The sequence below is a fragment of the Flavobacterium denitrificans DSM 15936 genome (assembly GCF_000425445.1).
Taxonomy (GTDB): Bacteria; Bacteroidota; Bacteroidia; order Flavobacteriales; family Flavobacteriaceae; genus Flavobacterium; species Flavobacterium denitrificans.
In genome coordinates, this window is the sequence record NZ_KE384378.1 from 416,862 (window position 1) to 532,204 (window position 115,343).

A 115,343-nucleotide genomic window follows, 5' to 3' on the forward strand; every position below is an offset into this window, starting at 1 on the left:
CTCATTACTGTTCCCAAAGAAAATCACTTTGTCGTAAATCCCTAATTCCATACACAAAACTTCCGCTTTTTCCTTTTCAGGACCATCACCTACCATCATCAATTTAGCAGGCATTTCCTTCTGGATATTATAGAAAATCTTAATGATATCCGGAATACGTTTAACCTTTCTAAAGTTACTAATGTGCGTTATAATACGTTCATTTTCCTTTGCCATAACATAACGATGACAAGGCGCGTCAGGATCTTTTACCACTTTATCCAATTCGATAAAATTCGGGATCACCTTAATCTTATTCTTTATTTTAAATAACTTCAAAGTGTCATCTTTCAAACTCTGCGACACCGAAGTCACATAATCAGATTTATTAATACTAAAAGTCACCGCAGGCTTATAAAAAGGATGATTTCCAACCAAAGTAATATCTGTCCCGTGAAGCGTCGTAATCATCGGGAGATTAATTCCTTCATTTTTCAGCATTTGCTTCGCCATATAACCCGCATAAGCGTGCGGAATAGCATAATGAACGTGCAAAACTTCAATTTTGTACAATTTCACCATATCAACCAATTTACTCGACAAGGCCAATTCGTAAGGCTGATAATGAAAAAGTGGATATTCCGGAACATTAACTTCGTGGTAATGCACATTCGGATTTAAAAGTGCCAATCTAACTGGTTGACTATAAGTTATAAAATGTATTTCGTGTCCTCGTCTGGCTAATTCAAGACCTAACTCAGTGGCTACTACCCCACTACCGCCAAACGTCGGATAACAAACTATTGCTATTTTCATGTATTTAATTTAATACTACGAAAATACTCAAAAATAGCGTTTAATTAACCGTTTCGATTGTTAGATTTTTGTGAATCTTAGATTCAGCAGAGTATTAGAGTATTAGACTGTTAGAATTCAGCTTGAAAAGTTGCTTTCCTTTTTTATCAATAGCAGAAAATCTGTTTTCAAAAGAAAGTCCCGTCCCGCTGTCCGCTATATCTTTTATGGTGAACCCCACCATAAAAGGATGCCGCTACCATCGGGGCTAGATTAGAAGTTTTTGTTTTTATAAGAAATCATTTCAAAATATTTATTCAAAAAACAAACTACCATTCCAAGGATATTCTATCCCTCTATAAACTGTCATCTTCAAAGTAAACAACAAAACACACACAATTAACAAAATGGCCATTATTATAGGAAAAGTAACTTTCTTCTTAATATTTAAGAAAAAAATATACCCAAATATAATCTGCAAAATGATTAATAATATTAAATAGAACAGATCACCCATCCCTTGTCCAAAAACTATTTTTCCACTAAAAATCAATACTAACATTATTGAAGTCCAGATGAAATAGAAAACACTGAAGAAATTTAAAACGACCTTCATATATCAAACTTCTAATTATTTAAAATTACACAATATTGTCATTCTGAGAAACTTCAACATAACATAAAACTTTAAACACAAACCTAAAAAAATTAGATAAAAAAAAGGCACAAAACTAAGTTTAATGCCTTTCAAATATATTAAAAATTCTTCCTAGAAAAATCTGCTATGCCAGCTATCGGCAGCAGGAACTTCCCAAGATTCATTAAATTCCTCAATATTGTTTACAAGATTATTAAAAACAATTGTGTTCTCAGAAACCGATTTATCTTTAACCATCTTTTTAAAATCAATTAACGGTTTGTGTGCAATATGTTCTCCAAGCTTAAAAGTAACGTTCATCTTGTCTAGCAAATCAACATTGTATTTTTTCTCCAAGCTCTGAATAAATTCAACAGAACTATCAATTGAACATCCTGTCGCCGCCTGCACTTCCTGATTTACCGCTAATATGATAAAGCGGTTATACTTCAGCAAAAATGATGCTTCAAGGCTTGTTCCGTGTGCAGCCCATTGCTCCACAAAAGCTTTTAAATCAGTTTCAATTTCAGAAAACTCTTCCTCAGAAAATTTTCTGTTCGATTGGTAAATCCAAACTCTTGATTCACCTGGCAAATTTTCAAAAGGTATATACATTTTATTTAGCTTAATTTATTATAAGTTTATAATTTCAATTGATCAAATAATTATAGAAATCATCAAAATCAAAACATCAATTATAACTTTTCTAATTTTCTAAGAATTTTATAGGCTCTAAATTCTTTTGTTTTAGTATCGAACAACTCAATTTCTGTATAGCCTACATTAAGTTTATCCTTTTTCTTAACCTCATTATTAGTTAACAAAGACGCTGTATCGAAATAATCTAGCAAAAGAAAAGTATAATTTCTACCTTTTTGATCTTTTATTTGTAAAGTTACAAATTGTTCAATTTTAATATCAATAACTTCTCCAGAAACATAAATATCTTCTTCTTCAGCATCAGCATCACCCTTGTCTTGTTTTCCTAACTCCAAAATAACGTTAGGGCAAAATTCAAGCATTTTTATTCCTACCTCTTTCCCTAAATTAGTCATTCCATCCTTATCGTTAAACTCTACTTTATTCTTAAACTCTGATACATGATCGCTATAACTCTTAACCATACATATTCCTAATGTAGATGTTAAGTCATCTCCTGCAAGGTCACCCGATTTGCTTTTTTTTTCTTCTATACATTCACATGTTTCTCTTGCTACTTTCTTTAGCACATCATCTTGTGCATAAACAACAGCATTTAAAAGAAGAACAGTGAATAAAAATATTTTTTTCATATTACAAATCTTGAGCATTAGCAATTAATTCAGCTATGTCTAATACTTTAACCTGAGCTTCCTTTTCTTTGTTTTTAATACCATCCGTTAACATTGTATTACAGAACGGGCAACCCGCTGCAATAATATCCGGCTGTGTTTCTAAAGCATCTTCAGTACGCAAAACATTCACTTCTTTATTTCCCGGTTCAGCATCTTTAAACATTTGCGCGCCACCAGCTCCACAACATAATCCGTTTGCTTTAGAACGCTTCATTTCGACTAATTCAACATCTAATTTCTGAATTAAATCTCTAGGCGCTTCATATACTTTATTAGCTCTTCCTAAATAACAAGGATCATGGAAAGTAATTTTTTTACCCTTAAACTGACCTCCTTCAACAGTCAATCTTCCATCATCTATCAATGATTTTAAAAATTCTGTATGATGAATCACTTCATAGTTTCCACCTAATTCAGGATACTCATTTTTTAAAGTATTGAAACAATGCGGACAAGCCGTAACAATCTTTTTTGCTTCATATGCATTTAAAACCTCAATATTCATCATGGCTTGCATTTGAAACAAAAATTCATTTCCGGCCCGTTTTGCAGGATCTCCAGTACAACTCTCTTCAGTACCTAAAACTGCAAATGAAACATTGGTACGATTTAAAATACGCACAAATGCTTTGGTAATTTTTTTTGCTCTATCATCAAAACTTCCCGCACAACCTACCCAAAATAAAACTTCTGGCTGTGTTCCTTGGGCTAGCATTTCAGCCATTGTTGGCACTACTAAACTTTCTGACATCTTCTTATTTTGTTAAATCGGTTAATCGTTTATTTGGTTAATCGCTCCCTATGATAACCTTACTAAAAACCTTACTATTTTTATTATAATCAATTAAACGGTTAAACGATTAACCGTTTAAACAACATCTTAATTCTCGTTTTTCCAATTTAAACGATCCTGCTGGCTGTATTGCCATGGCGCTCCGTTGTTTTCTATATTAGTCATCATTGCATTAAGTGACATTGGAGCAGCACTTTGTTCCATAACCAAATAACGACGCATATCCATAATAATAGAAAGCGGACTAATATTTACTGGACATTCTTCAACGCAGGCATTGCATGAAGTACAAGCCCACAATTCTTCTGGCGTGATATAATCGTTTAACAGTGATTTGTTGTCTGGAACAAAAACACCTTTATTAGCATCAATATTTTTTCCAACTTCTGTCAAACGATCTCTTGTATCCATCATAATTTTACGAGGAGACAATTTTTTTCCTGTTTGATTTGCTGGACAAGATGAAGTACATCTTCCACATTCTGTACAGGTATAAGCATTCAAAAGCTGTACCCAGTTCAAATCCTGGACATCGCTTGCGCCAAATTTTGCTGGAGCAGCATTTTCGTCAACGGGAGCAGCTGCAAACGGATCAGCATTTGGATCCATCATCAACTTCACTTCTTTTGTAACCGATTCTAGATTATCAAACTGACCTTCTGGCTTCAAGTTTGCAAAATAAGTATTTGGAAAAGCCAAAAGAATATGCAAATGTTTTGAAAAGTATAAATAGTTCATAAAAACCAAAATACCAGCTATATGCAACCACCAAAACACTTCGAATAAAAGCCCTACCAATTCATTTGATGTCCCATTAAAAATTGGAGCTATAAATTGACTAATAGGATAACTTCCAGCTTTATGAAAATGAGAATACCCTCCTGGGACATTCTGCAAATGCAAATCAGAAGCATTCATCAACAAGAACAAAATCATCAAAATTGTCTCGAAATACAAAATATAATTTGCATCGCTTTTTGGAAATCCAGTCAAATCAGAATGTATAAAACGTTTTAATCTGATAAAATTTCTTCTTAGCCAAAAAACAGTAACTGAAAAAATTACAAGTATCGCCAAGATTTCAAATGAAGCAATCAATACATCATAAACTACTCCTAGATAAGGAGCAAAAACTCTATGTGTTCCGAAAAGCCCATCAATAATAATTTCAAGCAATTCGATATTAATAATTATGAAACCAACATATACAAAAATATGAAGTATTCCAGCAACAGGGCGTCTCACCATTTTTGACTGCCCTAGAGCAATCAATGCCATGTTTTTCCAACGAGCTTTAGGATTGTCTTTTCGATCTACATCAACTCCCAAATTAATGTTGCGGATGATTTTTTTTACGCTCGCTGTAAAAAAACCAAAACCAACTATAAGAAGTATGGCAAATAAAATATTATCTAAATAACTCATTTATAATTATTTTTTATCAGTTGAGTTTGTTTCTTCTGTAGGTGCTACGTAAGGCTTGTTTTTCTTTCCAAAAAGAGAAACATTTACATAACGAGTAGGATAAAGACGAAGGTCTTGAAGAAGTAATTCTAATTCTTTTGAAGTTTTAGCTAAATTATTATATAAAGCTTCATCATTCAATATTTTGCCTGCAGTTCCTTTTCCAGAATTTAAGTTTGTCATTAAAACATCAACTTTAGCTAAAGTTTGGTTTAAATTACGTACTGTTTTTCCTAAATCGGCTTTATTCAAGGAATCAGAAATTTTGCTAAAGTTGCCAGACATTTTATTCAAGTTAGTCACTACGCCATTGATCTGACCTTTATTAGTATCCAAAATTGAATTCAAACTTCCAGAAGCTTTGTGAAATTGTTCCATTGTCTGACTTAATTCAGCAATTGTTTTCTTCAAATTTTCTTGTGTGTTTTTATCTAAAGTATTGTTTAATCCTGTAACCAGATTATCAATATTCACAAGCATTTTTTCTAATTTAGCCTGAATTGGCTCAAGCTTTCCTCCTAAAGATTCTGTTAAACCAAGTTCAACAGCACCATTCAATGTCTGACCATCAACTGCTGGATCTTTATCAGCAAGATTTGGTACAATCTTAATTTGTTTTCCACCAATCAAACTTGGAGAATACAAAGCTGCTGTACTTGTTTTAGAAATTGGAAAATCCGTTTTAAGCTGAAGTTCAACTAATAATTTTCCTGTTGTTTCATTGATTGTAATTTTATTTACTTTACCAATTGCAAGTCCGTTTATAGTAACTGGCGCTGACGGTGCTAAATCCTCAACATTATCATACTCAACAAATAATGTTTTGTAATCTGTAAAAAGGTCTCTGCCTTTTAAAAAACTGTAGCCCCAAATAAATAATAAAATTGACGCGATGACTAAAATAGCCGTTTTAATTTCTCTTGTTAGTTTCAAAATTCTAAGTGTTTGTACAAAATTAATATAAATATTCGAACTTGTGACTATTATTTAGTAGCGTCTTGAATACTGATTTTTTCTCCATCTTTTGTAGCTGTCAAAAATGCAGCGCCATATCCTTTACTCTTAGCTTCTTGCAAATATTTCTTAGCCGCTTCATAATCTGAAGTTTCTTGATAGAAATATTTATATATATTATTTTCGTAAAGCATAGTCACATTTTTCAAACCTTTAAAGTTTTTAGGCTCTAAAGCAGTCTTTTTGATACTTGCTATAAGCTGCACTTTGTAGAAAGTTCCCTTTACTGCATTTTTTGCTGCCGTTGTAGGTTCAGCTGGTTTAGTTTTTTTAGGAGTCGAAGTATCTTTTGCAGGTCTCACCTCTGTCATTTCAGGTATTCCAGAACCAAAATATTCGCTTTTATAGCTTAAAATCGCATCTGCTATCGCTTTTGCAATATCATTTTGTCCTTCTTCAGAATTCAGAATATTTCCTTCTGTAGGATTTGACACAAAACCTGTTTCAACCAAAACTCTTGGCATATAAGCTTTATGAAGTACCATAAAAGGTGCTTGTTTCACACCACCTTGTCTCAATTTCTTTCCAAGTCTATCAAAATTGTCCTCGATTTTTGTAGCCAATGATATACTGTTATCCAAATATTCTTCTTGCATCAATGTCATTCCAATCATTGATTCTGGGGAATTTGGATCATAACCTTCATATTTACGTTTATAATCTTTTTCTAATGTAATTACCGAGTTCTCTTTTTTCGCAGCTTCAAGATTTGATGCAACTTTACTCAAACCCATTACATAGGTCTCTGTACCATCTGCAGCCGTATTTTTGTTCGCATTACAGTGAATTGAAACAAAAATATTAGAATTAGCTCTATTGGCAATATTGGCTCTTTCGACCAAATCAATGAAAACATCTGTTTTACGAGTATAAATGACATCAACATTTGGAGCCGCTTCTAATATTTTTCCAACTTTAAGCACAATCGCCAAAGCAATATTTTTTTCAATTCGGCCGCTGTAAACAGCTCCAAAGTCATGATCGCCATGTCCGGCGTCAAGAGTTACTTTAAAAACATTTGCCTGACTGTAAGCACAAAACGAAATTATAGTTAGAAAAAAACTAAATAATAGCCTAGTTTTGTTAAATATATTCATAAATCTAAAAGTTAATTTTAATAAAATGCAACTGCTATAATTTTCACAATTGATTATTTTTGCCAAAAAATTATATGTAAGTTTGACATGTCAAAAAACAAGCCATACTTTTACAAAAATAGCATTTAAACCTTTGCACACAAACTTATTTAATATCGTTTTAATATCATTTTTCCTAACTTTAGGATGTGGTAATGTATATTCGCAAGATATAAAATCCAAAAAAAAACCGTTACCAACTGTAAAACAAACAGATAAAGCTCCTACTGCCAAAACTGACACCGCAAAACAAACGGATCAAACTAGTTCTGTTAAAGTTGACACTATAAAAGTAGACAGCATCAAGCCTACAAAAACTTTTCTTGACGGAAAAGTTAGATATAAGGCCAAAGATTATGCTACAATCGATAAAAAGAAAAAACAGCTTACATTATATAATGAAGCCGAACTTTATTATAAGGATGTAGAATTAAAATCTGGAATTATTGTTTTGGATTACGGCAAAGACGAGGTTTATGCGGGAAGAATAAAAGATTCTGCTGGAGTTTTGACACAATATCCAAATTTCAAGCAAGGCTCAAATGAAGTGCAACCAGATTCGATCCGTTTTAACTTTAAAACAAAAAAAGCCTTAATATTCAACTCAAGAACAGAACAAGGCGAATTTAAAATCAAAGCTGCAGTTACAAAAAAAGAAAATGATTCTGTTTACTTTTTAAGAGGCGCGCGTTTCACTACTTCAACAGATGTTGACAATCCTGAATATTATTTCCAAACTAATAAAGTAAAATTTGTTCCCGGAAAAAAAGTAGTTACCGGATTAACAAATATGGTAATTGCGGACGTCCCTACTCCATTGGCTTTGCCATTTGCCTATTTTCCAATGAGTCAAGAAAAAAGCGTTTCAGGTATTATTATACCAAGTTACAACGACTCTAACACTAGAGGTTTTTCTTTGCAGAATATGGGGTATTATTTTGCCTTAAGCGACAATTATGATTTGACTGTTTTAGCAGATTATTACACGAATGGAAGTTACGCATTGCGATTTGAATCTTCGTACGCCGAAAGGTACAAATATCGAGGAAATGTGAATATTCGTTTCGAGAATCTGATCAGCAGCGAGAGAGGTTATCCTGATTACTCAAAGCAAAATATTTACAACATTCAGTGGTCGCATTCAAAAGACACGAAATCAAACCCAAATTCATCGTTTTCAGCATCTGTAAACATGGGTAGTAGTAAGTACTTCAAACAATCGATCAACCAAGCCAACATTGGGTCTAATTTGAATAATACTTTAAGTTCTTCGATTTCATATAACAAAACTTTCAATACTATTCCGCAAGCCAGAATAGCATTAACAGCGACGCACTCGCAAAACACACAAACAGAAGTCATCAATATGACTTTGCCATCTTTGCAGGCAAGTATTGACCGTATTTATCCTTTTGTTGGAAAAGATGGCATAAAAAAAGGTTTTATAAAAAATATCAACCTGCAATACAACTTAAGTGGAAAAAACAGTTTTGTAACTACCGATTCTTTATTTTTTAAACCGCAAATGTTTAAAGATGCGCAAATCGGAATGCAACATACAATTCCGTTGAGTACGAACTTTAAATTATTCAAATATTTTAGTGCCGGAATGGCAACAAATTACCAAGAAACTTGGGTAACTAAAACAATCAGTAGAAGTTACGACGAAGAACAAAGCAAAGTTGTTGATCAAACTGTAAATGGTTTTGACGCATTTAGAACTTATAATTTCAGCTCAAATTTAGGTACAACCATTTATGGTACTTTTAATTTTGGCTCAGATAAAAAAATTCAATCGATTCGTCACGTCATGCGCCCCTCTATTACGTATGCATATACACCAAGTTTTGAAAAATATTATGACACCTATGCCGTAGATGCCTCGGGTCGAATCACCACAGAATACACACGCTTTGAAAACGGTGTTTACGGAGCTCCTGGGAAAGAAAATTCAAACATTGTAGGTTTTGCATTGAGCAACACTTTTGAGGCAAAAGTAAGAGATCGTGACAGCACAAAAACAGAACCAAAAAAAATAATGCTACTAAACAACTTAAACTTCAGCACGAGTTATAATTTCAACGCTGACGGAAAGCAGACTTTAGCATGGCAACCTGTACTTGTATCTGGTGGAACACAATTTTTTGACAACAAAATGAATGTCAACTTTGGCGCCACCTTAGATCCTTATGCCATTGACAACTCGGGAACAAGAATAGACAAATACAACATCGATAACGGCGGAAGTTTATTTAGAATGACAAGCGCCAACGTAACACTAAATTACTCATTCTCCAACAAAGGCGGTGATAAAGAAAAAACCAATTCGCAAAGCCAACGAAACGGAGGTAGAAATGACGATTTATTTGGTACTAATACCGACTTGACAGATAGCAGAAACAGTCAATTTGCAAATGAAAAAGATGATGGCGAAGATGTTATAAGCGAATTTTTCAATTCAAAAATCCCATGGGATATGACCATGGCGTACTCATTGACTTATTCTAACGTAAATAGAGAAAGCAAAATCACAGGGAACTCTATTATGATTTCTGCCAATATGGATATAACACCCAAATGGAAAGGCGGAGTTTCTACAGGATACGATTTTGTACAAAAAGGAGTTACCTTTACTCAATTCCGTTTTGAAAGAGATCTATTAAGCTGGAGAATGGCTTTTAACTGGCAACCTTTAGGAACAAATTCTAACTGGAATTTCTTCATCGGAATTAAATCTGGTATGCTTAGCGATATCAAATGGAACAAACGAAGCGTTTCAAATCGATAAAAATTATTTAAGTCGTAAAGTCGAAAGTCATAAAGTCAAAAGTTTTTCTTTATGAGTATTTAAAAGTTTATGACTAACAGCTTGTCGCAAAAAATCAAACTTATACTTTTAATAAAACATATTGATTATGAAAAAAATCATCTTTACCGAAAAAGCACCGGCTCCAATAGGACCTTACAATCAAGCCGTTTTATCAGGAAACACACTTTATGCTTCCGGACAAATTGCAATCAATCCTGCTTCAGGAGAACTTGTAACTGATAACATAAATGACGAAACAAAACAAGTAATGGAAAATATCGCTGCTATTTTAGAAGCTGCAGGTATGACATTTGAAAACGTTGTAAAAGCATCTATCTTCATCATGGACATGAACAACTTTGGCGCAATTAACACAATTTACGGATCATATTTTAACGAAAAAACCGCTCCAGCACGTGAAACGGTTCAAGTGGCATGTTTGCCAAAAAATGTAAATGTTGAGATTTCTATAATTGCAGTGCAATAGCATTTAATAATAATTGTGCCGTTGCTTCATTTGTTGCCAGCGGCACATTATGCACATCACAAACACGAATCAACATATTAATATCAGCCTCATGGGGATGACTTGATAAAGGGTCTTTGAAAAAGAAAACCATCTTCGTTATTCCTTCTGCAACTCTCCCTGCGATTTGTGCATCACCTCCTAACGGGCCAGAAAGCATTCGTTGCGTCTTAAATCCTGCAGCTTCAGCTTTTCCTCCAGTAGTTCCGGTACCAATTAATCTAATTTTTTCATTGTGAAGGACATCGGCATTTTTAATCAAAAAATCAATTAAATCTGCTTTTTTACCATCATGAGCAATAATTGCAATTTCCATAAATCCAGAACTATTGGTTAGCAACATGATAAGCAATTAAACCATCAATAGGTCTTCTTAAAACGTTTCCTAATTTAAGTTCGTATTTATCGAATGTCTCTTGTAATTCATCTTTCAAATAAAATGCAATAGAACCTACAAAATGCACAGGAACTTCTTTACAGTTGTCAAACTGCTTAATGTAGTTTTTCACAAAAGACTTCATTCCTTTGAAAATGATTTTTCTGCAGAATTCAGTATCTTTATGCTTAATTAAAAACTTTGCATAAGTTGCTAAATAAGCATTTGGATTTGGCTCTTTATACAATTTGTTTTTAATAAAATCTGGATCAACGTCATACTCTTTTTCAAGTTCAACTGCCAATTCTTTAGGCATTTTATTAAAATAGTATTTTCTGATCAATTCTTTCCCAAAAACATTTCCACTGCAGTCATCCATTACAATATATCCTAATGACTGTACTTTTTGATGCAATACTTTTCCATCAAAATAGCTGCAGTTAGAGCCAGTTCCAAGAATCGAAACGATAGCTTCTTCACCTTTTGGAGTTGTTGCATAAACAGCAACATAAGTATCTTCCTGAACATCAACAATAGCATTTGTAAAATAATCCTGAAAGATTAATTTTAAAGCTTTTTTCATTCTGTCAGTACCACAACCTGCTCCATAAAAGAATAAATGTGTAGCTTCTTTTTTGTTTTGCAAAATATCAAAACGGTCATTTAATCTTTCAATGATTTCTGGACCATCAAGAATTTCAGGGTTCAACCCTAAAGTTTGTGTGGTGAACAATACTTTTCCATTATCATCAATCGCAATCCAATCTGCTTTAGTAGATCCACTATCAACTATTAATTTCATTTTATTTTTTTGTTTTTTGAGTTAGTTTTTCTTCATTTAAATAAAAAGTGTATTTTTTACATTAATTAAAGACGTAACAAAATAAGAAAATCCCGTTACTTTGAAATAACGGGATTTTGCAAAAATATATATTATTATTTTAAACCTGCAATATGTACAGATAAATCAATCAATTTGCTTGAGTATCCATACTCATTATCGTACCAAGAAACCAATTTGAAGAAAGTTGAATTCAAACCAATTCCTGCAGTAGCATCAACGATAGATGTTCTTTTGTCAGAAATGAAATCCTGAGAAACAACTGCATCTTCAGTATATCCTAAGATACCTTTTAATTCGTTTTCAGAAGCTTTTTTCAAAACTGCCATAATTTCTTCGTATGAAGTTTCTTTAGCAAGCTTAACAGTTAAATCTACTGTAGAAACGTCAGCAGTAGGAACACGGAAAGCCATACCAGTTAATTTTCCATTTAATGATGGAATAACTTTTCCAACCGCTTTTGCAGCACCTGTTGAAGAAGGAATGATATTAATTGCAGCAGCACGTCCACCTCTCCAGTCTTTTCTAGAAGGTCCGTCAGCAGTCATTTGAGTTGAAGTAGTTGCGTGAACAGTAGTCATTAAACCTTCAACGATTCCAAAATTATCATTGATAACTTTAGCTAATGGAGCTAAACAGTTTGTAGTACAAGAAGCGTTAGAAACAACTAAATCAGAAGCTTTTGCTGTTTCGTGGTTTACTCCCATTACAAACATTGGAGCATCAGCAGATGGAGCAGAAATGATAACTTTTTTAGCTCCTCCTTTTAAGTGTTCGCTTGCTGTTTCGATAGTTGTGAAGATACCAGTACATTCAGCTACTACATCAACATCAACTTCGTTCCATTTTAAGTCAGCTGGATTTCTCTCAGCAGTAATGCGGATGTTTCTTCCGTTTACATATAATTTTCCTTCTTTAACTTCAACAGTTCCGTTAAAACGACCGTGAACTGAATCATATTTTAATAAGTAAGCCAAGTGATCTACATCTAATAAATCATTAATCGCTACAACCTCTACATTATCTCTATTGAAAGACTCTCTAAAAACGATTCTTCCGATACGTCCAAATCCGTTTATTCCTAATTTTACTTTTGACATTTTACTAAATTTTTTGCTTTTGTTTTTATTACACTAATTTAAAAGTCTAATTTCCTCACAATAAACTTTCTTTCCTTTTAAACTTTTATTATTAGGTCGACATAATGTCTGACACTCTTAATAATTCTCTATCAATTTCTGATTTTCCTTTGATTGCCTGCTCAAGTGGTGTTAAAACTACTTTATCTTCCTTAAGACCAACCATATAGTTTGATTTTCCTTCTAATAAAGATTCTACTGCTTTTACTCCCAAACGGCTTGCCAGTACACGGTCAAAACAAGATGGAGAACCACCACGCTGCATGTGTCCTAAAACAGAAACTCTTACGTCGTACTCAGGCAAGTTAGCTTCAACGTAATCTTTCAATTCGAATACATTTTTACCAATTTTATCGCCTTCTGCAATAACAACTATACTAGATGATTTTCCTGATGCTTTACTTTTTTGAAGAGAGTCTAACAATCTATCTAGACCTAAATCTTCTTCAGGAATAAGGATTTCTTCAGCACCTGCTCCAATACCCGCATTAAGAGCAATATGCCCAGCATCTCTACCCATAACCTCTACAAAAAACAGACGATTGTGTGAGCTTGCTGTATCTCTGATCTTATCTATAGAATCTACAACTGTATTTAAAGCTGTATCATAGCCTAAAGTATGGCTTGTTCCATAGATATCATTATCAATTGTACCTGGAATTCCTATTACAGGAAAATCGTACTCTGAGTTAAAAATTAAACCTCCAGTAAAACTTCCGTCTCCACCGATAACCACTAGAGCATCAACTCCAGCTTTCAAAAGGTTTTCGTGAGCTTTTTTTCTACCTTCCGGTGTTCTAAAGTCAACAGAACGAGCCGATTTCAAGATCGTTCCTCCTTTATTTACAATATTGTTTACACTTCGAGGGCCCATTTCTTTAAAATCACCTTCGATCATTCCTTGATACCCTCTATAAATTCCTATGCATTCTATATTATGATAAGCGCATGTACGAACAACTGATCGTATTGCGGCATTCATTCCTGGCGAGTCTCCTCCTGAGGTAAGAACACCAACTTTTTTTATTGTTTTTGGCATTATTTAAGTATTAAGTTGTAAAATTAGCAAACATTCGGCACTTTTCAGGCTATGATTATCATAAAGTAATAAAATATGTTAAATTCAAACGTTTTCGTTAATAAGTTTTTTTAATGGCAAAAAATTCATTTAAAATAATAAAAGCCACTTATTTTAATTAAATCCATAAAATTAACAATACATTAGTGAAGTGTTACAAAATTGTGACAAGACTCCGTTTTTAGAAAAGTGTTTTAACCTCTAAATTTAAGCATAAAAAAAACCATTACGGAAATAATGGTTTTTTTTAACAATATCTTAAAAATCGTCGTTATCAGGAATTAGTCCTTGATTGTTGTTTACAGGTGGCGGTGGTTTCTTTTCTTCTTCCTTTTTCTCCGATTTCTTTTTATTCTTTTCAGCATCCTTTTTAGTTGTAAAATTGATGTAATCCGGATTTAAATACGAATCCTGCACATCATCAGAAGAACCTTTTTTAATGGTGCGCTCCAATTTATGACTCTTAAATAATTTATTTACCAATTCACTGAACGTATCAAAATCAACTTCATATGAGATACCTACACCTTGTGTATAACCAATTCCTTGTCCTATATAATTAATGTCATTTTCTTTATTGAACAATCTAAGATTCATCGAACCGTCTTCATTCACTCGGTACAGAATTTCAATATCTCCAACAATTGCCGATTCATTTACTCCTCCTACTGGCACTCCGACTTTTCCGTTGATTGAAATTTTTTCGTTAATCTGCGACGAAATATTAGCTACAAATTGCCCATCAGCTTCTTGCCCGATTCGTTTATCTGCAGAGATAAAATTCAAATCGATATTTACCTTATCATTATCAGATTTGATTATACCGCCCAATAAACTTGCTGCGGTTTCAGCAAATGTTCCAGACAAATCACTTTGATTAAATCCGTCAGGACTCATGAACGAACCAGTTGAAAGCAAATACAAAGCCTGTGTCTGACGAACATCCTTATCATCCAGTTTATATTGAATTTCCGATTTCAAAACACTGCTCACCGAAGGAAACTGAATATCAAAATTAGGATCTGGACTCGTCAAATCTCCCCTTAACCCAATAACAACTTCAACAGGTACTTTTTTATTAAAAGAAGAATTCTCCAATAGTACAGCAGGATTTGCAGATGTTTTGTAAACTGCTTCTAAATTCAGCTGTGCTTTCATTGGGTTTCCTTCCCAAATAATAGACCCTCCTTTTTTTACAGCGAATTTTTTATCAATCAAACCACCGTATTTAAAATTATAAGTTCCTTCATATGCCTGGAAATCCCCCCACATATTGAATTTACCGAGTGTATTAATTTTGAATAATAGCGCTCCATAACCTTTTCCTTTCATTCCATGACCAGAATTTCGATCCAAAATTACTTCTACCTCTGCATCTGGTGTAATATCAAAATCAAATTCTAACTCTAACCCGTTATAATTTCTGGTTTTTTCTACAATTCCGTTAGCCAAATTGTATTTTTCCTTTGGCGTGACAAAATGTATCCAACTGCTTTCGCCTACGCTTTGGGCGTTGCTTATAGGTATTTTTATTTCGGTTCCCTTTTCAGATTTTGCATCTACCTTAATAAACAATCCATCAGTAGGGCCTTTAATACTCGCTATTCCGTTTATGAATGCTGTTCCAAAATATGCCGCATCTTCACTATCCTTGGTATCGAGAGCCAGCAATCTTTTTGACGTTATTGTCAAATCGAGTTTCCAATCACCAAAATTATGATGCTCAATAGTCCCGTTCAACAATCCTTTTGTTTTGTATTTAGTATCTGTAAGTTGATTATTTCTAAATAAAAATTTCTCGTCTGTCAAATCAATTACAGTTCTATCGCTCAATTCATAATCTGTATTTAGGTATGGAATTGTCATTCCGGCCTTCTCAACATATAATCTTCCATTGATTTCTGGCTTTTTAAGATTCCCGACAACCGCCGCGTTTCCCGAAACTGAACCTCTCACATTCGAAATAACATCACCTCCTATGGTTCCTAATGTTGCTAAATTAAACCCTTCCAATTTTAAATTCAGATCCAAAAATGTTTCTTTATTTTCAATTGCAAAAGTTCCGTTTGCTTTAAACGATTCCGTAAAACCATTTTGAATCGAAGAATTAATTGTGAATTTCCTAAAACTTTCATCTCCAGAAATATCAAAATTCAACGTTCCTAATTCAGTTTCATTCATATTAAGATGGTCAATCTTAATAGATGCAGTTGGCTGATAAACATTTTTATTCTGTTTATAATTTACGCTTCCGTTTAAATTTCCATTAAAAACAAACTTTGAATTATATGGCGTTATTTTATTAATATCGACATCTTCAAAATTGAGGACGAGATCTTTATAATCGCTTCCCTTAATAATCCCATTCAAATCAATTTTCTGATTTTCATGTGACAACACAATATTATCAAAGTTGAAGTTTTTAAAATATTGATCAATAATAATCTGATTGTCTTTTTCTGCATCTTCATTCAAATACCAGATATAGTCTTTGAATTTCATTTCAGATTTTTTAATTCCTACGATATTGTTTTTGTTTTTGTCAATGGTATGAAACAAATCCAGATTAAAATAATCCTGCCCCTTATCGCCTCCTTTAAACTCTGAACGAACAAACAAAGTATCTTTTGAAGTTACATTGATTAAGTTAAAATCACGGATTTTATAATAAGGCGTTTTTATGCTATCCAATTCTATAAAAGCATTGTACAGCGTGTTTTTATTGTCAATATTGATTCGAATATTATCGAAGGTATTTTTATTAGCAGTGATTTTCTGAGATTTGAACCTGAATTTGAATTCTTGCAAATCAGAATCAATTTTTCCACGTACAACTGTCGATGAATCAATATTTACTTCTGGATAAAGCATTTCCACAACCTTGTCATATACATGAAAATTGAAACGCAAGAATTGGCCTTTTCTAACTTTATACGGTTTATAATTAGTATACAAACTTCCTACTGAATTCATAACCAATTTCCCCAATTGATCAAATCGAAATTTTCCAACTATTTTTCCGTTTACAACATCGGTAGAATTTACTGTAATAGTACGAAGCCTGTCGGCATCAAAACTTGAATTAACAGTTACTTCATCAAAAGCATAAGTATTTTTAGGATTTTTATAAACCGCGTCTTTTATAAAAATATTTCCTTGAAGATTTTCAAGTGAATTTCCTGAAACTTGAACTACGGCATCACCATTAAAATGAGAAATCGAATCCGATACAAATCGTAATTTGCGCAAATCGGCATTTTCTACATTAATATGAAAGTCGTATCTGTTCTCGCGTTTGCTCAAATCGACCAAACCGTCAAAAGTCAAACTTAAATTTGGATCATTTATAGAAACTTCTCCTTTATAATACGGCAGTTTAAAATTACCATTTACAGTTATATTATTATAGGTGTATTTATTATAATCTAATCTTGCAATATCACCTTTTATAATTGTATTCAAATATTTCTCTGTAAAACCTACTCCGTCTACATCGACATCTAATGTTGTTTTGCCAATATCTTTCCTGCCTAAAAGCACACCAACATTGAAATCATCCAAGATTATATTTCCTGAATAAGATGCTTTATCAATAAAGTCCATATTATTCAGATGAATATCAGCTTCGCCATTTCCTAAATCCGTCACCATTTTAAACTTAGCTTCCAAATCTGTCGTTGTGACTTTTGCTTTACCTACAATATTGAATTTTCCGATTTTTTGAAGTTCTTTTGGAAGTTTCTTTCCAAGTACATTCGGCAATAAAACAACTAAATTATCATAGCTTGAAATCAATTTGTCGAATTTCCCATCCATTGAAAACTTCTGCGTTTTATCGCCTAAAAGATTTTTGAAATTGATAGTACCAATAATTCCCGAACCGTTAGTATCACTCAATCGCAATCGGCGCAGGTTCAAGTTATTTAACGGACCATTTAATTTAGTACGGATTTTAAAATGCTGATTTTTGCCCAATCCGTCATAGAAATAACGAATATCATTTGAAGCAATCGAAGCTGAATCAATAGCAACATCAAATTTCACTCTATCGGTAAAATGAAGAAAATCTTCTACTTTATAATTCAAAATAGCATAACCATAAATTGACGATCTTTTGGTTTTTATGGCCAAATTTTCAACTTTAATCTGTTTTTTGGTATAGCTAAATTTTCCTGCGAAATTAGAGACATACAGACCACGATGATCCTGGAATGAAAATCTGTGGATGTTTGTGTTTACATCAGGCCCGTATAATTTAAAATCACTTATATAAGCATTCAACTTTGTGAATTCAAGGAATTTTGGCGTGTTTTTGTTTTCATCAATAACAGAAAAAAATCCTTTTGAAATGTAAGCGTTACGAGCAGTAAGCAAAAAGTGCTTTTTTGATTTTGAAGGTTTTCCAGTTTCAAAAAGCTTGACAAACTTATTAATATTGTTTTCGTCTTCGTTTTTGTAGGTTTTCAAATTAAAAATCAATCCCGTCAAACGAAGATCTCCAAAAATCAAATCGCCATCCATCAATCTTTTAAAGCTTAAAATATCAGTTGTAATGATTTCTGAAGCAATCATCACTTTTTTATGATGATCCAGAATTAAAACATCCTTCAGTTTTACACCTCCAAAAATATTGATTGCTACCTTACCTACCGTAATATTCGCATTAAAATCTTCTCGTAAAGAATCTGTAGCGTATCTCGCAATTTTTGTTTGTACGACAGGCAAAGACAGCGTGATAGCAACTACAAGCAAAAGTAAAATCAACCCAATTAGGGTTCTGGACACTATTTTCTTTACTCTTTTGATAGCTGTATTAATTTTAGTTTTCTTTTAATTTATTTTGAACAGACAAAGAACGGCTGTTTTTGATAAAAATTCTTTAATTTTGGCTTCTTCTTATAATCAAAGAAATTCAAAAATTTGATTCGTCAAATATAATTCAAAATTTGTGCCTTTATATGCAAAATTCAGAGGTTTTTATTCTTGCCATTGAAAGTTCTTGCGATGATACTGCAGCGGCAGTTCTACATAACGATAAAGTACTCTCAAATGTTGTTGCCAACCAGTTAATTCACAACCAATATGGCGGTGTAGTCCCAGAACTGGCTTCAAGAGCGCATCAACAAAATATTGTTCCGGTAATTGATGCTGCGCTTCGCAAAGCAAATATACGAAAAGAACAACTAAGCGCCATTGCTTTTACGCAAGGTCCAGGATTAATGGGCTCTTTGCTTGTTGGAGGCTCCTTCAGCAAATCATTGTCATTGGCTCTAAAAATTCCGCTTATTGCTGTAAATCATATGCATGCGCATATTTTAGCACATTTTATTGATGAAGAAGGCTTCGATAAACCTGAATTTCCATTTTTGGCCTTGACCATTAGTGGTGGACATACGCAAATCGTGAAAGTAAACAGCTTTTTTGATATGGAGATTATTGGCGAAACTACTGATGATGCTGTAGGAGAAGCTTTTGACAAAAGCGCCAAAATACTTGGACTACCTTATCCGGGTGGGCCTTTGATCGATAAATATGCTAAAGAAGGAAATCCAAAAGCTTTTCCGTTTACAAAACCAAAAGTTCCGGGATTAGATTTTAGTTTCTCTGGACTAAAAACAGCGATTTTATATTTTATACAGAAGAACAAATTAGAGAATCCAAATTTCATTGAAGAAAACCTTAATGACATTTGCGCTTCGATTCAGCATACGATTATTGAAATTTTGATGGACAAATTGAAATTAGCAGTAAAAGAAACCGGAATTAAACAAATCGCAATTGGCGGAGGAGTTTCTGCAAATTCTGGAATCAGAACAACTTTGAAAGAAAGCGAAAGCAGATATGGTTGGAAAACTTTTATTCCGAAATTTGAATATACTACCGATAATGCCGCAATGATCGGAATTGTAGGCTATCAAAAATATTTGTCAAATCGTTTTGAAGATGCATCTGTAGTTTCTAAAGCGCGAATTCAATTTTAAATCATGCAGTTATTTTATAATCCAGATATAGACGAAACAACCGAATCTTTTTCTTTTGACAAAGAAGAAAGCCGTCATATCATAAAAGTTTTGCGTAAGAAAGACTCCGACATTCTGCACGTTACCAATGGCAACGGATTATTATTTGAAACCGAAATTACGTTGGCTTCAGACAATAAATGTATTGTCGATGTACTTTCGATTCAAAAATCGCCTGAGCCAAAATTCTGCCTGCATTTAGCCGTTGCGCCAACCAAAATGAACGATCGTTTTGAATGGTTTTTAGAAAAAGCTACTGAAATTGGCATTCAAGAAATTACGCCTGTTTTTTGCGATCGTTCTGAAAGAAAAGCAATTAACGCAGACCGTTTTGAAAAAATCATTCTTTCAGCAATGAAACAATCAAACGAAACATTTTTGCCAAAATTAAACCCTGCAATTTCGTTTAAGGAGTTTATCAAACAAAAAAATACAGGCCTGCAATTCATTGCGCATTGCGAAGAAACCGATAAAAAATCGTTGAAAGAAAGCTTGAAACCAAATGAAAATGTAACCTTATTAATTGGTCCAGAAGGTGATTTTTCTGAAAAAGAAATTGCATTGGCAATCGAAAATAATTACAAGCCAGTTACATTAGGAAATACACGTTTGCGTACAGAAACTGCCGCAGTTGTAGCTTGCCATAGTGTTGTGTTTTTTAATGAAAGTTCAAATTAAAAATCTCTGTTTGATTAATTAACGCTACGTTTGTCATCTCGTTGAAGGAGAGGTCACAAACATAGCTCTACAAAGATTGGCGATATAGCTTGAGGAATTTCTAGTGTGATTTCTCCTTCGCCGAAATGACAAAACATATAATTATGAAAAAAATATTCTTGTTGTTTTTATTGATTTCAATCTCTTCTTTTTCACAAGAAATTGCTTTGTTAAAATACAGCGGTGGAGGCGATTGGTATGCCAATCCTACTTCATTGCCAAACTTGATTCGTTTTTGCAATTCAAACATCAATACGCGCATCAAAGCAAAACCTTCAACGGTCGAACCTAGCAATCCCGATCTTCTTTCCTATCCTTTTGTACATATGACGGGACACGGAAATGTGGTTTTCAGCGATTCAGATGTAACTAATTTGAGAAATTATCTTACTTCTGGCGGTTTTCTACATATTGATGACAATTATGGAATGGATCAATATATTCGAAAAGAAATAAAAAAAATTTTTCCCAATAATGATTTAATCGAAATTCCTGCAAATCATCCTATTTTTCAGAAACCTTTTTCTTTCCCTGGCGGATTACCCAAAATTCATGAACACGATGGCACTCGCCCGCAAGCTTTCGGCATTTTTGTTGAAAACAAATTGGTCTTGCTTTATACCTACGAATGTGACTTAGGCGACGGCTGGGAAGATCCTGAAGTTCATAATGATCCAGCCAATGTCCGCGATAAAGCCTTAAAAATGGGTGCCAACATCATCAATTATATTTTTACCAATTAATTCCACCAAAGTGCAGCTTACTCACGAAGAAAATCAATTTGAAAGAAAGACATTTCCAATAACATTAGTCTGTGATCATATTTATTTTCAGCAGAATATTGGTTCGCTTTTCAGAATTAGTGAAGCTTTTGGAGTTGAAAATATAATTTTTGTCGGAAAAGATATTCCGCTGACGCCTCGTAAAATCAACAAAACCTCACGCAGTACACATCTTCATGTGTCGCATAGTATAATTGAAGAAATTTCTGTTGCTAAAAATTATTTGCTGGAAAACAATTTTGAGATTATAGCATTAGAAATTGCCAGTAACAGCAAACCACTTAAAGAAGTCGTTATTCCTGAAAATCAAAAAATTGCACTTATAATTGGAAGTGAAATAAACGGAATTTCAGATGAACTTCTAAAAATTTCGCATCAAATTGTCCACATTAATATGTTTGGAAAAAACAGCAGTATGAATGTTGTACAAGCTGCAAGCATAGCTTTGTACGAATTTACTTCTTAATAAATATTTGGCATTTTTTGTAAGAACCAAGCTGTACGGGATGTTGTAAAATTCTGACAAATAAATTGTTATAAAAATTTGGCTAAAAACTCTTTTTGTTATAAAATTGCGTTATAAATAACCAAATTTATTTTTTTATAACAAAAACCCAAATTATTATGAAAAAAATTTTTATTACTGCAGTTGCAGCTTTAATGCTGTTTTCTTGTCAAAATGACCAAAATGAATCGGCTGGTTCAGAAGCAAAAGTGGCAACGCTTCGTTCATGTGCCTCGCAAGATGTTTTAGAAGCGCAATTAAAAGCTGATCCGATGCAGGCCATCAGAATGAATGAAATTGAAGCCTTTACAAACCAACAATTACTTAAAGGTTTTTCAGGCCGTTTAGTAAATGGTAAAATTGAAATTCCTGTTGTTGTAAACGTTTTATACAAAACAACTGCACAAAACATTTCGAATGCGCAAATTCAATCACAAATTGATGTTTTAAACAAAGATTTCAATGCTCTAAATTCAGATTACAACAGCGTTCCAACGTTATTTGCAGGAGTTAAAGCCAACATCGGAATTACATTTGTATTAGATCAAGTTATTCGTAAATCAACGAACAAAACATCTTGGGGAACAAATGATGCTATGAAAAAAACAGCTCAAGGCGGTATTGCACCAACATCTCCTACTACAAAACTTAACTTATGGTCTTGCGCTATTGGCGGCGGCATTTTAGGTTATGCGCAATTTCCAGGAGGATCATCAGCAACTGACGGAGTTGTTATCGATTCTCGTTACTTCGGATTGTCTGGTGCTGCAAATGCTCCTTTCAATTTAGGAAGAACTGCTACTCACGAAGTAGGACATTGGATGAATTTACGTCACATTTGGGGAGATGCAACTTGCGGAAGCGATTTAGTATCTGATACTCCAACACACAACACTGCAAACTACGGTGTACCAGCATATCCTCATTATAGTACTTGCACTGGAACTCCAGTTGAAATGACCATGAACTACATGGATTATGTTGATGATAATGCAATGTATATGTTCTCTACAGGTCAAAAAAGCAGAATGATGGCGATTTTTGCTGCTGGAGGACCAAGAGCAGCCTTTGCCCAATAAAAATCTAAAAGACAATTTAAGAGCGAGATCTAACCATCTCGCTTTTTTTTGCCCCTAAATTTTAAAAGCTTTTTCCTATATTTATAGTCTAAAACTTAAATATGATAACATCAAAAATCATTTCTAACGGGATTTTAAGAGCTTTGGCAACCATACTTGCAGTTAGTGCTGTATTGTACTTTTTATATGAAATACAAACCGTAATTGTCTATCTCTGTATTTCTTTAATATTATGTTTGATAGCAAATCCTTTAGTACAATTTTTAAGAAGCAAATTAAAGTTTAGCAATTCATTGGCAGCAACCACGACAATAATTATTTTCATCTTGTTAATGGTTGGCTTTATTCTTTTGTTTGTCCCTTTGATTATTTCACAAGCTAATAATTTATCCTTATTAGATACGAATCATTTGCAGACGCAATTTATAGAAACAGAAAAAAGCATCGAAAACTATTTCAACATCGAACATGTTGATTTAAATCAAATGCTAAACGACCCAAAAATAACATCTGTATTAGATTTTAATTATTTTACAAGTTTCATAAATTCCATCATGAGTTTTATGGCTGATATGGGAATGGGATTAGTTTCGGTGTTTTTCATTACTTTTTTCTTTATAAAAGATCAAGAAGCTTTTAAAATTCAAGCCCGAAAAATTCTACCAGATACAAACGAAGACAAAATTATAAATTCAATAACCAAAATAAATCATTTGCTGACACGCTATTTCATTGGCTTGTTGCTACAATTGACAGTTGTTTTTATTTTGTATCTTATCGTTCTGATTATTTTTGGAAACAAAAATGCTTTTGTAATTGCATTTTTATGCGCAATCCTCAATATCATCCCCTACATCGGACCTATTATCGGAACAATTTTAGCAGCGCTATTAACGATGATTAGCTTGATTGGAAAAGATTTTCAATCAGAAATTCTGCCTACAACCATTTATGTCGTAATCGGATTCTTGCTGGTTCAGGCCATTGATAATAACATCAGCCAGCCTATAATTTCGTCAAAAAGCGTAAATTCGCATCCTCTGGAAATATTTCTGATTACTTTGATTAGCGGAATTACATTTGGAATCGTTGGAATGATAATCGCAATTCCCGTTTATACCATGCTGAAAGTCATTTTAAAAGAGTTTTTTCCAGACAACAAAATCGTCTCCGTATTAACCGAAAGAATTTAGCTTTGAACACAATAATTTTGCACCAAAACATTCAAGATTATATATCTCAAAATGTTGGTGCTCCGATTTCAAAACTGGCGCTTCAAAAAAATCCTTTTCCTGAAGCCGACTGGATTTTGATTTTAAACCAAATCGAAGCCAAAACAAAAGCTAAAGAAAAACTGCCGACTTGGTTTAAAACCGAAAACATTATTTATCCGAGCAAAATTTCAGTTGAGCAGACTTCTTCTGAAAAAACAGCGGCTTATAAAGCTTCTTTAATTTCGGGCAAAACCTTAATTGATTTGACTGGCGGTTTTGGCGTTGATGATTATTATTTTTCACAAAAATTTGAATCTGTAACGCATTGTGAAATTAATACCGATTTATCAGCAATTGTAAAACACAATCTAGAACAATTAAACGTAAAAAATTGTTCTTGCTACGCAGATGATTCAGCCAATATTTTAAAAGAATATGACCAAAAATGGGATTGGATTTACATTGATCCTTCCCGAAGAAATGACGCCAAAGGCAAAGTTTTTATGCTGAAAGACTGTTTACCAAATGTTTCAGAATCATTGGATTTTTATTTTGAAAAAACAGATTGTATCTTAATAAAGACGGCTCCTTTATTAGATATTTCAGCAGGTTTATCTGAATTGAAATTTGTCAAAAACATTCACATCATCGCACTTGAAAACGAAGTAAAAGAATTACTTTTTGAAATTCATAAAAATTACAAGGGCGACATTACAATTAAAACTGCCAATATCTTAAAAGAAAAAACAGAGACTTTTGAGTTTGTTCTAGGCAATGAAAGTGAATTTGCATCATACCAATTGCCTCAAAAATTTTTATTTGAACCAAATTCAGCCGTAATGAAATCAGGCGGATTTGATGAAGTCAGCACGTTTTTCAAAATAGACAAACTTCATAAACATTCACATTTATATACTTCTGAAGAATTAATTGATTTTCCGGGCAGAACTTTTAAGATAGAAAAAGTGATTCCGTACAATAAAAATGAGATAAAAACAGAACTTGCAAATCAGCAGGCAAACATTACAACTCGAAATTTTCCTGAAACAGTGGAGAACATTCGAAAAAAATGGAAAATAAAAAATGGAGGTAATTTGTATTGTTTTTTTACAACTGATGTAAAAGATAACAAAATAGTTTTAATTTGCACCAAAATAATCTAAGCAATGAAACAACTAATTACACTAACACTTTTTTTATTAACCTTGACTGCATTTGCACAAAAACCATGCGAATATAGTGTAAATGTCAATGACTCAATTGGCTCGTATAAAATAACAAACGAATACCTTATCAGTGAAAAAAACTTTGGAGGAAACTCAAGTTATGTTTTCTTTTCATTAGCACAAACTGACGGGTTGCCAACACTTAATTTACAGCTTATTCAAAAAAGCAAAGATTTTATTAAGGCAAACTGCTTTGACAAAAACTCTCGTGTATTTTTACAGCTTCAGAATGGAAAAGTGGTGACATTAATGCATATCAATCAGGAAAACTGCGGTACACTTATTCGCGATAGCGGCTTTGATAACCGTGTAAATACAGGAATTTTCATGTTTGTAAAAGACAACTATGAAGAACTGAAAAAATCACCTATCACGATGATGCGAATTAAATACTTAACTGATACAGAAGACTATATCGTAAAAAGTGAAATAACATCAGAAATGAACGGAAAAATCTATAATCCAGATACTTATTTTATTCAAAACATTCGATGCGTTGAATAACTATTCACATTTCCAATTTTGATCAGAAACCTTATCTTTTAAACCTGCTTTTAAATTATAATGCCACCATTCTGAATCGAATGAATTGAAGCCATTTTTGATCATAATTTTTTTCAGAAACTTTCTATTCGTCTTTACTTCTTTTGAAAGTGATTGATAATCATGACTGGCTTCGATTCCAAAAAAATCAAAAGGAGTTCCCATATCGACTTCTTTTCCATTGGCGTCAACTATTGAAATATCAACGGCTCCTCCTCTATTATGGATGGAGCCTTTTTTTGGATCAGCCACATACTTTGGGTTTGAGACTATTGTCCACATTCTTTTTTGAATTGACAAAGGCCTGTAACAATCATAAAGTTTGATTTTAAAACCTTTCTTCTTAAAATCATTATTTGCCGCAATTAACGCTTTTACTGTTTTCAATCTTAAAACGCATTCAGCACAATCATAAACTTTTGCTTTTAGAAAATTATCTTCTGTGGCGTACTTCATATCGTAAATAAAATCTTTGCTGAAATCTTTCAAATTAACAAAAGTAGTATCCGGAATTTCTTGTTTTACAGGACTTTCATAAATTTCATTTTGGGCATTTGAAGAAATATTCCAAAAAAGAAAAACAGAAAAAAACAAGATTTTTACAAGTTGCGACATAGCATATGAGATTAAAAAAATGAAATTAAACAATATTTCAAAACTTTCAAATCGGAATTGGTTTTTCTTTTTTAAATAAAAAATTGATGTTTTTTTATTAAATTAGCTAAACAAGACTTTACAAATCAATTAGTTAATTTAAAAAAGATATACTATGAGCAAAAAACCTGAATACTTTTTTATAGTTGCACTGACTTGTTTTGCAATTGTATCCTGTAAAAAAGAAAACATAAAAAGTGTCCCAACTACCGATTCGACTTCTATAAGAACTGAAGCCTTAAAAACTGATAGTACGGTTTTGAATCCAACAGATTCGCTATATGCTTTAGTAGACAAAAGTGTAATTGGAACTCAATTTTTAACCAAAAGCGCTCTTGCCACAAGACTAAAAACATTACTAGGAACCGATTATGATGAAATGGTAAAAAACTGGAATACAGAGACTCCTTTTGAAAAACAAGAAAATATAGTACATGCTTGGGGATGCAAACAGCATGATTGCAATTCCTATTCTTATGATCTTTTTATAGATGTAAAAAACAATAAGATCAATGTGTACAAATTCGCAAAATCAAAAATGACGATTTTTAAAGAAGATAATTTTGATATCGAAATCAAAGATGCTTTTCTAAAAGATTTAAATACCAAGAAAAGCAATGCGGATATTAAAGAGGAATAATTCAATATTCAGTCGCAGTTTACAGTTTACAGCCATTTTTGCTGCGACTGAAAACTGCGACTGATCACTTTAAATTTCTCCTGTCATCAAAATATTCTCTTGAATACCTTTATCTCTCAACATTCTAAAATGAGAACGAATTGCGTGATAAAATGGATATGACGTATACGGCAAATCATATTCTTCGGCATAACGCATAATAATTGGCGTAATATATGGATAGTAAGTATGTGCAACGCCAGGAAACAAATGATGTGCTACGTGATGCGTAAAACCTCCGTATAAAAAGTTTGCCAATTTGCTGTTTGTACTGAAATCTTTGGTTACGATCATTTGATGCGCTGCCCAAGTTGCAGAAAGATTTCCGTTTTCATCAGTTTGTGGAAAATGTGCATCTTCGTCAACATGCGTAGAAACAAGAGCAACAACCCCTAAAGCACTTCCACATAAATGCATTGCAATCCAAGCCCAAAAAACGATATGCCAAGGCTGATTTAAAAACAACATTGGAATTACAACCATATATCCTATATTTAAAATTTTGGCCGCGAATAATCTATAAATTTCACGCGTTGGGATTTTTTCAACTACTTTTTTCACATAATTATTTTTTGTTCCAAAGAAGTCTTTAAAATCACGAATATAAATCCAGTTCAAACTGTACAATGGATAAATAAACCACATATAAATATGCTGATATTTATGATAGTTAAACAGCGGACTATTGGGAAAAATTCTGATTATATCACTTTGTTTGATATCTACGTCCCAATCTGGAACATTTGGGTAAGCATGATGAAGATTAATGTGACGACGAGTCCAAAGCCAATGATTGCTTCCAAAAAGCTCCAAAACATACATAAAATACTCATTGTATTTTTGTTTTTTGAACAATGCTCCGTGAGCAGCATCATGAAATGCATTTATAAAAAGTACGATCATGGTAAAACCGCACAAGATATAAAATAGGAATAACAATGGAGTACTGTTTCCGAACAGCAAAATACAGGCATAAAATAAAAAAAAGAGAAATACAAGTCCGAGAGACTTGATAATGTTTAGTATATACAATGATGAATTTTGCAAAACAGTTTCGTTCACTTCAGTACGTAACTTTTTAAAAAAATCATCATTGCCCGCTTTAACGTAAACTGGGCGTTTTAATTTTTCCATAGAATTAAATTTTGCTGAAATTGTCATACCAAATTTAATAAAAAAAAGTTAAAAGACATTAAAACAAACCTTTACAATTCAAAAAAAGTAAGAAAAATCAATTCCTTAAAAAAGTATACTAAAAGTCCGATTTGTTCGCAAAAAGCACAACAAAAACACATCATTTTTTTATTTCCTTCATTTAAATTATCAACAAAAATATGCTCTAGCAGAATGTCCTTTATTTTTTTACTTAATTTAAGAGAATGCGTCAAACTTTTAGTTTTTCGTATTTTGGTTAAAAGTTATTTGAAAACCAATTCCATTTTCCTAAAAAAAATCAACATGCAAAAATTAAAATGCACTTTGATAGTTTTGCTTCTTTCTGTATTTGCCCATAGCAAGACTATTATACATGTAAACCAAGTTGGCTTTGATCCGAAAAGTCCAAAACTTGCTGTTATCGAATACTACAACAACCTTTTGAATTCAACTTTTGATGTTGTAGATGCCAAATCTGGAAAGACAGTTTTCACATCAAAAATTGGAAAAGCAGAAAGTGTTGAAGACTGGAGACTTGGCAAATTTTATTACAGAGCCGATTTTTCATCTTTTCAAAAGCCTGGCAATTACAAAATCACTTTCAAAATTGCTGACCAGATTTATACTTCTGTACGTTTTGCAATTGAAGAAAACATATTGGCCAAAAGAACCATTTCTGCAATCGTGCACTATTACAACAAACAAAGAGCCAATACGCCCGAAGAACTCGAAGCTGATAAAAACATGCTTTTGTTTGGAAGCACAAAAAAAGTAGATGTTCACGGCGGATGGTGCGACGCTTCAGGAGATGTAAGCAAGTATTTTTCGCATTTGGCTTACGCCAATTTCGTATCACCACAACAAACCCCATTAGTAACTTGGTCACTTATCAATACATCTGAAAGCATTCCGAAAAAGCTAGAACAATGGAAAGTTAAAGATTCTCTAGATAATGAAGCCATTTGGGGCGCCGATTATATGATGCGATGTCTTTCTGATGAAAATTATTTTTACATGATTGTTTTCAGTTATTTTGATAAAAATCCCTCGGCTCGCAGAATCGTTGGATTAAAAGCAAATAGTGTAACCACAGATGAGTATCAGGCTGCTTTTCGCGAAGGCGCTGGAATGGCGATTGCTTCACTGGCCAGAATTTCGCAATGGAAGAAAAATGGAGATTTTACTTCGGCTCAATATTTAGATGGAGCCAAACGATCCTACAAACACCTTTTAACAAACAACACAAAATATGATGACGACGGAAAAGAAAACATTATAGACAATTATTGTGCATTGATGGCTGCAACCGAATTATGGATTGCGACAAATGAAAATTTCTATCGGGATGAAGCCCGAAAATGGGCGCACAATCTTGAAAACCGAATGACAGATAAAGGCTGGTTCAGAAGCAATGACGGAAATCGTCCATTTTGGCATGCCGCAGATGCTGGTTTGCCTATTGTGGCTTTGACCCGATATCTGAAAAAAGAAAAAGATAAAAAACAAAGATTAGAGGCAACATCGGTGATCAAAAAAGCATTAGACTATAATTTGTCTGTCACAAACAATACCAGCAATCCTTTTGGTTATGCAAGACAAAGTTTTCTATTTAACGGTCAAATAAAAGACGGATTTTTTATTCCGCACGAAAATGAAACTGGCTGGTGGTGGCAAGGTGAAAATGCCCGATTAGCCTCACTTGCAACTGCCGCTATCGAAGGCGCAAAAACTACATCTTTTCAAAAAAACGACAAGACAAAAAAGTCGCTTGATATTTTCGCCTCACAGCAATTATCTTGGATTTTGGGATGCAACCCCTATTCAGTTTGTTTTTTGTATCAATTTGGAGAAACGAATGTTCCGTACATGCATTCTAATTATGGGCATGGATCTGAAAAAGGCGGTATTTCAAATGGAATTACCGGAAAAGAAGGCAACGCCGACGGCTCTGGAATTGATTTCAAAATGGATGTTGATGGAAATGACGAATGGCGATGGACAGAACAATGGATTCCGCATTCAGCATGGTTTTTACAAGCCATCACGGCTATGGTTGAAAATTAAAAACAATAAATCTCAACATTAAAAAATTAATGAAAAATTCAATTCTAATTATCGCTTTATTACTGACAACCATTTTATTTCAGACAAATTGCATCGCTCAAAAAACAAAAAAGACAAAATTCAAGGCGTTAGTTTTATATGAAAATGGCGGGCATCATTTGGAATTTACAAAAGCAGCAAAACCTTGGCTGAACAAACTTGCCATCGACAGCAGTTTTACAATTGATTATATTGAAAACACTAAAACCATAAACGAAACTCTTTTAAGTCAATATCAACTCTTTATTCAGCTTGATTACCCACCTTACACTTGGAGCGAAGAATCAATGAAAGCTTTTCAAAATTACATGACTGATGGAAAAGGTGGCTGGGTTGGCTTGCATCATGCAACTTTACTTGGAGAATTTGACGGCTATCCAATGTGGAAATGGTTTTCTGATTTTATGGGAGGAATAAAATTTGTTAATTATATTCCGAATTTTGCTAATGGAAAAGTAACTATTGAAGACAAATCACATCCCGTAACAAAAGGAATTCCATCTAATTTTTTAGTAAAAAAAGAGGAATGGTATATTTATGACAAAAGTCCAAGGCAGAATGTTCACGTACTCGCTTCAGTTGACGAATCGACTTATGAGCCTGATTCAAAAATAAAAATGGGCGATCATCCTGTCATTTGGACAAATGATCATTTTGCATCCCGAAATATCTACATTTTTATGGGGCATTCTCCAGAATTGTTTGAAAACGAAGCCTATACTACCCTGCTTAAGAATGCTATTTTGTGGGCAGCGAATAAAAACTGAGATATTTTTTTAAACTAAGAAAAATTTATTTAACCCCAAGACCGCCTGCCTTCTAAGCAGGCGTCAAATAAATTAATAAAAACAAAAAAGCCCTTCAAATGAAGGGCTTTTCGTGAACGCAGAAGGATTCCTACAACCACGTTAAAGGCGCACTACTACTAGTAATAATTTTTATTCGTGTCCTTTTCGTGCCTAATAGGCGCGAACCTGGACTATTTTTTATTCAATTTTTTTTAATTCTGCGTTATAACATTGTAGCATGATGTCCACAATCACCTTACAGGTGCACTAATATTAATAATAATAATTATTTTTCATCTTGTCCTTTTCGCGCCAAATGGGTTCGAATCAGGACTATTTTTTCTTCAATTTTTTTTAATTCTAAATCTACATTAAAGTAGGCTTCAATTTCAGGTTCAGCAAGACATGTAATATCATCTTCGGAATTTGAAAAAATATACTGTAGGTTTATTTCTGGAAACTTTTGGACTATAAGTTGTATTAAGTCTGAACTCATGTTGTCCTTCCCCTTTAAATATCTTCCCGTCATTTGTTCACTTATGCCTAATATTTTGGCTATTTCTTTCTGTTTTAGCCCTTTACTTTTAAAGTAATCCGCTAGCTTTTCGTAGTACATATTATTTATAATTGATATAAATTAGACTTGGAGTTTATTTTTTATCGCCATAAATACACTTCAGGTATATTTTTTTACTAAATTTGACTAAATAATTACAAAGATATGCAAACAGTACTAAATAATACCAACTCAAAAGATGTGCAGTTGCACATCGACAAAGCATACAAAATCATTGATGAGTATTTGCCAGAAAATTACGTGGAAGCTATCATAAATATCTTACCAAAGGAATTAAACGTAACCAAACCAATGATATATAATGTAAAAAGAAAAGCTTCTAAAAGACTTGATATTCTTAATGCTATGGTCGAAGTGGCATTGGAGAATAAGAGTGCTTTAGAAAAATTGAAAAATAATCTCAATAAAATCGCTTAAACAAATTCCATGACAACACAGGTACAAACCAACAGAGTTTTCCCCGGTATGATATGCCAGGCTACAGAATTTTTAGTAATGAATGATGAAGTGAAAGTTTTGAATAATGGCAAACTACTTCCTTTTTCAGATGTATCACATGATACTCTTGCTCTTTTAGAAGATGCAATCAATGCAGATCCCGAAGTAAAAAATTTGTTGCTCAAAATTCACCCAGAATCACAATTCAAAAGGATTGAAGAGTTTGTAAAATGCCGTTTTGGTGGATTAGATTTTGAAGGTGACATAGTTGACGGAAATCTTCAAGAAGGTGAATACTGGGAGTGCCCTGAGCGTGGACAATGCGCTAATGAAGGAATACTCTGTAAACTTCCAAAGTATAATAATAAAAGATTAAAAGCTCCAGAAATTCCATTAATAAAACTTCTCTGTACAGATGCTACAAATGAAGCGATAGCGGATAAATTATCCCTCCCAATGGGTTCTTTTCATAAAGCAAAAAAACATTTATATCAAAAGCTGAATGTGCAAACGAAACAAGAGATTGTAATAATTGCCATTTCACTAAACCTTATTCAGTGGTAACACTGATGTACGTTCTTATCATTCTGTGTGTGCACAACACGCTAAAGCCACTCCACGTGGGTGGCTTATTTTAATAAACCATAACAAACCAAGATATGTCAAACGAAAATGTACAATCGAAAATAGATCTGCTCGAAGAGCAAATCGAAAATATTGAAAGATCTGGATTTTTTACCGAAGCGGAAATTGATAGAGCTGTAGTTTCACTGAAATCGGAATTAGTTTTTTTCCAAAATATGCTTTCAAATCACGCAGATTCAAGCCTATGCTATGAAGAACAACAAAAGCCATTATACGGGATGTCTCCAGAGGAATATACAGAAGGAATGAAATATCACAATGAATGCTTTGACCGTGTAAACAAATCTAAACTTCTTGAAATTGACGTGGTAGATGCCGAAATATTAAGCCAAAAAGAAGTTTAACATCATGAGTTACGTAAAAGACACCGATATTTTTGAAAAAACTAACGGAGGGCTCGATATCATATTGGCTTACTATCCAAATGCGCATAAAGTTATTACCAAAACTTCACGACAGTTCAAACTTCGAGAATCAGAGAAAACAGCATCAGCTTCATTAAAACAATTGGAAAATGGTGTTTGGGTTGTGACCGATTTTGGAGGTGATCAAGTTCCTCGAAACGGTATTATGGTTTGCATGATAGAAGAAAATAAAAGTTATGGTGAAGCTTGCGCAATATTAGGAGCGCGATATCATATACAAGGCGCTGACTTGGAAGTTGTAAAACCAATTATAGAAAAACGTTCTTTAAAAACAGATGAAACTCCAAACACTTTCAATTTTGTATACAAAGATTTCACAGATAAAGAATTGGCTATGCTTGGTCCACGAGTTAATGAAAAAATCTGTAAAGAATTTAATTTAAAATCGTGTGCGTCTTATACGCATTGTAAGGAAAACGAAGCTATTGTGATCACTTCTACTGAAGAGTTTCCAATTTTTGTTTTTGATTTTGATTCCTGGCAAAAAATTTACCAACCTAATTCATTTGAAAAAGCACACCGTTTCCGTTACACTGGCGCCAAACCGAAGCGTCATGTTTTTGGGATGAATTTAATTGAAGAAGAATATAAAAAACTGAAAGCACAATACGAAGCAGATTACTATGAAGACGACGGTGATGAAGAATCTTCCAAAAAAGCTAAAGATTATAAAGTGGATGCTGTATTTGTTGTTAGTGGTGGGTCTGATGGTATTAACCTACGGTCATTCGGTAGATTTCCAATTTGGTTCAACTCTGAGAGTGAGCATTTGGATTGGGAAGAGATGAAACAATTAAAAGTATGGGCAAAAGATGTGTACTACGTAGCCGATTTAGACAATACCGGCATCAAGCAAGCCATTGCAATGGGCTTAAAGTTTCTGGACATCAAATTACTTTGGTTGCCAGAAAAATTAAAAGAATGCCGAGATAAACGCGCAAATCCTTGCAAGGATTTTAAGGATTATGTAGATAAATTTTACAAACCTGATGATGCCAACGCTTTTACTAACTCGTTTGATAAATTAGTTTCTAATGCATTGCCTTTTCAATTTTGGACGGAATATTTCCATAACAAAAAAATGAATTACAACCTATCAAATACGCGTCTGTACCACTTTTTAGCGCATATGGGGTTTGGACGTTATGAAGATAAAAATCTAAAGGAAGGTTTTATCTACATCAAAAAAGAAGGTTCGATTGTAAAGGTTTTACATCCCTACGAAATTGAAAATTACATTCATACTTTTTTAGAACAAAGACAGCAATCACCTGATTTAAGAGATTACATATACAAGAGTAACCAATTGGGAGAAAGGTCTTTATCAAAATTACCTAAAGTAACTATTGACTTTACAAATGCAGATCGTGAAACTCAATATTTATTCTTCTCCAAAAAAGTTTGGAAGATTACTGGTAAAGAAATTATCGAATACAGACAAGGTGAAATTGACAAGTTCGTTTGGGAAGATAAAGTGATCGATTTTAATGTAAAAGTTCAAGAACCACAGTTTAAAATAACAACTGATCCTGAAGGTGATTTTGAAATAGAAGTTTTGAAAAAGGATAATATGTATTTCAACTTCTTAATCAATGCTTCTCGTGTACATTGGAAAAGTGAATTAGAAGATTCTTTTGAAGGGAAACCGGAACCAGATGCAGAAAAGTATTTCAAAGAAAACAAGTTCAATATTGCTGGTGAAAGACTTTCAGATGATGAACGCTATGAACAGAAAGTGCATTTGATAAATAAAATTTATTCCATTGGTTATTTGCTTCACACATACAAAGATGATTCAAAGCCCTGGTGTTTGTTCGTCATGGATAATAAAATATCAGAAACAGGGGAAAGCCATGGTGGTTCAGGAAAATCGGTAGCATTTGGAAACTTGAATCACATTTTGAAACGAAGATTTTACATCAAAGGACGTGACCCAAAAGTAACGCAAAATGATTTTATCTATCATGGTGTAACTGAAGATACGGATTACATATTTATTGACGATGCCAATCAGTATTTGGATTTTGGATTTTTCTACTCCGAAATTACAGGTTCCTTAAAAGTAAATCCAAAAAATGGCCAGCCGTATGAGATTCCGTTTTCGAAATCACCAAAGTTTGTAATCACTTCAAACTTTACAATTAAGGATGATGGACCATCGACAGCAAGGCGTTTACTTTTTAGTTCGTTTTCAGATTACTATCATGAAAATAAGGATGGAGAATACAAACAAGCTCGGAATATTTCAGATGATTTTGGAGGTCGAAATTTGTTCCGAGATTTTACTGAAGCGGATTGGAATGATTTCTTGAATTTTTGCGCACAATGCATCCAATTTTATTTGTCGCATCCTGCAAAAATTAATCCGCCAATGGATAACGTGACAAAAAGAAGTTTACGTGCCGAAATGGGCGATGCTTTTGAAGGCTGGGCGGAAGCTTTCTTTGCCGTTCGAGAAACTAATCCAGGAACTTTGGAAGAAGGACCTTTGAAACACTTAGATAATTATTTTTCAAAAGAGCATGCGTTTGATGAATTTTTAAAAGCAACCAAGCTTCATAAATGGACCAGTAATAAATTCAAAAAAGCAATGAAAGCTTATTGTCAATTGAACAAATACATTTTTAACCCGAAAGATTTACATAACTCAGGTGGTCGAATTGTTCAAAAAATTCAAGGAAAAACCGAAGAGGTATTCTTTATAAAAACAATTGAGGTTTCTGAACCAATAGAACATAAGGAAGTTACAGAATATAAAAATGAAGATGAAATTTTTAACACTTAATAATAAAGCCATGACAACAAAAAAAGTATCAGAATTAAAAAAAGGGGATCACTTTAAATGGGATTTAAATCAAAAAAAATACCGACAGGTGTTTGACATTATACCAGTTCCAGAGAGCGAAACACTACCAGAGCATTACAAAGGAGGTTTAATTATCGTTTTGGACAATTGCAAAACGATTACGCTTCAGCCCTCTGCTGAAGTTGTAATTGAAGATTAGGACAAATGTACACTTACGAAGACATTGAAACGATCTTTCGGAACTGTAAAAATATAGACGATATATACCGTGCATTGTTAACCTTTCTATGGGTTAAGGCGGATGGAGATTTAAATTTTAATAAGCAAGTTTTTATTGGACAAAGGTCAAGACAAAGATTACACGAACTTAAAACAGTTTAGTATGATTTTATTAGAAGCCCGCACAGCATTACGCAGAGCCACAAAATACGATTTATTTACAGGTGATCTAGAAAACATGAACGCAGTTCAAAAAGTCAAAGATTGTACACATGTTTTCATTTTAGACCAGTACACAAAAGAATTTATGTGTAGTCGATATTTTTATGAAGAATCTGACTTTGTAGATATTTATCATCAAATGGCGTTTGGTTTAATTGGTATAATAACGCCTTTTCCGAATGTGATTACTAATGAATATATTTTTGACTTAGTGCTGCGCGAAGCTTCTCTTGACGATTTACGATACACTCCACGACATTTGCGATACAATCAGATTTTTTACACTTACGCATCGCAAAAACTAATTGGTCCATTTTATATAGACCGAAGTACAACAACAGAATACCTTGAAAATTTGGTCGAAAAAAAGCAAATTTTCATACCTCACGAGAGGCAACATTTTAAAGACAAATCACTTAAAAAAACAGGTTAAATTTTGAATTATGAAAAATATTTTTAAACCAATGCTTTTTTCAACGCCGATGGTTCAGGCGATTTTAGACGGCACGAAAACTCAGACCAGACGAACAAAAGGTATAGTGATAAATGACGAACCGGACAATTGGATTCAGAATCCAGACTTTTCGGATGATGGAATGTTCATTTTTAGAAATTCAGAGGTTACGCAAGGTTACTATCCAATTCCTCCATATGAAAAAGGAGATATTATTTGGGTTCGTGAAACTTTTTACAAGAATACAGCCGATGCCTTAAAAGGTACATTCTATTATAAAGCAAGTGTAGATAAAGGTTGGAACTTAAAATTCAAACCTTCAATTCATATGCCAAAAGAAGCCTGTAGAATTTTTCTAAAAGTGAAGTCTATTAGGATTGAACGATTAAATGAAATATCAGATAATGACGCAATTGCCGAAGGAATAGAAAAAGAAAAATATTGTTTAGATGAAAATATAATGATTTATCAAAATTACTTGCCGGGTAAAAACTTTTACAGCTTTTCGGCCTACGGATGGAATTATGGTAAAGAAACACATTCAGCACCAGTCGCTTCATTTTGTTCTTTGTGGGAAGATATTAACGGGGATGGCTCTTGGAATAAAAATCCGTGGGTTTGGGTAATTGAGTTTGAACGTATTGATAAACCTGAAGATTTTTTATTATGAGAGATTTAAGTTTAGACAAAATCAGTCAAGCCATAAATAAAGTTTTTACGGAAAGTAAATTACAAGTTCCGTTAACATTTGAAATCAATGTCAGAATTCAAAATAATGACATTTTAAAAGACAGTTTTTCTTTTTTGATATATCAAAGAGAGCGTGACCTATCAGGAAACTTGATTAGTCATATCATTTTCAGCGATGATATTGGAAAATTTCAGCAAGAACTTAAACGATCGATCACTTCTAAAAATTCTTAAATGTCCGGGAACAAAAACAAACTGATAGAATTCAATTATTTCGGTGGGAAATTCACTTGGTTGGAATATTTGTATGCTTATTTTCCTAATAATTTGAACGTATTGATAACCCTGAAGATTTTTAATTATGGCAACAATAGGTAAATATGGCAAAATCATTTTTGATATAAAAGACCTTCAATATATCCAGGATAATTTTCAAAAAATGACAAACGATCAGATAGCATCTGCTTTAGGCCTAAAGAAAACAGTTGTAAGAATGATGGCATATAGTTTAGGGTTGAAACGAATGGAATTAGAATACTGGACGCCTGAACAGGTTGATTTTTTAAAACAAAATTATAAAGCCATAGGAGATGTGGAATTAGCGGAAATATTCGAAAATGAGTGGCCGAAAAACAAAGGATGGACTAAAAAACATATCGAAAAAAAACGCCGATATCTTTTTTTGAAACGAACCTCCGAAGAACTAAAGGAAATTCATAATCGAAATAAAAAATCTGGAAGGTTAGCAGTTGCAAACAGAAAAAGATGGGAAGCAACTGGATCTAATGAAATTGGAACGATCGTAATATGGCAAATGAATAATTTTCCGATTGTACATATTAAAACTGAATCAGGTTATGTTCATTACAATCGTTGGTTGTGGAAAAAAACAAACGGTACTATTCCTGAAGGGTATAATGTAGTAAGGAAAATTGGTTGCCCGGAAATTCCAACTTTAGAATTTCTTGAATTAATCACCAAGGAAGAACATGCTCGAAGAAACAAACGTAATTACATGAATTTACCGTCAGATTTAAAAGAAATTATCACTTTAAGAAACAAACTAACTAAATCAATTAAGAAAAATGAAAACGCCACATGAAAAAAGAATTGAAGAAATTGAATCTAAGTTAAAGGTCTTTACTGGAAAAGCTGTTTTTTATAAGGATCGTATTGTCACAATCAAAAGTTTTAAAACTTTTACCAGGGCCGTGACTATTATAACCGATACAGAACCAATTTCACTAGAACTTCATTTAGTTGAAAAATTTCTTGAAGAATTATCTGGAGAAATTCCGGCAAATTTTTCTCCTATTGACACATCATCATTTATCGATGATGAACCAAAACAAGTAAGACACCAATTTAGAGAACTATCACCAGAACAATTAAAAATTAATGATCAAATGGAAAATCAAAAAAAGAGCGAGCAAAATCCGGAAAAAGAAAATCAACTAACTGTTGGTGATTCTTCGGACGCAAACAGTATTGAGGTTTCTAATTACAAACCAACCAAAGAAAATATAATTGTAAAGGAGACCCTTATGGATATGCTAAAGAAAGTTGCAGCAAATCCAAGCGCAATACCTCAGGCAAAAGCTGTTTGCGATATTGCTAATACAATGGTGAACATTCAAAAGAATGAAATACAATTAATTCAAATGGTAAATAAAAGTAAATCGTCAAGCATTTAATTATGGTTAGACATCATGAAACTCAAAAAATCAAATATTAAGCTAACAGAAGAAACTAAAGTGCAAATTATCGAGCAATGGCGCACTAGTGAATTAAATTCAATTCCGAAAATAGCTAAAGAATTTGGGGTTTCAGAATACAAAGTTCATACAGTTATCAATAACTATTTATCATCAAAAGCAATTAAATAAAAACAATGGAAAAATACACTATTGAACACCAGTACCAACTTTACTTAAAAAGAGTTGGTTTATCAGAAGAAACAATGCATGAAGATCAAAGAATACAATTACGTCAAACCTTTTTCGGTGCATTTGGCCAATTTATACTTTTTCTTGAAACAGACATTGCAAATATGGAAGAAAACAACGCCGTCGAAGTTTTGGAAAGCTTCAAAACAGAAGTAGCAAACTATTATTTATCAATAACTCAAAATTAAGATTATGGAAACATTAACCGCCGACAAAGGCGCTGTATTAAAAGCTTACAACAAAGCAAAATCTGGAAAGAAATTATTACTAGAAAACATTTTTGGAGCAAAAACTTTTCAGCCGAATATCATGGAAAGAATTAAATGCTTTGAAGATGTATGCAAAGAAATGGGTGTCAGTCCTAAAAAATATATCTGTGACAGTGATGATCCTGATGATATCGCCGCTAATGCACTTCGTCAATCGTTATTAATCAGCCGTTGTTTTAATGCTGACACAAAAGAAGAAATTGACTGGAGCAATAGTAATCAGTACAAATATTTTCATGTGTACGTTTATTCTCCCTCTTCCGGGTGGTCGTTGTTCGGTGTCGATTACTGGCATTCGTTTACGTTCTCCGGCTCCCGCCAAGCGTTTTTAAAACGAGAACACGCAGAATATGCCTGGGAAACTTTCAAAGAAATTTATATCAACTTAATTAAATAAAACTAATGGATTCAACAATTAACACTATTGAGAAAGCTTTTATTGCGGACGGAACAGACATTAAATTAATGCCAGATGTTTCACATCTTAAAAGAGAAAAAGACCAACAGGCAATCATAAACAATTATAAAGCAGATGTTGTAATTAGAGCTTTAAATAGTGAAGGTCAGGAAAAAGAATGGGAACCGGATTATTCTGATCCATCACAAATCAAATATGAAAACTGGTACGTTTTTTCTCCCTCTTCCGGGTGGTCGTTGCTCAATGTCGTTATCTGGCATGCGCATACGCGCTCCTGCTCCCGCCGTGCGTTCAGAACGAGAGCGATAGCACGATACTTTGCAGAAACGTTTCCTGAATTGGTAAACGCAATTTTATAAAATAATTAGGTTGTGTACTGAATGCTGTGGTTTTGTGTCGTTCTCCCTCTTCCGGGTGGTCGTTGAACAATGTCGATAACTGGAATACGAATACGAACTCCAGCTCCCACCATGTAAAAATATTAATTCGGTACAGACCTTGCCAACATGGCAAAAAATCTCAAGTTTAACGGGTCATTAGTATTCATTTTTATGTTAAGAAAATGACCCAATAATACAAAGGCTTTGAAAAGATATAACAATTTGTATAGCGAGATCATAAGTATTGATAATCTAAAATTAGCGGATGTGCGCGCTCAGAAAGGAAAATCAAAACAAAAAGGTGTTATTATTCATAATAGAAATAAGGAAAGCAATATTTTGAAATTGCATGAAATATTGAAAAACAAAGAGTATAAAACTTCGGAGTATTCAACTTTCAAGGTTTATGAACCAAAAGAAAGAATCGTTTCGAAATTACAGTTCTTTCCTGATCGTATTGCGCACCATGCTATAATGAATGTTTTGGAGCCAATATTTACAAAACTATTTACTACTGATACCTACAGTTCAATAAAAGGAAAAGGGATACATTCAGCCACCAAAGCTGTTAAAAAAGCTTTGGCCGATGTCCCTGGAACAACGTACTGTTTGAAATTGGATATTACAAAGTTTTATCCGTCAATTGATCACCAAACATTGAAGAATCAGCTTCGCCGAAAATTTAAAGATCCTGACCTTTTGTGGCTGTTGGATGAAATCATTGACAGCGCTGAAGGAATACCTATTGGAAATTATCTAAGTCAGTATTTTGCAAATTTTTATTTGACTGGTTTTGATCACTGGATAAAAGAAACTAAAAGGGTAAAATACTATTTCCGTTACGCTGATGATATCGTTATTCTTTCGAGTAACAAAACGGATCTGCATACCATTTTATCAGATATAAGAGAATATTTAAGTGATAAATTGAAACTCCAGATAAAAGGAAATTACCAGGTATTTCCAGTCGAAAAAAGAGGGATTGATTTTGTGGGTTATGTTTTTTACCATACACACGTAAGGCTTCGAAAATCAATTAAAAAACGTGCAGCGAAATCTTTTACCAAAAACAACAAAGCAGTTAAAGCCGCTTATATGGGTTGGATAAAACACTGCAATTCTAATCATTTACTAAAAAAGATAAACCCAAATGACCAAGTTTTCAGATTTAGGAATAAAACCAAAAGTCCTACACTTCGCAGGCAAAAGCATAAAGATAGACGAGATACTGAACGTAGAGATAAAAGTCCTGTCGTTCAAAGTAGAGCCATCCAAAAAGAAAGCCAACTCCGATTATTTGACTTTACAAATTGAATATGATGAACGGATGCGAGTTGTTTTTACAGGTGCAACAGTTTTGATTCAAACTATTAAAATGGTACCTGAAGACAAATTTCCTTTCACGACAACGATTGTTAAACGAAATGAATATTTAGAATTTACCTAATCATTACATTTTATATTAAAAATCATTTAAGTAGTTTATTTTAAGGAAAAATACGGATTTCCGTAACATACAAAATAAGCAAGATTTAATTTTGAAGGCATGAGTAAACAAATATTTGAAATATTACTGAAAGCTGAAAAAGAAGCATCTTTTAATAAAGGTGTGTTTGTTGGTTTTATAATAGCTTTTGCGATTGCATTTACTGGATGGTTATTGTTTTTTAAATAGAAGCAAACTAAACGCAAAAAGCTCTAACCAATATTGAAGAAAAAAAATGCCATTCAACTGAATGGCTTTTTTTATTAAATTTACTACATGAAAAATCACTCGTTAATATTATCTACTACAAAAGTTTCAATCCCGGAAACAGTAACAATTGATTTTGTAACGAAATTAATAAACAGTGGCTTAACTGGAATTGAATATTTCGGTCAAGGAATAGACAATCCTTTAGAAGAAGTTGAACCGGATATGAAGCTGATCAATGCGCAAACTTCGTATTTTGAGTTTTATTTTGACACTGAAGGAACGATCGACTACGATTCAATGTCAAATGAAGACACTAACCGCTTCATAATTGAATTAATTGAAAAATCCGCTAACATCGAAATGAGAGCGGATGATAAGGATATCAGCATTTATTTGTAATCAACTTTAATTTTTGTGATATAGATGTCAATTTGAGGATTTAAGGTTTCAAAAAGTTTTTCTCTCTTTAAGTTGAACAATTCAGTTTTCTTTGGATCGCTTAAATTGCTTTTAGATAAACTCATTTCTCTTTTTATATACACATAAAGCTTTTCTTGCGTCTCGGTTATATGCTTTCCGTATTCGGCTTCGGGATCAAAAAAATCGTCGGGATCTTCTTCTTGAACAAATTCAGTTTTTGAATATAATTCGTCCAAAAAGTATTTAATAAAGTCTTCGTCTGTAGTAGTATTAAAATAGTCCATAATTTTTTTTTAAGCTGCTTGAAATCCAACAATACTTGTGTAATATTTAGGATAAGCAAATTCATTAATATCGTTTTTAGGATCTAGCCATGCCTGTTCATCTTCTTTGTGCAACATTATGGGCATTCTTTTTTTATGGTTGTGTATGTACTGCATCAACTCATTTGCGTGAGTAGTAACCATTGTAAAGGTTTTTAGGCTTTCTCCAGTTGCAGGATTTAACCAGGAATCGTAAAGTCCGGCAAAAGTAAAAATTTCATTGTCCTGGCTAAAGATCTGGTACTTTTCTTTTTTCTTTCCTTTTTCGTCAAGCCATCGCCATTCGTAGTAACTTGTGGCAATTATAAGGCATCGATTTTGAGTTATGTTTTTGTAAGATGGCTTTTCTTCAATCTCCTCAATTCTTGCGTTTAGTTTACCTTTTCTGTACTCAAGTTGTTGCTTGCCCGCCCACGATGGCATCAAGCCCCAAAATGAATCCATCGTCAATTCTGTTGGATTATCATTAGTAATTATCGGAAGGTTTGGGTGTTCAAATCCGTTCACAAAAACACCTTCGTAGAATTGGCCAGTATTATTTACTTCGATATTAAATCGAATTTTTACGTCTCGGCGACTGCCTTTTTGATCAACATAATAACACATAACAAACTAATTTAGATTACTTTAAAATTAATAATTTAAATTGAAATTATTGCTCATTCTTTTTATCCTGGTCTTTCTTATTGTTTAAAAGTATTTGCTCGGCCCATCCAATTTTATTTTCATATCGATCTTCTTTTCCTACTCGAAGCGTTTTTTTATCATAATTATATTTGACTTCATGAGGCTTCGGATTCATCCGATTTTCTTTGTAAAGTACTTTTGCATTTTCTTTAAGCTGAATTCCGGACTTCACAAATTCAAATTCTAATCCGATATGATGCAAAATCCTTGTGAAGCCGACTACATCATCTTTTCCGAAAATATTACACAACATATTTCCATATGTAACCAAGCCTACAAGTGAAAGATCATAGTAATATTTGTTTTTATCTAACATGGTCCACAGGGTTGTATATGCTGATTCTCGGCTGTTCCAAATATGGGAATCGATTGATTTTTCTTCTTCTTTTGTCATGATTTTCAAATTTAGACATGCAAAGTTAAATCTGAATCACGATATCATAATACACAAAGCTGTTCCGAATTGTATCAAAAGCATCGAGCCGGATATTACTTACAACATCCTAATTAACGATCCTTTAAAAACGTAGTAAACGACAGGTATATTAAAAGCTTTTTTTTCGCACTAAGTTAATCAATTAAAAGTTTTTTCGCGGTTTTTTTCCTCCCTACCTCCTATTTATTTGAAACATTAAAAAAAATGTAACTTTGTAACCATTGCCGAAATGTCCAGATAAATTAAGTGTTTAAAGGTTACATTTTAGTTTTATTAGTGTAATGTAGGTTACAAAAAAAATGTAACTAATAATAGGGTTACATTTTTAAATTTTTCTTTTCTTCTCTAGTTACAAAATAGCTGTAACAAAAAAAACCTTATAAAATAAGGGTTCACGGCTTAAAAAGATGCGAGGTTACAAAGTTACAGTTTTTTATAGCTTTTTTCAGTTTTTTAAAAATACTACAGGTATATTTCACTTCATAAAAAATAAACTTTTGATTTACTTTTTTAAGCAAAAAATACACTTCAAGTGTATTTTTTGCTTATCTTAGTGCAAAATTTTACGAATGCAACTTCTTGAAAAGACAGCGGTTAACTTAAATATTTGCAGCATAGAATTGGCTTTTAATGGTAATTTATTGCCATCTGCAATTCCGGACTGGCAACCGTTTTATAATTCAACCATTTATGGTACAGATTTTACAAAAACTTATGTTGGTTTAGGATCAGTTTCTTTTTCTGAAGAAAGTGAAGTAATAGCTGCAGGTGCAATCTATAAACAAAAAGTTAGTATTGTTTTTCCTAATGCTGATGGAAACCGATCACAACGAATTGCGTTGATGCAAAGAGTACGATTTGTAAAACTGAATTTGTCTGATGGTTCTGATTTTATAATTGGACGTAATGATTTTAAGCAAAACGCAAGGCCTCGAATAAAAGTAAGTTCTAACCTAAAGAAAGCAGGTGTAGAGTTTGAAACCGTTTCCATATTTCCATGTGGTTTTGTGCAAGGAGAAAAAATAGTCGAGTTACCACAATTAATACCTTTAATTCTTATATAAAATGGATCCTCTATTACCTATAACATTTGCCGATAAAATAAACAGTCCAGAAATTTTGGCTATTATGCAGAAACTTCAGGCCAACACCTATTTCAAAGCTGAAGAAATAAACTGGCTGAAGAATGCAATTAATGAACTTCATGACCGATCATTGGCAAATCCTACATTTAAAGGTGATATTAATTTAAGTACTCCTGCTCCAGAAGTTACAGGGATTTATGTTCCTACTCAATCGGGAACATATACCAATTTTGGAGGTATTGTTGTCGATTTAACTGCCGGATATACCACAATTACTTTTGATGGAAGTTATGCAAAGCAGGTTGTTCCAATGGATCTTGTCCTATATGCGCAAAAAACATATGAAGGAATCTACCAACCTTTAGATATTTCAACAGGATATCTCTGCGCATTATTAGATAGTGCATCGAGATTACTGTCAGGACATAAAAAAGACGGTTCTTTTTATGCTTCTAAATATGCAATTGATAGTATTAAAGGTGACGCCCTGAAAAACTTAAGTGTTCCAGTAGAAAAGTTAGACACTTCAGTAACTGATGCTATGTGGAAAATACTGGATCCTTCTACTGGTTTTATTGCGGCAATATTAGATAGCAATAATAGAATTCTATTAGGAATTAGAATAAATGGATCAATTACGGGAAAATTCAGTGATTTATCTACTCCTGTGGTTAACTGTTGGGGTGATTCATTAACTGCGGGTGCGGGTGCTACAGGCGGTGTGAACTACCCTTATATTCTCCAACAAAATTTGACTTCTGCACAGTTTTTAGTTAAAAATTGTGGGGTAGGAGGCGAAGATGTCAATTCAATTTGTGCTAGACATGGTGCTATACCGGTAATGCTTGCAAATGGCTTTACGCTTCCTTCTGATGCATCGACACTTGTGGAAGTTTGGAGAAGCGACAACCTTAATGCAGTAAATAAATATGGCAAAACGATAACGCCTTTACTTCAAGGGACTGGTGACAATACCGTTAATCCGGTAATGATTGACAACATCGAATGTACGCTTTCTTTTACGGGTACTGGACCTTATATTTATTCTCTTAAGAGAAATGTAGCCAGCTCTACTCATTCAAATATTGCTAGTGGTTCCATAATGTTGTCAGCTGGAAGTAGCAGAATGAATGACAAAGTTAATATTTATTGGATTGGCCAAAATGGGGGCTACACAAATGAAGACCAACTAATTAGCTACTACCAAGATTTAATTGGCTTTAACCAAAACCAAAATTACATTATAATAGGTTTACATACTGGTACAGCTGCAAACAGAGCGTTACTAGAGTCTAAAATGGCTAGTGCGTTTGGAGCACATTATATTAATTGGAGAAGATACATTGTAGCTTACGGACTAGAAGATGCCGGAATAACCCCAACTAGTGGAGATACTGCGGCGATTGCTGTTGGTAGCTGTCCTCCTAGCCTTTTATCTGATACTGTGCACTTAAATACTGCTGGCTATACTGTATTAGGAAATTTAGTTTACAAGCGCGGAAAACAACTTAAAATTTGGAACTAAAAACAGATTATAAATTATAAAATATATAAAGATGTCAAATGGATTAAAACTTACGATTCCTTATGCTGTAACTGATACTAGCATTCCGAAATTATACAATGACCCCATTATGAGCGAAGGATCATTATTTTTGCTTGATTTTCCAAGACAAAACCCTACACTGGTTAATAATTTACCCATCACTAATTTTGCAAGCAGTGTAAGCGACTCTTTATTATCTGGGACATCTGGTTCAAATGTATCAAATTTAGCATTTGGAGGTGGGGTGTCAAGTGATACAGGTAAATTAATTGAAAAAACAGGTAAAGGAGCGATTCATTGTATTGTTTCACAAGTTAATGATGTTAGTGGAATTTCCAGCATGTCTGCCCCATGGCCAGAAAAAATAATGAATTACATTGTTGCTAATAATTCACATCAATTTTATTGCAGTATTTGGTCAAATATGACCAGGACAGCATTAATTAATACTGGCTCGCATTCCTATCTAATGCAAAATACTTCCAATTACTATTATATTAATGAATTTTCTACATCATTACCAAATGTTTTAATTCCATCTGGACATTCATTGGGACGATTAATAACGCCACCTTTTACAACTAGCGCTGCACCAACAGTAAGATTTCAAAACAATGGATTTAGTGGGTATACTGGCTCATTGCCATCATCTTTAGTTAACAGATTATTAACTGTTGGAAGAGAAGGGGTGTATGACACTTTCTTAAATCATAAGTCGCCAAGTATGATAATTTATCGCGTATACCTCGAAGATCTTACAGTTTCTGGCCGTGATTATGCGACCGTTTCGGCGTTGGATAAAGCTCTTTTTGATGAAGCTTTCGGGGTTGGTGGCAAGTTTAATGGCGATACTTTTACAAATCCCTCAACGTTACTATAAAAAAACAGACTTGATATGCAAACAGTACCCGTTTCTATACGTCCACACTTAGTACCTTTTTTCTTCAAATCGTCTGAAGGAAAAGAAGCTTCTTACGGAAACAAAAAAGTGAAATCTGTTTTGTATTCCAGTACTGCGTCTTCTGTTGGCAGAATGATGCGTTTGCTGATGGTAAAAGCGGACAAGCCTTTGGATGTCAAGAGTTTCAATTTGTTTTTAACTGTTTCTGATTGTGGTGGCAAAAAAAAATATAAAGGTGATTTTTACCGACATGTAAATGGGAAAAATCATTTTTTGTATTTACCTGAAGACGCAAATAATGATATTAATGATCTGTTGGAAGATATTTTTAGAATGGCCTTTTTTTACTACGTTTTAGGATCATCTGAAAATGATGATGATGAAATGGTAACCAGGGCAATAAACAGTTTTATTGATAAATATGATTTACTTGAGTTTGGTTTCAGTACCGATACTTTAAGAAGATTATACTACCGTGAAAAAAAAAAGGATAAACCGGTTTCAAGGTTTCAGGCATTGCGCCATCATACTGTATTAAATTATGCCTCGTGAAAACGGGGCTTTTTTTATGTCACAAGTTTTTTTGTGGTTCAAAAGTATTTTTGGTACAAACCTACGGTCTATGAATCTTCAAGCAATATTTACGTTTTTCACTAATTTATTTGATTACTTCAAAAATTTGAAGCCAACTGAAAAAGTGAATTTTTTATTGGTTGGAATTATAATTTTTTCGTGGGTATTATTATACCTAAACGACAAAAAACATTGTGAAAATATTATTGTTCTTTCTGCTCGAATTGAGCGTGGCGATTCTCTTCGTACCCAAGATCAGAGGGAATATAAAAAAAACTTGGAATTCTATACAAATAAATTTCTCGATGCGTCGCAAATATATTTGGAGCAGAATAAGAAAATCGAACAAATAAAAAAAGAACCATGAAAACATTATTCTCAGCATTAGTTGTTTTGGCGCTGTCCTTTGCAACGATAAAAGCGATTGTTCCGGATGAATTTCCGCCGAAGGAAGAACAAGAGCAATTGCGTGAAATCAAATTATACGAGGTAAGTTTAAAAAACACAATCGATAAAATTGATTACTGTCAGAAAGTTGACAGCATTAATTTGGCGGGAATTGAACAGTGTAAACAATATTAAAATGGAAAATAGAGCTAAGAATATTCGGTATATAGTTGTGCATTGTCAAGCGGGTCATGGTACATTAGCAAGTATGCAGAACTTTTGGAAAACATCTTTAGGATGGAAATCGCCAGGATATGCTACTTGGATTGATTATGATGGTACACGTCATAAATTATCTGATTATAATAACCCTACAAATGGAGTTGCGGGATTCAATAGCCAATGCCTTCACATGTCTTATCGTGGCGGAGTCTTACAGACTGATGTAAAGGTTGCAGCCGATACGAGAACACAGGCGCAAAAGAATGCTATTTTATTAGAGATTTTCGACATGATGCACTGGTTAAAAGAAAATGGAAATGATTTGCAAAACGTAATGATTGTTGGTCACTATCATTTTTCGGATGATAAAAATCATAATGGTGCGATTGAATCTTGGGAGCGTATTAAAGAGTGTCCATCGTTTGATGCTTATTTGGAGTATAAATCTATTATGCTTAAAGAAAATCCGCTTTATGCCGAATTAAAACTTCCTAAAAACAGATAATATGCCTGTATTAGTAAATGGTGCTGGAGGAATTTCATTAGAAACTGTGAAAATGTTTGCTTATTATGGGGCTTCTGTTTCTTTGGTAGACGTTCAAAAATTCACAAAAGAGTTGAACAAAAATACTTTTCCTAATAAAACAATTGTGTTTGAATACAAAAAAATCAATTGTCAGCCAGATTTAATTTTTGTTCAACAAAATCCAATTCCGGTGAAAGAACTAGGAATGGCTTTACTTAAAAAATAGTAAAAAATGAAAAATATATTTCTGATTCTACTCTTGGTTTTGGCTTCCTGCGGTTCTAAGCAAAAAACCGTTCAGGAAAAGTTAGAAGAATTGCATTTAGATCAACACGATATTGTGAAAACAGAAAGCGAGATAAAAGCTGATGTTTCCCTAAAAAATAATGTGAAGGAATCTATAGAGCAGACTGCTACTTCTAAAAAAAAGACTTTCACTCCTATTGATCATACTAAACCTTCTAGTGTAACTGACAGCAATGGAAAAACTACGGTTTTGAATAATGCTTCATTGGTTGAAGAAGAATCTACAGACAATTCAAAAATTGATAAAGAAACTCAAACAGATCTGCAAGACAAATCTCAAAAAACGGATAAATCGGATAGCTCCAAAGATTTAAAACTGGATTCTCAATCAGGTTCATACGATATGAATTTAAATAAAAAAGGTTCTCCGGATTGGACGTGGTTATGGATGCTTATTTTGATAATTGTAGTATTTGTCGTTTTGTGGCTATACAAGAAATTTAATGTTAAATCTTATGTCACAAGCTTTTTTAAAAAATAAAATGAATTTCGTAAAAAATTATAAGCAATGAAGGTAAACACATTATTAATGGATATCATGCGTGGCGATTGGCTTATGTCTTTAGAAGGAAGATATGCTTATGCTCCAATTGCTCATAAAATTATCAATGGAGAAACTGTTGATGTTGGTAATAAAACTGAATCCTTAATAACTGTTTTGGATGAAAAAGGAAATAGTATAAAACCAGACGATAATGGATTTATGAATGCTCCAGTTGGTTCAGTTGCAGTTGTAGACATGATTGGTCCCATTTTAAAGTATGGCGATTTTTGTACATATGGCGCTGACGAAATTGTAAACGCTTTACGAATGGCCGATAATAATCCAAATATTATTGGTACAATTTTAAATGTAGATGGTCCGGGTGGAGCAGTTTCTGCAATTGGTCCTTTTATTGAATTTGGTAAAACCAAAAAGAAACCTGTAGTTGCTTTAGCTGATCAGTGTTGTTCTTTGCATTATTGGGCAATTTGTGCTGTTGCAGATTATAAAATGGCCGATAACAATGTTTCGGCATTGTTTGGTTCGGTTGGTGTGGTTACCTCGTTTATTGATAATAGAAAATACCTGGAAAGTTTAGGATATACTTTTCATGAAATTTATCCTCCTGAAAGTAAGCATAAAAATGAAGCTGTACGATTAGCGCAGGAAGGAAAATATGAAATGATAATTGAAGAAATGCTTACTCCGTTGGCAATAAAATTTCAAAAAGCTGTTCGCGAAGCTAATCCTAATTTAAAGGAAGAAGTTGGAGTGCTGACCGGAAAAACTTTTAGTGCGGATAAGGCTTTAGAGTATGGAATGATAAACGCTATTGGCTCTATGGATCAGGCTATTCAACATGTACGTGTATTGAGTGAAATAAACCACTATAATAAGTAATTTTTAACCTTTTAAATCAAAACTCCTATGAAATGGAAACTCATGGCACAAACAGTCGCATTGTTTAATGCGCTTTTTGGCACAAAAGAGCTGCCGATTGATGGTGAAAGCCAACAATTAAACTTAAGTGCAGAACAGCGACAAAAAATTGTTGATGCACTGGGCGAAAAGCACGCGGATGCGGCTATTAATGGAATTAATTCCGAAATCAAAAACATGGCTCAAGAAAATCTGAACATCAAAGCGATTAAAGATGAAATTGACGCTATGGTAAAATTGTCTGCGTTGACAGCGGAAGAATTGGCAAATGTAGCTAAAGATGATGATGGTAATCCTGATACTGTAGCTTTAATTAAAGCTATCGCAGATAAACAGGAAACTATGGCTGCACAAATTCAAAAGTTAATTGCTGATCCTGAAGGTGATAAACCTGAGGCAATTATTTCTGGTACAAACAAAAAAATTATGCATTCAGCAACACATTTATTTGGTACGACGAACGCTTATGATGCGTTTGAGGGAAGAAACTGGAACAGAAGAGCGGCAGGTCAAGTTTCTGCTGCAACTGATTTTACTAATCAGCCAACGATTCAGAAATTGAATGATGACTTGGATTTATATTTCCGTCAGAATCCGGAGGAATTGAAATCATTACATCGTGATAATTTTGGGTTGCCATCGTTCTGGCCAAAACGTACCAAAGTAGATGATAAAGTGGCTGATGCTACTATTGCAACGGCTGAAATTTCGCAGGCTCGTAAGTTGCCTTGGTTGCCTAAAAACCGCCAAACTATTAAACCAGAAGAAGGTCAAATTTTCCCAATTCAAATTGACATCGAATACGTTGGGTTCTACTTGCAAAAAATTGAAGCGTCTTGGTTAAATATGATGAATAAAGAAGGTTCTCAGCCTTATAAAAATTCATTTGTTCGTTTTTTAGTATCAGAAATTGACAAAAAAGCACGTCAAGAAGATAGAATTGCAACTATTAAAGGTGTGTATGTTGAAACTCCTGAAGATGCTACTGTACCAGGTAAATTCATCAATAGACAAAATGGTTTATTGTATTTAGCTCAACAGGCTCGAGATGTAACTAAAAAATACCGTGCATTTGATTTGGGTATGCCTACAGCTTCAAATATTGTAGATTACGTCGATTCTTTTATCAAGGCACTCCCTTATGATGTTAGAACACAGCAGGGATTGGTGTATTATTTATCTGATGCCTGGTTAAAAGCTTACAAACGTAGAAGCGAAACTTTGTTTGGAACAAATACTGATTATACAGGATATCCCACACATCCTAAAGACTACAACAATATTAAGTTTGAAGTTTTGATTGATCAGGAAGGAACTGATTTTATGTTTATCACTTTTGATGATAATATTGAAATTTTAGAAAACATTCCTGCTGAAAAATCATTATACCACTTTGAGTACTTAAAACGTATGATCTATATCTGGGCTGATTATAAACTGGGAGTACGTTTCATTCATATTGGTAATCCGGTTGTTGAAGGTGATCCGTTAGAATTTTCAGTACAAACGCTTTGGTCAAATACTGCTCCGGTATTCCCTTCAGATTTCTATGTGCCAGTTAATGATGATGCTACTGGAAAAGTAAAAGTAGTTTACAAAAATATGTATGTTCAAAAAGACTGGGCCACTACTATTACTGAATTCACTAATGCTACTCCAGGTAGTGTTATAAAATTAAAAGGTGATACTGGTTTAGTTGCTGCAACAACGGTAGCAGATGGCGCTAAAATTTCCTTGACAGGCGATGTTGCTTTTAACTTGAAAACAGGAGGAACTTTGACATTATTTGTTAATCCTGATGGTACTGTGAAAGAATTGAGCCGTACTTCTGCTCCTGAAAGTATTGTTGTTGCAGATGTAAATTTTGATACTGCAGTAATTGATGCCAATTTAGGTGTTGTGTTTAGATACACTGGCGCAGCTACAAAAGCTATTACAGGAATCGTTAATGGTGTTGAAGGTAAAACAATCAAGATTTTTGGAACTGATGCCGTTAGTGTTGATGTGACATTATCTGATACAGGAAATATAAATGTAGCATCTTCAGCAACTTTACTGGATGCGACTGATTACGTACAACTTACTTTAGTTGATGGTGTTTGGGTAGAAACAGGACGTTTAATCGCTTAATAATTTATAAAGATGACTTATATTAGACAAAATGTAACTAAGCCTCTGGGGAAATCTCCGGGGGCATCAGCTCCGAAAGAACCAAATGTTACAATAGTAGCTACGGACGATATTTTGACGTGGCCATCACGTGATGATAAAGGAGTTAACATAGTAGGTTCTTTTGGTATGAAAGACAATGCCAAAATGATTCAGCTTTATTGTACACCTTCAAAAATTAAAGCTTCTTTTGAAAGCGACGGTGAAGAAGATTCGATTTCAATTTTGCAGAAATTTGAAGCCGAACATCCGGGTAATGAATTGGCAATTTCTGAGTTTGTACAAAACTGGCTTGGTGTAAATTGTATCATTATTTATAGCAGCTGCGTTGATGATTTTCGTAAAGTTTTGGGTACCAAATGTGCGCCATTGCAGTTAAAGCCCGCTTTGCAAGATGATAATGACGCTCGTAAACACATGATGGTATTTGAGCAGTTTGCAAAATCGGCTTGGGTTCCTGGTCATTATACTGGAAACTTAACTTTTGCTGATCCTTTTAATGTTGTAGCTGTTACAGCTATTACGGTTGATGAAGCGAGTGGTAGAACATATAAACTTCCGTCAACAGCGGTTACTGCTAGTATTGCTTTTGCTGCTATCTCATTGGCACATGGTGATCAAATCAGGCTTATTGGAGGCGGTGGCGCTGGTGCTGCAACATTGGCAACTGGAGTTGCTGATAAATCGGCCTTATTGATTAACGGTACAACTTGGGTTGCACTTTCAGGAGCGTATATCGATTTGAAAGTTTTCAAAAATGGCGCGATTACTTTAATGGAAGAAGTGTCTCGTGGATAGATATTTATTTTTTGGTTAGTAGTTGGAAAGCCTCTCGATTTGAGAGGCTTTTTTTATGTCACAGTTTTTCAGGGTGGTAATTACCACTTTTACAGTAATCAAAATATAATTAATTCGATACTATGAAACAGAAAGTAATTGAGTTCTTCCAGAACTTACCTGAAGAAAAAACGGAACAGTTTAATGAAGCCTTTTCGTTGTACAGACAATCGCCTGGCAAAAATGCTAGTGCAGAACGATCTTATAATGCGTCGGGATATACTCCGCACGGATTGGAAAACTTGTTATATGATCTGCAGACCATTCATGGGATTACCGATGTAGAAAAAGTTAAGGTTATTATGGAAGTGGTCAAAGAGGAACAAACAGAGATTACTCAATTGTTTGATTATATTCTTGCGCTTAGTGAAGAGGAATTAAGAAATTGGTGTTTATATATACCTTCAGATTGTGCTTTGACACTTGACCAGGCAATCGAAATGGCAACTGCTGCAGGAAAAGATAATATCGCAATTATTTTAGAAGAAGAATTAGCAAAAGTAAGTTTTGCAACTGCAACAAATGGACTTCCTGTCTATCTTATGGAAATGCCTGAAGAAACTTTAATTGAATGGGCTAATAATTTGCCTGAGACCGATATTGATGCTTGGAAAGCTACCTTGAAACAAGCGGGTTCTGATGAACAACAGAAAGTGGCTATAATTATTTCTGCTGAATTGGAAAAGAGAAAACCTTCATTTGGTCAAACTCCAGATGAATTGACAAATAAAGCTGCCGAATTAAATGCTGAACAAAATAAACTAGGGATGCCTAATCCTACCGAATTCTTGAATAAAGAAGCGGAAACCGAAACGACTTCTATTCGTGAGGAATTTCCATTTTTGAATAATGCCGATTGTCCAGATGAACTTAAAATATTAGTTGCTGATAAAATTACAGCTTGGAAAAACTACGTAGAGGCTCAAAATACCATTGCAAAAGCTGATTCAGGTGAATTAAAACTAACCGATGAAGCTCTGGCAGATGTTGCGGCGATTGCAACTCGTAATTTCGAAGAAAACCAACGTATTTATGACGAATTGAATGTTTACAAAGAAACTGGAAAGGTTCTTGGTGTTCATCCTGTTTTCAAAAAATTGCAATTGACTAGAGAAGTTGAAGCAATGACGAATGACGAATTAATCAAATTCAAATCAGGATCAGCTAAATATTTTTCGGATAACAAAAAAGGTTTGCTAAAAGCGCAAAAAGATAAAAACATAGTGAAGGTTGCAGAAATCGAGGAACGTGTTGCTGAGCGCAAGGATAAGCTGTTTTTGGTAAATAAGAAGCTTGGTGTGTAAATGAAATTGTTTGATTACAAGGATTTGCTAGATAAAGAAGAAAAAGAGGCTAAGGCAATCGATGAAATTTTTATGTCGAAATACTTAGCCTCTCATTATCAAAAGATTTCTTCGCTTGATTTGGATTTACAGCGTTTGCCGACAATTGATGAGTTTTTCTTTTTGCAAAGTGATACTTCTTTTAATGCTTTTACTTTTATTCCAATAATTTCCAAAGTTCACGCAATCAAAAACTTATGCGCTACTACCTACAGCATTAGTGCTAAAGTAATTTCTGCTTTGTTGGAATTGCATGATTCCGGAAAAATTGAAAGTATTACGCTTCTGATTTCAGATAGCATGATCAAGCGGAATCCAAAAGTAATTGATAATCTTATGGCGATGGCTACAAGCCGACCCAATTTAAAAGTGCTTTATGCTTGGGTTCATGCAAAGGTTTGTTTGATTCAAACACAGGATAGTCATTATGTAATTGAAGGCTCCGGAAATTGGAGCGAAAACGCTCAATATGAGCAATACACCTTTGCTAATAGTAAAGGTTTGTATGATTTTAGAATGCAATTGTTCACGAATTCGAAACTTAAAAAATATTGAAGATGGAGATCCTCTTTTTATTAATAAAAATTATAGTCTGTTTAGTGGCTTTGGTTTTTGGCGCAATTGTTTCAATTGCTTTTTTGGTTTTTGTTACGATTATATTAATGATAATTGGCTATCTGGTTTTTGGGATTTTGCCTTTTAGTATATATAAATTCTTTACAACAAAAAAAACCTAGTTATGTGTGAAAATTTTTTATTGTTTGCTGTTGGTGGTTTTGGATTGGGAGTTGCTTGTGTTAGCACGTTAGTGCTATTTGCGCCCACTAAAAGCGTTGGGATACATAAGTATTCTGTTCCTCCGCCACCTCCTTTGCATAGTCTTAAATTAACTATTGAAAATAGCAACAAAGCCAAAAAAGTATATTGTGATTTATTAAAAAAAATAAATCACAATGATTTTAAATCGCAATATGATGGCAACTTTAATAATTCCGAATCACATTGTACTTGCAATAAGATTAAATTACAGAAAACACCTAAATTTCCAAAAGATAGAAACTAATGGACTTACTCCCACTACGCTTTTCGGACGAAGAAATGATCGATATCGAGAATTTAGCCGGGTGCAATTATGCGCCTGAAAGAATTGCACTTTATCTTGATGTGGATAAAAAAGCGTTTTTGCAATTGTGGTACCAGAAAGACAGTTTAGTAAGACAGGCTTATGACCGCGGGCAATTGGTTAGCGAATTTAAAATCAATTTGAAACAAAAAGAAAATGCGGAATCCGGGAATATAACTGCAGCTCAGGTTTTTTTGAAAGAAGCTGAGCGAAACGAAATTAACAACATTAGAAACAGAATTCTTTTTGGTGATGAATATTAACGATATCAGCTTAGAACATATTTATGATTTCATGGAAAAAGGAAGCGTGAACAATGCTCCAGATTTCATTGTAGATTATCTTGAATTACTTGATAAAGTTAGAGGTATGTTTTTGCGTATAGATCAATTTGGAAGCAAAGAATCTATTGTGAAGCATTTGATGTTGGTTGATAAGCTTTCGAGATACAAAGCTTCTCAGGTTTGTGATGAAGCACAGGAGTATTTTTATAACGATTGTAAGATTTCTAAAAAAGCCTGGAGAAATATTTATGCTGAAAAAGCTGAAAAGATGATCAATTTTGCAATGCTTACAGTTAAGGACGTTAACGACGCCCAAAAAGTGGTTAAAATGCTTCTTGATAATTTTGATTTGCGTGGAGGTAATGAACCCGATAAGGAGGAATTGCCTGAAGGTATTTTTCAACCTCCTTTTGTAGTGTATTCTGCAGATGCAGAATTTTTGGGATTACCAAAAGTAAATAGGACGCTTCTTTCTGAAATGATTGATAAGTTTCCGGAATTGACCGAAAAAGAGAAAGTACAAATTAAACGTGAAGCTTTGATTCTTCCATTAAAAGTATTTCCAGATGAGCAGGAAGACCCACGTAAGTCTTAACGATAAAGATGTAAGCGGAAAGTTTGCTTCTTGGGTCAAACAGGTCATTTTCTTGATTTCGCCTAAACATTTGCGTTTGATTGCCGGGCGTGCCACGGCAAAAACATCTGATATCATTGCTGAACGTTCTCAGCATGTTTCCAGAGATATGCCTCGAAGTTATCAGGTTTTGGTTTCAGACACTTATGTCAACTGTCTGAAAAACATTGTACCCACTTTGCTAGAAGGATGGAACCGTAAAGGATGGTTTGAAGGTATTCACTATGTTACTGATAAGCGACCTCCCTCCCATTTTAAACTTCCATATAAACCTGTTGAAATTTACAAACACACTATTTCTATTTACAATGGGTGTTTCTTTAATTTAGGTTCACTAGATCAGCCGGGCGGACTTGCGGGAGGTTCTTACCAACATATGTATGGTGATGAAGCTCGTTTATTAAAATTCGACAAACTTAAAAAATTGACTCCTGCCATTCGTGGGGAATATCCTTTATTTGGTCATTCTGTTTATTATCGAGGTACGACATTTACGACCGACATGCCAAACATAATGGATGGTGATGAAGACTGGATTTTGCAGGATGAAAAGAACATGGATTTAGACCAGGTTAAATTGGCTCTTGAAGTGGGATTGGTTGTGAATGAAATCAAAAAAGAAATTTTGTCGCATAAGCAAGTTGGGAATTTTGAAGCTATTGAAAAACTACAGATCAATTTAGCTAGATGGACTGAAAAATGGGTTCGCGTACGAAAGGATTTGACTTTTTTTTATGTGGTTTCTTCTCTTGTCAATGTCGATATTTTGACCGAAGGCTATTTTGCAGATAGTTTAAAAGCTTTGGGAATTGAAGAATTTAAAAGTGCTATTCTCTCGCTTAAAATTAATTTGAAGAAAGGTGAAAAATTCTATGGTAATTTGGGTGAACATCATTTTTATGATGATGGTGTAGTTTCTTCTTATTATGATAAATTCCTGTTGACGGAGGAAATTGAGGAAAGTAGCTTGGCTTTGCGTTATATTGATCATAATTCTAAACTTGAGGGAGGAATGGATTTTGGTGATATGTGTAGCCTTATTATTGGTCAGCCTAGAGGAAGCTACTTGTATTGTTTGAAAGAATTCTACACTTTGGCGCCTGAAAATGAAGTGCAAATGGGAATAAAGTTCCGTGCTTTTTTTAAGCATCACAAAGTAAAAGTTCTGGATCTGTATTATGACCGATCGGGAAATGCAAACAGTAAAACGAAACGTGACTGGGCAAATGCAATCAAAAATGCTATTGAGTGGGAAAACGGTGTAAAGGTTTGGACTGTTAATTTAATGTCGGAAGGGCAATCGACAATCTACCAGGAAGAAGAATACAATTTCGCCAAAGCTTTTATGGGCGAAACTGCTAAAGGGCTTTTGAAATTGAAGATTGATAAATTTCAGTGCAAGTGTCTGAAATCTTCACTTGAATTGACCAAAATAAAAATTAGGATTGATCCTAAAGGTTCTAAGACAATTCATAAAGATAAGTCTACTGAAAGTTTGCCAATTTTATTGAGGCCGATGTATTCTACAAACTTCAGTGATGCGTTTAAATATTTTATTTATCGTAGAGCGTTTGTGGCGAAAGTTAATACTCATTCAACTTATTCGAGCACAGATCCTTTTGTTGTTGGGGAGTAGATTATTTGTATTTTTGAATATAAATAAAATAATATGGAAATATTAAACGAAAATCAAGGCATTCAATTCAATGAAGATTACTACTTTGAAAAAAATGACATACTAAATTTAATAAGACTTCAAAAACAGCTTTTAATAGAAGAAAATATTGTTTGTGATTTAAACGAATGCGCTAATATTTGGCAGAGACATTCAAATGATTTATCAGCAAGTTGGCTGTTTTTTCCAGAAAATGATCAATCTATTTTAAATCAAATTAAAACTTCGAGCTATTTTACAAACTTCAGAGAATATTCTGAAGAATAAAAAATTAATTCCGCTTTCAATCCGCCCGATGCCCCCGCTTCGGGCGGATTTTTTTGATTAAAAAACGGCTTGAAATAAGCCGTTTTAAGCGTTGTTGTAGTAAAGAATGGAATAAGTTTTGTTTTTCCAAAATTCATAGTTTGTAGCGAGGGAAAAGCGGGGTTTATCCATTAATAAAGCATTATGACAGTGTATCTCTGCCCGTATTTCATGAAAGCATAAATTTATGGCTGTCATTTTGCAACAAATTGGGTCTAAATCTTCGCAAACATAATAGTTTCCTTTTGTTACATGATTAGATGCTAAAACCATACGGCCACTTCCGCTACACGGCTCGTTTATCGTTTTTCCAAAATCATCCTTATCAATTACAAAACTTGCCATCATTGTACAAATTGCTTTTGGCGTAAAGAACTGACCAAAATTTGATTTTTTGTAATTGCCTGTTAAGCATTCGTAATATTCGCCTAATGGGTCGCACCAATCGTTTATTATTCGACTATTTTCATAAATTATTACAAGCTCTGCAAACAGTTTGCAAAAGGTTTCCAGCTCCGAACGGCTGTATTTTTTGATAGTTTCAAAATATAAAGGTTCTTGTGTGCCTCGTGCCATTGCGCAAATAATGAGCGTTAGTAAATCGTCGAAAACTTGGTTTAAATTATGTTTGTATTCGAATCCAAAAAACAAGGAGTTAAATTTTTTTAACTCCTTTGGAATGTCTCTAGTTTTTAACATCGACTTTCTGTACTTGGGCATTTGAAAAAAGATAACAAAGCGGATAGAATGAAAATTCCTTTTCTTCCTCTGTTTTGGGTTCTGCTTGGTCTTGATTGCTTTTGCGTTTTCTTCCCCACACTAAAAAAGCTTTCTCTCCTTTCTGAACTCTGAAACCTTTTTTTATCCATTCTTGAAAGGTGTTAAACTCTCGGTGCTGGTCTTTACTGTAAAAATCTTCAATTAGAATCGAATTAATATTTCTGGGTTCGTCTTCCATTGCCTGAATTTCTTTAGCAACTTTTGAAAGGGCAATTAAACTTTTTTTCTTTTCGATGTGTTCGGCTTTCTTGTCTGTCATGGCTTATATATTTGTAATGATTAATTGATTTTTTGATACTTTAACGGTTACATTTTGCCCGATTTCAAAACCTGCCTTTTGCATCCAATTGCCTGAAAGAGTTAATTTTGGCTTGTGACTTTTGTTCCAAAGATTACGGACATATTTTGAGGATATTTTTAATTTTCTAGATTTAAAAAATATATCCATTGTAATCGCTTTTTTGATTTGTATTGTCTTGAATAAATAGTTCTGCAATTGCTTGAGCTTTGTTGAAAGCCCTTTTTGCTTGAGATTTATAATAACTGTAATCAGAGTAATTAAAAAGAAAAGAATATCCTTTTTCATGTAATGTTGCTTTTACTTGCTCGGATAATTTAAAAGCATTATTTTTGTTGCTGTTAGGTTGTACGTGCGTCATGGCTTGTATAATTTAAGTGATTTAAAACCCTCTAAGCTTCGACCTTTAGAGGGTTTTCTTGTTTTACTGCTCGCTAGATTTGAAAGGTTAAAATCTCGTTTTCTGCTTCGTCGAGTAAAATTTTTAACTCGTTTTGTGCTTCTCGGTTCAACTTATCAATTACGATTGAGTTTCTAATTTCGAACTCGAAACCTTGGGCATTTTTAAAAGTGATTTTTGCATTGGTTTTGTCGTTTCCTGCTTCGAACATTTTCAAGTCGTTCCACTTTTCTTTTAGCGTTTTAAAACGTTTTGAAAGCGCTTCAAAATGCGCTACAGCTTGAATTCTGTCCTCTGCTGTTTTGGGTGGCTCAGGTGCGAACTTTTCAATTAGTGCGAGTGTGGCGGTTTTCTTCTCCGCTTGGGTAGGTTCTGTAGGTTTTACAATTGGTAATGTTTTACCGTTTTCCACTTTTTTTTGTGCTTGAATCTGTGTGCTCATAATTTATAATTTAGTGATTTTCAATACTTAAAGATACAAAAAAGTCGTATATATACGAAATATTAAGACAAAAAATTGACACTATTTTACTTAAATTCAGCAATATAGAATCAATTTAAATAAGTAGAATTACCAATTAAAAAGTTTATAAAAGTTACACTTTAAAAAAAACTAAAATCATAAAAATCTGAAAATCAACAAACAAACCCTAATATAAAAGGGTTCGTTTGTGTTTTTGTGATTAAAAATACCGTCCCGCTCAAAATCGTGTTTCTCTTTACCTCCTGACCGATTTTTTAGAGATATGACGCAAGGCGACCATCCGTCCCACCAATTAGCGCTGGCATAGCCTAACCTTATCCCTTGTTATCGCTTATGTCACACCATATTAGCAGTGGTAACACTAACATTGTAGAACATTAACAATAGGTAATTACGTGCAACAATCAATAAAGCTTTATGATGCATTGAAGAAGATGCGAAGGTTAACCGAATTGGGAATACCCTTCTCTTTTCAATTCCTTTCATACAACGAAACAAGACATGCCTCAGACGGCTATAAAAATGTTGTGAATGCTCAGTTAAGGAAGGGTTATCGTGATGATCAGAGCGATAAAGCTGATATACTTATTGGTTATGTAAATAGTTTGGGTCAGAACAGATGGTTCTACTTGCCATTGCTTACAACCTTTAACGGACTAAAAATACAACCATAGTTATGAATATAGAGTACATTGGTAGAGATGCCATCATCGAAACAGATAACGTTGTTTTTACTTATCAAGTAAGTGAACAGCCACGAGATTTCTATAAGCTAAAGCAAAACGATGACAATCTTGATTGGAATAATGCGTATAACTATATCGGCGACTACATTGTCTATCCCTATGGATGCAATGATGATCTTCCGGATATCATAAAGAAGACAGTTCAAACCAATTACATTGCTCCTGGCATACTCAAAAAGAAAACACAATTACTTTGGGGATTAGGCCCTGCACTTTACAAAGAGAAAGTAACTCCGACTGGCATTGAGCGCGAATGGATTGAAGATGAAGACGTAATGAATTGGTTAGAGTCTTGGGACTATCTGACTTATTTAACCAAATGCTGTGTAGACTTTCACCACATAGAGGGTGTGTTCTCACGTTATGAGTTAACTAAAGGGAATCGAATTGGTAAAAACTTTATTGCGAAGTTAGTTCATTGTTATGCTGATAGAAATCGACTGGCTTCTAAAAAAGAATCTAAGTCTAGAGATGCCACTCATGTTGTAGCAACAGATTGGTCTTTTAATACTGCTAATTCTTTGACTGATTTCAAAGTATATCCTTTGTTTGACTTTACTGATCCTTTTAAAAATCGTAATTCGGTATTGTACTCAAATATGTATAGTTTCTGTACGGATTACTACACTGTTCCAGATTTATACGGTTCTTTAGAATGGCTTAATCGCTCAACTGCAATACCATTAATTTTCAAAGCCCTTTCTAAAAATTCAATCAATCTTAAATATCACATTGTTTCGCCTCAAGCTTTTTGGGATAAAAAGAAAGTAGAAATTGAAGAAAGCTGTTCTCAGAGAGGAATACAGTATAAAGACAGTATGCTTTTAGAATATCAAAAAGCATTCTTGGAAAAAATGTCTGTAGTATTATCAGGTGATGAAAACGCAGGAAAGTATCTTCATACAACAAAAAGTTTTACTGTTGATGGAACTAACTTACTTGAACATGGTTGGGAGATTCGCGTAATTGATCAAAATATAAAAGATTTTGTTGATGCACAAATCAAACTTTCAGAACGAGCTGATTATGCTTTATCAGGTGCGCTTGGTGTGCATACTGCCTTAGGAAATGTTTCAGTTGGTGGTAAGAGTGATAGCGGCTCTGAACAACTTTATGCGTTAAAAAATTACTTGTTAACCGGTGTCGATATGCCTGAGCTGATTGTAATGAAAGCAATTAACTATGCAATCAAAGCTAATTGGCCAGACAAGAAAATAAAATTAGGGTTTTGCCATGTTGCGCCAGAACGTGAGCAGGATGTGACAGAAAGTAAACGAATGAAAAATCAAGTAGCCTAATGAAACTATTATTTAAAACTGGAAATGATGGCAATGCCGAATTAAAACAACTTTTGGGTTTTATTAATGCCGATTTAAAAATCGACAACATGATGGCTGATATTCGCACGGCTACAAAGGAAGTGATAAAACTAATTGGAAAAGAAGTTTATGATTTAGCCGTCGAAGCATATGAAGAAACAGCCTCTTCAGAAGAAAACAAAGAATTTGTTGATGCCGTTCGTTATCCTATTGCGGTGAATGCCTATAGATTAATTGCTCCAAGCAATGATTTGGCTCATACGAACAACGGTCGCAAAATGAAACAAGACGATTCAGAAAAGCTTCCATTTGAATGGATGCTTGATCGCGATAATAAATCACTAGAACGCAGATATTATCGTGGCTTAGATGATTTAATTGATTTCCTAGACAATTCTGAAGAAAATGATGAATTGTACATTACATGGACTGATTCTGATGCATTCAAAAAAACCAATGAACTCTTTATTAGAACCGTCGATGAGTTTGATGAATTTTTTCCAATCAAATCAAGATTACTACTAATAAAATTAGAACCTGGTATTTCCAATTGTGAGCAATACGAAATTAAGCCTCGTGTTGGTAAAGATAAAATGAATGCTCTAAAAGAAAGCCTGAAAGAAAATGATGAGATAACAGATGAAACCGATTTAGAATTACTTCGTTTAATTCGCAAAGCATCGGTAGCGTATTCTATGGCGTGGTCAATGCCTCGTTTATCAGTGCAATTATATCCTGAAGGGGTACTGCAATTTGCAGTCAGTGATCAAACAACCACTCAAGTAAAAAAACCAAGTGTAAAATCTGAAGTCGAAGCTGCAAGACAAGCATTCGCCAATGATGCTGAAAAAGTCTTTATAGAAATTGAAAATCTTTTATCTCCAGATCCCGAACCGATCATTAACTGTAACAATTCAATATTGCCTGAAATAATATCAGGCAACAACTTTATGTCAACTTAAAACCAATAATAATGAAGCCAATTATCCACAAAATTGCTAATTTTTTCAAGTACCTACTCCATTATCGAAAAAACCGCAGATTCGAACAAATCAACAAAAAATTATCCAAAAAGGTAGATGATATTGAGGTTGATAAAATCATATTGAAAGGCGAAATCGTTCAGATGGTACGTAAATACCTGAAGCTTGACGCAAAATCAGAATATATTCCGAAAGAATATAAAAACAAAGCAGAAATACGCGAACAGGTTTTATATAAGTTTGGGGATCGTATGAAAAAACTTAATGTAAAAATCAATGCAAAATTAGAATTGGTTTAGTATGCACATCATAGAACTTCCAGAAGCAAAAATCAAAAGGTATATTCCGGCTGATTTATCGGAGTGTGACTCACAACAGTATATTGACATGTGCGAATTGATTTTTTATTACCAGTGTAACCAAATTACAATGGAGGAATTCAAAGTGCAATCAGTTTATAAGCTGATGAACATGAAGTCTGTAAAATCATCTACAAAGAAAACAATGATATTGGATGAAGGAATTTCGGAGGAAGATGTAAAGTTTGGCAACATTTATTTGATTGCTGATCTGATAGAAGATTTTTTCGAAACAGGCGAAAACGATAACAAAGTAATCAAACAATATTACTTACATAATCCGGTTCCTAAATATCAACCTGCTTTTCGAAAATATTATGGACCTACTGACAGCTTTATGAATATCACATTCGGCGAGTATTTGGATGCGCTCAGATTATTTCACGATTTTCATGCTTCAGGTGATGTAAAGATTCTTTGGCTGATTGCAGCTATATTTTATCGTCCAAAAAAATGGTTTCATTATTTCCGAAGTAAACTAAGTAATTACGATGGAGATGTTCGACAAACATATAACCCCAATACAATTGACAAACGCGCAAAAGATTTAGAAATAGCACCAATTGGATTTGTTTACGGAGTGTATTTGTTTTTTGCCAGCTTTCAAAAAGCGCTGGTGGAAATGAAACTGAACTGGGGCGGTCAGGAGTTAGACTTATCAATTTTATTTAATTACGAAAAGTCAGATAATGATAACAATGGAATGCCAGGAATAGGAATGGACAGCATCGCATTTACAATGGCCGAGAGTGGCGCTTTTGGTAGCTACGATTCAATTTGTAAAATAAACTTTTGGCAAATAATTGTCAGAATGTATGACATACGACGATCCGATTTAGAACGACAAAAACAAGAAAGAAATGCTACCAATAAATAGATTACTTGAATATCAGGCTGAGCTTGTTGCTAGTTTATTAGATGATAAAAACAAAAAAATGTTCAATTATTCTGCAATGGTGATTGATGATTCCGAATTAGCAAATCATCTAAAAGAGCGTGTAGAAGGTGATAACACTTTTTTAATTTCGATTGTTCCGGAATTCCATATGAAAGGTGAAGAAAACAATAGTAAGTGGGACAATGTTTTAGCATTTTTCATTTTAGATAAAACAGATTATTCAGGCCTAACCAAAGATTCATTTATCAATATATTTTCTACAACACAAGTAAAAGCGCAAGCAATCGTTGATAAGCTGCTTTCAGATAAAGCAGATGGCAACAGCATGTTTTGCGGTTTTCTATCATGGCTGGACGAAAATTCGATATCGGTAACACCTGTATGGCATAAAAACGAATGCAACGGTTGGATGTTACAGATAAATTTAGATACATTGGCTTAAAAGTCGTATATTTACGAAAAACAAAAGCCATGACTAAAGAAGAAATTATAATATTATTTAATGAAACCTTACAGATTTCAGGTCTTTCACGTAAAATTGAAGGATTTTCAAAAGATGTAATCTATAATTGGCGCAATGGTCGCGGGAATCCTCCAACAACAGGACAAATGCTCGATGTATTGTGGCAATTGGGTAAAATAAAGATAAGCCATGAACCGACTACAAAATCGTGAAAATTTCTCTGAACAGATTCTCGAAAAGCGCTTTGTAAACAAGGTGCTTCGAGATACCGGAAAAGATATTGATCAATCACAACGCAAATTAATGTCTTCACGTGGATTTGAAGCTAATGATTGGTATAGCGATCGTTCCTTTGTCGCGACAGATAGCCAACTCGATTATACACATCTAAAAAAACATCGTTTTGTCGATATGAAGTTTCGCAATAGCAATAAAGGCAGAAAGCGCAAGCAAAACCATCCTATCCATAATCGAATTATTTGGGGGCATTATAATAATATCATCAAGGAGCTCCATTTCGGATTTACCAATGCAGTGAAAGAAGAACTTTGGAAATTGGAGCAGTAAAAGCATAAATTAATACTAAATTGTGCCAAATTTTACTAAATATTACCCGTGCGATAACATTTATTCCTATCTTTATATATATATTTGTCGCGTAATTTGGAGCCCAAACCAATACAAAACCTAAAAATCAAACAATTATGAGTAATTTAATTCTTTCCTTAGAAGCGTTAATTGGCGATTTATTTGGGGAAGTAAGTAAATCATTTAGTGGTACTTACTCTAACAAGAATAAAGAAATGCGCCAATTGATTGATGAGCTAAATAATACTGAAATTCCATCAGCAAAAAATGATAGAGCAAATTTAAAAAAAGATGCTTCGAATATTGCTATGGATTATAAAAAAGCTTTTGAATTAAAAAAGGAAAAATATTAATGGCCAAACAAACCCTATCAAAAAAAAATACCCATATACAACATACTAACGGCAAAGGTGTCCAACAAGAGCAAACAGAAGTCTTTGACGACAACTTATTACCTGATGCTAGCGAAATTGCTGCATTAGCAGTATTAGACCCAACAATCTTAGAATGGTTAAAAAGTCGAGCAGAAAAAGAACAGGATTTCAGGCATCAAGCTTTTAATAAAAGGTCAGATTTGATTGATAGAAATGTTGCCACCGAAAACAACATTAATATACTTGGCCTTTGTTTTGCTTTTTTGATTATTATGGGAGGTATGGCTTTTTCAACTTATTTAATTACTTTAGGTCAAGTCCTAACTGGAACAATATTCTCAGGTCTTACGATTGTTTATGCCGCAGCCTTATTTATAAAAGGTAGAAAAACGGAAACCGCAAAGCAAGAATAAAAAAAAACATCTTATAAAAATTATTAAATCCCTCATTTTAAAGGGATTTTCTTATTTTTACGGTTTAACCAAAAGTAATAAGTATGAAAAACATTCTGTTATTATTCTTAACTATTTGTGTCATTTCTTGTGATAACAAAAAGGAATATTACGTTGACTATGTAATCAAACAAACAGCATTAAACGGGGCAATTTCTTTTGAAATTGAAAAAGACACCATAGAAGCAGTCAATGATTCATTAGCGTGCATTTCTGCATACACTTCTTTTTATATATCAAAATTAAACGAAGGCAAGAATGATCAAGGCAATATTATTTTAGATAAAAAAATAAGTTTCTCCATAAAAGACGAGTTAAATAACGAAATTATAACTAGTAAGTATCTAACTGAAGATTTCAAGAGAAAATACAATATTGAACTTAGTAGAGACATTGATGAAATAAATAAAAGTCTTGATACAATTAAAACAAATTCGATTGATTCTTCTGATTCAGATATTAGTGCTAAAGCAATATCAGAATATTTTATTAAAAAAAAATTGGTAAATCCTGCTACTGCAGATTTTTCGACGTTTGACGTAACCGAAGATGTAATGGGCACTGAATATACAGTATTACGAAAAGTTAAAGCAAAAACATCTTTAGGAGTTGAGAAAGAGTATATTTATAAACTTCAATTAAAATACCTGGGAGGAAATCAATTTGATGCTTCAAGTTGGAAACTTTTAAATATTCGTTCTGAAGAATACAAGTAATTTTTATAGATGTGCAATTGCACATCTTTTTTTTTGCCTATTCATTTTATATTTGTACGTTTGTGGAGTCAAAATACCTAGGAGCAATCCTAAAAACTTATTTTTAGTTAACATAAGCGATTCCCTCGCCAAGATGTCCCCGTGGAAACTATGGGAAATCTATCCTTCTGGGTATTTTGACACATCTAAAGCGAGGGTTTCGTGCGTTTAATATTTTCGATTATGTCAAAAGAAAAGAAAAATGCAGTACTAAGGAATGCTATATTGATAGCAGCTGCTGAAAAATTGATTGATACCCATTTTTCAATTGATCCAGAAGAATTAAGAGAGAACATCTCTGAATTATTCGAAACTTACATGCTAACACCTCAAAGTGATAGCCAAAACCGAAGAGAAACAGCATATCAAACCCTGACCGCTGTACGTGAAATGGCTGACTTAATGATTGATTTAAACCAAAACTTAGAAGTATGGCAAAAATCAGTCTAAAAGTATTCTACGCCAAGGGCATTAGAGTAACAATCAAAAACAAAGATTTTAAAGAAGCGATGCGGCTAATTTGGACATCGCCTGAATTTAATCAACACGAACCGTTGAAAATGGTTTTTGAAAGTACCGGAAAAATATTGTACATGGATAAGCCAGCCTTTATGCAGTTTCTAGATGGAAATCTTACCCAAAAAGAGCTAATTGAACTGACGGAATGTGATGATTTATATCGAAATACAGCAAACCTGGTTATTAATGGTGCAGAAATCGATAGTGGCTCATTATGGAAGGTTACGAACGCTGAAGCGGTGTTAGTTTCAGACGATGATTATATAACCAAACAATTAGATCTCAATATATTTGAAATCGCAGAATAATTATTATTTTTAATAAAAAATGCATTATGAATAAAACTATGCAAATAATATATAAAATTGAAGATAAAATCTTTTGTTTTTTTGTTGATGAATTACCTGAGCAAAATTTAAAGCAGGTATTTTTGAACAGCATTTTATTAAAGCCACTTAAATTCGTTCTTGGAATTCTTCTAGCGTTTCTTTTGTTTGCCTGGATATTCTCCGGATTCGGATTTTTTTTTATAATTGAATATTTTATTGAAGAAAAATACATTCTTGTTTTTTTTATATCATTTTTTAACCTTGTAATGCTCGCAAGATGGATTGATATTAAAATAATTCAATTCCGTGAAAGAGATAGTTAAATTTTTCTACTAAATACAACACTAAGCCTCGTAATTACGAGGCTTTTTTATGTCACATCAAAAACCGTCATGAAATGTCAATTTTACTGAAAATCAGTACTAATGGCCAAGACTATTTCAGACGAAAAAATGAAGCTTTCTATCGTGATCGATGGTAATGAAGCACAGAAAGCACTATTTGATCTAGAAAAAAGAACTCGTTCTCTTAACGAGGAAAACAAAGCTTTGTTGCTTCAAAAAAAATTGCTAGAACAACAAGGCAAAAAAGATACGGATGCTTACAAGGCTTTAACGCTTACTATCAAAGCCAATACCGCTGAAATTACAGCAAACAAGATAAAGATGAAAGAATTGCAGGATCAGTTAGGTTTAACTGGTCTTACAATGAAACAACTTTCTGATAAAGCACTTGCTTTAAAACTAGCTTTACGAAATACTATTCCTGGAAGTGAAGCACATCAGCGCTATACTAACGAATTAAGACAAGTTCAGGCGCGAATTGATGAAGTATCGGGAAAAGCTAAAACAGCAAAATTTTCCATTGGTAGCATGGCCGATTCTTTTAACCGTTTTCAAGGTATTGCTTTATCTGTTATTGCAGTACTTACCGGTGTTGTATTTTCCATTCAAAAAATAATCGATTATAACGGTAAGCTTTCAGATTCGATGGCCGATGTCCAAAAGACAACCGGAATGACTCGAGAAGAAGTTGAAAACTTGGCTAAATCTTTTGGACTGTTCAAAACAAGAACTTCACGTATCGATTTATTAGGTATTGCTGAAATAGGTGGTAAAATAGGTATAGCAAAAAACGATATTCTTGATTTCGTAACTGTAATGAATAAAGCCGGTGTTGCTTTAGGAGAAGATTTTGAAGGAGGAGCTGAGGGAGTCGCGGACAAATTAGGGAAAATTAAAAACTTATATAAAGAACTTCGTGATGCCGGTGTCGAAATTACTTTTGAGGCCGTAGGTTCAGCACTAAACGATTTAGGCGCTGCAGGAACTGCAAGTGAATCAAATGTGGCAGATTTCGTTACTCGAGTGGGTTCTATGCCAGATGTTTTTAAACCGAGTATTGCCACTGCGTTAGGATTGGGCGCCGCATTTGAAGAAAGCGGTATTATGGCTGAGAAAGCGGGTACCAACTATTCTAAAGTAATCACATTGGCAGCTAATAATGTGGCTGGATTTGCAAAACAAATGGGTAAGCCGAAAAAAGTTATTGAAGATTTAATCAATAGTGATCCAAATGAATTTTTCCTTCAATTTGCAGAATCTCTAAAAGGGTTGAGTGGTACAGAACTGGCAAACGTTTTGGATAAACTAAAACTGAATGATAATGAAGTAAAACAAGTTTTAGGAGCTGCGTCTGCAAATACAGATTTGTTCCGTGAAAAAATTGAATTAGCTAATCAATCAATGAATACAGCTACTTCATTAACCAATGAATACGATATAAAAAATAACAACCTCGCTGCTACTTTAGAAAAAATAAGCAAGACCGTGTCTGGATGGTTTTCGTCCGAATCATTTATAAAATGGCTAACCACTGCCGTAGATTGGATTTCCCGTTTTGTAGGCGCTACTGATGATGCAGATGGATCAGTAACTGCCTGGAGAAACACCTTAGTTTTTACCGCTAAAATAATTGCTGTTGTAACTGCAGCTATTATGACCAATGTTGGCTGGCAGGAACTATGTGCATTATGGACCAATAGAAATACTGAAGCAACATTGCTTTATAATATAGCTTCCAAAGCACGTGCTTTTTGGGATGGTTTGGTAACATTATCTACTCAGGCTTTAGTTTTAGCGCATAATTTACTGACCTTAAATGTTCTTGGTGCAACGCAGGCATTTAGAGCAATGACCGCAACAATGATGAGTACTCCTTGGGGTTTTATTTTGGGTGCAGTTGCCGCTATAAGTACGGCTTATGTTTTATTTTCAGATTCTGCTAAAGAAGCTGCTACAGCGCAATCGATGATGAATGAAAACATGAAAGATGCTGATGCTATTGTCAAAAAGGAATCAGCATCATTTTTGGCATTAATCGAAATTATAAAAGATAAAACAGCATCGCATGAAGCACAAACCGCTGCATTAAAAAAAGCAAAAGAAATTGGTGGCGAATATACCAAAGGCCTAACCCTTGAAAACGCTGCAACTTTCGAAGGCAAAAAAATGATTGATGCCTATATTACCAGTCTTGAGAAAAAAGCAATGCTTCAGGTTTTGGAAAAAAGACAAGCTTCGATAATGGAAGATATCCAAAAGCGAAAAAATATGTCTTTAGAGGAGGAAATTTCCTGGTATGATAAAGCAGTTTCCGGTATAAAAGGTCTCATAAATCCATCAATGGCAAGCGCTGATTTAATTATTAATGCCTCCAAAAAAAGGAGCGATGCTTTAAGTGATCTGCAAAAGCAGTTAAACTTTACTAATGCCGAAATGAAAGCTTTCTTAAAAGCAAATCCAAACATGATTAAAGACCTTGGAGGCGATACTGGAACGTCAACTGGCGGAGATACTTCAGATGAAACAAAAAAACCTAAAAAAGACCCTAACTCTACTCTAGCCGAAATCAATCGTTTAAAATTAGAAGAAAATCAAAAATTCAACGATGCTTATTTAAAACAACAACGTCAACTTGAAGTTGATCGTATTGCCGCGATGGAAGATGGTTATGCAAAAGAACGAGCTATTGAAAACCAACGCTACCAACGCGAAATCGATGATTTAAACAAACAGAAAGTACATGATGCGGAATTAGCTAAGCTAGACGAAGATATTTCAAAAGCACAGAAAGATAAAGACATTACTAAATACAACGCTTTACTTGAAATAAAAAAAGGATGGGCCGATAAAAATCTAAAAATTGACGAGCAAATCAATCAAGTTATTGAAGGCAAATTAGCTGTACATAACTTGAAGCTAGCAACTATAGAAGAAAGAGCTGCGACCGAAGCGATAAAAAAACTTGGCGAAAAATATGAGCAGGAAAAAATAGTTCGTGAAACAGCATTTCTTCAAGAATTAAACAGTCGAAAATTATCTGATGTAGAGAAAAAGAAACGCCAGGATAAGTTTAATGAGCAGGAATTAATTTATCAAGAAGCGCACCTAAAGGAAGTACTTGCCTTATTTGATGACATCATAAATAAACAAGGAGGTGCAACGTTCGATTTATCGTTATTAACCGATACTCAGGTTAAGGAATTTACAGAAAAAGCAGCTGCTTTAGGCTTAACTCTTCAGGAACTAATTAATAAAAAAAATGAATTAAGCGGAGCGAAGAAAGGTGAAGATCAGGCTAATGCAATGCTCAATTCTTTGGCTGGCAGTAGTGGTGATATTTTTGGGTTTAGCGCCGAACAATGGCAACAAACTTTTGATTCCTTGGATACAACAACAGAAAAGTTAGCGGCAATTGGCGTCACTGTTAACGCTCTTGGAGATTTATGGGGCAAGTATAATGAATTTGTAACTGCCAATGAAAACAGGCAAATTGCACAATTTGAAAAGAATTCAGAAACAAGAAAAAGGAGACTAAAACAACAATTAGACAGCGGAGTTATTACTCAAGAAAAATATTCAAAACAATCAGCAAAAATTGACGAAGAAACAGATAAAAAGAAAGCTGAAATTGAATATGAACAAGCTAAGCGTCAAAAGAAAATGGCTGTTGTTGATGTAATTATCAAAACTGCAATGGCTATTATGCAAGCCTTTAGCCAATTAGGCCCTATCGGTGGGGCCATCGCCGCGGTTTTAATTGGAGGTATGGGAGCGTTACAAATTGCAACTATCAACAGGCAACCACTACCTGCAAAAGGCTACGAGGAAGGATTGTATTCAGATTCATTAGTAAAACGAGAGCAGGATGGTAAAGTTTTCAAATCGAGATATGCCGGCAAAACAAAATCAGGTTTGGTTACCAGAACCTCCCATTTTATGGTTGCCGAAAATGGACCTGAAATGGTAATTGATAATAAGGCATGGCAAAAAATGAATCCAGATCTGAAAAATTCACTTATCAGAGAACTTCAAGGAATCAAAGGTTTTGAAAATGGTTATTATAAAAACGAGACGCTGTATACAGGAAACAGTTCTTCTGGAAAAGACTCATCTGAAAATGTAAACAATTTAATAATTGCGATGTTATCGCAAAATCTCGAAGTATTGACAGATTTACGCGATAATCCTTTAATGGCGATAATGAGCAATAAAGACCTAAACTCTATGAAAAACATAAAAGAAGGTTTGGCAAAATACGAAGCAATTAGAAACGATAATAAAGTACGATAATGAATTTCACATCACCATATAACACCGTAGATTTCTTTTATACAAAAGAAGACGCTTTAATTCTTTTTGAATCGCCACTAGATAACACTTATTTTGAAATGGTCGTAAACATTACATCATATGAATTCTATACCGACGAAGCAAAATCAACAACTTTGGAGTATAAAATTCCATTATTCAATAATAAGGCTGATTTTCTTCTAGGTGAAGTGGTCGATCGTTCTATGCCCAGAATGAAACAAATCAACCTTAGGAGTTTGTATCAATATAAAGCAGCAATAGTTAGTTTAAATATCAAGGAAGTTGATATCGACACCGAGAGTACAATTTCAGAAAACAATATTGGTCCAATTAAATTTGTTTCAGGATTCAGACCGCAAACTGTTGAAAACAATTGTGCGTTTCTAGAAATATACAATCTTCCTCGAAGCGTTTCGGCTTTAGGGTATGGCTTTATAAACATGATCTTGCCTATCGGCACTCACACCTTCAAAGTTTTAAAAAACAAAGAAGAAGTAGATGAATTTAGCATTGACATTATTTCTGGCAATATAATTTCACGCGCTCTTAGAATGTATAATTATGAATGCAAGGAGGGTGATATAATTGAATGTATTATGCCAGCTAATCCGTCGTTAAACAAAAGCTTTTACGTTTTACCAGATGGACTATTTACTAATTACATTGCTTTTGAAGATGAATATAGGTTAAAAACGATTATAGAATTTACAGGCAATTATAGTTTTCCGATGGAGTTTGAAACCATAATAAACAAAGTGCAAAATTTATCAGTAATTCGTAATAATAAAGTTTCTTCCACAAAAAGCCCTACTCTAACAATGAATACAGGCTTTTTGTTGGAAGAAGAAGAAGTAATGATTGAAAGCTTGCACGACAGTAAACGTGCCTGGCTGATTTACGGAGAAAATAAAGCAATTGAATTGGTCCCAAATTCAAAAAAGTTTACAAGCATGGATGGAAGTCGTGAATATTATGAATATAGCATTGACTTCATAATGAATTTAATAAACAAAAAACCTTTGCGTTTAGCATTAAATCAACCATTGGTAATTTTGGAAGTGGACGATATACCCCCAACAGCTCCAACGAATCTATCCAGTTCAAACACAACGACAACCGCAACGAAACTTATTTGGGACGTGGCAACGGATATTTCGGGAGTTGCGGGTTACGATGTATACAAAAATGATGTTTACTACAAATCTACAACAGCAAACACTTTAAGCGTCACTGGATTAAATGTTGCAACACTCTATACTTTCTATGTAAAAGCAAGGGATTTAGCAGGAAACGTTTCAGAATCGAGCAACTCACTTTCAGTTACAACAGCTTCTGAGCCAGATACTACACCTCCTACTATACCAACAAGTTTGACAGCATCAATGATAACTAATAATTCCTTACGATTAACCTGGACTGCTTCTACGGACAATGTTGGAATTCTAAGATATAATATTTATAGAAATGGAATTAAAATTGGTACTTCCGTCACTACTACTTACGATGTATCAGGATTATCTCCAAACACTGAATATTCGTTCCATGTAGTCGCTGAAGATACTTTTGGCAATCTTTCTGATCCTAGTTCTATTCTAACAGCAACAACATTAAATATTTCTTTAACCGATTTTTTAATGACTTCTACCGGGAATAATTCACAAGCAATGGTTTGTACATATGAAGATGATTGGCCACATAGATATCATACGGGAACTAGCGATTATCCTTTTATTGGAGATAAAATATATTTAGATTCAAGTGCGAGTGAATTTTTAATTGGAGAAAACAAAAAATTCAAAATGTACAATAATGATTGGATCGCAGTTAATAATTCTGGAATAGTCACACTAAGAGGTTCATGTTAAAATTAAGAATATGCATAAAATAATAGCCAACAATTTTGAACTTGATTTAAGCAATGTAGATATAACCATTACGGAAGAAAATTCTATGTTTCTGGATCAATATATAACTAAGTATTCTTTTCCTTTTTCGTTTGATTTATCTGATGAAATTAAAAAATATTTTGAGGACATCATTGATCATCGTTCCAAAGAAAATACTCTGGAGATTCCAGTTGTTTACGTTTTGGGAAATATAAGAGAAGCAGGTGTTTTATATGTAGATACTTTGAATACAGGAGTGAATTTAATTTTGAAGTATGGAATTGAAGAATTCCCAAACTTCAGCAAGAAGTTAGCTGAACTAGGATTGCAGAAAGTAGTAACCACTGATATCTACGCGCATGCTAAAACTATAATTCCACAAACATGGCCAGATGTAAACTACAACTTTCCACAAATACACACTGACAAAATAGATACTTCGGATCCGATGTGGCAATATTTTGAAAAAATATATAACAATTACAAGGACGGAGAATTTGTAATTAATGAAGTACTGGAAGAGGAACCACATAATCGAAATTTAATGCTTCCGGTTCCCTATTGGTTACACATACTAACTCAAGGATTTGCTGATGCAGGATATACTTTAAAAGGAGATGTCTTGAATATTGAAGAATTAAAGAAAAAAGTAATGTATGCTGACAGTGATTATCATAAGGTTGTTGACCAGGTTGATATCGACCAAATAGTCTTAGGTGAAGATAAGGTTTCCTCAAGTGGAAACCAAGCAAGTTTCTTAACTGTTGTAGCACTTCCTGAAAAAGCCAGGTATAGAGTAACTGGAACCGCGTATATCTCAGGAAGATGGAAAGAGAATACTTATATTAAATTATCCTATAGAGGTAATACGATTTGGCTTGCATCTAAAAGAGAAAAGAAACACCATTCGGGATATCTATACAGTTATGATGTAAATGTAATATTTGACACAATTAATGACTCTCTTCCTGACGAACTTATAATTGAAAGTTCACAGTACAATAATGACGAAGCAATAATTTGCGATATCAATATATCTTCAATGTATATTTACAATGAATTTGGAGTTGCGATTCCCAATGTTGTAAATAACAACACAATTGATTTATCTAGAGTAGTTCCAGATAAAACTTTTGGATCAGTAGTAACTGTCATAAAAAATTGGTACAACCTTGACACCGAGCTTCGAGGGAAAGAGATTTGGATGAATTTTATAGATTCCAATATTAATTACGATGGCGCAGTGGACTTATCCGAATTTAAAACGATCCCAGAGCGAACTTATAATAAAGGGATATCATTTGTATTGAAATTTATTGAAGCATCAGAAGAAAAAAACAATCACCAAGAAGTTTATTACACAGCCGATGGATTCCAAACGACCGGATTTGTTAGAGATGATAAAACAATTGAAATAGAAATTGGTGCTTTTCCTTTTAAAAATGAATTTAGAAATGGTGTCCAAACAGCTTACGCAATTGAATCAGAGAAGGAAAAAATCTATGCGTTGTTATATTCCGGATTAAATGATGATGCATTAAATTTAACTGACGACCCTACTCCAATTTTACTACCGGATATTTCACAGACTTTTTTTTCTAGTTGGCTCAATTTTAGAGTAAATGCAATAAATTACAAACACACATTCTACAGTTATATTGAAAGCATAAAGGATTTATCTTCCAAAAGTAAAATTTTCAATTTTGGAAGATATTTTATAATAAAGTCACTTGTTAAACGACAAGTTAAAAAAGACTTATATGAGGTTGAAATAGATCAGTATACCTTAAAGTAGTTTATCTAGCAAGAAAATTTCAGCGTTTGCGTCGCTTTGGACAATATGGGCATAGATCATTGTTTGCGATATTGTTTTGTGGCCAAGCAAACGCTGCAACTTCTCTACATTGCCACCTGCTCGAAGAAAGGTAGTTGCAAAAGTATGACGTGCGACATGGAAACTAACTTTTTTTTGAATTTTCAACAACTTCATAATTTTTTTTAATTCATCGTTTATGTGTTGATCAGCAAACTTAATTTCGAATAGTTTAGGCTCAAAATCGATGATTTTGCGAGCATTATTATTAAGGGCAATAGATTGATCTGTTTTTGTTTTTTTTGTAACAAAGCTTACGTAATCGTCCATGAAGTTTTTACGAGTTAATTTTTGCACATCTGAGATTCGAAGTCCAGTCATGCAGCTAAACAAGAAATAACCCAAAATCAATCGATGTGATTCCGGTATATAATCGGAATAAAAATAACCAATACAACGCTTTAATTCATGCGTAGTAAGACTTGTTCGATTCCCCTTTGTACTGCCTACTTTTATTTCATCAATATTTAATGCCAGGCGAATTCCTGATTTTTTCGCCAGTCCTAGAAATTTTTTAATTGCAGCAATGTTACCAGCAACGGTAGTGCTTTCGTTTCCTAAGCCTCTGAGATATTTCTTGAATTTATCTATCCAATTTTGGTCAATCTCAATAAAAGTAATATCGTCATTATAAGCTTTCAGTTTTTTGAGAACCGAAAGATATCGCTTATACGATCCAACTTCCATCATTACTTTTTCTTCTTCAAGCATCATTTCGTAAAAAGCAGTAAATCTTATGCGTGGCATTCCGCTAAGAAATTCCTTTTTAAGAATTTCTAGTGTGAGTATTCTATCAGATAATCTATATGATGTTTTGATCTGAGTTAGCTTCGACTCAATATTATCTAAAATCAAATTTATGTCTTGATTTTCAACACTGATTGGTTTAAGTCTCTGTTTGGCCTTATCCCATTCATCAATATTGATTTCGATATCTAAACTCAATCTTTCTTTTTTAGATTTTGAGCGGAGTGTTAGAACCATTGGTGTTTTACCATTGGCTTTTTTGTATTCTCTAAAAGTAAATGAATGATTCATTGGCACGGTAATTTTTTTCGTGTCCAATAGCGTGTCCAATTTGTTGGGAAATAACATTAACATAAGCCTTAATAAAATAGGTTAAAAACAAAAAAAAGCGCACTATACTTGACTTAACAGTCTGTATGTGCACTTTTGTTTTTTAGCTTTTTAAGGCTATTGTGAACGCAGAAGGATTCGAACCTTCGACCGCCTGCTTAGAAGGCAGGTGCTCTATCCAGCTGAGCTATGCGTCCATTTCTTTTTAAACTTATGGCAAAGTTTTGTCGGGGTGGCAGGATTCGAACCTGCGGCCTCCTGCTCCCAAAGCAGGCGCGATAACCGGGCTACGCTACACCCCGAAGGCAAAATTAAGCGGAGAGACAGGGACTCGAACCCTGGCGACGGTTACCCGTCGACAGATTAGCAATCTGCTCCATTACCGCTCTGGCACCTCTCCTAGCTCAAGGAATTGCTTCCCGTTTTGCGGTTGCAAATGTAGAACAACATTCCATATCTCACAAGCTTTTTTTTGCTTTTTTTTATTTTTTTTCAATCTTTTTTTTAAACCACTTCACAATCAAACAAATAGAATTAACAAAAAATTGACCTAAAATTTAAATTCAGCCCTATTCAATACAAAATTTGAAATTATTCAAATAAAGAGTAAATTTGCTTTATTAACTATTATACACAGAAAATGAACAAAAGAGTTGTTATCGTTTCTGCCGTTAGAACACCTATCGGAAGTTTCATGGGAGGGTTATCTACCGTACCTGCACCAAAATTAGGCGCTGCCGCTATAAAAGGAGCCCTTCAAAAAATTAACCTAGACCCAAAATTAGTTGATGAAGTTTTTATGGGTAATGTAATTCAGGCAGGCGTTGGGCAAGCTCCAGCGCGTCAAGCAGCACTTTTTGCTGGTTTGTCTGAAGAAGTTGCCGCTACAACAGTAAACAAAGTTTGTGCTTCTGGAATGAAAGCTGTCATGTTTGCTGCACAAGCAATTGCCTGCGGAGACGCTGAAATTGTAGTAGCCGGGGGAATGGAAAGTATGAGTTTGATTCCGCACTACGTTCAAATGCGTGCCGGAAACAAATTTGGCCCAGCAACTATGCTTGACGGAATGCAAAAAGATGGTTTAACAGATGCTTACGATAACAACGCAATGGGAGTTTGCGCTGATTTATGTGCAACTGAATACAACATCAGCCGTGAAGAACAAGACGCATTTGCAATTCAATCTTATGAAAAAAGTGCAAAAGCTTGGGATGCCGGAAAATTCGACAAAGAAGTAGTTCCTGTTGAAGTTCCTCAAAGACGTGGCGAACCAATTATTTTTTCAAAAGACGAAGAATACACTAATGTCAAATTAGATAAAATCCCTTCTCTTAGCCCAGTTTTCACTAAAGACGGAACTGTAACTGCCGCAAATGCTTCAACAATCAATGACGGAGCTGCTGCTTTAGTTTTAATGTCTGAAGAAAAAGCAAATGCTTTAGGTTTAAAACCTCTTGCATACATAAAAGGCTACGCAGATGCTGCACAAGAACCAAAATGGTTTACTACAAGCCCTGCAAAAGCTTTACCAAAAGCTTTAGACAAAGCAGGAATTTCAATTTCAGATGTTGATTTCTTCGAATTTAATGAAGCTTTCTCTGTAGTTGGATTAGCCAATGCAAAAATATTAAACCTTGATAACGATAAAGTAAACGTAAACGGTGGCGCTGTTTCATTAGGGCATCCTCTTGGAGCTTCAGGAGCACGTATCATTGTAACTTTACTAAATGTTTTAGAACAAAACAATGCAAAAACCGGGGCTGCTGCAATTTGCAACGGTGGCGGTGGAGCATCAGCAATTGTTATCGAAAGAGCTTAAAACAATATTACAAAAAAAATCAGGAGTCATATTTCGGCTCCTGATTTTTCAACTTATAAATTTCCTTAAATGTTTGGAATTTGCAATCTAGCCATAGTACCCGTTCGAGCCGAAGCTAGCGACAGGAGTGAAATCGTCACACAACTTTTATTTGGCGAACATATCGAAATTTTAGAACGCTATAATCAGTGGGCTAAAATACGAATTCAGTATGACGATTATGTTGGCTGGGTAGATTCAAAACAATATCAGGAAATAACCAAAGAACAATTCAATCAGTTGAGCAAAGAAGCAATTATCTTAAATGCTGACTTAATTGATTATATCACAGCTCCAAATAATTTATTGCTTCCAATTCCGCTTGGAGCTTCATTATCTTTCTTAAACAACAGCGAAATCAATACTTCAAATTTTGATTTTGAAGGAACAAAAACCAGCGGCATCAAACCAAAAAGCGCCATAATAAATACTGCTTTTATGTATTTAAACGCTCCTTATTTGTGGGGCGGAAAAACACCTTTTGGTATTGATTGTTCTGGCTTTACGCAAATGGTTTACAAACTAAATGGTTATAAAATTCATCGTGACGCTTCACAACAAGCACTTGAGGGCGAACCATTAAGTTTCATTGAAGAAAGTGAAGTCGGCGATTTAGCTTTTTTTGACAACGACGAAGGAAATATCATTCACGTTGGAATCATTATGGAAAATAATTACATCATTCACGCCAGTGGAAAAGTTCGCATTGATCGTTTAGACCACACTGGAATCTATAATCCTGAAATAAACAAGCATACGCACAAACTTCGTGTGATCAAAAAAATTATTTAGTATTTCTTCTAAAATCAAAAACATATTTTGGGCAAGTTTTCTACAAAAACAACAAAATTGTTGTATATTTACAGCAAATTAGTTGCGTCATGAAAAAACTTGCATCAAAAACAAAACCGTTCGACACAAAAAGAAGCATCCAAAATGCCTCTGGAAAAGTGATATCCATTAGAAAATCGACTTTGTATTCTGGTGGAAAAGAATATAGCTGGAGCACTAAAATGGAACGCGTGGGAGTCATCAGATCTGGCATCCCATATGATTCTATTGAAGAAATCAGCCGAAGACTAAACAATCCCGTAAAATCAGTTTTAGCAATTGTAGGCATTCCGCAAACCACTTACAACAAGAAAAAAAGCGAACATCTTTTGCTTGATAGCAGAGACAGCGAACTAGTCATTCTAATCAATGAATTAATCGATTATGGCTTAGAAGTTTTCAACGATGAAGAAGAAAAATTTCAGCGATGGCTAAAAAAACCTAATCTTTCTATTGGTGGCAATATTCCAGAAAATATGCTGGATACTATTACTGGAATCAACGAAGTAAAATTTAGCCTAAACAGATTAGAATTCGGAAATTTAGCATAATGATTGTATTTAGAATTGAAAGAGAAAAATACCTAAAAACTTCATTATCAGGAATTGGTGCATCAATGACTGAAGGTTACAGATGGAACAGCCTTAACACCCGAATCGTTTATACCGCCGACAGCCGGGCACTTGCAACACTTGAAGTATCAGTACATTTAGATTTAAGCGAAGACTTACCAACGGATCGATTTTATGTAGAAATTGAAATTCCGGATGAAATCACCATACAAGAAGTACATTTAAATGATTTGCCAACGGAATGGAGTTCTAAGCCACCAATACTCATTACACAGACAATTGGTGATGATTTTGTATACTACAATGATGCCGCGGTTTTAAAAGTTCCTAGCGCTGTAGTACCAGAAGAATTTAATTATTTGATCAATCCGAATCACGAAGATGCTTCAAAAATCAAAATCGTGAGCACCAAAAAAATGGCTTTTGATTCGAGAATAAAACAATAAACTTAAGCACTCAATCGAATGGTCTTTCTAAACTCAGACGGACTATACCCCTTTTGTTTTCTAAAAAACTTATTAAAGTGGCTTTCATCAGTAAAACCGAATTCATAAGCAATTTCGTTGATACGTTTATCACTAAACTGCAAGCGATGTTCAATCAATTTCGTTTTATAATTGCTTATATATTGTTGCATCGTTTCATCAGCATGTTTTTTAAAATAGCGCCCTAAATATGTATTCGAAATTCCGAAATAATCACTTATAGACTCTGCTTTTATTTTTTCCGGATAATAAATATTCGTTTGAATATATTGCAGAATATCCATTGCTTTTGCCTCAGTTCCCACATTTACTTGTTCTGGTAAATATTTCGCAATATTTCTGGCAACAATAATAATAAGTGTATTTACCAATTGCTGGATCAATTCCTTATTGTAAACATCTTTATCCTGATGTTCACGACAAATCGCTTCCACCATTACTTTCACCAAACATTTATCAGCATCGTTTTTTAAAATACAACCTGGCTGATGATTCGCATTTTGCAGAATATATTCTAACCGTTGAATATTCTCATTTTGCAAACTAGAATTCTTCAAATAAATATCATTGAATCTCAAAAAGAAAAACTTCGTTTTGGTTTCAATGGTGAAATTATGGCAATCCTCTGGTGTCAATAAAAACAAATGTCCAGGATCGTACTCAAAAATATTTTTATTAATACACTGTCTTCCTGTACCTTCTAAAATATAAACCAGCTCAAAGAAATTATGACGGTCACCCACATCCGGATATTCATCTAAAGTTTCAAAAGAAACAGTAAACGGTTCGTATAAATTTTCTTTTTTCATGAGTTGTAAATTATTTGAAGTTGCAAATATACCTAAAAAAGACAAATATATACCAAATAAGAACATTTAAAATGGTATAATTTTGCCTCATCAAATTAATCAAAATAAAATTACAATCATGGAATATAGAAAATTAGGCAATTCAGAACTAGAATTATCAGCTATAACATACGGCGCTTTTGCTATTGGCGGAACCATGTGGGGCGGAACCGAAAAGAAAGATTCAATAGAATCTGTTCAGGCTTCTATTGAACACGGTGTTACTACAATCGACACTGCTCCTTTTTACGGATTTGGTTTAAGCGAAGAAATGATCGGCGAAGCTATAAAACCTTACGATCGTTCGAAAGTGCAATTGTTAACCAAATTCGGTTTAGTTTGGGACGGAAGCAACAACGGAAAAGGTGATTTCTTTTTTGATGCTGACGATAACGGAAAACAAGTGCCTATTTACAAATACTCATCAAAAGAAAACGTAATTAAGGAAATCGAAGAAAGTTTAAAACGCCTTCAAACTGATTATATCGATTTGCTTCAAATTCACTGGCCGGACAGCACAACACCAATTTCTGAAACTATGGAAGCTGTTGAAACCTTAATTCAGCAAGGAAAAATCAAAGCTTTCGGAGTAAGTAATTACAATATTGAACAAATCAAAGAAGCGCAAAAAACAGTTCAGATTGCATCAGATCAAGTGGCGTATAGCATGTTGAACAGAAGCATCGAAAAAGATTTACTTCCGTTTACCATCGCAGAAAACATAGGAATCATTGCGTACAGTCCTATGGAAAGAGGTTTATTGACAGGAAAATATTTCACTGACAGCAAATTAAAAGAAAACGATCACAGAAACGGCTATTTCGGAAAATTTGATTTACAGCAAGTAAAAACCTTAATCGAAGAACTAAGTTCACTAGCAAACGACAAACACATTTCGATTGCACAATTGGTATTGCGCTGGACAACATTACAAAAAGGAATTGCAATAGTTTTAGCGGGTGCCAGAAATGCCGAACAAGCCATTTCAAATGCCAAAACAATGGATTTCGATTTATCAGCGTCTGAACTTGCTTTCATTAATGAAGCACTTTCTAAACTAGACTAATTATTTTTTAAACACATAGAAACATAGTTATTCGTTGCGTACAAAGGCGTTTCACTTTTCTAAAAATCACATAGCTATGTGTTAGAAACTAGTTTCTTTCAATTCCCTTTTCAAGAAAGAAAGATCTATGTTTCTATGTGTTTAAAAAAAATCTCAACAATTAAAATAATTTGGGTGTGCCCCTCCGGGTCGGGCTTTCGGCTATATCTTTTGTTCCATTTCATTCCACAAAAGGATACCGCCTCAATCCCTCACACATCCTTTTTCAAAAGAAACACTTATATCTCAATTTAGGTAAACAAAAACTTTGCGACTCTGCGTCTTTGCGAGATTAAAAAATAAAGAAAAAAAATGCGCCTTTAAATTTCAATATAAAGACGTTAATAAAACCAATAGTAAAAATGAAAAAGATATTCATAATTAACGGCGGACAGAAATTCGCACATTCAGGCGGAAAATTCAACAGAACAGTTCAGGACTGGACAACCGAATTTCTTTCCAAAAACAACGAATACGAAATCAAAACAACTCACGTAGAAGACGATATCGATCTTGACAAAGAAGTAGAAAAATTTGTTTGGGCAGATGTAATCATTTACCATACACCAGTTTGGTGGTTTCAGTTGCCAAACCTTTTCAAAAAATACATCGACGATGTTTTCACCGCAGGTCACAATAAAGGAATTTACAAAAGCGATGGGAGAAGCCGTGTAAATCCAGACATCAACTACGGAACTGGCGGACTTTTACACGGACGCAAATACATGCTGACTACAAGCTGGAATGCACCTGCAACTGCTTTTACTTTACCTGGAGAATTTTTTAATCAAACTTCTGTTGATGAAGGCGTAATGTTTGGTTTCCATAAAATGAACAAATTCACAGGAATGGAAAAACTAAACGGATTTCATTTTCATGATGTTGAAAAAGGAGCAACACCAGAAAATATCATTATCTTTAAAGAAGAATACACCAAACACTTAGAACAAACTTTTAAAAACCTATAATTATGATTTCGATTACAGCAATTTTAAAAAGTAAACCAGAGCATTTAATTGAAGTTCAAAACCTGCTGACTCATCTGGTAACGGAAACTAGAAAAGAAGAAGCTTGCATTCGTTACGATTTACATACCTCCGAAAATGTTTTTATTCTTTGGGAAGAATGGAAAGATCAACCGGGATTAGATCTTCACAACAATCAATCCTACTTGCAAGAATTCATCAAAAAAACAGAATCCTTGGTTTCAACTCCAATACAGGTTTACAAAACAGTTCAAATTTTATAACTTAATTTCAGACTCTCCTGCAAGGTTTTTTTAAACCTTGTAGGTATAACTTTTAACGCTCTTCCCAAAAAGACCTACAAGGTTTAAAAAACTTTGCAGGACGACAAACTGTTACAGATATAACTTATTTCTTTAAAATAATTATTAAGAAAAAAGCTAAATTGCCTAAAATTCAGAAACATGTATTTTATGAGCAAATATCATCTTGCCGAAATTAACATCGCAAAAATGAAAGGCGTCGACATCAACGATCCTATCATGAAAGAATTTGTAGACAATTTAGATCTTGTAAACACCTTGGCAGAAAACAGCGAAGGATTTGTCTGGCGTTTAAAAGACGACAGTTACAATGCCACAAACTTAAATCCATACAATGACGAGCAGATAATTGTAAATGTTTCAGTTTGGGAAAACATCGAAACTTTGGAACATTATATGTACAAAACTTTTCACAGTGAGTTTCTAAAACGCCGAAAAGAATGGTTTCAGAAATTCGGAAAAGCACACACTGCCATGTGGTGGATTCCTGCAGGCCATATTCCAACACTTGAAGAAGCCGTTGAAAAACTAGATTACTTACAACAAAACGGAGCTTCAGAACTTGCTTTTGATTTAAGAAGCAAGTTTCCTGCTCCAAAGCAAATTGCATAGTTATTTGTTCGCCACGACCCGAGCGATAGCGAACTGGCCAAGCAATTACACTAATTTGCACTAATTTTTATTATGCAAGTGAAAAAATTAATTCGTGAAAATTCGTGTAATTCGTGGCAAACCTTTTTTATTTAATTCCGCCAAAAGCTCCGAAACACATATTTTTATGCAAAATTTCGACTTTTGAAAAACCAACTTTTTTCATCAAATCCAATTGATAATTCATAGATCTTGGAGTGTCTTCTTTAGCGATATAATCAAATACATTTTGGCGATATTCTGCCCCTCCAATTCCTTCTAAATATTCGCCGTAACGTTGCCAGGTATATTCGTTTAATAATTCCGTGTCTTGCGTAATCAAATCCGAAATCATAAAACATCCTCCAGGTTTTAATAATTTGAATATTTTTTCGAACGTTGTTTCCCAATCCTGATCATCTCTCAAATGATGCAAAACTGCACCGGCCAAAATAATATCAAACTGATTTTCCGGCAAAGCTACTTCGCGGATATCACCTTGCTTAATCTCAACTTTTCCGCTCGTTTCTGCCGAAACTCTTTCGAAAGCTTTCTCCAACATTGGCAAACTTAAATCGACCAAAGTACAGTTTAAATTTGGTAATTTAGACAACATCATTAAAGTATAATTTCCTGCGCCACAGCCAATATCCAAAACATGCGTCGCATTGGGAACAATTCGTTTTGAAGCTTCCGTTATTAATTCCAAAGAAACTTTAGCATCGATCGTAGACAACTGTCCCGTTTCTAAATTCGAAAATCGTTCGACATCATTATCAAAACGTTCTTTGATTTCTGTAATAGTTGATTTTTTCATTGTCTTTTGTTTTTTTTTAATCTCTCGCAGATCTAGCAGATTTAGGGGATCTTTTTGCTATTATAGATCGGAAAATTTAATGATTAAGAATGATTTTAATAAAATTAATTAATAATCTGCCCTATCTGCTAAATCTGCGAGAGAACTTTTTTTAGTGTTATAAGTTTTTTAATATTTGTTATTCGTTACAACTTTCACTTTTAACGTTTCACATCTAACATCTAACATCTAACATTTAACTCAAAACCAAAACTACCTCTTTCATAAATACTTTAAAAATACTATTTTTGTCAATTAATAATACTTTAAAAGTATCATGGAATTACGTCACTTAAAATATTTTTTGGCTGTAGCCGAAGAACTAAACTTTACAAAAGCTTCAGAAAAACTCTTTATTTCTCAACCTCCATTGAGCCGACAAATAGCGGAATTGGAAGAAGAACTTCAGGCAAAGCTTTTCATTAGAAACAATAAAAAAGTAGAATTGACCGAAGCTGGGAAATATTTCGAAAAAGAAGTCAAATCAATTTTTCAAGATCTGGAACGCATTTCCGTTAAAACAAAAAAGATTGCCGAGAATGTTTCGGGCGAATTCAGAATCGCTTATATCAGCTCGATATATTCTGCCGTGATTTCAGATTTGATAAAACATTTAAAAGCACAATTTCCGTATGTAAATTTCAAACTTTTCGAAATTTCAACAACGAAACAAATCGATGCTTTGGAACAAGGAAAAATCGAAATGGGAATTATTCGTTCGCCGATTCATTCTCCAAAAATAAAATCACATTTATGGTTTAAAGACGGATTCTCATTGGTTTACAATAAAAATGCTTTTCAGGTAAAATCAGAAAATGAGATTTTAAAATTGAAAGACGAAACATTTGTTTTCTTCAACAAAGATTACGCACCACATTATCACAAAGTTTTGCTGGAACTTTGCGCTTTTTATGGCTTTACGCCAAAGATTATTCATGAAGCTAATAATATCAATTCCATCGTACAATTGGTTAAAAACGGATTAGGAATTTCGATTGTTCCTTCGAACATTGCCAGAAATAATCAGGATCCTGAAATTGGTTTTGTTGAATTGAAAAAGGTAAATCTAAAAACAGATGTTTCGATTATCACTTCGAGGGAAGATGATTCTGAAATTACAAAAACTGCTGTTGCTTTTTTATTGAATAAAAGTAGTTCATGCTAAGTTTTGTGGTGAAATTAATCTCGCAAAGGCGCAGAGTCGCAAAGTTTTTTTATAATTTAATCTGTGGCAAAAAAACTTTGCGCCTTCGCTCCCGATAGCTATCGGGATTGCGAGATTAAATTATAAAAAAACTTTCCGCCTTAGCGCCTTCGTGGCCATAACAAAAATTCGTTACAATTTAGTACAGAAATCCACATTATAAAAAGAGAACTTTTAAATACCTTAGCAAATTCAAATTCTACAATAAAAATTCAATATAAAATGGCTGAGCAATCTTCAATTCAGTGTCCAAACTGCGGAACTCCTATCGATGTCAATGATGTTTTAAAACATCAATTGGAAGACAGCATCCGTAAAGAATTTCAACAAAAAGCAACTATTCAGAACAAAGAATTAGAGCTTAAAAATGAGCAATTAGACAAAGCTAAAGCCGAATTTGAAGCCAAAAAGAAACAAGAAAATGAACTTTTTGCGGAGCGTTTGGAACGTGAAAGAAAAATCGCTGAAAAAGAAATTTCTGAAAAACTAAAAACCAAACTCGAAGAAGAAAACAAAGACCGTTTGCTTTTAATGGAAAAAGAACTCTCTGAAAAATCCGAAAAAATCAGGGAATTAAATAAAATGGAAGGTGAAATCGCCAAATTACAGCGCGAAAAACTGGAAATGAAAGATGCTATTCAGGCCGAAGCCGAAAAACAATTGAACACGCAATTGGCCTTGGAACGCGAAAAAATCAGAAAACAGGAAGATGATAAAAACGAGTTAAAATTTAAAGAACTTCAAAAGCAATTAGAAGAACAGAAAAAATTAACCGAAGAAATGAAACGCAAGCAGGAACAAGGTTCTATGCAATTGCAAGGCGAAGTAATGGAACTGGCAATCGAAGAATGGCTAGCCAACAATTTTCCGCTTGACAGCATCGACGAAGTTAAAAAAGGTGCAAATGGTGCCGATTGTCTTCAGATTGTAAACACCCGCGAGCATCAAAACTGCGGTTCGATTTATTACGAAAGCAAAAGAACAAAAGCTTTTCAACCTTCATGGATTGAAAAATTCAAAAACGATATTCGAATTAAAAGAGCCAATATCGGAGTTTTGGTAACCGAAGTTATGCCAAACGGAATGGATCGAATGGGCATGCGCGACGGAATCTGGATTTGTACGTATGAAGAATTTAAAGGTTTGAGCGCTGTTTTGCGTCAATCCTTAATTCAGATCAATCAAGCCGTTCAGGCGCAGGAAAACAAAGGCGATAAAATGTCAATGTTGTATGATTTCTTAACGAGCAACGAGTTCCGTTTGCAGATTGAAGGAATAGTAGAAGGTTTTACACAAATGCAAAGCGACTTAGATTCAGAGAAAAGAGCAATGCAGAGAATCTGGAAACAACGCGAAAAACAAATCGAAAAAGTAGTTCATAATACTTTAGGAATGTATGGTTCGATTCGTGGTATTGCCGGAAATGCAGTTCAAAGCGTGAAAGCTTTAGAATTGGATTTTATTGAAGGTGATGACGAAGAGGAAGAAACTAAGGAATTGCTTGAGTAAAATCACTGGTGAAAGCAACAAATTCACCACAATATTGTCATTTCGACGAAGGAGAAATCTCCACGAGAAGCTCCACAAAGATTGGACTCTTAGTACGGAGTTACTTGCGAAGATTTCTCCTTCGTCGAAATTGACAAAAAATACGTAAAAAATCTGCTTCATCAACCAAATCTGCGAGAGGAAAAAACAAAATCTAATCAACTTTTTTAAACACCAAAAGCTTTGCTGAAGGGTTTGACAATGTCAATCTGTTGTTTTCTATTGAATAAGTAGTCGTACTCTGCAAAGCTTTCACAAATTCACCTTCTTTATTCCCTTGAGGACAAGCCATAAGAGTCGAAATCACTTTAGTAAAACGCAATAAGTCCTTTTCATAAAAAATAGAACCACTCATTGAATTACAACCACCATAACCCGAAAATCTATTTTCGCTCGAATTAATTTCAATTCTCGGCATTTCTTTCTGGAAATCAGTTGCAAAAACTTTATAACCATTTAATTCTTCCAAAACCCAAATATCATGAAGACGATAATCGGTTAAATATTTTCCGCATCCGCTTAATTTTTTCGTTTCTAATTCCGAATTATTTTTGATTTCGACCTTTATACTATAAGGAGAAATTGCTCCAGACATCGAATCCTGACAATCCAATTGCTGAATTGTAATTGTCGCCGAAGCAGTTTCATTACTTACTTTATACATTTTTACATTCGCATCCATTGCTTTAATCGCTTCAGCAGCAGGAAAACTGATTTTCTCTTTCCCAGGAATTAATGATGTAAAAACGATTTCTTCCTTCCCTATTTTGATTCCCCAAAATGGTTCGTTTCCAGTTCCTTTAAAATAATATTTTAAATCTTCTTCTGTAGAACTTGGTGAAGTTGTCCCGCCCGATTCTTTGCTTGCTGTTGTCTTACAGCCTATCATAAAAATTGATAATAACAATATTGAAAGTATTTTTTTCATGAGATTTTAGTTTAAATAAATGTTCCTTTAAAAAAAAACACGTAAAATTCTTATGAATTTACAACATTTTTTTGAAATGCTTATTTAGAATCCTTTCAAATTTAAAAAAACTAAGTAGCTATAAAATCAATCAAAACCCGCACTACGTATAAGATTAAGACAAAGTACGTAGTCAACAAAACATATCTACTACTTAAAAAATATTAAGTTTACGTATTTTTATAAGTATAAATACTTATATTTGCGTAGTAATACTTAATTAAAGAAATCATGATTAGAGTAATAGTAGTTGGAAACGGCATGGTTGGTTATAAATTTTGCGAAAAGTTTGTTGCAAAATCAGGACAAGAAAAGTATCAAATCACAGTATTTGGAGAAGAGCCAAGACGCGCTTACGACCGCGTTCACTTAAGCGAGTACTTTGGAGGGAAAACGGCAGACGATCTATCACTGTCAACAACTGAATGGTACGAGCAAAACAATATTATTCTAAATACATCTGAATTAATTACAGATATAAATCGTGATATTAAAACAATACATACACACTTAGGCAAGACACATACGTACGACTACTTAGTTTTGGCAACAGGTTCATCGGCTTTTGTACCGCCAATTGAAGGTGTCGAAAAAGAAGGTGTTTTTGTGTACAGAACCATCGAAGATCTAGATGCAATTATGGCTTACGCCAAAAAAATAAAACAAAAGGGTGCTACTGAAGCTGCTGTTTTAGGTGGAGGTCTTTTAGGATTAGAAGCCGCGAAAGCAGTTCGCGATTTAGGATTGAATCCGCATGTGGTGGAATTTGCTCCTCGTTTGATGCCGAGACAATTGGATCAAGGCGCGAGCGATATGCTTCAATCAAAAATAGAAGAACTAAACATCGGAATTCATCTTAACAAAGCAACGCAATATATTGACGGAAAGGAAAATATAACGGGAATGATGTTTGCAAACGACGAATTGTTAAAAGTAGACATGTTGGTTATATCTGCCGGAATTAAACCTCGTGACGAACTGGCAAGAGTTTCAGGGCTTGACGTTGGCGTTAGGGGCGGAATTGTGGTAAACAATCAAATGCGAACATCAGATCCTTCTATTTTTGCGATTGGCGAAGCGGCACTTTACAACCATAACATTTACGGACTTGTTGCGCCAGGTTACGAAATGGCCGATGTAGCTGCTGAGCAAATCTTAAATGGTGATAAAACCATGAGAGAAACCATCGATATGTCAACACAATTGAAATTGATTGGTGTTGAAGTTGCGAGTTTTGGTGATCCTTTCATCGAAAATGAAGAAGTTACTGCTATTATTTACGAAAACAAATTGAGCGGTGTTTACAAAAGAATCAATGTTACAAAAGATTCTAAAAAATTGTTGGGCGGAATTTTAGTTGGAGATTCTAGTGATTACGGTTCGCTTTTTCAGATTTATATTAACGAAATGGCGTTACCTAAAAATCCAGAAGATTTGATTTTAGGTTCTCGCGACGGTTCTGAAGGTTCATCCTTAGGAAGCGTAATGGATTTGCCAGACACCGCCGTAATCTGTTCTTGCGAAAATGTGACTAAAGGTTCTATCTGTTGCAAAATTTTAGATGAATCTTGCGCAACTCTTTCTGATGTTGTAAAAGCAACAAAAGCCACTTCTGGTTGTGGAGGCTGTAAACCAATGGTTTCTGATTTAGTAAAAGCTACTCAAAAATCTTTAGGAAAAGAAGTAAAAGAAGTGATCTGCGAGCATTTCAGCTACACACGTCAAGAGTTATTCGATTTGGTAAAAATCAACAAATATGAGAATTTCTATGACGTTCTAGATCATCACGGAAAAGGCGACGGATGCGAAGTTTGCAAACCAGTTGTTGCTTCAATTTTCTCAAGTATTTATAATGATACTGCCAACAAACACGTAACCACTCAAGATACAAACGATAGATTTTTGGCTAATATCCAACGAAACGGAACTTATTCTGTTGTTCCAAGAGTTGCTGGAGGCGAAATCACTGCCGAAAAACTAATTGTTATTGGCGAAGTGGCAAAACAATTTGATTTATATACTAAAATAACTGGAGCGCAAAGAGTTGATTTATTTGGAGCGCACTTAAGTGATTTGCCAAAAATCTGGAAAATCTTAATCGAAAATGGTTTTGAAAGCGGTCACGCTTACGGAAAATCACTTCGTGCTGTAAAAAGCTGCGTTGGAAATGCATGGTGCCGTTACGGAATGGACGATAGCGCAGGATTTGCTATCGAATTGGAAAACAGATACAAAGGAATTCGCTCTCCTCATAAACTAAAAGGTGGTGTTTCGGCTTGTATTCGCGAATGCGCCGAAGCACGTGGAAAAGATTTCGGATTAATCGCTGTTGAAGGCGGATGGAATCTATACATCTGCGGAAACGGTGGAGCAAATCCAAAACATGCCGTTTTATTGGCAGAGAAAATTGACAAAGAAACTGTAATCAAATACATGGACCGTTTCTTAATGTATTACATCCGTACAGCTGGTCCGCTTATTAGAACATCAACTTGGTTGGAAAAATTAGACGGTGGATTGGATTATTTGAAACAAGTAATTATCGAAGACAGTTTAGGAATCTGCGAAACACTTGAAGCTGAAATGCAGACTTTAGTAAACACTTTCGAATGCGAATGGAAACAAGTTCTTGAAAAACCAAGATTATTGAAACGTTTCAGCCATTTTGTGAACTCTGATGAGAAAGATGACAACATCGCTTTTGTTCCGTTAAGAGATCAAAAAATGCCAAAAGCTTGGTCATAAATATAAAATTGAACACGTAGCCCCGATAATTATCGGGAATAGATTTTGCAACTTAAAAAGGCAATGCTTCTCCAGAATAGAGATAATTTTCTTTTGACAATTCTTTTTTCAAACTATTAAGTCTATTTCTCTACGTGTTCAAAATAAAAACGATTAAATAAAACATTTAACACATAGAATCATAGAATTAACTGCACCTAAAAAAGGCGTTTCATTTAATTTTCTATTTCTCAAACAAAAAACAAAAAACCTATGTTTCTATGTGTTTCAAAATATAATAAGCTCCAAAAAAAAAAGAAAAAAATAATTAAACGTTTGCTGTCCTTCTTACCCTCTTTTTTACTGCGCCATCAAAACTCTCTTGATTGTAAAAAGAGGGCTAAGAAACAGGAACAAAAACTTAATCAAAATGGAAGAAATCTTAAATCAATACGAAACAGTTCATGCGAGCGACGCAACAATTTGGTTCAAAGCTGGTAAAGTAGAAGATTTTCCAACCAACCGAGGAGGCTGTATCAAATACAAAAACAAACAAATCGCGATTTTTAATTTTGCGCGTCGTAATGCATGGTACGCTTGCCAAAATGCGTGTCCACACAAAATGGAAATGGTTCTTTCAAGGGGAATGACAGGTTCTGCCGATGATATTCCGAAAATCGCTTGCCCAATGCATAAAAAAACCTTTTCACTTGTTGACGGAACAAACTTAAATGGTGAAGATTACAGCATTGCAACTTATCCAGTCAAGATTGTAGAAGACGAAGTTTTTGTTGGCTTTTTAGATTAGGCTTTTAAGAAACAAGAAACAAGAAACAAGAAGCAAGATTTGAAAAACTTGGATAGTCTTTCTTCTTGCTTTCAACTTTCAACTTTCAACTTTCGACTTTCGACTTTCGACTTTCGACTTTCGACTTTCAACTTTTCAACTTTCAACTTTCAACTTTCAACTTTCAACTTTCAACTTTCGACTTTCGACTTTCGACTTTCCCACTAATTTACGTATCTTTGAAATCTATTAACCGACCAAAATGACTACACCTTTCCAAAAAGCAAGTGAATGGATTGATGCTGAAAACGCTCAGGATCCAAACATCGAATTAGACCAAAACACCGAATATCCAAAAGAATTATTATATTCGAACAGGATGTATGAAAAACTGATGCAGTTTGAACCAAATGCTTCAGAAGAAGTTCAGATCGCCTCAAAAGCACAGCACATATGCCGTTGGAAAGTGGCTCGTGAATCCTATCCAATGGATCGTGTGGGTTATTTGAAATGGAGAGAAGAATTGAAAAAATTCCATGCCAAAACTACCGCAGAAATATTAGAAAAAGCGGGATACAATCAAACTTTCATCGATCGTGTTTCTTTCTTAATTGAAAAAAAACTGCTTAAAAAAGACGCAGAAACTCAATTACTAGAAGACGTAATTTGTTTAGTGTTTTTAGATTACTACTTAGAACCTTTTGTTCATAAACATGACGAAGAAAAGCTGAAAAACATCATCAAAAAAACCTGGGATAAAATGTCAGATAAAGGACATCAGGAAGCTTTAAAAATCAAATATTCTGAAGAGAACTTAAACCTAATAAAAGCTTCTTTAGGATTGTAAAAAGATATGAAAAAAAGCAATCAGGAAGCTGCAGAAAAAATCACTTTCAAAAATTTACGTCGACTGTATTTTTTTGCGCTTCTCACTATTGCCTTAACGATAATTGTTAGTCAATTTCTGGTTCAATACAATCTTAATCAGCAGCTCAGCGATTCTAAGATTATTAATTTCTCTGGCAAACAAAGAATGCTGAGCCAGAAAATTGTCAAAGAAGTTCTAATTTTACATTACCTTTCTGATTCGGCTACAGCCAAAAAAACTTCGCATTTAAAAGAAGTTTTAGCACTTTGGAAAAAGAACCAAAACGCGCTTGAAAACGGCAGTGACAGCCTGGCTTTTCCAAAGGAAAAATCAGAAACACTTTCTAAATTGTATCTGGAAATCAATCCGATTTTCAATAAAATTGCACAAACTACAGATTCATTTTTGCTGAATTTACAGCAGAAAAAAACGACTTCTGAAAGCCAAAAACTGGTTCAGATTATTTTGGAAAACGAAGGAACTTTCCTTTCGAAAATGAATCAAATAGTAACCCAATACGATCTCGAAGCTCACGAAAAAGTAACCGAACAACGCCGAATTGAATATTGGATTTTTGGTTTTACACTTTTGGTTCTTCTTTTGGAATTCTTTTTCATTTTCAAACCAACTAACAAGAAAATTGAAAGATTGATTGCCCAGCTTTTATCTTCTGAAAAGAAAGCTTTAAAACTGGCCTACGACACCGAAATCATTAGCGAAATCAAAGAAAACTCGGTAAAAGAATTAAAATCGCTCAATTACGCGATGGAAAATACGTTATTGTATTGCCGAATTTCCCCGGACGGTTCGATTATTCATATTGGAGAAAAATTTGCTAAACTTTTAAATTACACCAAGTTTTCATCCAACAAAAAATTCTCTGAAGTATTGACAGAAGATGAAAAAGAACAGGTCAATTTTGATCGTTTGATTTTCGAAAAACAGCGAAGTGGCTGGCAGGGCGAAATCAAAATTGTAAACAAAGACGAAAAAGAAATTTGGCTTGATTTGTCGATGGTTCCTGTAATGATCAAAAAAGATGAACTTGAACTTTTGATTGTTTGTTTCAACATCACCGAACGTAAAAAAGCGCAACGTGAAGTTGAACGTTTAAACCTTGAAAACACAACTGAAAAAATCAACCAACAAAAGATTATTTCAAGCAGAATTGTTGAAAATCAGGAAAACGAACAAAACCGAATTGCCAAAGAAATTCACGACGGAATTGGTCAGATGCTTACCGGTTTGAAGTTCAGTTTAGAAAGCATCAATCTAGACGACAGAGAAAAATCAGAACAAAAAATTGAGTATTTAAAGAAACTTTCTTTGGATATCATTAAAGGCGTGCGTACGGCAACTTTCAATTTAATGCCTCCAGAATTAAGCGATCACGGAATCGTTTCATCGCTTTCAAAACTTACTCAGGAACTTTCAAAATTGACTGGAAAAGAAATCCTTTTCTACAATAAAACCGATTTTGACCGACGTTTAGATTCGTTAATAGAAATCAATATTTATCGTCTTACGCAAGAAGCAATCAACAATGCCATCAAATATGCCGAATCGTCTCATATTATTGTACAACTTTCGCACAGCGAAACACTACTAAGCATTATCGTAGACGACAACGGAAAAGGTTTCGATGTAAATTCAGTTCATAAAAAACGCAACAGCGAATCTGGAATGGGACTTTTATTTATGAAAGAAAGAATCCAATACATCAATGGACGTGTTTTCATTAACTCAATCCCAGGCGAAGGAACGAGAATCACCTTCAACATCCCAATTCTTAAATAATGTGGCAATGTGCCAATTTGACAATTAGATAATTAGTTTAAGCACCTCAAAAAAATATCTAATTGCCACATTTTCTAATTATCTAATTTAAAAATTACGTATATTAGCGTCTTCGTTATAGATGAATATACGTAAAAATCGATAATCAAAATTAAGTAAACTATGAGTAATATCATTCGTGTAGTATTGGCAGATGACCATGTTTTTGTTAGAGACGGAATCAAATCTTTACTTGAAAACGAAGCAAACATTGAGGTTGTAGGCGAAGCAATTGATGGTGCTGATGCACTTGATGTTGTTGCATCGACCAAACCTGACTTACTTATAGTAGATATTCGTATGCCTAACTTAACCGGTATAGAGGTAGTAGAAAAACTTAGAAGCGAAAATAACAATGTAAAAATCATCATGCTGTCAATGCATGAATCAGAAGAATATGTTTTGAAATCGATCAAAGCGGGCGCCGACGGTTATTTACTAAAAGGCTCAAGCAAAGAAGAATTCTTAAAAGCATTACATAGTGTTTCTGGTGGAGGAAAATATTTCAGTGGTGACATCTCTTCGATATTAATTGGTCAATTGACGAATTCATCTGTGTCATTAGAACCTAAACAAACTTTAGGAGAAGAAATGATGATCACCAAAAGAGAAAAAGAAATCCTTACGCTTTTGTTATCCGGAAAAGGAAACAAAGAAATCGCCGAAGCTTTAGATATCAGCAAGCGTACTGCCGAAGTACACCGTTTCAACTTAATGAAAAAACTGAAAGTGAAAAACCTAATGGAACTTTCAAATAAAGCGGCTGAGTATTCTTTAATCTAAAAAAAATACGTATAAATACGTAAATATTTTTCAAAAACTGCGTTTTAGCAGGTTTTTACTAAGTTATAGTACTTACTTTTACATAAAAATAATAAGTACTATGAAAAATACAAACTCACTATCGCAATCACACAAAATTTTGTTTTTGAACACATTGGCATTTACAGTGTGTTTTGCCTGCTGGACTTTAAACGGGGTTTTGGTAACCTTTTTAGTTGATAACGGAATTTTCCATTGGGATGTTATTCAAGTTGGATGGCTTTTGGGTATTCCAATTTTAACTGGATCAATCATGCGTTTGCCAATTGGAATCTTGACAGATAAATTTGGCGGAAAATATGTTTTCTCACTTTTATTACTGCTTTGTTCGATTCCGCTATTTCTCCTTCCCTACGCTGACAGTTTTGCTATGTTTGCCTTACTAAGCTTCTTATTTGGAATGGTGGGAACCAGTTTTGCAGTAGGAATCGGTTACACTTCGATCTGGTATCCAAAAGAATGGCAAGGGCGTGCGCTTGGAATCTTCGGAATGGGAAATGCCGGCGCAGCAATTACGACCTTTTTAGCACCATCATTATTAAACCATTTTTCTGTAAATGATCCGCAAAACGGCTGGAAAGTGCTGCCTGTAATCTATGCTATTTCATTAGTAGTAATTGGTGTTGCCTTTTTAATTTTTGCTCAAAATAAAAAAATAGAAAGCAGTGGCAAATCGATTTCTCAAATGCTTACTCCTTTAAAATCAGAAAGAGTTTGGCGTTTTGGAGCCTATTATTTCTTAGTTTTCGGATGTTTTGTTGCCTATTCACAATGGTTGTTGCCAAACTTCATGAACGTTTATCAAACCAGTTTAGTTATGGGCGGTTTGTTTGCAACTATGTTTAGTTTGCCTTCTGGAGTAATTAGAGCATTTGGAGGATATTTGTCTGATAAATTCGGCGCTAGAAAAGTAATGTATTGGGTTTTAGGCTCTTCAGTAATCCTAAGTGCCTTATTATCCATTCCAAAAATGGAAATCACTACTTCTGGACCTGGAATTTTAGCTTCTAAAAAAGGAGTTGTAAACGAAATCAGTGACAAAACAGTAAAAGTTGGAGATAAAGAATATCCAATCGCTCAAAAAACAGCTAATACATCAACATCTGAAAGTGCCATTTTCCCAACTACTTCAAGCTGGCAAGACGTTGTTGTGGCTCATAACCAAAGTGTTGCAAAAAAAGAATTAATTGCAAAAGGTGTAACCGTTATAAAATTTGATGCCAATATGTGGGTATTCTTGGTTTTAGTTATTCTAATAGGAATTTCTTGGGGAATTGGGAAAGCAGCGGTTTACAAACATATTCCAGAATACTTTCCAACAGAAGTTGGTGTTGTAGGCGGAATGGTTGGAATGATTGGCGGTTTAGGTGGCTTTTTCGGCCCAATTATCTTCGGATATTTATTAACTGCAACGGGAATCTGGTCAAGTTCATGGATTTTTATTCTGATATTCTCAGTTGTTTGTCTGGTATGGATGCATTATACTATTTTAAAGATGGCCCCTAAAAAACAACCTGAATTAGTTTTAGCGCTAGATGCCCAATAAATAACAACATTATGATTTTAATCACATTTTTAAAGGAAATAATCTTATAAATTTGCCTCACAATTAAAACCATGAACCATGAATAAACTAAAATTGGCTATTTTATTGCTAGTTGGAATTAGCTTTGAAATGCAATCGCAGGAACTCGATGTGAATCTGCAAATCAGGCCACGTTTTGAATACCGAAACGGCTACAAGACCTTATTGCCTTACGGTCAAGAAGGTACATCACAAATTTCACAACGTTCTCGTTTGAATTTCAACTATAAACAAGAAGACCTAATTGTAAAATTGACAATACAAAATACCAGGACTTGGGGAGATGTTGTTCCTGCAGCTGTTGCCGATAAAAATGGAGTTGCTGTTTTTGAAGCTTGGGCACAATATAATTTCACTGAAAAATGGAGCGCCAGAATGGGACGCCAAGTACTTTCTTATGACAATCAGCGTATTTTAGGAGAGCAAGATTGGGGACAGCAAGCACAAAGCCATGATGCATTAACCGTATCGTTTCATAATGAAACCCAAAAGTTAGATTTGGGAGGCGCTTATAATTCAACTGCCGAAAATGTTATCCAAACTCCATATACAGTAGCGAGCTACAAAGCCTTGCAATATGCATGGTACCACAATCAATTCAACAGTGATTTAGGTTTAAGCCTTTTATTTTTAAACACAGGTTACGAATATGCCCCTAACCCAAATCCTGCAAACAAATTATTAGTAGATTACAAACAAACTTTTGGAACTTATTTGACTTATAAAAAAGGGAAAATCGATACTAACTTTTGGCTGTACGGACAAACTGGAAAAAGCACCGATTTGCAAGTAAGCGCTTGGAATGCTGCTGCTAATTTTGGATACAACATTACTGATGCTTTCAAAGCTGGTTTAGGCTACGAATTCTTATCAGGTAAAGATTCAAATGACGGAAGTACGGTAATCAAATCGTTCAACCCAATTTTTGGAACCAACCACGGATTCAATGGTTACATGGATTACTTTTATGTTGGAAATCACTTGAACAATGTTGGTTTACAAGATGCTTTCTTAAAATTAAACTACAATGTAAACAAATGGCAATTTGCTTTGATGCCACACATATTTTTATCAGCCGCAGATGTCGTGACACCTGCAAATGAAAAATTAGATTCGTATTTAGGAACTGAGATTGATGCCACGTTTGGTTATAATTTCAAAAAGAACATTACTGTAACTGGAGGCTATTCGCAAATGTTTGGCTCTAGTACTTTGGAATTTATTAAAAATGGAGATGCCAACCATACTAACAATTGGGCTTGGTTAATGATTTCTGTAGATCCAAAAATTTTCAGCTGGAAAAAATAATTTTTATTCAAAATTAACTTCGATATTTTACCCTTTTCTAATTTCTGGAAAAGGGTATTTTTTTTGATGCACAAAATCGTTTTATATATATTAATTATTTATATTTGAATCGATTAAGAACCCCAAATTCTATCCAAATGAAACCATTTCTAAAATTATCTATGCTAACCTTTTTGGTTACCCAAACTGGTATTGCCCAAAAATTCAACGATGCCTTGATTTCACAAGGCTCAGAAATTAATTTTGCAAAAACGCAAAAAAGAGGCATTAAGAAAAACAACATTGTTTATTATGTTGAAAATGATTTACAAACCATTTCTGCCTACAAAAGGAAGAAATTGAAATGGCAAACGAATGTCATTTCGGTTTGTGGAAAGCCAAAAAATGGAAATCCTGAAATAAGATATGTTGGTTACAATACAAACAAACTCCTTATTGTAATGGGAAAACATCATTTTGCAGAAATTGACATTAATTGTGGCACAACAAGACTTGTTGGCTAAGAATAAAACATATGATTAAAATATATCTTTAATTTGCCTTTTTTCAAAATTGAGAAAAGGCTTTTTTTGTTCTTGAAGAAACCGATTTTAAACATCTAAAATAATTATATTTGATAAGCATTTCGGTTATTTTAATTTCTTAAGAACTATTTTAATAATGAAACTCATCGCTTGGAATTGCAATATGGCATTCAGAAAAAAAGCTCAATATATTCAAGCTTTCAATCCTGATATTGCCGTGATTTCTGAGTGCGAAAGTCCGGAAAAACTCAAATTCCCAATCGACACAAAATTACCTTCAGATATTCTTTGGTACGGAGCAAATCCGAATAAAGGAATTGGCGTTCTTTCTTACGGAGATTATCGATTTCAGCTTTTAGATTGTCATAATCCTGATTTCAAAAATATTCTTCCGATTGCGGTAACAGGAGGAAAAATTGATTTTACTCTATTCGCTATTTGGGCAAATAATCCTGCGGATAAGGACGGAGCTTATGTAACTCAAATATGGAAAGCCATTAATTATTATGAAGATTTGATCCAAGAATCCAAAACCATTTTAATTGGAGATTTCAACAGCAACACGATTTGGGATAAACCCAGAAGAGAAGGAAATCACACAACAGTTGTAAATAAATTAGCCGAAAAAAATATTTTCAGCACCTACCACAAATACTTCAATCAAATTCAAGGCAAAGAAGAACATCCTACTTGGTATTTGTACCGCCATGAAAACAAACCCTATCATCTTGATTATTGTTTTGCTTCAAATGATTTTATCGAGGCTTTAGAAAATGTAGAAATTGGAAGTTATCAAGATTGGACGATGCATAGCGATCATAAACCTTTAACAATCAAATTCAATATATAACCCAAATGAACAACACCTGGACTCAAAGATGGGACGACCGTTACAAAACTGAAGAGTTTGCATACGGCACTGCTCCCAACAATTACTTAAAAGAACAAATTGAAAAATTAGAAACTGGGACTATTCTTTTCCCTGCTGAAGGCGAAGGAAGAAATGCTGTTTTTGCCGCAAAATTAGGTTGGGAAGTTTCGGCTTTTGATATTAGCGAAGAAGGCAGAAACAAAGCATTTCTGCTAGCAAAAAACAATGATGTTTCGATTGATTATCAAGTTGGAGAATTAGAAACTTTAGATTTTCATAACGAACAATTTGATGCAATTGCTTTAATTTATGCCCATTTTCCGGCAACGATAAAATCGGAAATTCATAGACAACTTGACCAACTTTTGAGAAAAAATGGGATTATAATTTTTGAAGCTTTCAGCAAAAAACATTTGGAATATGTAACGAAAAATGAAAAAGTCGGCGGCCCTAAAGACATTGAATCCTTATTTTCAATAGAAGAAATAAAAGCTGATTTTCCAAATTATGAAATCATCGAATTGGAAGAAAAAGAAATCGAATTGAAAGAAGGTTTATTCCATAACGGAACTGGTTCTGTAATTCGATTTGTTGGAAGAAAAAAATAATGCATTCGACGTGGAGATGCACTGCAGTACGTCTCTACAAAAAACATCTTAAAAAAAATATTCACTTGAAAGATAATTCGTAAATTTGAAAAAATATTCAATATCATGGATTTACAAACTAGAAAAATAGAATTTGTACAGGAATTTTTAAAGATTCAAAGCGAAGAATTGATTTCTCAGCTGGAAAATTTATTAAAAAACAAAAGTAATCTCGATGATAATGATTTTTTTAATCCTATGTCTATTGAAGAGTTTAATAATAGAATAGACCAATCTGAAAATGATTTTAAAAACGGAAGATATAAAACGACTTCTCAGCTTTTAGAAAAATACAAGTAATGAAAATAAAAATTGTATGGTCTCAATTTGCAGAAAATGAAATTGATAAAATCTACGACTATTATCTTCAAAAAGCAGGAATTAGGGTTGCTAAAAAGATCATCCAAGAAATAATTACTGAACCAAATAAGCTCATTTCTAATAATCTTTCAACGCAAATTGAAGATCTTTTACTTGATAGAGAAAACAAATATCATTACTTAGTTTGCAAAAATTACAAAATTATATACTGCATAGATAACGAAAGAAAGCTAATTCAAATTGCCGATGTTTTTGATACAAGACAAAACCCCATAAAACTTAAACGTACAAAATAAGCTTTTCCCTAAGTCATTAACATATTGCAATGCGTCTCTACAAATCAAAACCTTTGCAACTTTGTCCCTCTTTTAAAAATATTTATGCTCCATAATTTCAGAACGCAATTCTGAAATCCTTAAAATCCCAACACGTTTCCCTTCAGTCTTAATCAAAGCTTCTTTTTTAAGACTTGAGATAATACGAATCGCCTGTTCTTCAGTGGTTCCAGCAAAATCAGCAATTTCTTTTCTGGAAAGATCAATATCAATTAAACCGTTGATTTGTCCAAATTTGCGATGAATGTAAAGCAGTAAATCAATTACACGCTCACGAACATTCATGTGTGCAATCTTTCGGATATTGTTTTCGCTTTTGTTCAATTCTTCGGCATAAAACAACATCAAAGCATATGTAAATTGTGGAACATGCTGTAAAATTTCTTGCATAGTCTCATTGCTGAAATTACACAAAACAGTATCTTCTAGCGCATAAGCCCCAATTAAATAACGTTTGCTCGTTCCGAAACCACGGAAACCGATAATATCCCCATTCGTAGTCAAACGAACAATTTGTTCCCGACCATTAATTCCGGTTTTTATGGTTTTTGCTTTTCCCTTGCAAATAAAATAAAGTCCTTGCAACGGTGCACCCTCAGTAATAAACTGATCTGATTTTTTACAGATTACATTCTGCTTTTTAGAAATATAATGAGCCATCTGCTCCAAATGCAGATGTTTCTTAATGAAACAATTCTCATTTGGACAGGAATAACATAGTGTTTGTTCTTCTTTCATGAGTTCTGATTTTTAACAGATTAAATACTAATTTGTTGTTCCTCATTTATTTTCATCAAAAATAAAAAAATAAATTCAAAAATTAAGTATTAATACGTAAAAATACTTATTTTTGCATAAGTACTTTTCTAAAGTAAGACCATTCAATAAAAGTAGTACCTCTAAATAGAACACGAAATGCAAACTACGAAGATCAAAACTACCTGTTCCTACTGCGGCGTTGGCTGCGGGATAATCGTGACCAACGATGCCAAAAATGGCGTAATGGTAGAAGGCGACAAAGATCATCCTGTAAACAAAGGAATGTTGTGTTCTAAAGGAATGAACCTGCATTATGTAGTAAACGATACCTCAGACCGAATTTTATATCCAGAAATGCGCGGAAGCAAATCCTATCCGCTGGAGCGTGTAAGCTGGGATACAGCTCTTGATCGTGCTGCAGCTGTTTTTTCTTCTATCATCAAAAAACACGGACCAGACAGCGTTGGATTTTATATTTCAGGACAATGTTTGACTGAGGAATATTACTTAGTCAACAAATTGGTAAAAGGTTTTTTGAAAACCAATAACATCGATACCAATTCCAGACTTTGTATGAGTTCTGCGGTTGTGGGTTACAAAAAGACTTTCGGAGAAGACTCTGTTCCAATTGCTTACGATGATATTGAATTAGCAGACACTTTTTTAATTACAGGAGCAAATCCGGCGTGGTGCCACCCTATTCTTTTCAGAAGATTAGAAAAACACAAAGAGAAAAATCCGAAAACTAAAATAATCTGTATCGATCCAAGACGAACAGACACTGCCGTTTTCTCTGATTTGCATTTGCAGATTATTCCGGGCTCAGATATTATTTTATATCATGCCATTGCGAGACGTATTATCGAAAAGGGTTATGTAGACCATGATTTCGTTAAAAATCACGCAGAAAACTTCAAACAATATAAAGATTTAGTTTTAGGAACTTCGCTTGAAAAAGCTTCTAAACTTTGCGGTATTTCGGTAAACGATATAAAACTTGCCGCTGATATAATTGGAAAAGCTAAAGGCTTTATTTCGCTGTGGGCAATGGGACTAAATCAAAGTGCCGTTGGCGTGGATAAAAATACAGCTTTACTGAATTTATCTTTATTGACTGGACAAGTCGGAAAACCGGGTTCTGGACCATTTTCATTAACAGGTCAGCCAAACGCAATGGGCGGGCGCGAAGTTGGCGGCATGGCTACACTTTTAGCCGCACATAAGGACATTGCCAATCCAACACATCGCAAAGAAGTTGCAGACTTTTGGGGAGTCGACGAAATTTCAGACAAACCGGGTTTAACAGCGACAGAAATGTTTGAAGCTTTAGAATCTGGAAAAATGAAAGCCGTTTGGATAATCTGCACCAATCCGTTAGTGAGTTTGCCGGATTCCCGAAGAGCCGAAAAAGCACTTCAAAATGCAAAATTCGTTGTCGTTCAGGATATTTCACATAATGCTGATACAGCCAAATTTGCTGATTTATTATTACCGGCTGCAGGCTGGTTGGAAAAAGAAGGAACGATGACCAACTCGGAGCGTCGTATTTCTTATCTTCCAAAAGGAATCAATGCACCTGGAGAAGCACTTCCAGACATTGAAATCTTGATTCGGTTTGCTAAAAAAATGAATTTCAACGGGTTCAATTTCAATAACGCCGAAGAAGTTTACAAAGAGCATTGCGCGCTTACCAAAAACACCAACATTGATATTTCATTTTTAAATTATAATCGTTTAAAAAGCGAAGGTACTTTTCAATGGCCAGTTCCAGATTACAATCATCCGGGAACGCCTCGATTATTTACCGATAAAAAATTCTATACACCTTCTGGAAAAGCGATTTTTAATCTTCCTGTTTCTATAGAAAATACATCAGTACAGCCTAATGCCGAATTCCCTTTTATTTTAACAACGGGACGAATTCGCGATCAATGGCATACGATGACCAAAACGGGAAAAGTTTCAAGATTATTGACACATATTCCAAGTCCGGTTTTAGAAATAAATCCAATTGATGCTTATAAAAACGATATCAAAAATGGCGATATTGTTACGGTTACCAGCAAAAATGGAGAGGTTCGCGTAAAAGCAAAAGTCACCGATTCGATAAAAGAAAAAGTAGTTTTTCTGCCAATGCATTGGGGAAAACAACTTGAAAATGATTTGAATAGAACAAATAATCTAACGAATACTGTTGTTGACCCAATCTCAAAAGAACCTGATTTTAAGTTCACAACGGTTTCGATTAAAAAATATGTAAAACCATTTCAAAAAATTGCGATTGTCGGCGCTGGAGCGGCATCTTTCCGATTCATTCAAAACTATCGTGAATTCAACACCACTGATGAAATTATCGTTTTTTCAAATGAAGTAAATCCGTTTTACAACCGCGTTTTGCTTCCTGAATATATGACGGGAGAATTTAGCTGGGAGCAACTTTTAAAAGTCAAAGATGGTGAAGCTTTTAGTAAATTGAAAATTACGATGAAAGCAGGTGTTGCAATTGATAAAATTGACACAAAACTAAAAACCATTAAAGATAGTCAAGGCCAAACACACTCCTTTGATTCGCTGATTATGGCAACAGGAAGCCGTCCTTTTGTTCCTGAAAATGCACAACTTCATCTTCCTGGCCGATTTACAGTCAGAAAAAAAGAAGATGCTGACCGTTTGAAAAAACATCTGGACAGCACCAATCTTCCGCCTGAAGAACAACATGTTGTTATTATTGGTGGTGGTTTATTAGGATTGGAATTAGCTGCAGCCTTAAAACATAAAAAAGTAAAAACTACTATTGTTCAGCGCGCTTCACGATTGATGGAACGTCAATTGGACTTGATTTCAAGCAAATTATTGGCAGAAGAAGTGCAACTTCGTGACATTCAAATTTATTTTGATAATGAGGTGAGTACAGTTTTCGAAACCGATAATCCAAACGAAATCGAAATTGCCTTAAAAAGTGGTAAAATTATAACAGCAAATGCCATCGTTTATACAATTGGAACTATTCCTAATATCGAAATTGCGCGCGAAAGCGGTCTTGCATGTGGGCGTGGCGTCAAAGTAAATCAGTATTTGCAAACTTCAAATCCAGATATTTTCGCAATTGGAGAAATAGCCGAATTCAACAACAAACTTTTCGGAATCACATCTGCTGCCGAAGAACAAGCGGATATTTTGGCGAACTTTTTAGCAGGAGACATTAGCAGTTACTATAAAGGCTCAATTTTGATGAATATCTTAAAATTAGAAGATATTAACCTTTGTAGCATTGGCGATATTGAAATTCCGGAAAACGATGATTCGTACGAAGAAATTGTCTTTTCTGATTTGAAAAAGCGTTATTACAAAAAATGCATCGTAAAAGATGATCTTTTAGTCGGTGCGATTTTAATGGGCGATAAAAACGAATTTGCCGAATTCAAAACCATGATAGAAAGCAAAATCGAATTATCAGACAAACGAAATTTATTGCTTCGAGGAAGTTCAACCGCAAAACCTGTTTTAGGAAAATTGGTTTGTTCATGCAGTCAGGTCGGAGCAGGAAATATCGAAGAAACGATTAAAAGTGGCGTAAACGATTTCACCGATTTATGCAAAAACACAGGCGCAGGTTTAGGCTGCGGAAGTTGTAAAACAGAAGTAAAAGAGATATTGGCGAAATGTAAAGTTTAGTTTCCAGTCGCAGTCGCAGTTTTCAGTGAAATATTAGACGCAAATTAAGACTGAAAACTAAGACTGAAAACCGAGACTGAAAACTGAGACTGAAACTGAGACCGAAAACTGAGACTGAAACTGAGACTGAGACTGAAAACTGAGACTGAAAACTGAGACTGAAAACTGAGACTGAAAACTGAGACTGAAAACTGAGACTGAGACTGAGACCGAAAACTAAAGAAAAAAATGGAACTAACAAGATTAATAGTAAAAGGAGGCGTTATTTCGCCGGGAGAGCTAAGAGAAATTGTAAATATGGCAATGGATCAGGGCTTGGATTCTATCTCTTTTGGATCGAGACAGGATATTATTTTCCCAAAAGGTTTTAAAGATTTTGACAAAGAAGATTTTGGCAAACATCATTTTGTTTATCCTGATCAAAAAAGCGGTAATAACATCGTTTCTTCTTATGTTTCAACAGATATTTTCAGAAACACGAACTGGCTTACCGGAAACCGTTTTTTATACGTTTTAGAAGAATTTAAAGAACAGCCAAAACTTAAAGTCAACTTAACTGACCCAAAACAGCAATTAGTTCCTTTGTTTACGGGACATCTGAATTTTATTGCCTCAGAGCATGAAGATTATTGGTATTTGTACATTCGTCTTCCAAAATGGGAAAAAATGGAAGTTTATCCCGTTCTGATTTACAGCTGGGATTTGGCTAAGATTTATTACGAAATCGAAAAAATTTCCGAAGAAGATTCGATTGATATTGAAATGCTTTTTACGTTAGTGAGCGAAGCTTTGGACACCAATAACAGAACAATCGATAAACCATTAAATATTCCTTTTTACCCATTTCCGTATTACGAAGGAATGAACAGAATGGGAATTGATCAGTATTGGCTAGGACTATATTGGCGAAATAATTTATACGATTTAGATTTTCTGAAAGAAATGTGCGATTTGTGTTTTGAATGCAAAATCGGGAAAATCTGTATCACGCCTTGGAAATCATTTATTGTCAAAGGAATTCCGAAAGACAGAAAATTGGAATGGGAAAAATTCTTAGGGAAACGAGGCATCAATGTTCGTCATTCATTGTTAGAATTAAACTGGCACTTGCCTGTTGCAATGGAATGGGCTTTGAACCTAAAAACGTTTCTGGTTCGAACTTTAGATCAATTTGACATCAGTACTTACGGATTGAATTTTGGAATTTCAGAATACAACCGTGACGGACATTATTTCACTTCGATTGTCATCGAAAAAAATGAGCTTCCAGCTGCTTTGGAATCTATCAAAATCCGAGACACTTATAATGTATTGTTTGCGAAGAATTTCGACCCAAATACACGCGAATACATCGTGCATTCACAAGACATCGACAAATTGGAGCTTCCAACGATTTTAATCGAATTAAGTAGAAAATACTTTGATGAACTCGGAAATGTTGCGACTGAAACAACTGAAAATCCGCAGAAAAAAGAAAAACCGCAATTAGACATTTACCAATGCCAAGAATGCTTGACACTTTACAATCCTGAATACGGCGACGAATCACAAGGAATCCCGAAAGGCATTTTATTTGAAAATCTGTCCGAAAGCTATTGTTGCTCCCTTTGCGAAGCGCCAAAAAGTAATTTTAGGATTTTGGAATTAGTGAAAAGTTAATTGATTAAAATATTCCTTAGGAGCTATTCCCGCTGTCCGCTGTATTCCCGATTAACAAAAACTCTCGCTTAAAAAAGCATCGTTTTTCTAAATCGGGAGATGCCGCTTCCATCGGGGCTAGAGTTCCCATTTTCAAAAGAAGTTCTACGTTTATACGCTTTTATTATACAGCAAATTCTTCTATTTTTTCATGTAGAATTGTTAAGAGATTTCAGTTTAAAATTTCGGAAAAAACACTAAATAATTAAGCATCAGTAATTTAATTTTTAAAAAAAGCAAAAAGCTTAACATTAAAAAACTTGTTTTATAATTATCTTTACTTAACTGAAACTTAACAATTTAGTTACATTTCTATTTACATACTCATCTAAAAGTACATTTATATGGAAAACAAACCAGAAGAAACCACACCTGAGAAAATCGATTCTCAAGTTGCAGAAACCGCAAAACCAGTTGCCGAAAAGCCTGCAAATACACCAGCTTCAAAAGCACCTGCTCGTAAACCAGCAACACCAAAAGCAACTACAACTGCAAAAACTGCCTCTTCGACAACAGCAAAACCGGCTACAACTGCTAAACCAGCTGCAACAAGAACAACTGCCACAAAAGCACCCGCAAGACCCGCGACAAAAGCAACGACTCCTGCTGCAACAGTAAAACCAGCCGTACGAAGAACTCCAGCAAAAAAAGTACTAACTCCTGTAGTAAAACCTGCAGCTATTGAGCCAGTACCAACAGCAAAAGAAGAAACTTCAACAGCAGTTCCTGCTACTGAAGAAAAAGCCAAAAGTAAATCTAACGACAAAAAAGCGAAAAAAGTGAAAGACAAAGAAAAAGATAAGGCTAAAAAGAAAGCTGCAAAGCTAAAAGAGAAAGCCAAAAAAGATAAAAAGAAAGAGAAAGCTAAAAAAGCAAAACAAAAAGCTGCAGCTAAGAAAAAAGAAAAAGCTAAAAAAGCGAAAGAAAAAGCTAAAGCTAAAAAAATTGCTAAAAAGAAAGCTAAAGCGCAAAAAAAGGCAAAAGCTAAAAAGAAAAAATAATATTACTAGGAAGGTTTGGCTTTATAAGTTGAACCTTTTTTTTTCTCTTTTTTGTCATTTCAACGAAGGATAAATTACACTCATAAATCGACAAAGATTGGCGATCTTCTTTACGGAGTTTCTAGTGTGATTTCTCCTTCGTCGAAATGACAATATTGTGTAAAAGGCTTCGACTTCACTTAGCCTGACAATTACAATTACAATTAACAATTAACAATTAACAATTAACTCCTACCCTCCAATCGCAATCATACTGCGATTATCAAAATGAAGTGCAGGATCATCCATTTCAGAAACGCTAACCATTCCTGCTCTTACTTTCTTTTTATTTTGAATAGATGCTGAAATCAGCTCAGTGATAGATTCACCATTTCTAAAAGCGGTCAGCAAATCGGTTTCAGAATTTGAGAAAAGACAGTTTTTTATTTTTCCGTCAGCCGTCAAGCGGATGCGGTTACAACTGTCACAAAACGGATTTGTAATCGAACTAATGATTCCGAAATCGCCTTGAAAGTCTTTTATTTTATAATTTCTGGAAGTGAAGTTTTTCTCGTCTTCTAATTTCTGTATTTCATCTGAAGAAAATTGAGTTTCAACCAAAGATAAAATCTCTTTCTGAGAAACCATTTTGCTTCTGTCCCACTCGTTTCCTGCAAACGGCATAAATTCAATAAAGCGCACAGAAATTGGCAGAAACTGCGTCAGTTTTACAAAATCGACAATTTCATTATCATTGAAACCTTTCATCAAAACAACATTTACTTTTACATGAAAATCATTGTTTAAAAGCAAATGCAGATTATCAATCACCTTCTCAAACTGATTTCTAAGCGTTATAGAATGAAATTTTGACGAAACCAAAGTATCTAAACTCAAATTGATTTTTTTGACTTTAAACTGTTTTAAAACATCAATATGACGATCAATTAAAATTCCGTTTGTAGTTATAGAAAGTGAAACCTCTAATTCTGATAATTTAGAAACGATTTCAGGGAAATCTTTTCTTAATAAAGGTTCACCGCCTGTTAATCGTATTTTGTCAACACCATTTTGTACGAAAGTCTGAGCTATAGCAAAAATCTCATCGGCAGTCATTAAACTGGCTTTTGGAGAAAGCGCGATTCCGTCCGCCGGCATGCAATACGTACAACGCAGATTGCATTTTTCCAGCAATGAAATACGCAAATAGTTGTGCTTGCGCCCAAAACCGTCCGTCAAAATAGTGTTAGAGGCTGTCATGGTTTTTTCCTTTTAAAATATGAAAAACATGCATTACATGCGGAAATACAGCATCCATAGATTCTCTTACTCCGTTTGTTGAACCCGGCAAAGCCAAAACCAACGTTTTGCCTAAAGTTCCTGCAACGCTTCTAGAAAGCATTGCATACGGCATTCTCTGTTGTCCGTAACTGCGTATCGCTTCTTCGATTCCCGGAATTCTGCTTTCTAAAATTGGTTCCAAAGCTTCTGGCGTAACATCTCTTGGTGATAAACCAGTTCCGCCCGTGAAAATAACCAACTGATTTTCTTTAGCGAAAGCTTTAGTTTTTTCCTGAATAATATCCAATTCATCTGGAATGATTTCGTAATGCGAAGTTTCAACTCCGTATGAATCTAATTTTTCTACAATTGTTTTACCCGAACGATCCTCTTTATCTCCTGCAAAAATCGAATCAGAACAAACAAAAACCGCCGCTTTTATAGCATTCGGAAATCTATTTTTGAAAGACGATTTTCCGCCTTCTTTATTGATTAATTTGATCGTCGAAATCTCGATTTCTTTATCAATCGGTTTTAGCATATCGTACATTGTCAATGCCACAATTGATGCGCCATGCATCGCCTCAACCTCAACTCCGGTTTTATAAACCGTTTTTACTTTGAAAATAATATGGATTTCTAAACCTTCGATATTATATTCTACAGCAGTAAATTCAATAGGAAGCGGATGACAATCTGGAATAGATAAATGCGTGTTTTTTACCGCAAATAATCCTGCCGTTTTTGCCATTTCCAAAACGTTCCCTTTTGGCACTAAGTTATCTACAACGGCATCAATTGTTTCTTGTTTGCTGACTTTTACAATTGCAGTTGCGGTTGCGACCCTTAAAGTGCTTATTTTATGCGTAATATCTACCATTAACTATTTTGTTTCCAAGTGAATGTATCATTTTCAAACATTTCTTTTCCAAAAATCGGCACATCTGTTTTAATCCAATTTACAATGGCTTCTGTTGCTTCATAAACTTGTTTGCGTCGCGTTGCCGAAACAAAAACGAATAAACAGATTTCGCCTGCTTTGACAACGCCTAAACTGTGGTAAATGTGCATGCAGGTTAAATCAAACTTAGCAAAAGCTTTTTCACGAATCGCGTACAAAGCCTCATTTGCCATATCGGTATAGGCCGAATAATCAATTGCTACGACTGTATTATCGTGAATAACATCGGCGCGGACTTGTCCTAAAAAGATGTTATGCGCTCCAATCGTATGTTTGGATTGATGTTTAGCAATCGACTCAGCAATAAATTCAGGAGCAATTGGTCCTTCTACAAATACATTTTTACTCATTTTTTATGTTTTTTTTGCCACAGATTATATGGATTAAAATGATTTTTCTTTTGCCACGAATTACACGAATTTTCACTAATTAAAATCTGTAGCAAAGAAAGTTAACCTCAATATTGTCATTTCAATGACAAACTATATGAACATTTTATAATCTATGACTATATTTTTATTTCTTGTAATAATTTTTTCATTGCCAAAACTCCTCCAGCAATACTTTTTACATTTTCAAATTGATGTTTCTGAAGCAATTCAACTGCCATTTTACTTCTAATTCCAGATTGACAGAAAACATAGATTTTTTGGTTTTTATTCAGTTTTTCAATTTCCTTTTCCACGTTCATTAATGGAATCTGGATTTGATTATTCAAAGCAATTTTTGGCGATTCATCAATATTTCGAACATCCAAAAACAAAACGGCATCATTGTTTATTTCATCTAAAACCGAATCAAAACTCACTTCTTCGATCACACATTTATTATATTTTTCTTCGAATGCTTCTCTACTTATAGTTTGAAAATCACTTCTATCGAAATCATATTTTTGCTGTTCATTTTTCAACGTATTGTAAACCAATATTTTTCCGCTTAAAACTTCTCCGATTCCGAGAATCATTTTAAGAACTTCATTGGCTTGAAACATTCCTATAATTCCAACAGAAACTCCAATTACTCCGGCATCTTCACAATTTAAAGCATTTAAGTTTTCATCTGGATACAAACATCTGTATGTTGGTCCGTTTTGATAATTAAAAACCGAAACTTGTCCCTGAAACCTGAAAATAGATCCGTAAACCATAGGTTTATTTGTTACTAAACACGCATCATTTATCAAATATTTAATCGAAATATTGTCTGTTGCATCAACAATTATATCATACTTTTCAAATAACGAAATGGCATTTTTTCCAGATAATTTTTCAGAAAAAGCACTGACTTTTATTTCCGGATTTAATTCTGAAATCATCAATTTAGCTTCTTCCGCTTTTGATTTTCCAACTGCCGAAGTTTCGTAAATAACCTGACGATGAAGGTTCGAAACATCAATAACATCATCATCTACAATTCCGATTTCACCAACTCCAGCGCCTGCCAAATAAGGCAAAATTGACGCACCCAAACCTCCCGCTCCAATTACCAAAACTTTTGATTTTGATATTTTTTGCTGGCCGTCGCCTCCTATTTCAGGAAGAATAGTTTGTCGGTTATATCGTGTTGATTCTTTCATTATTAGTACCTAATCTATTGGTGCATTTCTTTTAACACATGGAAACATAGTTTTTTGCAACTTTAAAAAAGGCGTTTCACTCATTTAAATACACATAGCATATCTATGTGTGGAAACTTGTTTCTTCTAATCTCTTTTTTTTCAACACAAAAAACTATGTTTCTATGTGTTAAGATATTTTTTCATTTCACATTAACCACCAGCAAATGGTGGTAACAAAGCCACAATATCAGTGGTTTGTAAAGTGTAATCTGAAGCTTTTGAAACTATTTTTTGATTTACTGCAACGCTGAAAGTCAGCGATTCAAACTCATATTTTTCGTTTAAATCCTGCAAAAGTTTTTGCAATGACAATTCTTCTGAAAAAGATAATTTTTCGAATTCGCATTTTGTTTTTTCAGCAACAGCTCCAAAATATTTAACCTCAATCATTCTTATAAATTTAAATTCTGAAAAATGAATTCATCATCAAAATGTTCTTGAAAATACTCGGTCAATTTTGATGTATTTTTCACGACTTCACCAATCACGATAATAGCTGGTGATGATATATTTTTTTCGGATACCAATTTAGTAAT

Annotated in this window: 125 protein-coding genes and 3 tRNA genes (2 of these 128 cut by a window edge); 91 read left to right on the forward strand and 37 right to left on the reverse strand. The window is 34.1% G+C overall.

All coding sequences use genetic code 11. The annotated features are described in order from the left end of the window. From bshA to H600_RS0118285, 7 genes are all read right to left on the reverse strand, one after another. Positions 1–795 carry the 5' portion of an N-acetyl-alpha-D-glucosaminyl L-malate synthase BshA gene (gene bshA / locus H600_RS0118250; RefSeq protein ID WP_026730144.1) on the reverse strand. The gene continues 342 nt to the left of window position 1, outside the view, so 795 of the gene's 1,137 nt are visible here — the first part of the coding sequence; the start codon lies at positions 793–795; its stop codon lies beyond the left edge, outside the window. Between the two features lie 748 nt (positions 796–1,543). Continuing rightward, complete coding sequence (locus tag H600_RS0118260; protein ID WP_026730146.1) at positions 1,544–2,026, reverse strand: hypothetical protein; 483 nt, start codon at positions 2,024–2,026, stop codon at positions 1,544–1,546. 80 nt (positions 2,027–2,106) lie between these two features. Continuing rightward, a complete protein-coding gene (locus tag H600_RS0118265; RefSeq protein ID WP_026730147.1) occupies positions 2,107–2,703 on the reverse strand; it encodes a hypothetical protein in 597 nt (198 codons plus the stop codon). Between the two features lies 1 nt (position 2,704). Beyond that, the gene (locus tag H600_RS0118270; RefSeq protein ID WP_026730148.1) at positions 2,705–3,496 is read right to left on the reverse strand and encodes a (Fe-S)-binding protein; all 792 of its coding nucleotides are present in this window, start codon (positions 3,494–3,496) and stop codon (positions 2,705–2,707) included. A gap of 129 nt (positions 3,497–3,625) precedes the next feature. Beyond that, on the reverse strand, positions 3,626–4,963 hold the full coding sequence (locus H600_RS0118275) for a 4Fe-4S dicluster domain-containing protein (protein WP_026730149.1): 1,338 nt from the start codon (positions 4,961–4,963) through the stop codon (positions 3,626–3,628). A gap of 6 nt (positions 4,964–4,969) precedes the next feature. Then, positions 4,970–5,935: an MlaD family protein gene (locus H600_RS0118280; RefSeq protein ID WP_026730150.1), complete on the reverse strand. Its 966-nt coding sequence runs from the start codon at positions 5,933–5,935 to the stop codon at positions 4,970–4,972. Between the two features lie 50 nt (positions 5,936–5,985). Next, a complete protein-coding gene (locus tag H600_RS0118285) occupies positions 5,986–7,113 on the reverse strand; it encodes an N-acetylmuramoyl-L-alanine amidase family protein (protein WP_026730151.1) in 1,128 nt (375 codons plus the stop codon). An 82-nt stretch (positions 7,114–7,195) separates the two neighbouring features. On the opposite strand from H600_RS0118285, the gene H600_RS0118290 reads away from it, so the two are divergent. Then, positions 7,196–9,940 (forward strand): putative LPS assembly protein LptD, encoded by a 2,745-nt coding sequence (locus H600_RS0118290; RefSeq protein ID WP_026730152.1) that lies wholly within the window; start codon positions 7,196–7,198, stop codon positions 9,938–9,940. Positions 9,941–10,067: 127 nt separating this feature from the next. Next, positions 10,068–10,448 carry a RidA family protein gene (locus H600_RS0118295; protein WP_026730153.1) on the forward strand — a complete coding sequence of 127 codons (381 nt, stop codon included), beginning with the start codon at positions 10,068–10,070 and terminating at the stop codon, positions 10,446–10,448. Here H600_RS0118295 and H600_RS0118300 read toward each other — a convergent pair. From H600_RS0118300 to H600_RS0118320, 5 genes are all read right to left on the reverse strand, one after another. Next, positions 10,429–10,803, reverse strand: coding sequence for a methylglyoxal synthase (locus tag H600_RS0118300; RefSeq protein WP_026730154.1), 375 nt, complete (start codon positions 10,801–10,803; stop codon positions 10,429–10,431). The two genes, H600_RS0118295 and H600_RS0118300, sit on opposite strands and share 20 nt — an antisense overlap. Before the next feature lie 10 nt (positions 10,804–10,813). Beyond that, the gene (locus H600_RS0118305) at positions 10,814–11,665 is read right to left on the reverse strand and encodes an N-acetylglucosamine kinase (RefSeq protein WP_026730155.1); all 852 of its coding nucleotides are present in this window, start codon (positions 11,663–11,665) and stop codon (positions 10,814–10,816) included. A 134-nt stretch (positions 11,666–11,799) separates the two neighbouring features. Beyond that, positions 11,800–12,804, reverse strand: coding sequence for a type I glyceraldehyde-3-phosphate dehydrogenase (gap, locus tag H600_RS0118310; protein ID WP_026730156.1), 1,005 nt, complete (start codon positions 12,802–12,804; stop codon positions 11,800–11,802). A gap of 91 nt (positions 12,805–12,895) precedes the next feature. Next, entirely contained in the window at positions 12,896–13,882 is a 987-nt protein-coding gene (gene pfkA, locus H600_RS0118315; RefSeq protein ID WP_026730157.1) for a 6-phosphofructokinase, read from the reverse strand. A 297-nt stretch (positions 13,883–14,179) separates the two neighbouring features. Then, the gene (locus tag H600_RS0118320; protein ID WP_245176600.1) at positions 14,180–18,706 is read right to left on the reverse strand and encodes a translocation/assembly module TamB domain-containing protein; all 4,527 of its coding nucleotides are present in this window, start codon (positions 18,704–18,706) and stop codon (positions 14,180–14,182) included. Between the two features lie 173 nt (positions 18,707–18,879). Between H600_RS0118320 and tsaD the strand changes: the two genes are divergently transcribed. The 8 genes from tsaD to H600_RS0118365 all read left to right on the forward strand — a co-directional run bounded on the left by tsaD (position 18,880) and on the right by H600_RS0118365 (position 25,968). Then, on the forward strand, positions 18,880–19,902 hold the full coding sequence (gene tsaD / locus H600_RS0118330) for a tRNA (adenosine(37)-N6)-threonylcarbamoyltransferase complex transferase subunit TsaD (RefSeq protein ID WP_026730159.1): 1,023 nt from the start codon (positions 18,880–18,882) through the stop codon (positions 19,900–19,902). A 3-nt stretch (positions 19,903–19,905) separates the two neighbouring features. Next, positions 19,906–20,619 (forward strand): 16S rRNA (uracil(1498)-N(3))-methyltransferase, encoded by a 714-nt coding sequence (locus tag H600_RS0118335; RefSeq protein ID WP_026730160.1) that lies wholly within the window; start codon positions 19,906–19,908, stop codon positions 20,617–20,619. 143 nt (positions 20,620–20,762) lie between these two features. After that, positions 20,763–21,401 (forward strand): DUF4159 domain-containing protein, encoded by a 639-nt coding sequence (locus H600_RS0118340; RefSeq protein ID WP_026730161.1) that lies wholly within the window; start codon positions 20,763–20,765, stop codon positions 21,399–21,401. A gap of 10 nt (positions 21,402–21,411) precedes the next feature. Then, positions 21,412–21,906 (forward strand): TrmH family RNA methyltransferase, encoded by a 495-nt coding sequence (locus H600_RS0118345; RefSeq protein ID WP_026730162.1) that lies wholly within the window; start codon positions 21,412–21,414, stop codon positions 21,904–21,906. A 158-nt stretch (positions 21,907–22,064) separates the two neighbouring features. Next, complete coding sequence (locus H600_RS0118350) at positions 22,065–23,024, forward strand: zinc metalloprotease (protein ID WP_026730163.1); 960 nt, start codon at positions 22,065–22,067, stop codon at positions 23,022–23,024. Between the two features lie 101 nt (positions 23,025–23,125). Beyond that, the gene (locus tag H600_RS0118355) at positions 23,126–24,217 is read left to right on the forward strand and encodes an AI-2E family transporter (protein WP_026730164.1); all 1,092 of its coding nucleotides are present in this window, start codon (positions 23,126–23,128) and stop codon (positions 24,215–24,217) included. A gap of 2 nt (positions 24,218–24,219) precedes the next feature. Further along, complete coding sequence (locus H600_RS0118360; protein ID WP_026730165.1) at positions 24,220–25,401, forward strand: THUMP-like domain-containing protein; 1,182 nt, start codon at positions 24,220–24,222, stop codon at positions 25,399–25,401. A gap of 3 nt (positions 25,402–25,404) precedes the next feature. Beyond that, the gene (locus H600_RS0118365; RefSeq protein ID WP_026730166.1) at positions 25,405–25,968 is read left to right on the forward strand and encodes a hypothetical protein; all 564 of its coding nucleotides are present in this window, start codon (positions 25,405–25,407) and stop codon (positions 25,966–25,968) included. Here H600_RS0118365 and H600_RS0118370 read toward each other — a convergent pair whose 3' ends face one another. Beyond that, on the reverse strand, positions 25,969–26,622 hold the full coding sequence (locus H600_RS0118370; protein WP_026730167.1) for a M15 family metallopeptidase: 654 nt from the start codon (positions 26,620–26,622) through the stop codon (positions 25,969–25,971). 154 nt (positions 26,623–26,776) lie between these two features. On the opposite strand from H600_RS0118370, the gene H600_RS22610 reads away from it, so the two are divergent. Next, a complete protein-coding gene (locus H600_RS22610) occupies positions 26,777–27,301 on the forward strand; it encodes a hypothetical protein (RefSeq protein WP_026730168.1) in 525 nt (174 codons plus the stop codon). 69 nt (positions 27,302–27,370) lie between these two features. Here H600_RS22610 and H600_RS0118380 read toward each other — a convergent pair whose 3' ends face one another. Next, positions 27,371–28,474 carry a fatty acid desaturase family protein gene (locus H600_RS0118380; RefSeq protein ID WP_035108779.1) on the reverse strand — a complete coding sequence of 368 codons (1,104 nt, stop codon included), beginning with the start codon at positions 28,472–28,474 and terminating at the stop codon, positions 27,371–27,373. Between the two features lie 324 nt (positions 28,475–28,798). Here H600_RS0118380 and H600_RS0118385 point away from each other — a divergent pair, with 324 nt between their 5' ends. After that, the gene (locus H600_RS0118385) at positions 28,799–30,559 is read left to right on the forward strand and encodes a glycoside hydrolase family 9 protein (protein WP_084157408.1); all 1,761 of its coding nucleotides are present in this window, start codon (positions 28,799–28,801) and stop codon (positions 30,557–30,559) included. Between the two features lie 29 nt (positions 30,560–30,588). After that, positions 30,589–31,365: a ThuA domain-containing protein gene (locus tag H600_RS0118390; RefSeq protein WP_026730171.1), complete on the forward strand. Its 777-nt coding sequence runs from the start codon at positions 30,589–30,591 to the stop codon at positions 31,363–31,365. Between the two features lie 307 nt (positions 31,366–31,672). Here H600_RS0118390 and H600_RS0118395 read toward each other — a convergent pair whose 3' ends face one another. Next, complete coding sequence (locus H600_RS0118395) at positions 31,673–32,002, reverse strand: helix-turn-helix domain-containing protein (RefSeq protein ID WP_026730172.1); 330 nt, start codon at positions 32,000–32,002, stop codon at positions 31,673–31,675. 105 nt (positions 32,003–32,107) lie between these two features. On the opposite strand from H600_RS0118395, the gene H600_RS0118400 reads away from it, so the two are divergent. The 18 genes from H600_RS0118400 (at position 32,108) to H600_RS0118490 (ending at position 42,970) form a co-directional block, all read left to right on the forward strand. Next, positions 32,108–32,380: a hypothetical protein gene (locus tag H600_RS0118400; RefSeq protein ID WP_026730173.1), complete on the forward strand. Its 273-nt coding sequence runs from the start codon at positions 32,108–32,110 to the stop codon at positions 32,378–32,380. Positions 32,381–32,389: 9 nt separating this feature from the next. Next, complete coding sequence (locus tag H600_RS0118405) at positions 32,390–32,965, forward strand: helix-turn-helix transcriptional regulator (RefSeq protein WP_026730174.1); 576 nt, start codon at positions 32,390–32,392, stop codon at positions 32,963–32,965. Between the two features lie 95 nt (positions 32,966–33,060). After that, entirely contained in the window at positions 33,061–33,390 is a 330-nt protein-coding gene (locus H600_RS0118410; RefSeq protein ID WP_026730175.1) for a hypothetical protein, read from the forward strand. A gap of 4 nt (positions 33,391–33,394) precedes the next feature. Then, complete coding sequence (locus tag H600_RS0118415; RefSeq protein WP_026730176.1) at positions 33,395–36,256, forward strand: hypothetical protein; 2,862 nt, start codon at positions 33,395–33,397, stop codon at positions 36,254–36,256. 10 nt (positions 36,257–36,266) lie between these two features. Beyond that, on the forward strand, positions 36,267–36,476 hold the full coding sequence (locus H600_RS0118420; protein ID WP_157509949.1) for a hypothetical protein: 210 nt from the start codon (positions 36,267–36,269) through the stop codon (positions 36,474–36,476). Positions 36,477–36,659: 183 nt separating this feature from the next. Beyond that, the gene (locus tag H600_RS0118425; RefSeq protein WP_157509950.1) at positions 36,660–37,151 is read left to right on the forward strand and encodes a hypothetical protein; all 492 of its coding nucleotides are present in this window, start codon (positions 36,660–36,662) and stop codon (positions 37,149–37,151) included. Positions 37,152–37,161: 10 nt separating this feature from the next. Then, positions 37,162–37,842, forward strand: coding sequence for a hypothetical protein (locus tag H600_RS0118430; RefSeq protein ID WP_026730179.1), 681 nt, complete (start codon positions 37,162–37,164; stop codon positions 37,840–37,842). Beyond that, the gene (locus tag H600_RS0118435; RefSeq protein ID WP_026730180.1) at positions 37,839–38,096 is read left to right on the forward strand and encodes a hypothetical protein; all 258 of its coding nucleotides are present in this window, start codon (positions 37,839–37,841) and stop codon (positions 38,094–38,096) included. The genes H600_RS0118430 and H600_RS0118435 overlap by 4 nt, the downstream gene beginning before the upstream one ends. A gap of 127 nt (positions 38,097–38,223) precedes the next feature. After that, entirely contained in the window at positions 38,224–38,964 is a 741-nt protein-coding gene (locus H600_RS0118440) for a hypothetical protein (RefSeq protein WP_026730181.1), read from the forward strand. Continuing rightward, the gene (locus H600_RS0118445) at positions 38,948–39,556 is read left to right on the forward strand and encodes a hypothetical protein (RefSeq protein WP_026730182.1); all 609 of its coding nucleotides are present in this window, start codon (positions 38,948–38,950) and stop codon (positions 39,554–39,556) included. The genes H600_RS0118440 and H600_RS0118445 overlap by 17 nt, the downstream gene beginning before the upstream one ends. A 15-nt stretch (positions 39,557–39,571) precedes the next feature. Then, on the forward strand, positions 39,572–39,748 hold the full coding sequence (locus tag H600_RS22990) for a hypothetical protein (protein ID WP_157509951.1): 177 nt from the start codon (positions 39,572–39,574) through the stop codon (positions 39,746–39,748). Between the two features lie 5 nt (positions 39,749–39,753). Continuing rightward, positions 39,754–39,996, forward strand: coding sequence for a hypothetical protein (locus H600_RS0118455; protein ID WP_026730183.1), 243 nt, complete (start codon positions 39,754–39,756; stop codon positions 39,994–39,996). A gap of 4 nt (positions 39,997–40,000) precedes the next feature. Next, a complete protein-coding gene (locus H600_RS0118460) occupies positions 40,001–40,474 on the forward strand; it encodes a hypothetical protein (RefSeq protein ID WP_026730184.1) in 474 nt (157 codons plus the stop codon). Positions 40,475–40,479: 5 nt separating this feature from the next. Next, entirely contained in the window at positions 40,480–40,854 is a 375-nt protein-coding gene (locus tag H600_RS0118465) for a hypothetical protein (RefSeq protein WP_026730185.1), read from the forward strand. A gap of 225 nt (positions 40,855–41,079) precedes the next feature. Beyond that, a complete protein-coding gene (locus H600_RS22310) occupies positions 41,080–42,189 on the forward strand; it encodes an RNA-directed DNA polymerase (RefSeq protein WP_084157402.1) in 1,110 nt (369 codons plus the stop codon). Then, positions 42,173–42,322 carry a hypothetical protein gene (locus H600_RS22995; RefSeq protein WP_157509952.1) on the forward strand — a complete coding sequence of 50 codons (150 nt, stop codon included), beginning with the start codon at positions 42,173–42,175 and terminating at the stop codon, positions 42,320–42,322. The genes H600_RS22310 and H600_RS22995 overlap by 17 nt, the downstream gene beginning before the upstream one ends. Positions 42,323–42,421: 99 nt before the next feature. After that, on the forward strand, positions 42,422–42,550 hold the full coding sequence (locus tag H600_RS23245; RefSeq protein ID WP_280648398.1) for a hypothetical protein: 129 nt from the start codon (positions 42,422–42,424) through the stop codon (positions 42,548–42,550). Positions 42,551–42,637: 87 nt separating this feature from the next. Then, complete coding sequence (locus tag H600_RS0118490) at positions 42,638–42,970, forward strand: hypothetical protein (RefSeq protein WP_026730187.1); 333 nt, start codon at positions 42,638–42,640, stop codon at positions 42,968–42,970. Here the strand turns inward: H600_RS0118490 and H600_RS0118495 are convergent. From H600_RS0118495 to H600_RS0118505, 3 genes are read right to left on the reverse strand one after another with little or no spacing between them, the layout of a single operon-like run. Then, positions 42,961–43,275: a hypothetical protein gene (locus H600_RS0118495; protein WP_026730188.1), complete on the reverse strand. Its 315-nt coding sequence runs from the start codon at positions 43,273–43,275 to the stop codon at positions 42,961–42,963. The two genes, H600_RS0118490 and H600_RS0118495, sit on opposite strands and share 10 nt — an antisense overlap. A 9-nt stretch (positions 43,276–43,284) precedes the next feature. Further along, positions 43,285–43,920: an SOS response-associated peptidase gene (locus H600_RS0118500; protein WP_026730189.1), complete on the reverse strand. Its 636-nt coding sequence runs from the start codon at positions 43,918–43,920 to the stop codon at positions 43,285–43,287. A gap of 46 nt (positions 43,921–43,966) precedes the next feature. After that, the gene (locus H600_RS0118505; RefSeq protein ID WP_026730190.1) at positions 43,967–44,395 is read right to left on the reverse strand and encodes a hypothetical protein; all 429 of its coding nucleotides are present in this window, start codon (positions 44,393–44,395) and stop codon (positions 43,967–43,969) included. Between the two features lie 611 nt (positions 44,396–45,006). Between H600_RS0118505 and H600_RS0118510 the strand changes: the two genes are divergently transcribed. The 18 genes from H600_RS0118510 to H600_RS0118605 all read left to right on the forward strand — a co-directional run bounded on the left by H600_RS0118510 (position 45,007) and on the right by H600_RS0118605 (position 59,738). Continuing rightward, positions 45,007–45,501 carry a hypothetical protein gene (locus H600_RS0118510; RefSeq protein ID WP_026730191.1) on the forward strand — a complete coding sequence of 165 codons (495 nt, stop codon included), beginning with the start codon at positions 45,007–45,009 and terminating at the stop codon, positions 45,499–45,501. A gap of 1 nt (position 45,502) precedes the next feature. After that, positions 45,503–47,047 carry an SGNH/GDSL hydrolase family protein gene (locus H600_RS0118515; RefSeq protein ID WP_026730192.1) on the forward strand — a complete coding sequence of 515 codons (1,545 nt, stop codon included), beginning with the start codon at positions 45,503–45,505 and terminating at the stop codon, positions 47,045–47,047. A 31-nt stretch (positions 47,048–47,078) separates the two neighbouring features. Continuing rightward, a complete protein-coding gene (locus H600_RS0118520) occupies positions 47,079–47,948 on the forward strand; it encodes a hypothetical protein (RefSeq protein ID WP_026730193.1) in 870 nt (289 codons plus the stop codon). A gap of 15 nt (positions 47,949–47,963) precedes the next feature. Next, positions 47,964–48,521 (forward strand): hypothetical protein, encoded by a 558-nt coding sequence (locus tag H600_RS0118525; RefSeq protein WP_026730194.1) that lies wholly within the window; start codon positions 47,964–47,966, stop codon positions 48,519–48,521. A gap of 384 nt (positions 48,522–48,905) precedes the next feature. Then, positions 48,906–49,124, forward strand: a complete 219-nt coding sequence (locus H600_RS0118535; RefSeq protein ID WP_026730196.1) for a hypothetical protein — start codon at positions 48,906–48,908, stop codon at positions 49,122–49,124. Position 49,125: 1 nt separating this feature from the next. After that, positions 49,126–49,656, forward strand: coding sequence for an N-acetylmuramoyl-L-alanine amidase (locus H600_RS22615; RefSeq protein ID WP_157509953.1), 531 nt, complete (start codon positions 49,126–49,128; stop codon positions 49,654–49,656). Between the two features lies 1 nt (position 49,657). Then, positions 49,658–49,903, forward strand: a complete 246-nt coding sequence (locus H600_RS0118545; protein WP_026730197.1) for a hypothetical protein — start codon at positions 49,658–49,660, stop codon at positions 49,901–49,903. Between the two features lie 6 nt (positions 49,904–49,909). Next, positions 49,910–50,464 (forward strand): hypothetical protein, encoded by a 555-nt coding sequence (locus H600_RS0118550; RefSeq protein ID WP_026730198.1) that lies wholly within the window; start codon positions 49,910–49,912, stop codon positions 50,462–50,464. 27 nt (positions 50,465–50,491) lie between these two features. After that, positions 50,492–51,367, forward strand: coding sequence for a S49 family peptidase (locus H600_RS22320; protein WP_051234466.1), 876 nt, complete (start codon positions 50,492–50,494; stop codon positions 51,365–51,367). A gap of 27 nt (positions 51,368–51,394) precedes the next feature. Then, on the forward strand, positions 51,395–53,536 hold the full coding sequence (locus tag H600_RS22325) for a hypothetical protein (protein WP_051234467.1): 2,142 nt from the start codon (positions 51,395–51,397) through the stop codon (positions 53,534–53,536). Positions 53,537–53,548: 12 nt separating this feature from the next. Next, positions 53,549–54,373: a hypothetical protein gene (locus tag H600_RS0118565; RefSeq protein ID WP_026730199.1), complete on the forward strand. Its 825-nt coding sequence runs from the start codon at positions 53,549–53,551 to the stop codon at positions 54,371–54,373. A 122-nt stretch (positions 54,374–54,495) separates the two neighbouring features. After that, positions 54,496–55,716, forward strand: a complete 1,221-nt coding sequence (locus H600_RS0118570) for a hypothetical protein (RefSeq protein WP_026730200.1) — start codon at positions 54,496–54,498, stop codon at positions 55,714–55,716. Then, positions 55,717–56,310: a phospholipase D-like domain-containing protein gene (locus tag H600_RS0118575; protein ID WP_026730201.1), complete on the forward strand. Its 594-nt coding sequence runs from the start codon at positions 55,717–55,719 to the stop codon at positions 56,308–56,310. A 184-nt stretch (positions 56,311–56,494) separates the two neighbouring features. Beyond that, positions 56,495–56,818 (forward strand): hypothetical protein, encoded by a 324-nt coding sequence (locus H600_RS0118585; RefSeq protein ID WP_026730202.1) that lies wholly within the window; start codon positions 56,495–56,497, stop codon positions 56,816–56,818. Further along, positions 56,818–57,141 (forward strand): hypothetical protein, encoded by a 324-nt coding sequence (locus H600_RS0118590; protein ID WP_026730203.1) that lies wholly within the window; start codon positions 56,818–56,820, stop codon positions 57,139–57,141. The genes H600_RS0118585 and H600_RS0118590 overlap by 1 nt, the downstream gene beginning before the upstream one ends. Beyond that, positions 57,131–57,757 carry a hypothetical protein gene (locus H600_RS0118595; protein WP_035108750.1) on the forward strand — a complete coding sequence of 209 codons (627 nt, stop codon included), beginning with the start codon at positions 57,131–57,133 and terminating at the stop codon, positions 57,755–57,757. Before H600_RS0118590 ends, H600_RS0118595 begins: the two co-directional genes overlap by 11 nt. Further along, positions 57,729–59,432, forward strand: a complete 1,704-nt coding sequence (locus tag H600_RS22330; protein WP_051234469.1) for a hypothetical protein — start codon at positions 57,729–57,731, stop codon at positions 59,430–59,432. Before H600_RS0118595 ends, H600_RS22330 begins: the two co-directional genes overlap by 29 nt. A 33-nt stretch (positions 59,433–59,465) precedes the next feature. Next, positions 59,466–59,738 (forward strand): hypothetical protein, encoded by a 273-nt coding sequence (locus H600_RS0118605; protein WP_026730205.1) that lies wholly within the window; start codon positions 59,466–59,468, stop codon positions 59,736–59,738. A gap of 84 nt (positions 59,739–59,822) precedes the next feature. Here the strand turns inward: H600_RS0118605 and H600_RS22620 are convergent, their stop codons facing one another. From H600_RS22620 to H600_RS0118630, 4 genes are all read right to left on the reverse strand, one after another. Further along, positions 59,823–60,428, reverse strand: a complete 606-nt coding sequence (locus H600_RS22620) for an N-6 DNA methylase (protein ID WP_209320131.1) — start codon at positions 60,426–60,428, stop codon at positions 59,823–59,825. A 34-nt stretch (positions 60,429–60,462) separates the two neighbouring features. Beyond that, positions 60,463–60,816, reverse strand: a complete 354-nt coding sequence (locus tag H600_RS0118620; protein WP_026730206.1) for an ArdC-like ssDNA-binding domain-containing protein — start codon at positions 60,814–60,816, stop codon at positions 60,463–60,465. Between the two features lie 3 nt (positions 60,817–60,819). Further along, positions 60,820–61,143, reverse strand: a complete 324-nt coding sequence (locus H600_RS23135) for a SymE family type I addiction module toxin (RefSeq protein WP_084157404.1) — start codon at positions 61,141–61,143, stop codon at positions 60,820–60,822. 146 nt (positions 61,144–61,289) lie between these two features. Then, the gene (locus H600_RS0118630; RefSeq protein WP_026730208.1) at positions 61,290–61,697 is read right to left on the reverse strand and encodes a hypothetical protein; all 408 of its coding nucleotides are present in this window, start codon (positions 61,695–61,697) and stop codon (positions 61,290–61,292) included. A 476-nt stretch (positions 61,698–62,173) separates the two neighbouring features. Between H600_RS0118630 and H600_RS0118635 the strand changes: the two genes are divergently transcribed. The 17 genes from H600_RS0118635 to H600_RS0118715 all read left to right on the forward strand — a co-directional run bounded on the left by H600_RS0118635 (position 62,174) and on the right by H600_RS0118715 (position 77,860). Beyond that, positions 62,174–62,413, forward strand: coding sequence for a hypothetical protein (locus tag H600_RS0118635; protein ID WP_051234478.1), 240 nt, complete (start codon positions 62,174–62,176; stop codon positions 62,411–62,413). Between the two features lie 2 nt (positions 62,414–62,415). Further along, a complete protein-coding gene (locus H600_RS0118640) occupies positions 62,416–63,783 on the forward strand; it encodes a hypothetical protein (RefSeq protein WP_035108753.1) in 1,368 nt (455 codons plus the stop codon). Beyond that, positions 63,783–64,766 (forward strand): DUF6712 family protein, encoded by a 984-nt coding sequence (locus tag H600_RS0118645; protein WP_026730211.1) that lies wholly within the window; start codon positions 63,783–63,785, stop codon positions 64,764–64,766. The genes H600_RS0118640 and H600_RS0118645 overlap by 1 nt, the downstream gene beginning before the upstream one ends. Before the next feature lie 11 nt (positions 64,767–64,777). Then, positions 64,778–65,086 (forward strand): hypothetical protein, encoded by a 309-nt coding sequence (locus H600_RS0118650; RefSeq protein WP_026730212.1) that lies wholly within the window; start codon positions 64,778–64,780, stop codon positions 65,084–65,086. 1 nt (position 65,087) lies between these two features. After that, entirely contained in the window at positions 65,088–66,023 is a 936-nt protein-coding gene (locus H600_RS0118655) for a hypothetical protein (protein WP_026730213.1), read from the forward strand. Then, entirely contained in the window at positions 66,007–66,486 is a 480-nt protein-coding gene (locus tag H600_RS0118660) for a hypothetical protein (protein WP_026730214.1), read from the forward strand. Before H600_RS0118655 ends, H600_RS0118660 begins: the two co-directional genes overlap by 17 nt. A gap of 29 nt (positions 66,487–66,515) precedes the next feature. Further along, complete coding sequence (locus H600_RS0118665; RefSeq protein ID WP_026730215.1) at positions 66,516–66,719, forward strand: hypothetical protein; 204 nt, start codon at positions 66,516–66,518, stop codon at positions 66,717–66,719. Then, complete coding sequence (locus H600_RS0118670) at positions 66,697–67,074, forward strand: hypothetical protein (protein ID WP_026730216.1); 378 nt, start codon at positions 66,697–66,699, stop codon at positions 67,072–67,074. The genes H600_RS0118665 and H600_RS0118670 overlap by 23 nt, the downstream gene beginning before the upstream one ends. A gap of 137 nt (positions 67,075–67,211) precedes the next feature. Further along, entirely contained in the window at positions 67,212–67,448 is a 237-nt protein-coding gene (locus H600_RS0118675; RefSeq protein WP_026730217.1) for a hypothetical protein, read from the forward strand. Then, positions 67,448–67,882: a hypothetical protein gene (locus H600_RS0118680; protein ID WP_026730218.1), complete on the forward strand. Its 435-nt coding sequence runs from the start codon at positions 67,448–67,450 to the stop codon at positions 67,880–67,882. The genes H600_RS0118675 and H600_RS0118680 overlap by 1 nt, the downstream gene beginning before the upstream one ends. 83 nt (positions 67,883–67,965) lie before the next feature. Then, on the forward strand, positions 67,966–68,637 hold the full coding sequence (locus tag H600_RS0118685) for a hypothetical protein (RefSeq protein ID WP_026730219.1): 672 nt from the start codon (positions 67,966–67,968) through the stop codon (positions 68,635–68,637). Positions 68,638–68,859: 222 nt separating this feature from the next. Then, positions 68,860–69,126, forward strand: coding sequence for a hypothetical protein (locus tag H600_RS0118690; RefSeq protein WP_026730220.1), 267 nt, complete (start codon positions 68,860–68,862; stop codon positions 69,124–69,126). After that, positions 69,108–69,503, forward strand: a complete 396-nt coding sequence (locus H600_RS0118695) for a hypothetical protein (RefSeq protein ID WP_026730221.1) — start codon at positions 69,108–69,110, stop codon at positions 69,501–69,503. Before H600_RS0118690 ends, H600_RS0118695 begins: the two co-directional genes overlap by 19 nt. A 26-nt stretch (positions 69,504–69,529) precedes the next feature. Continuing rightward, complete coding sequence (locus H600_RS0118700) at positions 69,530–69,847, forward strand: hypothetical protein (protein ID WP_026730222.1); 318 nt, start codon at positions 69,530–69,532, stop codon at positions 69,845–69,847. Between the two features lie 102 nt (positions 69,848–69,949). Next, positions 69,950–74,158, forward strand: a complete 4,209-nt coding sequence (locus H600_RS0118705) for a phage tail tape measure protein (RefSeq protein ID WP_026730223.1) — start codon at positions 69,950–69,952, stop codon at positions 74,156–74,158. After that, complete coding sequence (locus H600_RS22345) at positions 74,158–76,044, forward strand: fibronectin type III domain-containing protein (protein WP_035108754.1); 1,887 nt, start codon at positions 74,158–74,160, stop codon at positions 76,042–76,044. Before H600_RS0118705 ends, H600_RS22345 begins: the two co-directional genes overlap by 1 nt. Positions 76,045–76,054: 10 nt before the next feature. Next, entirely contained in the window at positions 76,055–77,860 is a 1,806-nt protein-coding gene (locus H600_RS0118715) for a hypothetical protein (protein WP_026730224.1), read from the forward strand. On the opposite strand, the gene H600_RS0118720 is transcribed toward H600_RS0118715, so the two are convergent. The 4 genes from H600_RS0118720 to H600_RS0118735 form a co-directional block, all read right to left on the reverse strand. Further along, the gene (locus H600_RS0118720) at positions 77,852–78,976 is read right to left on the reverse strand and encodes a site-specific integrase (protein WP_035108787.1); all 1,125 of its coding nucleotides are present in this window, start codon (positions 78,974–78,976) and stop codon (positions 77,852–77,854) included. The two genes, H600_RS0118715 and H600_RS0118720, sit on opposite strands and share 9 nt — an antisense overlap. 162 nt (positions 78,977–79,138) lie before the next feature. Next, positions 79,139–79,212, reverse strand: a tRNA-Arg gene (locus tag H600_RS0118725). Positions 79,213–79,242: 30 nt separating this feature from the next. Further along, positions 79,243–79,317 (reverse strand) — tRNA-Pro (locus tag H600_RS0118730). Between the two features lie 14 nt (positions 79,318–79,331). Continuing rightward, a tRNA-Ser gene (locus tag H600_RS0118735) sits at positions 79,332–79,415 on the reverse strand. A gap of 240 nt (positions 79,416–79,655) precedes the next feature. On the opposite strand from H600_RS0118735, the gene H600_RS0118745 reads away from it, so the two are divergent. The 4 genes from H600_RS0118745 (at position 79,656) to H600_RS0118760 (ending at position 82,722) form a co-directional block, all read left to right on the forward strand. Further along, on the forward strand, positions 79,656–80,834 hold the full coding sequence (locus tag H600_RS0118745; RefSeq protein ID WP_026730226.1) for an acetyl-CoA C-acyltransferase: 1,179 nt from the start codon (positions 79,656–79,658) through the stop codon (positions 80,832–80,834). 69 nt (positions 80,835–80,903) lie between these two features. Next, positions 80,904–81,665 (forward strand): C40 family peptidase, encoded by a 762-nt coding sequence (locus H600_RS0118750; RefSeq protein ID WP_026730227.1) that lies wholly within the window; start codon positions 80,904–80,906, stop codon positions 81,663–81,665. Between the two features lie 89 nt (positions 81,666–81,754). Then, a complete protein-coding gene (gene parS / locus H600_RS0118755; protein ID WP_026730228.1) occupies positions 81,755–82,255 on the forward strand; it encodes a type II RES/Xre toxin-antitoxin system antitoxin in 501 nt (166 codons plus the stop codon). Continuing rightward, on the forward strand, positions 82,255–82,722 hold the full coding sequence (locus H600_RS0118760; protein WP_026730229.1) for an RES family NAD+ phosphorylase: 468 nt from the start codon (positions 82,255–82,257) through the stop codon (positions 82,720–82,722). Before parS ends, H600_RS0118760 begins: the two co-directional genes overlap by 1 nt. A 2-nt stretch (positions 82,723–82,724) precedes the next feature. Here the strand turns inward: H600_RS0118760 and H600_RS0118765 are convergent, their stop codons facing one another. Next, positions 82,725–83,570, reverse strand: coding sequence for an AraC family transcriptional regulator (locus tag H600_RS0118765; RefSeq protein ID WP_026730230.1), 846 nt, complete (start codon positions 83,568–83,570; stop codon positions 82,725–82,727). Between the two features lie 118 nt (positions 83,571–83,688). Between H600_RS0118765 and H600_RS0118770 the strand changes: the two genes are divergently transcribed. The 4 genes from H600_RS0118770 (at position 83,689) to H600_RS0118785 (ending at position 86,614) form a co-directional block, all read left to right on the forward strand. After that, positions 83,689–84,675 (forward strand): aldo/keto reductase, encoded by a 987-nt coding sequence (locus tag H600_RS0118770; RefSeq protein WP_026730231.1) that lies wholly within the window; start codon positions 83,689–83,691, stop codon positions 84,673–84,675. A gap of 401 nt (positions 84,676–85,076) precedes the next feature. Next, entirely contained in the window at positions 85,077–85,682 is a 606-nt protein-coding gene (locus H600_RS0118775; RefSeq protein ID WP_026730232.1) for an NAD(P)H-dependent oxidoreductase, read from the forward strand. Positions 85,683–85,684: 2 nt separating this feature from the next. After that, positions 85,685–85,963 carry a putative quinol monooxygenase gene (locus H600_RS0118780; RefSeq protein ID WP_051234472.1) on the forward strand — a complete coding sequence of 93 codons (279 nt, stop codon included), beginning with the start codon at positions 85,685–85,687 and terminating at the stop codon, positions 85,961–85,963. 189 nt (positions 85,964–86,152) lie between these two features. Continuing rightward, on the forward strand, positions 86,153–86,614 hold the full coding sequence (locus H600_RS0118785; RefSeq protein WP_026730234.1) for a DUF3291 domain-containing protein: 462 nt from the start codon (positions 86,153–86,155) through the stop codon (positions 86,612–86,614). Between the two features lie 127 nt (positions 86,615–86,741). Here H600_RS0118785 and H600_RS0118790 read toward each other — a convergent pair whose 3' ends face one another. Continuing rightward, positions 86,742–87,449: a class I SAM-dependent methyltransferase gene (locus tag H600_RS0118790; protein ID WP_026730235.1), complete on the reverse strand. Its 708-nt coding sequence runs from the start codon at positions 87,447–87,449 to the stop codon at positions 86,742–86,744. A 316-nt stretch (positions 87,450–87,765) separates the two neighbouring features. Between H600_RS0118790 and H600_RS0118795 the strand changes: the two genes are divergently transcribed. Beyond that, positions 87,766–88,653 (forward strand): LysR family transcriptional regulator, encoded by an 888-nt coding sequence (locus H600_RS0118795; protein ID WP_026730236.1) that lies wholly within the window; start codon positions 87,766–87,768, stop codon positions 88,651–88,653. Positions 88,654–88,914: 261 nt separating this feature from the next. Continuing rightward, positions 88,915–90,201, forward strand: a complete 1,287-nt coding sequence (locus H600_RS0118800; RefSeq protein ID WP_026730237.1) for a DUF2130 domain-containing protein — start codon at positions 88,915–88,917, stop codon at positions 90,199–90,201. Between the two features lie 193 nt (positions 90,202–90,394). On the opposite strand, the gene H600_RS0118805 is transcribed toward H600_RS0118800, so the two are convergent. Beyond that, complete coding sequence (locus H600_RS0118805; RefSeq protein WP_026730238.1) at positions 90,395–91,168, reverse strand: META domain-containing protein; 774 nt, start codon at positions 91,166–91,168, stop codon at positions 90,395–90,397. A gap of 270 nt (positions 91,169–91,438) precedes the next feature. On the opposite strand from H600_RS0118805, the gene nirB reads away from it, so the two are divergent. The 12 genes from nirB (at position 91,439) to H600_RS0118865 (ending at position 103,796) form a co-directional block, all read left to right on the forward strand. After that, positions 91,439–93,952 carry a nitrite reductase large subunit NirB gene (nirB, locus tag H600_RS0118810; protein ID WP_026730239.1) on the forward strand — a complete coding sequence of 838 codons (2,514 nt, stop codon included), beginning with the start codon at positions 91,439–91,441 and terminating at the stop codon, positions 93,950–93,952. A 409-nt stretch (positions 93,953–94,361) separates the two neighbouring features. Next, positions 94,362–94,739: a nitrite reductase small subunit NirD gene (gene nirD, locus H600_RS0118815; RefSeq protein ID WP_026730240.1), complete on the forward strand. Its 378-nt coding sequence runs from the start codon at positions 94,362–94,364 to the stop codon at positions 94,737–94,739. A gap of 241 nt (positions 94,740–94,980) precedes the next feature. Then, positions 94,981–95,565 (forward strand): DUF4202 domain-containing protein, encoded by a 585-nt coding sequence (locus H600_RS0118820; protein ID WP_026730241.1) that lies wholly within the window; start codon positions 94,981–94,983, stop codon positions 95,563–95,565. A 6-nt stretch (positions 95,566–95,571) separates the two neighbouring features. Beyond that, entirely contained in the window at positions 95,572–97,383 is a 1,812-nt protein-coding gene (locus H600_RS0118825; RefSeq protein ID WP_026730242.1) for a PAS domain-containing sensor histidine kinase, read from the forward strand. A 162-nt stretch (positions 97,384–97,545) separates the two neighbouring features. Further along, positions 97,546–98,205 (forward strand): response regulator transcription factor, encoded by a 660-nt coding sequence (locus H600_RS0118830; RefSeq protein WP_026730243.1) that lies wholly within the window; start codon positions 97,546–97,548, stop codon positions 98,203–98,205. Positions 98,206–98,305: 100 nt separating this feature from the next. Further along, a complete protein-coding gene (locus H600_RS0118835; RefSeq protein WP_026730244.1) occupies positions 98,306–99,790 on the forward strand; it encodes an MFS transporter in 1,485 nt (494 codons plus the stop codon). A 78-nt stretch (positions 99,791–99,868) separates the two neighbouring features. Beyond that, the gene (locus H600_RS0118840) at positions 99,869–101,137 is read left to right on the forward strand and encodes an alginate export family protein (protein ID WP_026730245.1); all 1,269 of its coding nucleotides are present in this window, start codon (positions 99,869–99,871) and stop codon (positions 101,135–101,137) included. A gap of 137 nt (positions 101,138–101,274) precedes the next feature. Next, the gene (locus H600_RS0118845) at positions 101,275–101,640 is read left to right on the forward strand and encodes a hypothetical protein (RefSeq protein WP_026730246.1); all 366 of its coding nucleotides are present in this window, start codon (positions 101,275–101,277) and stop codon (positions 101,638–101,640) included. 157 nt (positions 101,641–101,797) lie between these two features. After that, positions 101,798–102,511 carry an exonuclease/endonuclease/phosphatase family protein gene (locus tag H600_RS0118850; RefSeq protein WP_026730247.1) on the forward strand — a complete coding sequence of 238 codons (714 nt, stop codon included), beginning with the start codon at positions 101,798–101,800 and terminating at the stop codon, positions 102,509–102,511. A 5-nt stretch (positions 102,512–102,516) separates the two neighbouring features. Next, positions 102,517–103,140 (forward strand): class I SAM-dependent methyltransferase, encoded by a 624-nt coding sequence (locus tag H600_RS0118855; protein ID WP_026730248.1) that lies wholly within the window; start codon positions 102,517–102,519, stop codon positions 103,138–103,140. A 105-nt stretch (positions 103,141–103,245) separates the two neighbouring features. Further along, complete coding sequence (locus H600_RS0118860) at positions 103,246–103,479, forward strand: hypothetical protein (RefSeq protein ID WP_026730249.1); 234 nt, start codon at positions 103,246–103,248, stop codon at positions 103,477–103,479. After that, entirely contained in the window at positions 103,479–103,796 is a 318-nt protein-coding gene (locus H600_RS0118865) for a type II toxin-antitoxin system RelE/ParE family toxin (protein ID WP_026730250.1), read from the forward strand. The genes H600_RS0118860 and H600_RS0118865 overlap by 1 nt, the downstream gene beginning before the upstream one ends. A 72-nt stretch (positions 103,797–103,868) precedes the next feature. Here the strand turns inward: H600_RS0118865 and H600_RS0118870 are convergent, their stop codons facing one another. Beyond that, on the reverse strand, positions 103,869–104,573 hold the full coding sequence (locus tag H600_RS0118870) for a Crp/Fnr family transcriptional regulator (protein WP_026730251.1): 705 nt from the start codon (positions 104,571–104,573) through the stop codon (positions 103,869–103,871). Between the two features lie 177 nt (positions 104,574–104,750). On the opposite strand from H600_RS0118870, the gene H600_RS0118875 reads away from it, so the two are divergent. Together H600_RS0118875 and H600_RS0118880 are read left to right on the forward strand one after the other, a co-directional pair. Next, positions 104,751–108,269, forward strand: coding sequence for a nitrate reductase (locus tag H600_RS0118875; RefSeq protein ID WP_026730252.1), 3,519 nt, complete (start codon positions 104,751–104,753; stop codon positions 108,267–108,269). Positions 108,270–108,497: 228 nt separating this feature from the next. Further along, positions 108,498–109,928: a rubredoxin gene (locus H600_RS0118880; RefSeq protein ID WP_026730253.1), complete on the forward strand. Its 1,431-nt coding sequence runs from the start codon at positions 108,498–108,500 to the stop codon at positions 109,926–109,928. A gap of 427 nt (positions 109,929–110,355) precedes the next feature. Here H600_RS0118880 and H600_RS23195 read toward each other — a convergent pair whose 3' ends face one another. After that, entirely contained in the window at positions 110,356–110,733 is a 378-nt protein-coding gene (locus H600_RS23195; protein ID WP_245176601.1) for a hypothetical protein, read from the reverse strand. A 13-nt stretch (positions 110,734–110,746) separates the two neighbouring features. Between H600_RS23195 and H600_RS23200 the strand changes: the two genes are divergently transcribed. Further along, on the forward strand, positions 110,747–110,968 hold the full coding sequence (locus tag H600_RS23200) for a hypothetical protein (protein WP_235832287.1): 222 nt from the start codon (positions 110,747–110,749) through the stop codon (positions 110,966–110,968). 231 nt (positions 110,969–111,199) lie between these two features. On the opposite strand, the gene moaA is transcribed toward H600_RS23200, so the two are convergent. The 6 genes from moaA to cobA all read right to left on the reverse strand — a co-directional run. Then, positions 111,200–112,207: a GTP 3',8-cyclase MoaA gene (gene moaA / locus H600_RS0118890; RefSeq protein WP_026730255.1), complete on the reverse strand. Its 1,008-nt coding sequence runs from the start codon at positions 112,205–112,207 to the stop codon at positions 111,200–111,202. After that, positions 112,194–113,108: a bifunctional molybdenum cofactor biosynthesis protein MoaC/MoaB gene (gene moaCB / locus H600_RS0118895; RefSeq protein WP_026730256.1), complete on the reverse strand. Its 915-nt coding sequence runs from the start codon at positions 113,106–113,108 to the stop codon at positions 112,194–112,196. Before moaCB ends, moaA begins: the two co-directional genes overlap by 14 nt. Next, positions 113,108–113,539, reverse strand: coding sequence for a molybdenum cofactor biosynthesis protein MoaE (locus tag H600_RS0118900; RefSeq protein WP_026730257.1), 432 nt, complete (start codon positions 113,537–113,539; stop codon positions 113,108–113,110). Before H600_RS0118900 ends, moaCB begins: the two co-directional genes overlap by 1 nt. 158 nt (positions 113,540–113,697) lie before the next feature. Beyond that, positions 113,698–114,765 carry a HesA/MoeB/ThiF family protein gene (gene moeB / locus H600_RS0118905; RefSeq protein ID WP_026730258.1) on the reverse strand — a complete coding sequence of 356 codons (1,068 nt, stop codon included), beginning with the start codon at positions 114,763–114,765 and terminating at the stop codon, positions 113,698–113,700. A gap of 192 nt (positions 114,766–114,957) precedes the next feature. Further along, positions 114,958–115,197 (reverse strand): MoaD/ThiS family protein, encoded by a 240-nt coding sequence (locus H600_RS0118910; protein ID WP_026730259.1) that lies wholly within the window; start codon positions 115,195–115,197, stop codon positions 114,958–114,960. Positions 115,198–115,199: 2 nt separating this feature from the next. Next, positions 115,200–115,343, reverse strand: partial view of a uroporphyrinogen-III C-methyltransferase gene (gene cobA / locus H600_RS0118915; protein ID WP_026730260.1) — the end only. It continues 645 nt past the right edge of the window; the window shows 144 of its 789 coding nt (coding positions 646–789); its start codon lies beyond the right edge, outside the window — the gene reads right to left on this strand; its stop codon occupies positions 115,200–115,202.

Excerpts from the sequence above, each read along its gene's own strand:
- H600_RS0118460 (WP_026730184.1), top strand. The coding sequence starts at position 40,001 with ATGGAAACATTAACCGCCGACAAAGGCGCTGTATTAAAAGCTTACAAC.
- H600_RS0118650 (WP_026730212.1), top strand. The coding sequence starts at position 64,778 with ATGAAGCCAATTATCCACAAAATTGCTAATTTTTTCAAGTACCTACTC.
- H600_RS0118500 (WP_026730189.1), bottom strand. The coding sequence starts at position 43,920 with ATGTGTTATTATGTTGATCAAAAAGGCAGTCGCCGAGACGTAAAAATT.
- H600_RS0118690 (WP_026730220.1), top strand. The coding sequence starts at position 68,860 with ATGTCAAAAGAAAAGAAAAATGCAGTACTAAGGAATGCTATATTGATA.
- H600_RS0118850 (WP_026730247.1), top strand. The coding sequence starts at position 101,798 with ATGAAACTCATCGCTTGGAATTGCAATATGGCATTCAGAAAAAAAGCT.
- H600_RS0118790 (WP_026730235.1), bottom strand. The coding sequence starts at position 87,449 with ATGAAAAAATCAACTATTACAGAAATCAAAGAACGTTTTGATAATGAT.
- H600_RS0118270 (WP_026730148.1), bottom strand. The coding sequence starts at position 3,496 with ATGTCAGAAAGTTTAGTAGTGCCAACAATGGCTGAAATGCTAGCCCAA.
- tsaD (WP_026730159.1), top strand. The coding sequence starts at position 18,880 with ATGCAAAATTCAGAGGTTTTTATTCTTGCCATTGAAAGTTCTTGCGAT.
- H600_RS0118400 (WP_026730173.1), top strand. The coding sequence starts at position 32,108 with ATGCAAACAGTACTAAATAATACCAACTCAAAAGATGTGCAGTTGCAC.
- H600_RS0118785 (WP_026730234.1), top strand. The coding sequence starts at position 86,153 with ATGAGCAAATATCATCTTGCCGAAATTAACATCGCAAAAATGAAAGGC.
- H600_RS0118300 (WP_026730154.1), bottom strand. The coding sequence starts at position 10,803 with ATGGAAATTGCAATTATTGCTCATGATGGTAAAAAAGCAGATTTAATT.
- H600_RS0118440 (WP_026730181.1), top strand. The coding sequence starts at position 38,224 with ATGGCAACAATAGGTAAATATGGCAAAATCATTTTTGATATAAAAGAC.
- H600_RS0118495 (WP_026730188.1), bottom strand. The coding sequence starts at position 43,275 with ATGGACTATTTTAATACTACTACAGACGAAGACTTTATTAAATACTTT.
- H600_RS0118675 (WP_026730217.1), top strand. The coding sequence starts at position 67,212 with ATGAGTAATTTAATTCTTTCCTTAGAAGCGTTAATTGGCGATTTATTT.
- H600_RS0118680 (WP_026730218.1), top strand. The coding sequence starts at position 67,448 with ATGGCCAAACAAACCCTATCAAAAAAAAATACCCATATACAACATACT.
- H600_RS0118575 (WP_026730201.1), top strand. The coding sequence starts at position 55,717 with ATGAAATTGTTTGATTACAAGGATTTGCTAGATAAAGAAGAAAAAGAG.
- H600_RS22615 (WP_157509953.1), top strand. The coding sequence starts at position 49,126 with ATGGAAAATAGAGCTAAGAATATTCGGTATATAGTTGTGCATTGTCAA.
- H600_RS0118805 (WP_026730238.1), bottom strand. The coding sequence starts at position 91,168 with ATGAAAAAAATACTTTCAATATTGTTATTATCAATTTTTATGATAGGC.
- moaA (WP_026730255.1), bottom strand. The coding sequence starts at position 112,207 with ATGACAGCCTCTAACACTATTTTGACGGACGGTTTTGGGCGCAAGCAC.
- H600_RS0118370 (WP_026730167.1), bottom strand. The coding sequence starts at position 26,622 with ATGTCGCAACTTGTAAAAATCTTGTTTTTTTCTGTTTTTCTTTTTTGG.
- H600_RS0118910 (WP_026730259.1), bottom strand. The coding sequence starts at position 115,197 with ATGATTGAGGTTAAATATTTTGGAGCTGTTGCTGAAAAAACAAAATGC.
- H600_RS0118385 (WP_084157408.1), top strand. The coding sequence starts at position 28,799 with ATGCAAAAATTAAAATGCACTTTGATAGTTTTGCTTCTTTCTGTATTT.
- H600_RS0118525 (WP_026730194.1), top strand. The coding sequence starts at position 47,964 with ATGCAAACAGTACCCGTTTCTATACGTCCACACTTAGTACCTTTTTTC.
- H600_RS0118705 (WP_026730223.1), top strand. The coding sequence starts at position 69,950 with ATGGCCAAGACTATTTCAGACGAAAAAATGAAGCTTTCTATCGTGATC.
- H600_RS0118455 (WP_026730183.1), top strand. The coding sequence starts at position 39,754 with ATGGAAAAATACACTATTGAACACCAGTACCAACTTTACTTAAAAAGA.
- H600_RS0118750 (WP_026730227.1), top strand. The coding sequence starts at position 80,904 with ATGTTTGGAATTTGCAATCTAGCCATAGTACCCGTTCGAGCCGAAGCT.
- moaCB (WP_026730256.1), bottom strand. The coding sequence starts at position 113,108 with ATGGTAGATATTACGCATAAAATAAGCACTTTAAGGGTCGCAACCGCA.
- H600_RS0118550 (WP_026730198.1), top strand. The coding sequence starts at position 49,910 with ATGAAAAATATATTTCTGATTCTACTCTTGGTTTTGGCTTCCTGCGGT.
- H600_RS0118515 (WP_026730192.1), top strand. The coding sequence starts at position 45,503 with ATGGATCCTCTATTACCTATAACATTTGCCGATAAAATAAACAGTCCA.
- H600_RS0118870 (WP_026730251.1), bottom strand. The coding sequence starts at position 104,573 with ATGAAAGAAGAACAAACACTATGTTATTCCTGTCCAAATGAGAATTGT.
- H600_RS0118660 (WP_026730214.1), top strand. The coding sequence starts at position 66,007 with ATGCTACCAATAAATAGATTACTTGAATATCAGGCTGAGCTTGTTGCT.
- H600_RS0118780 (WP_051234472.1), top strand. The coding sequence starts at position 85,685 with ATGATTTCGATTACAGCAATTTTAAAAAGTAAACCAGAGCATTTAATT.
- H600_RS22610 (WP_026730168.1), top strand. The coding sequence starts at position 26,777 with ATGAGCAAAAAACCTGAATACTTTTTTATAGTTGCACTGACTTGTTTT.
- moeB (WP_026730258.1), bottom strand. The coding sequence starts at position 114,765 with ATGAAAGAATCAACACGATATAACCGACAAACTATTCTTCCTGAAATA.
- H600_RS22320 (WP_051234466.1), top strand. The coding sequence starts at position 50,492 with ATGAAGGTAAACACATTATTAATGGATATCATGCGTGGCGATTGGCTT.
- H600_RS0118425 (WP_157509950.1), top strand. The coding sequence starts at position 36,660 with ATGATTTTATTAGAAGCCCGCACAGCATTACGCAGAGCCACAAAATAC.
- gap (WP_026730156.1), bottom strand. The coding sequence starts at position 12,804 with ATGTCAAAAGTAAAATTAGGAATAAACGGATTTGGACGTATCGGAAGA.
- H600_RS0118715 (WP_026730224.1), top strand. The coding sequence starts at position 76,055 with ATGCATAAAATAATAGCCAACAATTTTGAACTTGATTTAAGCAATGTA.
- H600_RS0118395 (WP_026730172.1), bottom strand. The coding sequence starts at position 32,002 with ATGTACTACGAAAAGCTAGCGGATTACTTTAAAAGTAAAGGGCTAAAA.
- nirB (WP_026730239.1), top strand. The coding sequence starts at position 91,439 with ATGATTAGAGTAATAGTAGTTGGAAACGGCATGGTTGGTTATAAATTT.
- H600_RS0118380 (WP_035108779.1), bottom strand. The coding sequence starts at position 28,474 with ATGGAAAAATTAAAACGCCCAGTTTACGTTAAAGCGGGCAATGATGAT.
- H600_RS0118265 (WP_026730147.1), bottom strand. The coding sequence starts at position 2,703 with ATGAAAAAAATATTTTTATTCACTGTTCTTCTTTTAAATGCTGTTGTT.
- H600_RS0118335 (WP_026730160.1), top strand. The coding sequence starts at position 19,906 with ATGCAGTTATTTTATAATCCAGATATAGACGAAACAACCGAATCTTTT.
- H600_RS0118865 (WP_026730250.1), top strand. The coding sequence starts at position 103,479 with ATGAAAATAAAAATTGTATGGTCTCAATTTGCAGAAAATGAAATTGAT.
- H600_RS0118565 (WP_026730199.1), top strand. The coding sequence starts at position 53,549 with ATGACTTATATTAGACAAAATGTAACTAAGCCTCTGGGGAAATCTCCG.
- nirD (WP_026730240.1), top strand. The coding sequence starts at position 94,362 with ATGGAAGAAATCTTAAATCAATACGAAACAGTTCATGCGAGCGACGCA.
- H600_RS0118435 (WP_026730180.1), top strand. The coding sequence starts at position 37,839 with ATGAGAGATTTAAGTTTAGACAAAATCAGTCAAGCCATAAATAAAGTT.
- H600_RS0118620 (WP_026730206.1), bottom strand. The coding sequence starts at position 60,816 with ATGACAGACAAGAAAGCCGAACACATCGAAAAGAAAAAAAGTTTAATT.
- H600_RS0118760 (WP_026730229.1), top strand. The coding sequence starts at position 82,255 with ATGATTGTATTTAGAATTGAAAGAGAAAAATACCTAAAAACTTCATTA.
- H600_RS0118340 (WP_026730161.1), top strand. The coding sequence starts at position 20,763 with ATGAAAAAAATATTCTTGTTGTTTTTATTGATTTCAATCTCTTCTTTT.
- H600_RS0118505 (WP_026730190.1), bottom strand. The coding sequence starts at position 44,395 with ATGACAAAAGAAGAAGAAAAATCAATCGATTCCCATATTTGGAACAGC.
- H600_RS0118765 (WP_026730230.1), bottom strand. The coding sequence starts at position 83,570 with ATGAAAAAAGAAAATTTATACGAACCGTTTACTGTTTCTTTTGAAACT.
- H600_RS0118670 (WP_026730216.1), top strand. The coding sequence starts at position 66,697 with ATGAACCGACTACAAAATCGTGAAAATTTCTCTGAACAGATTCTCGAA.
- H600_RS0118355 (WP_026730164.1), top strand. The coding sequence starts at position 23,126 with ATGATAACATCAAAAATCATTTCTAACGGGATTTTAAGAGCTTTGGCA.
- H600_RS22330 (WP_051234469.1), top strand. The coding sequence starts at position 57,729 with ATGAGCAGGAAGACCCACGTAAGTCTTAACGATAAAGATGTAAGCGGA.
- H600_RS0118390 (WP_026730171.1), top strand. The coding sequence starts at position 30,589 with ATGAAAAATTCAATTCTAATTATCGCTTTATTACTGACAACCATTTTA.
- H600_RS0118655 (WP_026730213.1), top strand. The coding sequence starts at position 65,088 with ATGCACATCATAGAACTTCCAGAAGCAAAAATCAAAAGGTATATTCCG.
- H600_RS0118465 (WP_026730185.1), top strand. The coding sequence starts at position 40,480 with ATGGATTCAACAATTAACACTATTGAGAAAGCTTTTATTGCGGACGGA.
- H600_RS0118570 (WP_026730200.1), top strand. The coding sequence starts at position 54,496 with ATGAAACAGAAAGTAATTGAGTTCTTCCAGAACTTACCTGAAGAAAAA.
- H600_RS0118285 (WP_026730151.1), bottom strand. The coding sequence starts at position 7,113 with ATGAATATATTTAACAAAACTAGGCTATTATTTAGTTTTTTTCTAACT.
- H600_RS0118365 (WP_026730166.1), top strand. The coding sequence starts at position 25,405 with ATGAAACAACTAATTACACTAACACTTTTTTTATTAACCTTGACTGCA.
- H600_RS22990 (WP_157509951.1), top strand. The coding sequence starts at position 39,572 with ATGAAACTCAAAAAATCAAATATTAAGCTAACAGAAGAAACTAAAGTG.
- H600_RS0118860 (WP_026730249.1), top strand. The coding sequence starts at position 103,246 with ATGGATTTACAAACTAGAAAAATAGAATTTGTACAGGAATTTTTAAAG.
- H600_RS0118420 (WP_157509949.1), top strand. The coding sequence starts at position 36,267 with ATGACAACAAAAAAAGTATCAGAATTAAAAAAAGGGGATCACTTTAAA.
- H600_RS0118490 (WP_026730187.1), top strand. The coding sequence starts at position 42,638 with ATGAAAAATCACTCGTTAATATTATCTACTACAAAAGTTTCAATCCCG.
- H600_RS0118415 (WP_026730176.1), top strand. The coding sequence starts at position 33,395 with ATGAGTTACGTAAAAGACACCGATATTTTTGAAAAAACTAACGGAGGG.
- H600_RS0118295 (WP_026730153.1), top strand. The coding sequence starts at position 10,068 with ATGAAAAAAATCATCTTTACCGAAAAAGCACCGGCTCCAATAGGACCT.
- H600_RS0118275 (WP_026730149.1), bottom strand. The coding sequence starts at position 4,963 with ATGAGTTATTTAGATAATATTTTATTTGCCATACTTCTTATAGTTGGT.
- H600_RS0118350 (WP_026730163.1), top strand. The coding sequence starts at position 22,065 with ATGAAAAAAATTTTTATTACTGCAGTTGCAGCTTTAATGCTGTTTTCT.
- H600_RS0118845 (WP_026730246.1), top strand. The coding sequence starts at position 101,275 with ATGAAACCATTTCTAAAATTATCTATGCTAACCTTTTTGGTTACCCAA.
- H600_RS0118640 (WP_035108753.1), top strand. The coding sequence starts at position 62,416 with ATGAATATAGAGTACATTGGTAGAGATGCCATCATCGAAACAGATAAC.
- H600_RS0118900 (WP_026730257.1), bottom strand. The coding sequence starts at position 113,539 with ATGAGTAAAAATGTATTTGTAGAAGGACCAATTGCTCCTGAATTTATT.
- H600_RS0118410 (WP_026730175.1), top strand. The coding sequence starts at position 33,061 with ATGTCAAACGAAAATGTACAATCGAAAATAGATCTGCTCGAAGAGCAA.
- H600_RS0118630 (WP_026730208.1), bottom strand. The coding sequence starts at position 61,697 with ATGAGCACACAGATTCAAGCACAAAAAAAAGTGGAAAACGGTAAAACA.
- H600_RS0118585 (WP_026730202.1), top strand. The coding sequence starts at position 56,495 with ATGTGTGAAAATTTTTTATTGTTTGCTGTTGGTGGTTTTGGATTGGGA.
- H600_RS22345 (WP_035108754.1), top strand. The coding sequence starts at position 74,158 with ATGAATTTCACATCACCATATAACACCGTAGATTTCTTTTATACAAAA.
- H600_RS0118820 (WP_026730241.1), top strand. The coding sequence starts at position 94,981 with ATGACTACACCTTTCCAAAAAGCAAGTGAATGGATTGATGCTGAAAAC.
- H600_RS23135 (WP_084157404.1), bottom strand. The coding sequence starts at position 61,143 with ATGAAAAAGGATATTCTTTTCTTTTTAATTACTCTGATTACAGTTATT.
- H600_RS0118720 (WP_035108787.1), bottom strand. The coding sequence starts at position 78,976 with ATGAATCATTCATTTACTTTTAGAGAATACAAAAAAGCCAATGGTAAA.
- H600_RS0118545 (WP_026730197.1), top strand. The coding sequence starts at position 49,658 with ATGCCTGTATTAGTAAATGGTGCTGGAGGAATTTCATTAGAAACTGTG.
- H600_RS0118520 (WP_026730193.1), top strand. The coding sequence starts at position 47,079 with ATGTCAAATGGATTAAAACTTACGATTCCTTATGCTGTAACTGATACT.
- H600_RS0118795 (WP_026730236.1), top strand. The coding sequence starts at position 87,766 with ATGGAATTACGTCACTTAAAATATTTTTTGGCTGTAGCCGAAGAACTA.
- H600_RS0118645 (WP_026730211.1), top strand. The coding sequence starts at position 63,783 with ATGAAACTATTATTTAAAACTGGAAATGATGGCAATGCCGAATTAAAA.
- H600_RS22325 (WP_051234467.1), top strand. The coding sequence starts at position 51,395 with ATGAAATGGAAACTCATGGCACAAACAGTCGCATTGTTTAATGCGCTT.
- H600_RS0118840 (WP_026730245.1), top strand. The coding sequence starts at position 99,869 with ATGAATAAACTAAAATTGGCTATTTTATTGCTAGTTGGAATTAGCTTT.
- H600_RS0118595 (WP_035108750.1), top strand. The coding sequence starts at position 57,131 with ATGAATATTAACGATATCAGCTTAGAACATATTTATGATTTCATGGAA.
- H600_RS0118700 (WP_026730222.1), top strand. The coding sequence starts at position 69,530 with ATGAATAAAACTATGCAAATAATATATAAAATTGAAGATAAAATCTTT.
- H600_RS0118590 (WP_026730203.1), top strand. The coding sequence starts at position 56,818 with ATGGACTTACTCCCACTACGCTTTTCGGACGAAGAAATGATCGATATC.
- parS (WP_026730228.1), top strand. The coding sequence starts at position 81,755 with ATGAAAAAACTTGCATCAAAAACAAAACCGTTCGACACAAAAAGAAGC.
- H600_RS0118800 (WP_026730237.1), top strand. The coding sequence starts at position 88,915 with ATGGCTGAGCAATCTTCAATTCAGTGTCCAAACTGCGGAACTCCTATC.
- H600_RS0118835 (WP_026730244.1), top strand. The coding sequence starts at position 98,306 with ATGAAAAATACAAACTCACTATCGCAATCACACAAAATTTTGTTTTTG.
- H600_RS0118665 (WP_026730215.1), top strand. The coding sequence starts at position 66,516 with ATGACTAAAGAAGAAATTATAATATTATTTAATGAAACCTTACAGATT.
- H600_RS0118535 (WP_026730196.1), top strand. The coding sequence starts at position 48,906 with ATGAAAACATTATTCTCAGCATTAGTTGTTTTGGCGCTGTCCTTTGCA.
- H600_RS0118875 (WP_026730252.1), top strand. The coding sequence starts at position 104,751 with ATGCAAACTACGAAGATCAAAACTACCTGTTCCTACTGCGGCGTTGGC.
- H600_RS0118770 (WP_026730231.1), top strand. The coding sequence starts at position 83,689 with ATGGAATATAGAAAATTAGGCAATTCAGAACTAGAATTATCAGCTATA.
- H600_RS0118260 (WP_026730146.1), bottom strand. The coding sequence starts at position 2,026 with ATGTATATACCTTTTGAAAATTTGCCAGGTGAATCAAGAGTTTGGATT.
- H600_RS0118775 (WP_026730232.1), top strand. The coding sequence starts at position 85,077 with ATGAAAAAGATATTCATAATTAACGGCGGACAGAAATTCGCACATTCA.
- H600_RS0118635 (WP_051234478.1), top strand. The coding sequence starts at position 62,174 with ATGCGAAGGTTAACCGAATTGGGAATACCCTTCTCTTTTCAATTCCTT.
- H600_RS0118880 (WP_026730253.1), top strand. The coding sequence starts at position 108,498 with ATGGAACTAACAAGATTAATAGTAAAAGGAGGCGTTATTTCGCCGGGA.
- H600_RS0118605 (WP_026730205.1), top strand. The coding sequence starts at position 59,466 with ATGGAAATATTAAACGAAAATCAAGGCATTCAATTCAATGAAGATTAC.
- H600_RS0118830 (WP_026730243.1), top strand. The coding sequence starts at position 97,546 with ATGAGTAATATCATTCGTGTAGTATTGGCAGATGACCATGTTTTTGTT.
- H600_RS0118510 (WP_026730191.1), top strand. The coding sequence starts at position 45,007 with ATGCAACTTCTTGAAAAGACAGCGGTTAACTTAAATATTTGCAGCATA.
- H600_RS0118305 (WP_026730155.1), bottom strand. The coding sequence starts at position 11,665 with ATGAAATTAATAGTTGATAGTGGATCTACTAAAGCAGATTGGATTGCG.
- H600_RS0118430 (WP_026730179.1), top strand. The coding sequence starts at position 37,162 with ATGAAAAATATTTTTAAACCAATGCTTTTTTCAACGCCGATGGTTCAG.
- H600_RS23245 (WP_280648398.1), top strand. The coding sequence starts at position 42,422 with ATGAGTAAACAAATATTTGAAATATTACTGAAAGCTGAAAAAGAAGCA.
- H600_RS0118825 (WP_026730242.1), top strand. The coding sequence starts at position 95,572 with ATGAAAAAAAGCAATCAGGAAGCTGCAGAAAAAATCACTTTCAAAAAT.
- H600_RS0118685 (WP_026730219.1), top strand. The coding sequence starts at position 67,966 with ATGAAAAACATTCTGTTATTATTCTTAACTATTTGTGTCATTTCTTGT.
- pfkA (WP_026730157.1), bottom strand. The coding sequence starts at position 13,882 with ATGCCAAAAACAATAAAAAAAGTTGGTGTTCTTACCTCAGGAGGAGAC.
- H600_RS0118745 (WP_026730226.1), top strand. The coding sequence starts at position 79,656 with ATGAACAAAAGAGTTGTTATCGTTTCTGCCGTTAGAACACCTATCGGA.
- H600_RS0118695 (WP_026730221.1), top strand. The coding sequence starts at position 69,108 with ATGGCAAAAATCAGTCTAAAAGTATTCTACGCCAAGGGCATTAGAGTA.
- H600_RS0118855 (WP_026730248.1), top strand. The coding sequence starts at position 102,517 with ATGAACAACACCTGGACTCAAAGATGGGACGACCGTTACAAAACTGAA.
- H600_RS0118445 (WP_026730182.1), top strand. The coding sequence starts at position 38,948 with ATGAAAACGCCACATGAAAAAAGAATTGAAGAAATTGAATCTAAGTTA.
- H600_RS0118405 (WP_026730174.1), top strand. The coding sequence starts at position 32,390 with ATGACAACACAGGTACAAACCAACAGAGTTTTCCCCGGTATGATATGC.